Origin of the sequence: Streptomyces mayonensis, from assembly GCF_018982965.1 — a bacterium.
GTDB classification, from domain to species: domain Bacteria; phylum Actinomycetota; class Actinomycetes; order Streptomycetales; family Streptomycetaceae; genus Streptomyces; species Streptomyces mayonensis.
On the sequence record NZ_JACBYP010000014.1, the window covers coordinates 1 to 109,560 of the forward strand.

Genomic DNA, 109,560 nt, shown 5'->3' on the forward strand with positions numbered 1-109,560 from the left:
GTGCCCGCCTGCGCCGCCGTGGGAGGCAGCTGTGCGGTCGGGGCCTCGCCGGGGGGAGCCGTCGGGGACTCCGGGGCCCGGGGCGGGGCGGAGGCAGCGGGAGCATCCACCGGCACGGGAGGTGCGGACTGGGCCGGGGGTACCGCGGTGCCCTCGTTCTCGGTGCTCACAGCTTCTCTCCTCGTTCCACGGCTGTTTGTCGGTCACCCCGGTCGCGCTCAGCGGCACTCACGCGCCGCTCCACGGTCCGGCGCGATGCGGACGTGCCGGTGTTCTTGTATGCCTTCAGCTTTTCCCACGAGCCGTCAGAGCACCATAAGCGGTTGCTGTGGGTCTCCGACCGTCCTTTATATGGGTTATCCAAGACTAAACGGACGCGCTGCCGATTCCGCCGACGGCACGTCTACCCGCCCGCGGTGGCACCATGACGCGGTGACCCACGCACGACAGCACCGGATTCAGGTCGTTGCCCACCGCGGAGCCTCCGAGGAAGCCCCCGAGCACACGCTCGCCGCGTACCGGAAGGCGATCGAGGACGGAGCGGACGCCCTCGAGTGCGATGTGCGCCTGACCGCCGACGGCCACCTGGTCTGCGTGCACGACTGGCGCGTCAACCGTACGTCGAACGGTCGGGGCGCGGTCTCCGCGCTGGAGCTCGCGGACCTGGCCGCCCTCGACTTCGGCGCCCGCCGGACCCGCGAGTTCTGGCGCACGCGCGACGAGCAGCCCGACTGGGAGCACCGGCCCGAGGACCGGGAGGAGACCTCCGTCCTGACCCTGGAGCGACTGCTCCAGCTCGTGTCCGACGCGGGGCGGCGGGTCGAGCTGGCCATCGAGACCAAGCACCCGACACGCTGGGCGGGGCAGGTCGAGGAGCGGCTGCTGCTGCTTCTGAAGCGGTTCGGGCTCGACGCCCCCGCCTCGGCCGAGGAGTCCCCGGTGCGGGTGATGAGTTTCTCGGCACGGTCGCTGCACCGGGTGCACGCCGCGTCACCGACGCTGCCGACGGTCTATCTGATGCAGTTCGTCTCACCCCGGCTGCGCGACGGCCGACTGCCCGCGGGTGTCCGGATCGCGGGCCCCTCCATCCGGATCGTGCGCAACCACCCCGCCTACATGGAGCGACTGAAGCAGGCCGGGCATCAGGTGCACGTATGGACCGTGAACGAGACCACCGACGTGGATCTCTGCGCCGGCCTGGGGGTCGACGCCATCATCACCAACCGGCCTCGCTCCGTCCTGGAGCACTTGGACCGCCTCAACGACCTGGGCCGCTGATGCGCCCCTGAGCCTTGACCCGGCGGCCCGTCCGGCGCATTCTCCGGTCTCGGCCACACCGACGAAATCGAGCCATGTGATTACGGGGTGTGCTCCGGCGCGTTCGGTGCGTGTTCGGCCGTGTCGAATGCGTCACTGGGCGGGTACGGGCCGGTTTCCGGCTCAGGCCGGAGGGGCATCCACACCGTGGCGTGGGGCGAAGGAGGTCTCGGGGGTGGCGTTGGTGGTGGCACAGGAAGTGCCCGCGTCGTCAAGCATGGCCGTTCCCCATGGTCCTGCGGGCGTGGGGAAAGCAAGACACCGCATGCGTGATCAGTTGCGCAGAGGCGGCGTGGCGGAATCGGTCATCGACGACGCTGTACTGGTCCTTTCGGAACTTTTGAGCAATGCCTGCAAGCACGGCCGACCACTCGGTGACGCGCTCGCCGGGGACGGCGACGTGCGAGCCGCATGGCAGGTGGACGCGGGCGGCCGACTGGTGGTGGAGGTCACGGACGGTGGCGGCCCGACCCGCCCGGCTCCGGCGAAGCCCTCGGTCACCGCGCACGGCGGCCGCGGGCTGAACATCATCACCGCGCTCGCCGACGACTGGGGGGTACGGGACGACGCACGCGGCGAGGTCACGGTCTGGGTCGTCGTCCACGACGACGTGCACGACCCGGACGCCGGACACCGCCGTGACGACTTCGCCGCCCGGATATCGGCACCGGCGGTGTCGGAGATCCCCGGCCTGGACTTCGCGGACGCCTTCGACGAGTTGGGCTGACTGCCTGGAGAAGCGGCCCCAGTGGCCACCGGCTGCCTGCTCGCAGTCCGAGGCTGAGGTGCCGGCGTCGGCGTCGGCGCCGTGGCCGGGGGGGGGATGCCGTGGCCTTCGCCGTGCTGCGGGACTTGGGAGCCCGCGGCCGGTGCCCCCGTGGGTGCGTTGTCCACAGGGCCCCGTCGGCCGCAGCGGGAACGGCTAGGCTCGCGCCGTACGAGTAGAGCCGTAACCGGGAGACACCCACGATGGCCAAGAAGCGACCCCAGACGAAGGCCAAGCGGCCCCAGCTCGACGACGCCGAGATCCCGGTCGTCGGTGCCCGCGAGCCCTGCCCCTGCGGCAGTGGCCGCCGGTACAAGGCCTGTCACGGCCGGGCCGCCGCACAGGCCACGACCGCGCTGGTGCACCGCCCCTTCGAGGGGCTGGCCGGCGAGTGCGACTGGGTGGCGCTGCGGGAGCTCGTGCCCGCGGCCACGGCCGGGCTGACGCTGCGCGACGGTCTGCCCGAGGGCGTCCCCTCCGTCACGCTGGCCACGGTGCTCCCGATGGCGTGGCCCGCCCTGCGCCGCGACGACGGCTCGGTCCTCCTCGGCCTGCAGAACGACACGGCGTCGGGCGACATCAGCCGCGACCTCGCCGACACCCTCCAGCGGGCGCTGGCCGCGGATCCGGGCACGCCGGTGCAGGGCCGGCGTGCACCGGCCGAGGGACCGCGGCTGCAGGACCTGCTCGCTCCCGGCGCAGCTTTCGAGCCAGAGGTGCACCCGGGCTTCGAGTTCTGGGTGCCGGACCCGGAGAGCGCCACGCCGGACGTGACCGCCTCCCTGGAGCGGGCCAACGCCGCGGCCATCCCGACCGTCCGGCTGCAGAGCGTGGACGCCGCGTACTGGTGCGAGACCCCGGAGAAGAATCACCTGCGCTGGGTCATGCCCCACGAGGAGGAGCGCCTTCTGGACGCTCTCGCCCGGCTGCACGCCGCAGGCGGTTCCTCCCTCGGGGAGGGCACGCGCCTCGTCGGTTCCTTCCGCGCCCACGGGCTCACCGTGCCGGTGTGGGACCTCCCGAGCGACACGACCGCACAGGACGTCGAGAAGCCGGCCGCCGAGTTCGCGGAGCGCCTCGCCGGCGCCCTGGCCACGGACGCACCGCTCACCCACGACGAGCGCCGGGCGCGTGGCGGCCTGACCAACCGGCAGGTCACCCTCAGCTGACGCGCCGCCCGACGGGTGTTCCGGTCGGCGTCCCGGCGAAGTCCCGGACGGCACGCCCGCCATCCGCCGGCCGCCGTAACGCCCTCCGGGGGCCGGGGGCCGGGGCGGGAGCTGGTGACACCAGTCACAACTCCCGGCACGGACAGGCCAGTCGGTGACCGGAAACCAAAAGATCGAATTTGCTAACCGCCGATCTCTTGTTACCGTTCGAGTAGCCCGGTTGCTGGTGCATCCCCCGTCGCCAGCAACCGGGTCTTTCCGTGCGCTCGGCCGCACACGCACCGCAGTCGGCCGTCAACTCCCCGTTTCTGCAGGTGAGTTGCCGTCCGGGACGACGCTGCCGTCCGTGCCGTCTCCGCCGCTCGCGTCACCCTTGTCCCCGACAGCACCGACAGCACCGACAGCACCACCGGCGGCGTCGGCACCCGCGGCACCCGTCACCCCTGCGTCGCCGTTGCTCCCGGCCCTCAGCAGCAGCGGTCCGTACCCGGCCCGCCTCGCGAACTCCGCGACCGCCGTGTACCCGGCGGCCCCGCCCGGGGCGCGTTTCCGCGGCGTCTCGCAGGTACCCGGCGCGTCCTCGGCGCTCACCGCGCAGTGGGTCCGCAGACTGTGCCCGTCGTCCCCGATGAGACTCAGCACGGACTCGAGCGGGATGCCGGTGACGTTGCGGTAGTAGGTCCGCGCCCAGGTCTGCGTGCCCTGGACCAGGACGCAGGTCTGGGCCTCGACACCGCCGGGTGAGGTGAGTTCGGGACCGCAGCGCACGGCCGTGGCCGGTCCGGGCGGCAGCGGGGCACGGGTGGGCGGCAGGATCCCGGCGGGGATGCGGCCCGGCCCCTCGGGCGCCTTGTCGTCGCCGTCCTGCGCGAGGATCCGGGTCTCCGTCGCGGGGGCGTCGTGCCCGCCGTCACCCGGAGGCCCCGCGGATGCCACCGCGAACGGCAGTACGACCGCGCACACCGCCAAGCCGACGAACCCGCACAGGCAGACCCGCCGACGGCCCGGACCGGCACGATGCACCCCGCCGGACCGGTGCAGCCGGACGGGGTGGTGCAGCCCGACGCGGCGGTGCGGCCCGACGGCGCGGTGCTCCCCTGCATGAAGCGGCATGGGGCGGACGATAACGACGGCGGGCGGGCACGGACTCCCGCGCGCGCCGGACGCCCCTAGAACTCGGGCGCGCTCACACCCGTACGAGTGAGTGCGTCGACCGCCGCGTCCACGACGGCCTCGACGTCGGGCACCCAGGGCGAGGCCGAGCCGGGCAGCGGCGCCCGTTCCCAGCGGACGGCGCCGGCGCCGGTCTCGGACGGGGGCAGCGCCAGGTAACCGCCCTCGCCGTGGAAGCGCAGGGAGCCGGGGACGAAGTCCTTGGCGTAGAGCAGCTCGCCGAGCTGCTCCATGGAGTACGGCCGCACCAGCAGCGCCCAGCGAGTGGGCGAGGCGACCACCGGACCGAGACGGAGGCCCACCCGGTCGAGCGCGGCCAGGGCGTGGGCGGCCGGGAGGGCGGGCAGCGAGACGGCGCACGGGGCGCTGCCGCCGGTGGCGAGGACGATCGGCGCGGCGGGCCGGTTGGTCCACCACCAGCGCACCATCCGGGCGTCGGTGGTGGCCGCGAGGAGACCGGGGTCGAAGGGGTGCGCACCCGCCACCGCGCACTCCGGATCCGGGCAGCCGCAGCCCGACCGCGCCTCCGGGTCCGCCGCCGCGCCCGGGAGGACGGGCCACTGCCATTGCGTCGCGTAGGTCAGCGCCGCGCCGATCAGCTCGGGCCGCCCGTCGTCGTGCTGGGACAAGAACCTGCGTCGCCTTCCGAGGATCTCGCGCATGAGCGCTCGTTCCTTTCCGTTGCACGCCTGGCAACACCGTGGTCACTCACACCATGTGTCGAGCATTCGCTGTGCGTAGCTGGTGGCGCATCACATCCCTGCCACGGGGACCCGCCGGGAACGTCCCCGAGAGGAACGCCTCCGCCGAGGGCGGGGAACCGCTGTGGGCCCCCATGGGCCCATGGGCCCCTGTGGGTCGAGCACTGACTGCGTCCGTGACGGTTCCGTCCACGCTGCGTCTGTCAAAGCATGGACGTGGCGCGGGGGTGGCGAAGTCTGGCGTTTGCCGTCCCGCGTATTTCTCTCGGCCTCCGCCACGGGAGGATGGGGCTCGGTCGTCGGTGGATAGGACGCCCGGGTCCGTCGCCAGGTTCCAGGTGGCCCCCAACCACCCCTGGTCTTCTCCGGGTACGTACCCATCACGACCGCTGTGACGCTCCGTGAAGCACCCCCAGTCGACCGCAACAAGGCGTCCTCCGGGGCAGTTTCAAGCCAACTTTGCTTTTCCGCAAGGGTCCGGGAAGGAAGCCACTCACACCTCGCGGACACCAGGAAACCCAGCAGGACAATGCTGGACATCTCCTTACGAGTGCGTGTACATGTGGAGACACTGCCAGCGGCGCAGAATGACATGGGGGTTTGCGATGCTTTTGAGCAGTAAGCACCGGTCGGAAAGCCGGACGCCATGAAGGCCCCGCACCCCGCGAAAGTGGCCGGAATCGATTCAACGGTGCCGGCCCCCGCACACACTGTCGCGTCCGCCGCAGCCGGCCCGGACGCCCCCGGTGCCCTGCTCCAGGACCGGCTGGCCGGTTGGGTCTCGGACCTCACGACCCTGCACGAACTGACCGAGAGACTGGTCCGTACGGACACCCTGTCCGAAGGCATCGAGGAAGTACTGCGCGCCGGAGCCGCCCTGGTGGGCGCCCGGCGCGGACTCGTCGTCCTGGAACCGGCCGACGGCCTGGGCCCCGACACCACCGTCGGCCTCGGACTGGCCCGCGCCGATCTCGGCCACCTGGAGACCGTGCCCCGCAGCTGCCTCTCCCACGGCCGGATCCTGGACGGGCTGCCGGTCGGCGAGGACGGCATCGCCGAGCCCGACCTGCTCGCCGAGAAGGGCCTCGACCCCCGCCACCGCGAGGTCGCCGCACGCCTCGGTTACGCCGCCAGCTACGCGCTCCCCCTGACGGTCGAAGGCGCGGGGCCGGCCCCCGGTGGTACCGGAACGTCCACCGGGGGCAGCGGACCGACGGCCGGGGACACCGGAGCGTCCGCCGTGGGCCCCCGGCCGACCGCCGGGGGCGCCGGCCCGTCCGCCGGGCGCACCCGCCGGCTCGGCGCCGCCGTCTGGCTCTACGACGAACCCGCGGAACCGGGCGCCCGGCCGCGCCACCTCGCCGGCCTCTACACCCGGTACGCCGCACAGCACCTGGCCCGGCTCCTGGAGGTCGAGCGCACCCGCGCCTCCATGGCGACGATGGCCGGGGAACTGCTGCCCTCCCGTCTGCCCCGGGTGGCCGGCGTCCAGCTCGCCGCCCGGCACCGCACGGGCCCGCGGGGCGGCGGCGACTGGTACGACGCGCTGCCGCTCCCGGACGCCGCGCTCGGTCTCGCCGTCGGCTCCGTCACCGGGTCGGGTCCCAGTGCCGTCGCCGCGATGGGCCGGCTGCGCGCCTCGCTGCGCGCGTACGCCGTGATGGAGGGCGAGGATCCGGTCGCCGTCCTGTCCGACCTGGAGCTGCTGCTGCGGCTCACCGAACCCGCCCGCTCGGCCACGGCCCTGTTCGGCTACTGCGAGCCCGCGCTGCGCCGGATCACCCTGGCCGGTGCCGGGCACAGCCCGCCGCTGCTGATCGGTGAACGGCGCACGGAGTTCGCCGAGACGTCCGTCTCCGCGCCGCTCGGCATGCTGGCCTGCTGGGAGGCGCCCAGTGTGGAGCTGCAGGCCGAGCCCGGAGAGACGGTTCTGCTCTACACCGACGGGCTGCTGCACCGCACCGGCGACCCGGCCGACCGCGCCTTCGCCCGGCTGCACGCGGCCGCGGCCGGCGTCCCCCGGGCCGCCCGTCACGATCCGGACGCCGTCGCGGAGCACGTACTGCGCACGGTGCTGCCGGGCGGAAGGGCCGAGGCCGACTCCGAGGAGGACGTGGTGCTGCTGGCGGTCAGGTTCGAATAGCGGTCACTGACACCCCGCACTCCACGGATAACGGACGGTAGCCCCCTCGTGTAACAGGCCCTTCGCCCCTGGGCCCCCTTCCGTACGTCCGTACGATGGGGGTGGTCCAGTGCCGTATCGAGGAGGATGACCGTGGCGGAGGAGCTCACCCCGGAGAACTCGGAGACCCCGGAGAACCCGGAGAATCCGGATACCCCGGAGACCGAGGCCGAGGAGCCGGCCAAGCAGCGCAAGAACGGCCTGTACCCGGGCGTCTCCGACGAGCTGGCCGAGAGCATGAAGTCCGGCTGGGCCGACACGGAGCTGTACGACCTGGAGCCGATCGCCCAGGCCGCCGAGACCGCCGCCCGCCGCGCCGCACTGTCCGCCCGCTTCCCGGGCGAGCGCCTGGTGATCCCCGCGGGCAACCTGAAGACCCGGTCGAACGACACGGAGTACCCCTTCCGCGCCTCGGTGGAGTACACGTACCTCACGGGCAACCAGACCGAGGACGGCGTGCTGGTCCTGGAGCCCGAGGGCGACGGCCACGCCGCGACGATCTACCTCCTGCCTCGCTCGGACCGCGAGAACGGCGAGTTCTGGCTGAACGGCCAGGGCGAGCTGTGGGTCGGCCGCCGCCACTCCCTCACCGAGGCCGGGAAGCTCTACGGCATTCCCGCCTCCGACGTCCGCGAGCTGGCCGGCGCCCTGCGCGAGGCCACCGGCCCGGTGCGCGTCGTACGCAGCTACGACGCCGGCATCGAGGCGGCCCTCACCGACAAGGTCACCGCCGAGCGCGACGAGGAGCTGCGCGTCTTCCTGTCCGAGGCCCGCCTGGTCAAGGACGAGTTCGAGATCGGTGAGCTGCAGAAGGCCGTCGACTCCACCGTGCGCGGCTTCGAGGACGTCGTGAAGGTCCTCGACAAGGCCGAGGCGACCAGCGAGCGCTACATCGAGGGCACCTTCTTCCTCCGCGCACGCGTGGAGGGCAACGACGTCGGCTACGGCTCCATCTGCGCCGCCGGACCGCACGCCTGCACCCTGCACTGGGTCCGCAACGACGGCCCCGTCCGCTCCGGCGACCTGCTGCTCCTCGACGCGGGCGTGGAGACGCACACGTACTACACGGCGGACGTCACGCGCACGCTGCCGGTCAACGGCACGTACACCGAGCTGCAGAAGAAGATCTACGACGCGGTGTACGACGCCCAGGAGGCCGGCATCGCGGCGGTCAAGCCGGGCGCCAAGTACCGGGACTTCCACGACGCCGCCCAGCGGGTGCTGGCCGAGCGGCTCGTCGAGTGGGGCCTGGTCGAGGGCCCGGTCGAGCGAGTGCTCGAGCTGGGCCTGCAGCGCCGCTGGACGCTGCACGGCACCGGTCACATGCTCGGCCTGGACGTCCACGACTGCGCCTCCGCCCGCGTGGAGTCGTACGTGGACGGCACGCTCGAGCCCGGCATGGTGCTCACCGTCGAGCCGGGCCTGTACTTCCAGGCCGACGACCTGACCGTGCCCGAGGAGTACCGGGGCATCGGTGTGCGCATCGAGGACGACATCCTCGTCACCGCCGACGGCAACCGGAACCTGTCCGCCGGGCTGCCGCGCCGGTCGGACGAGGTCGAGGAGTGGATGGCCGCGCTCAAGGGCTGACGGCCGGAAGCGCCGACGCGCCACAGCACCGACGCACCGACGCACCGACGCACCGACGCACCGACGCACCGACGCACGACCAACGGCCGGGCACCGTAAAGGGTGTCCGGCCGTCGTCGTGCCGTCGTTGCCACCACTGGAGGGAGCCGGCGGTGCTACACCGCCATCAGCGGTGTGCCCTCCCGCCACTTGAGGATCTTGTCGAAACTCACCACGGACCCGGAGCGGCCCGGGGCGCCCCCGATGTGGACGTGGTCGGCGAGTTCCCGGATGAGACCCAGGCCGCGCCCGCTCTCCGCGTCGGCCGACGCCACGGGAATCCGTACGGCCGCGCCCGCCGCGACGGAGGAGAAGCCGGGCCCCGAGTCGGCGACCTCGATGCGGCACCGTTCGCCGTCCAGGTAGGCCGTGACGCGGTAGGCCTGCGCGGGCCCGCCCAAGGCATCGTCCCCGCCGTGCTCGACGGCGTTGGCACAGGCCTCGCTGAGGGCGACGGAGAGGTCGAAGGAGATGTCGGGGTCGACGCCCGCGGTCTCCATGGTGCCGATCAGCAGGCGGCGGGCCAGGGGCACGCTCGCAGCCTCGCGCCGCAAATGGAGTGACCACCAGATGCTCATGCTCCAGCCTCCCGGCCGCGGCTCGACGTACCGATACGTATTGCCGCTCACCACGGGACGTAAGCCCACCCCGCCCGTGACACCGCTCATCTGGCGGATGCGCCCCGCCAGCGGCGGGTGTATGCGGGACGCCTCGTACCAGAGCGTGACCCTCCACCCGAATCCGGATGTACGCGGTCCCTTCCGGTCGCAGGGGCCTCCTTGCGGACGTACGGCATCTTGTGGACCTGCCGTACCGCGCGGGGGACGTCAGTGCGATGATGAGGCCGCCATGACTGCCCCCCACCCGCCATCGGCGCGTTCCGGGAACGACCTCCGGATCCTGCGGGCCGCGGTGTTCGCCGCGGTCTGCGTCGTGCTGGCCGCGGCGGGGCACACGCTCGCCTCCTGCGCGGCCGTTCCGCTGTGGTCGCTGGGCACGGGCTTCCTCGGGGCGGTCGTGGTCGCCGTGCCCCTCGCCGGGCGGCGGCGTTCGCTGCCCGGCATCGCCCTGCTGCTCGCCGTCGGGCAGACCGCACTGCACGCCCTGTTCGGTCTCGGCCAGCACGGCACCACCGCGGCCGCGGCGTCCGGTACGGCCATCGCGTCCACCGGCACCGCGGGCACCCTGTCCGACGCCTCCCTCGTGCAGCAGGCCGCACGGCTGGTCTGCGGGACCACCGCGGCGGCGATCAGCCCGGCCCAGGCCCAGCGGATCCTCGACGACGCGCGGATCGCGCCCGACGCGGTGTCCGGCGCCGCGCACCATCCCGCCGACGCCCTCGGCGCCCCGGTCCCGCTGCTGCCGTCGCTGCCGATGCTGCTCGGCCACGTCCTTGCGGCCCTGGCCGCCGGGTGGCTGCTGCGCCGCGGCGACCTGGCCCTGGCCCGGCTCATGGAGCTGTCGGCGCACTCCGCCCACACGATGGCCGAGGCCGCCTTCGTACGGGCTCTGCGCGCGGCGCTGTCCCTGGTGCGCGCCCTGCACGCCGGGCTCGCGGGCGCCCCCGGCACGGGTCCGCGGACGCCGCGGGCCGCCCGCCCGGCGCCGCCGCGGCCGTGCACCGCGGCACTCCAGCACACGGTGATCAGGCGCGGCCCGCCGGGTGACGAGTTCGCCCTCGCCGCCTGACACGACGCGACCGCCAGCCCGTTCCCGGCGCGCCGGCCCGACCTGGTTCCACCCTGTCGGCCCGGCCTCGGCCGGAGTCGGAGGCCGGAGGTGCCGTCGTCGTGCGGCACGCGCGCGTGCGCGCTTTCCTCCCGTGACGTCTGTGACTCACTCCTGTGACCTGCTGTCACCTGCTGTGACCTGCTGTCATCTGCTGTCACGTCCACCGTCGTCGCCACCGGGCCGCTACCCGGTGCGATGCCCACCCGAAGCGGAGTGCCCATCCATGAAGGCTTCCCGTATCGCCGCCGCCGGCGCCGTCTCCGGCATCGCCGTCCTCGCCCTGTCCGCCCCCGCGTTCGCGCACGTCAGCGTCCAGCCGGAGGGCACCGCCGCCAAGGGCGGCTACGCGGTCGTGGACTTCAAGGTCCCCAACGAACGCGACAACGCCTCCACCACCAAGCTGGAGGTCAGCTTCCCCACCGACCACCCGCTGGCGTCCGTGATGCCGGAGCCGGTACCGGGCTGGAAGGCCGAGGTGACCAAGTCCAAGCTGGACAAGCCGCTTGAGTCGCACGGCCAGCAGATCACCGAGGCCGTCTCCAAGGTGACCTGGACCGCCGACGGCAAGGGCATCGAGCCCGGCTACTTCCAGAAGTTCCCGGTCTCCCTCGGCGCGCTGCCCGAGGACACCGACCAACTGGTCTTCAAGGCCGTCCAGACGTACTCCAACAAGGAGGTCGTGCGCTGGATCGAGGTGCCGCAGGAGGGCCAGGAGGAGCCCGACACCCCGGCACCCGTGCTGGAGCTGGCCGCCGCCGAGGGCGACGCCCACGGCGCGTCGGGCGCGAAGTCCGGGGACGACGCCGAGGCCGCGGCCCAGAACACCGCGGCCGACAGCTCCTCCGACTCCGGTTCGGGTGACGGCAGCGACACCACCGCCCGGGTCCTCGGCATCGTCGGCATCGTCGTCGGTGCGGCGGGCGTCGCCTACGGCGTGCTGGCCGGCCGCCGGCGCGACTCCGGTGCGTCGGCGTAGCAACGCCCGCACCGGTGCGTCGGCGCGACCCCGCCGACGCATCTCACGTCCGGTGCGCGCCGGGCGTCCCCGTCCTCGCGACGGAACCCGGCGCGCACCGGAGCACTTCACATCTGGGACATATCTCTATGCGCAAGAAGACATTCGCCGCGGCCGCCCTGCTCGCCGCCGCCACCCTCACGCTGTCCGCCTGCGGCAGCGGGGCCGACAGCGACAAGCCCGCCACCGTGGTCTCCGAGGACACCAGCCAGCAGGCCGCCACCGTCCTCGACAAGCCCTTCGAGAAGCCCGACCTGGTCCTCACCGACACCCGGGGCAAGGAGTACGACCTCCGCGAGCAGACCGCCGGGAAGCCCACCCTGGTCTACTTCGGGTACACCCACTGCCCCGACGTCTGCCCGCTGACCATGAACAACATCGCCGTGGCCAAGAAGCAGCTGTCCCAGGCCGAGCAGGACGAACTCCAGGTCGTGTTCGTGAGCACCGACCCGGAGCGGGACACCCCGGCCGCGCTCGGCAAGTGGCTCAAGGGCATCGACTCGCAGATCGTCGGCCTGACCGGCGACTTCGACACCATCCAGGCCGGCGCCCGCACCCTCGGCATCTCGATCGACCCGCCGTCCAAGGACAAGAACGGCAAGATCGTATCCACCCACGGCACCCAGGTCGTCGCCTTCTCCCCGAAGTCCGACGCGGGCTACGTCCTCTACGGCGAGGACGCCACCGTCGACGACTACACCAAGGACCTGCCCAAGCTCATCAAGGGGCAGAACCCGTGAGGCGCGGCCGCCCCGCCCTTGCCGCGCTGGCGGTGATCGGCGCCGTGGCCCTCGCGGGCTGCGGCGGCCAGGACTCCGGTGCGTCGGGCTCCGACGCCTCGGGCTCGGGTTCCTCGGGCTCGGGTTCCGGTTCCCCGGGTTCCGGGGCCGAGCTCTCGGTCGGTGGCGGCTACATACCGCAGCCGGTCTCCGACTCGATGGCGGCCGGGTTCCTCACCATCTCCAACGAGGGCGACGAGGCGGACCAGCTGACCTCCGTCACGAGCGAGGCGGGCGAAGTCACCCTGCACGAGACCGTCGACGGGACGATGAAGGAGTCCGACCGCTTCGAGGTCCCGGCCCACGGGAAGCTCGTGTTCGAGAGCGGCGGCAACCACCTCATGTTCGAGGAGCTGCGGCAGCAGCCGAAGCAGGGACAGTCGGTCGCCGTCGAGCTGCACTTCGCCCACTCCGACCCCGTCACGGTCGAACTGCCCGTGAAGGCGGCCACCTACCGGCCCGCCGACGGGCACTCCGCACACTCCGAGCACACCGGACACTGAAGGAGGGACCACATCTTGACGCAGACCACCGCCCCGCGCGTCCGGACCCTGGTGCTGCTGCTCCTGGCCGCGGCCTGCGCGCTGCTGGCAGGCGCCGGACCGGCCTCCGCCCACGCCGCGCTCACCGGCAGCGACCCCCGGCAGGGGGCGGTGGTCGACCGGGCTCCGGCCCAGGTGTCGCTCACCTTCTCCGAGTCGGTCTCCATGGACGACGACTCGGTGCGCGTCCTCGACCCGAAGGGCAAGCGGGTCGACGACGGCGGGCCGTCCGGCACCGGCGGCACCACGTACGCCGTGAAACTGCACGCCGGGCTGCCCGACGGCACGTACACGGTGACCTACCAGGTCGTCTCCGCCGACAGCCACCCCGTCGCCGGCGCCTACACCTTCTCCGTCGGCGCCCCCTCCGAGACTTCCGTCTCCGCCACCGCCCAGGCGGCGGGCGGCGGGTTCATCGGCGCGCTGTACGGCGTCGGGCGGTACGTGTCGTACGCCGGGTTCGCCGTCCTGGTGGGCGGTGCCGCCTTCGTGCTCGCCTGCTGGCCGCGCGGCGCCGGGGTCCGGGTCGTGCAGCGGTTCACCGTCTCCGGATGGCTGGCGCTGACCGCCGCCACGCTGCTCCTCCTCCTGCTGCGCGGCTCCTACACCGGTTCCGGGAAGTTCGCCGACGTCTTCGACCTGGGCCTGCTCGGTGAGGTGCTGCAGACCAAGACCGGCGCCGCGCTGGTCTCCCGGCTGCTGCTGCTCGCGGCGGCGGCGCTGTTCGTCGCCGTGCTCTTCGGTGCCTACGACAAGCGCGAGGACGAGGAGAGACGGGACATCACCTTCGGCCTCGCCGTCGGCGGGACCGTCGTGGCGGCGGGTCTCGCGGCGACCTGGGCGATGTCCGAGCACGCCTCCGTCGGCCTCCAGGCGGGCCTCGCCATGCCGGTCGACGTCATCCACCTGATCGCCGTGGCCACCTGGTTCGGCGGCCTCACCGCACTGCTCGTCGTCCTGTACCGCGGCCCCGCCGACACGCCGGTGCCCGCCGCGGCCGTACGCCGGTTCTCGGCCGTCGCCTTCGGCAGCGTGGTCGCGCTGGTGGCGACCGGCACCTACCAGTCCTGGCGCCAGCTCGGCTCCTGGACCGCCTTCACCGACACCCGGTACGGACAGCTGCTGCTCGCCAAGATCGGTCTCGTGGCGGTGCTCGTCGGCATCGCCTACTTCTCGCGGCGCTGGACGGCCCGGCTCGCGGACACGGCGCCCGTCGTCGTACGCCAGCGGGACAAGGCCGTACGCCAGCGGGAGAAGACCGGGGCGAAGGCGTCCGGTGCCGCCAAGGGATCCGGGGGCTCGAAAGGGCCCGGTGCCTCGAAGGCGCCCAGGGAGGACTCGAAAGTGTCCGGAGGCTCGAAGGCTCCCGGGGACTCGAACGCGTCCGGTGCTTCGAAGGCGTCCGGGGGCTCGAACGCGTCCGGGGGCTCGAAGGGCTCAGGGGGTTCCCAGCGCGCCGCCCAGCTCGCCCGGCAGCGGGCGGCCGTGGACGCCGCCCGGCAGAAGCGGCAGCGTGACGCCGACCCGCACCGCCTCGGACTGCGCCGCTCCGTGCTCGCCGAGGCGGGCATCGCCGTCGTCCTGCTCGCCGTGACCACCGTCCTGACCCAGACCGAGCCCGGCCGGACCCAGGAGGAGGCCCAGGCGACCGGCGCGTCGTCGACCGCCCCGTCCGCCCCCTCCACCGGAGCGGTGACACTGGACATACCGTTCGACACCGGTGGCCAGAACGGCAAGGGCCTCGTACGGGTGGAGCTGGACCCCGCCCGAGTCGGCGCCAACGCCCTGCATCTCTACGTCGAAGGCCCGGACGGAACCGCCGTCGACGTCCCCGAGGTCAAGGTGGCGCTGACCCAGGAGGCCAAGGACATCGGACCGCTGCCGGTCGCACCCGACCACATCACCACCGGTCACTGGTCGGCGAGCGGGGTGCAGATCCCGGTGGCCGGCGACTGGGAGGTGGCCGTGACCGTGCGGACCTCCGACATCGACCAGGTGACCGTCTCCAAGAACGCGCAGATCGGCTGAACCGCACCATGACAGACCAGTCCGTCCCGCAGGCCCGGAGCTCCGAGGCTCCCCGTACGCCCTCCGGCGGGCCCGGGCCGCACGACTCCGGGAGCGGCGCCGACCGCGAGGGCTTCTCCCGCCGGCGCCTGCTCGGCACCGCCGGTGCCACCGGGCTCGTGCTCGGCGCGGCGGGCGCCGCCGCGGGATATGCCGCCGCTCCCTCCTCGGCGGCCACTCCCCTCACCTCGCTCGGCAGCGAGCGGGCGATGTTTCACGTGAAACACCAGCCCGGCATCACCACACCCCTGCAGGCCCGAGGCCATCTCGTCGCCTTCGACCTCGCCGCGGGCACCGGCCGCAAGGAGGCCGCCGCCCTGCTGCGCCGGTGGTCCGAGACCGCCCGGCGCCTGATGGCGGGCGAGCCGGCCGGAAGCCGTGACACGGACGTGGCCCGGGACGCCGGTCCCTCCTCGCTCACCGTGACCTTCGGGTTCGGACACAGCTTCTTCGGCCGGACCGGAATGGAGGCGCAGCGCCCGGCCGCCCTCGACCCGCTCCCGGACTTCTCCTCCGACCACCTCGACAAGAACCGCAGCAACGGCGACCTGTGGGTGCAGATCGGCGCCGACGACGCCCTGGTGGCCTTCCACGCCCTGCGCGCCCTCCAGCAGGACGCCGGGTCGGCCGCCCGCATCCGCTGGCAGATGAACGGCTTCAACCGCTCACCGGGAGCCACCGCCCACCCCATGACCGCCCGCAACCTCATGGGCCAGGTCGACGGCACGCGCAACCCGAAGCCCTCCGAGGACGACTTCGACCGCCGGATCTTCGTCCCCGGGCAGCCGGGAAACGACCCGGCCTGGATGGCGAACGGCTCCTACGTCGTCGTACGCCGCATCCGGATGCTCCTCGACGACTGGGAGAAGCTCTCCCTCGAGGCGCAGGAGGCCGTCATCGGCCGCCGCAAGTCCGACGGCGCGCCGTTGTCCGGGGGCACCGAGACGAGCGAGATGGACCTGGAGAAGACGGACGGCTCCGGGAGTCTCGTCGTCCCCGTCAACGCCCACGCCCGCATCACCCGCCCCGATCAGAACGGCGGCGCGGCCATGGTCCGCCGCCCCTTCTCGTACCACGACGGCTTCGACGCCGACGGCGTTCCGGACGCGGGCCTGCTCTTCATCTGCTGGCAGGCCGATCCGCTGCGGGGTTTCGTGCCCGTGCAGCGCAAGCTGGACCGGGGCGACGCGCTGTCTCCGTTCATCCGGCACGAGGCGAGCGGTCTGTTCGCGGTGCCGGGCGGGGCGGCCGAGGGAGAGTACGTGGGACAGCGGCTGCTGGAGGGATGAAACCGGCGGGGGATCACCCCGGGGAGGGGCCCGCACGAGACGCGTCCGCCCCGTCCCTCCGGGCCCATTAGGGTGAGGACATGCCAGCCAGTTACGCGTATCTCGGCCCTGAAGGCACCTTCACCGAAGTCGCCCTGCGCACACTCCCGGAGACGGCGACCCGGGACCTGGTGCCTTACGTCTCGGTCCAGTCCGCACTCGACGCGGTGCGCACCGGCGAGGCCGAGGCCGCCTTCGTACCGATCGAGAACTCCGTCGAGGGCGGCATCACCACCACCCTCGACGAGCTGGTCGCAGGCCAGCCGCTCATGATCTACCGCGAGGTGCTGCTGTCCATCACCTTCGCGCTGCTGGTCCGGCCGGGCACCAAGCTGTCGGACATCAAGACGGTCACCGCGCACCCCGCCGCCCAGCCGCAGGTCCGCAACTGGCTCAAGGCGCACCTCCCGGACGTGGCCTGGGAGTCCGCCGCCTCGAACGCGGACGGCGCCCGTCTGGTGCAGGAGGGCCGGTACGACGCGGCCTTCGCGGGCGAGTTCGCCGCGGAGCGCTACGGCCTGGAGGTGCTGGAGGCCGACATCCACGACGCGGAGAACGCCGAGACGCGCTTCGTACTGGTGGGGCGCCCGGCCCGGCCCGCGGCGCCGACCGGGGCGGACAAGACGTCCGTCGTGCTCTGGCAGCGCGACGACCACCCCGGCGGCCTGCGCGACCTGCTGGGCGAGTTCGCCACCCGCGGTGTCAACCTGACGCTGCTGCAGTCCCGCCCCACCGGCGCCGGCATCGGCAACTACTGCTTCTGCATCGACGCCGAGGGGCACATCACCGACCGCCGGGTGGCCGACGCACTGATGGGTCTGAAGCGGTCCTGTCTCCAGGTGCGCTACCTGGGGTCGTACCCGCGGGCCGAGGCCGGGCCGGCGGACGTGGACGCTGCGCGGCCGGGCACCTCGGACGAGGACTTCGTGGCGGCCGCGGACTGGGTGGCGCGCTGCCAGGACGGACGGTTCTGACCGACGGTTCCGGCGGGCGCCTCCGGGCATTCCCGGGACCTGCCCGGGCGGTCCGGTCCGGGAGTGCGGAGGCGATCAGCGGTCCGGGACCGCCCGTGCGGTGGGGCCCGGAACCCTGTCCGGGCGAACCGGCCCGCTGCCCTCCGCGGCAGCGGGCTCAGCCGGTGCTCAGCGCCTCGGTCGGCGCCAGCCGGGCGGCGCGGACGGAGGGGTACATCCCCGCCAGGACACCGATGACCATCGCTCCGCCCGTACCCATGGCGACGGCGGACAGCGGGATCACCAGCGGCCAGCCCTGGTACGTCACGTAGCCGACGGTGGCGAGAACGCCGATCACCGTCCCCGACAGGCCGCCGAGCAGGGAGAGCACCAGGGACTCGGTCATGAACTGGCCGCGGATCTGCCCCCGGTTGGCTCCCAGCGCGCGCCGGAGGCCGATCTCACTGCGCCGTTCGAGCACGGAGATGTACATGGTGTTGGCGACTCCGATGCCGCCGACCAGCAGGGCCACCCCCGACAGTCCCAGGAAGAGAACCGAGAACGTGCTGTTCACGGCGCGTTTGGCGGCCAGGGCGTCCGAGGGCCGGCTCACCTGCACCAGCCCGGGGAGCTGCGGGTACACGGTGGCGGGGAGGACGTCGGCCACGTCTTCCATGGCGTCCTCGTCGGCTCGCACGTAGACGACCGTGGGGTGCCCGTCAAAACCGAGCTCCTGTTCCGCCGCCTGCCAGCCCACCAGTACCGAGCGGTCGAGGTCCTCGGCGAGCGGGACCGGGTCGAGTACGCCGATGACGGTGAACCAGGTCTGGTCGATGATGACCTGCGGGGCCTCCTGCCCCGGGACGATACGGGGAATCGCCAGCCGGGCGGCGGCCTCGTGGCCCAGCACGACGGTGGGCAGACGGTTGGTCGCGGGACTCAGGAAGCGGCCCGACCTCACCCGGCCGTTCACCGCGGAGAGCAGATCGTCCTGGCCGGCGAGGACGCTGAGCCCGAGCCCGTCGTTGGGGTCGGTCCGGTCGGACCGCCGGACGATCGCGTGCGTGTTGGCGACGGCACTCGTGCGGCTCACCGGGCCGATCCTGGCGGCCATCTTCGCCGCATCCGGCGGCAGCAGCACAGGGGGCTTCTGGTTCGGCTGCGGCTGTGCCCGGAGCAGGTTCGTTCCCATCGCCGCCAGCTCCCGGTCGAGCGCCCCGTGGCTCGACGCCGGGATCCCGGTGACGAGGACGAGGGTGAGGATGCCGATCGAGATGCCGAGCGCGGAAAGGGCGGCCCGCATGGGGCGAACGCGGATGCCGAGCAGCCCCAGGCGCAGGATGTCCGACGGGGCCAGCCGCACGGGCCGGGAGGGATCGTCGCGCCGGCCGGCGGCCCGGCGGCCCGGAACCCGGTGCTCCCGGGCGCCCGCCGGGGCGGCGTCGTCCCCGTGGCGCGGCCCGTCGCCGGTCACGCGCCGCCCCCGGGGACGAGAGACGCGTCGAGGTGCGAGTCGGTGACGACGCGCCCGTCCGACATCTCGATCCTGCGCGGCAGGGACGCCGCGATGTCCCGGTCGTGGGTGATGACGGCGATGGTGGTGCCTTCGCTGTTCAGCTGGGTCAGCAGTTGGAGCACGGACTGTCCGTTCGCGGTGTCGAGGGCGCCGGTCGGCTCGTCGGCGAGTACCAGCGCCGGCTCGTTGACCAGTGCCCGGGCGATGGCCACCCGCTGGCGTTCGCCTCCCGAGAGCTGGTGCGGCAGGTGGCGGGTGCGACGGGCGAGACCGACCCGGTCCAGGGCGGCGGCCGCCATCGGCTGCCGACGGCGGCGGGGGACGCCCGAGTAGAGCAGTCCGGTGGCGACGTTCTCCTCGGCGGTGAGGCCGTCCGTGAGGTGGAAGTGCTGGAAGACGAAGCCCAGCCAGCGTCCGCGCAGCGCGGACAGTCTCCGGTCCGACAGCCGTGCGGCGTCCCGTCCGCCGATCAGCACCGTGCCGGCGGTCGGTCTGTCCAGGGTGCCCATGATGTTCAGCAAAGTGGACTTGCCGGAGCCCGAGCGGCCGACGATCGCCAGCAGTTCGCCCTCCCGGATGGTCAGGGACACGTCGTCGAGTGCGGTGACCCCTCCCGCGTACACCTTGCTGGCGTTCAGCACGGTGAGCACGGCCGCGCCCGTTCCCGGAGGGCCGGTCATGACGCCGTCACCACCACGTCGCCCTCCTTGACGCCGGCTCCCTCGACCTCCACCAGGCCCTTGGCGAAGAGGCCGGTCTCGATGCCGACCAGCTTCCCGCCGGGGCGCTGCAGCGCGTAGCCGCCCTCGCTCAGGGCGAGGAGCGCGCCCACGGGGACCACCAGGACGTTCTCCCTGGTCGTGGACGTGAAGACGACCTGTACGGAGGCCGCGTCGAGCCCCTCGACATCTTTGGAGTCCGTCGGCTGGACCTTCACCTGGAACGTGGGGGCCGTGTCGGTGCCGGCTCCCGACGCTTCGTCTCCCCCCTGCACGGTGGTGCCGATGGACTTCACCTTGCCGGGAACGCTCTTGGTGTCGGGAAGGACGACGGAGACCTCGTCGCCCTCGTGCACGGAGCCGGCACTGCCCGCGTCGACCTCCACCGTGATCGTCTTCTTCTGCGAGGTGAGGGTGAGGACCTCCTCGGCGACCGGGTCCCCCAGCTGTGCCTTGACGGCGTCGACGCGTGAGGGGCCGGACACGACCACGGCCCGCTCCGGTTCCAGCGTGCCGGTGGCCTCCTGCCCGGTGTCGTGCTGCCAGCGCTTGAGGGCGGCCAGTACACCGGTGGTCAGTTCGGTGCCGGCGTCGTCGGCGGTGCTGTCCTCGCGCGACGCCGCGGACTGCTGCGGCCGGGGGCCGATGTCGTAGCCGAGGGCTTCGAGGTTCTCGACGAGGACGGTCACGTCCCGACCGGTCGTGCCCGCCTTGTCCAGCGTGCGGAAGAAGGGAGTGTCGCCGAAGAACGCCGTGACCGGCTCGTCGTCGACCCAGTACAGGGGTTTGCCCCGCGAAACGACCGCGCCGGAGTCGGGCAGCCGGCTGATGATGCCCTTCCCGTTCCCCTTGACCGTGACCCGGCCTCCGTAGCCCAGGGACCCGGGCAGCGTCTGGGAGTCGGAGAGGTCGGCCCGCTTCACCCGGGTGGTCTGGGCGGAGGGAGCCGCTGCGGGGCCGGGCTGCTGCTCCTTGCCGTGGTCCGACAGCGCTCTTGCCCCGTAGACGCCGCCCGCGGCCACCACGAGGACCGCCACCAGCACGGTCGCCCGGCGCACGGTGCGGGTGGCACGGCGCGGCCGCTTCCGCGGCGAGCCGCTACTTGTCACCGAACGCCTCCAGCGAGCACGACCGGTCGGCCTCGAGAACCTGGGAGTCCGGGAGGGTGCCCGTGGTGTCCTCGTCGTAGGTCCAGCCCAGGCCGTCCGCGCTGACACTCGTGTCCTTGATCAGGTGGATCTTCATGCCCTTCTTCTGGAGGCACTTGACGTACACGCGGAAGTCGTCCGCGTAGTCCGGATTGCTCTCGGGCCGGGTCTCCGGAGGCTGGAGCGGCAGCTTGACCTCGCAGGCCTCGTAGGCGGGGCGGTACTTGGCGGCATCCGCCCGGCCCTGCTGGGGCGCTGCCTGCTTGGCCCCCGCAAGGGCCGCCCGCTTGGTGTTCATGGGGACGCCGTGCGCCTGCAGGCACGCGTTGTAGGCGTCCGTGAGCCGCTGCTTCTCCTCCTCGGACGTGTCCAGCCTCAGCTGGGGGCGCTTGGGGTCGACGGCCGAGTCGCCGCCGTCCTTCGACGCCGATTCCTTGTCCTTCTCCTTGTCCTTGTCCTTCGGTGAGCCCGACTCCAGGGTGTCCACACCCTTGCCGGAGTCGGCCTCGGTGTCCCCGCCGCTGCCGCAGGCGGCGGTGAGCGAGAGCCCGGCCACGGCCAGGCCGACGGCGAGGAGGCGCAGTCGCGGGCGGCGCGTGCCCGGGGTACGCGGAGTACGGGAGTGTTCCGGCGCGTCGAGGGGACGGGTGAGCAACGTCGAACGCTCTGCATGCCTGTTCATACCGATCAGCGTCCGGCAGCACTGTCAGGCAATTGTCAGGATCCCTTGGCGGTACGGTCTGCATCCCCCGGCACGGACGGGACACCACCGTTCCCGTTCCTAGACTGCCGCCATGCGTGCACATGTGATGGTGGCCGAGGACGATGCCGACCAGGCGGAACTGGTGCGCCGCTATGTGGAGCACGAGGGCCACGAGGTGACCCTCGTCCATGACGGCCGCACCGCCCTCGACCTGCTGCGCGGCCGGTGCCCTGACCTGCTCGTCCTCGATGTGATGATGCCGCGGGTCGACGGGCTGGACGTGTGCCGCGTCGTCCGGGCGGACCCCCGGCTCGCGCACCTCCCGGTGCTCATGCTGACGGCCAGATCGTCCGAGGACGATCTCCTGCTCGGCCTTGACCTGGGCGCGGACGACTACATGACGAAACCTTTCAGTCCTCGCGAACTCATGGCACGCATCCGGTCACTGCTGCGCCGCAGCGAGCGGGTCCCGGACGCCGAGGCCGCCCGGGAGGCACGCGGTCCTGTCCTGCGGGCGGGCCCGGTGAGCGTCGACCGTGCCCGTCACGAGGCGTGGGCGTACGGCCGTGCGATCCACTGCACGCCGGGGGAGTTCCGCCTCCTCGACATGCTCGCCGAGCACGCCGGCCAGGTGCTGTCCCGGGCGCAGATACTCGAGCGTCTGCACGGCTCCGACCCCTTCATCACCCCCCGGACCGTCGATGTCCACGTCATGAACCTGCGCCGCAAGATCAAGGACGTGCGCTCCGGCCCCGGGGACGGCACGCCCCTGGTGACCGTGTACGGAGTGGGCTACAAGCTCGCGGACACCCCGCACGACCCGCAGGCGCACCCGCATGGCTAGGCCCCGGTTCCGGTTTCAGTCCCGGTTTCAGTCCCGGTTTCGGTCCCGGTCCCCCAAGGGCAGGGTGCGGATATCGGCCGTGCCGCTGCGCCGCAGTCTGCTGCTGCGCCTGCTGGCGGTGTCGGCACTCGTGTCGGTCTGCTCGATCACGGCCACCGCATGGGTGGTCGTGCAGACCACCGCCGTCGTGCTCAGCCGCGAACGGGGGCAGGCACTGGCCGACGACGCGCGGATCTACGACACCCTCCTCGGGTACGCCGCGACGCACCCGGGGTGGGACGGCGTCCGGCCCACCGTCGACCGCCTGGCGCGGTCGGCCGGTCACCGCATCGTTCTGCTCGGCGAGGACGGCCGCCTCCTGGCGGACTCGGAGTCCGACCGGAACCGCCCCTTCCAGCGTCCGCAGCAGACGACCGCGGTCATCGACCCGCTGGCCGTCGCCCCCGAGCTGGACAAGAACGCCGCGGACGGCAGCCGCACCGGGACGGAGCGGATCGACCCCCGGGCCGTGGGGCCGTTCAAGCTGTCCGGACGGGACAGCGAGAGGCTGACGCGCACCGCGAAGCGGACGGTCCTGTGCCTGCGCGAGTTCGGTGACATCCGGTCCCACGTCCAGATGTCGCCCGCCGGACGCCCGAAGGTCGTGGTGACGGACCCCGGCGGCATGTCCGCCCTGGGTGAGCAGCACTGCAGCGGCACCGGGCTCACGGATCCGACGCCGTCGGAAACGGAAGCCCTGGAGGCGCTCACGAGCCTCGTCAACGCGTGTCTGGCCGGGCGGGAGGCGGAAGGAGTGCGCCTCGCCGTCGACGGCAGCTGGGAACCGCTCACCCGGCACGCGCCCCCGGAGTCGACCGTCCTGTCGTGTCTGACCACCAGCCGCAGCCAGCAACTGGCCCCGTACGTGGCGCCCGCCGCGCTGCTCTACGTCAGCAGCCCCGGGCGTACGGCGACGACGTTCTTCGACCTCTCCTCCGAGAACCGGCTGCACATCGCCGGCTGGGCAGCGGCCGTGCTGGTGGTGACCGTGACCGTGACCACGCTGACGGGCATCCGCCTGGTGAAGCCGCTCAGGACGCTCACCGGTGCGGCCATGCGCATGGAGGCCGGAGAGCCGTCCCCCAGCGTGGTGGTCCGGGGAGGCGACGAGATCGCGAAACTGTCGGCCGCCTTCAACTCGATGTCACAACGCCGTGAACAGCTGGAATCGGCCCGCCGGGACATGACCAACGACATCGCTCACGAGCTGCGTACCCCGGTGAGCAACATCCGGGGCTGGCTGGAGGCGGTGGAGGACGGCCTCGCGCGGCCCGACGCCGATCTGGTCTCCTCCCTGCTGGGACAGGCGCTCCAACTGCAGCACATCGTCGACGACCTCCGGGACCTCTCCGCGGCCGAGGCCGGCGAACTCCGTCCGGTCCCGGAGCCGGTCCAGGTCGTGGAACTGCTGTCGGCCACCGCCGTGGCCAACCGCGCCACGGCCACGGCGGCAGGAGTGACCCTCACCGTCGTGGACGACGGCCCCGTCGTGGTCATGGCCGATCCCGTACGCATACGACAGATGATCGGCAACCTGGTGTCGAACGCGATCCGCTACACACCCGCGGGCGGGTCGGTCACCCTGAGCGCCCGAGTCGAGCCCGACACCGTCGTGATCGACGTGGCGGACACCGGAACCGGAATCGCAGCCGACGAACTGCCGCACATCTTCGACCGGTTCTGGCGGGCGGAGAAATCACGCAGCAGACAGAGCGGCGGCAGCGGCCTCGGGCTCGCCATCGTGCGCCGCCTGGCCGAGGCGCACCAGGGAACGGTCACCGTGGTCAGCACGCCGAACGTGGGGTCGACCTTCACGCTTCGCCTGCCCCGGCAGGCCGGTCGTACGGCCTGATTTTCGTTGTCCACAGGAGTTATCCACAGGTCTGCTTCTCGACCTGGGGACAAGTCGACAACGAAGCGGTATTCAGTCGACAAATCCGCCTACAATCCCCTACATCCTCCACAGAGCCCCTGGTCACCCTTCGTCCACCTGTTTCTCGCCCGCCATACTCCGGAGTGACGCCGGGTGCCCCGTTTCCACTCGAAAGTGGGGTCGTGGAGGGTTTGGGCGAGCGGTTCTCAGGAATTAGGAATGATCACTTCCGGCAGTCCACAGATCTTTCACACAGCCTGTGGATAACTTTCCGAGGTTGTGGACCACTGTGGAAAACAGCCCCCAAGTCCCGCACCCCACAAGGGAATCCCGTCAACCCGCCGTCCGCATTCTGCCTCGTTCCGGGGGGTCGGCCCGCTTTCCTTGACCTGTGAAGCGATGGTCAACAGCCACCGCACGCACGGGGCAATACCCACATAACGGAACAGGGACCTCCGTGCAGCAATAGTGGGTCGAGACCCGCCACCGCTCACCGGTAGCCTTGACCATGTGATTGACCTTCGCCTGCTCCGTGAGGACCCCGACCGTGTGCGCGCCTCGCAGCGTGCCCGTGGAGAGGACGTCGCGCTCGTCGACTCCCTCCTGTCCGCCGACGAACGGCGCAGGTCGTCCGGCGTCCGCTTCGACGAGCTGCGCGCCGAGCAGAAGGGCCTCGGCAAGCTGATCGGCAAGGCGACCGGTGACGAGAAGGCCGCGCTGCTCGGCCGGGCCGAGCAGCTGAAGACCGACGTCAAGGCCGCCGACGCCGAGCGCGACGCCGCCGACGCCGAGACCCAGGAGCTGCTCCAGCGGCTCGGCAACCTCGTCCACCCCGACGTGCCCGTCGGCGGCGAGGAGGACTTCGTCACGCTGGAGACGCACGGCACGCACCGCGACTTCGCGGCCGAGGGCTTCGCACCCCGCGACCACCTGGAGCTGGGCCAGCTGCTCGGCGCCATCGACGTGGAGCGCGGCGCCAAGGTCTCCGGCTCGCGCTTCTACTTCCTGACCGGCGTCGGCGCGCTGCTGGAACTCGCCCTGGTCAACGCGGCGATCGCCCAGGCCACGGCGGCCGGCTTCACGCCGATGCTGACCCCGGCGCTGGTGCGCCCGCAGTCGATGGCCGGCACCGGCTTCCTCGGCCAGGCCGCCCAGGACGTGTACCACCTCGACAAGGACGACCTCTACCTGGTCGGCACGTCCGAGGTGCCGCTCGCCGCCTACCACATGGACGAGATCCTGGAAGCGGAGCGGCTGCCGCTGCGCTACGCCGGTTTCTCGCCCTGCTTCCGCCGCGAGGCGGGCTCGCACGGCAAGGACACCCGGGGCATCTTCCGTGTACACCAGTTCGACAAGGTCGAGATGTTCTCCTACGTCCTGCCCGAGGACGCCCAGGCCGAGCACCGGCGCCTGCTGGAGTGGGAGAAGCAGTGGCTGACCTCGCTGGAACTGCCGTTCCGGGTGATCGACGTGGCCTCCGCCGACCTGGGCTCCTCGGCCGCGCGCAAGTTCGACTGCGAGGCGTGGATCCCGACCCAGGGCAAGTACCGCGAGCTGACCTCCACCTCGGACTGCACCGAGTTCCAGTCCAGGCGGCTGTCGATCCGGGTCCGTGAGGACAGGAAGGTGCGTCCGCTGGCCACGCTCAACGGCACGCTGTGCGCCGTTCCGCGCACCATCGTGGCGATCCTGGAGAACCACCAGCAGGCCGACGGCTCGGTCCGCGTTCCCGAGGTGCTGCGCCCGTACCTGGGCGGCCGGGAGGTCCTGGAGCCGGTGGCCAAGTGACCGACACCGGCCCCCACCCCGCCCCCGCCGGTTCCTTCCCGTACCGGCTGATCGCGACGGACCTCGACGGCACGCTGCTGCGCGGCGACGACACGGTCTCGCAGCGCACCCGGGACGCGCTCGCCGCCGCCACCGCGGCGGGTGCGGCGCACATCGTGGTCACCGGCCGCGCCGTTCCGTGGACCCGGCACATCCTCGACGACCTCGGGTACGACGGGCTGGCCGTCTGCGGTCAGGGCGCGCAGGTCTACCACGCCGGGGAGCACCGGCTGCTGACCTCGGTCACGCTGGACCGGCAGCTGGCCGGGGTGGCACTGGCCAAGATCGAGGCGGAGACCGGTCCGCTGTACCTGGCCGCCAGCCGGGACGGTCTGGACGGCGACGTGCTGGTCGGCCCGGGCTACCAGGTCGGGGGCGACCTTCCCGCGGTTCCGTTCACCGACGCCTCGGACCTGTGGTCGGCTCCGCTCAACAAGATCTACATCCAGCATCCGACCCTGTCGGACGACGACCTGGCCGACGCGGCCCGGCGCACCGCGGGCGGCTTCGTCACGGTGACCATGGCCGGCGCGGGCGTGGTCGAGCTGCTCCCCCTCGGTCTGTCCAAGGCGACCGGCCTCTCACTGGCGGCACGCCGGCTCGGTCTGAAGGCCGCGGACACGATCGCCTTCGGCGACATGCCCAACGACGTTCCGATGTTCGGCTGGGCCGCGAGGGGTGTGGCGATGGCCAACGCCCACCAGGAGCTGAAGGCGGTGGCCGGCGAGGTGACGTCCTCGAACGACGAGGACGGCATCGCGGTAGTGCTGGAGCGTCTGTCGGCTCGTCCGGCCTGACGCCGACGGGCGCACCGCGGGGGCGCTCGCCCACCACGGAGGCGCGGCTCGCGCACCGCAGCGGTGCCGCTCGCGCACCCGCCGGGGGCCGCTCCGCGTCGGGTCGCCGGTGTCGGCCCGGTCAGAAGCACGGTCCGGACGGCGCCGACGTCCCCGTCGGTCGGCCCACGCGAGGCATCCCGCGTGCTCGAAGCGGCCGCCCGTTGCACCGGCGCCGTCCAGCCTCGTGCATCCACCACAGTGCCGCCGCCGCAAGCCGGGCGCCACCGATTAAAAGCGGACGTACGCCGCGTCAGCCCCGGCGCCACCTGCGGCTCCTGCTGAAGAACCATCCGGCGGGCGGCTCGTCCGAGCGCCACGGCTGCGGCTCCGGCCGCTCGCGGCTCCACCGGGCGGCGAGCATCCGGGCGCGGGCCGACGGCTCGGAGGTTCCCGCCCCGCGCACGAACTCCTCGTCCAGCACGAGGTCGTCCCAGGGGGTGTCCGGGGACGCGTCCCGAGTGACGCCGCGTGTGGCGCCCCCTGCGGCATCCCCGGGCGTGCCCCCGACCCGGGGCGAGTCGAAGGCTTCCCCGGTACGGTCCTCCGGCTGTTCACGCCCGTCCTGTCGAGGTGTGCGGCCCGCCATCAGTTCCTCCCAGCCTCGCGTCCTCGTGCTTTCCGTACGTCTGTCTGCTCTCGGAGCGCCGTTCGCCATGCGTCCGTTCGCCGTGCGTCCGGTCTCTCCGACGACCTTCCTCCGTATACCCGGCCTCCGAACGTCGCCTCGGGCCTCTCACGACCGGGTCCGTGGAGTGCGAGGCCTGTGTGGGTGGGTTCCGAGCGCGGGGCGGCCGGTGGGCAGGGCGCGCCCGAGTCTGTGGCGCCCGTCCGCGGTGAGCCCGCGTGGCGGGGCCTGCCTGGCGTGGATCCGTGCGCCCGACGCCCGTGCGTGTGGGCCACTGTGCCGGTGTGCCGGAGCCCGGGTGAAGGCCCCGTCAGTACCGGGGCCTGCTCCCTCCTGCCCGGCGGGCACCACCGGGGTCGCTCACTCCTCCCCGGCCAGCGTCAGCGACCGCAGTTTCTGGCCGGCGTACCAGGTCGCCAGCACGGTCACCCCGGCGAGCAGCACCGTCGCGGTCGGCAGGCCGACGTCGGAGGTGACCAGGTTGCCGTCGGCGACCTTCTCGGCCACCGCGAGCGACCACTGCTGGACGCTCAGCGTGCGGGCGCCCGGCACCAGGGAGCCGAACAGGGCCTCCCAGACCAGCGCGTAGACGAGCCCGAAGACCACCGCGTGCCGGGAGACGGTGCCCAGCAGCAGGAACAGCGCGGCGTAGGCGATGGAGGCGACCAGCGCGGCGATCGTGTAGGCGATGGCAACCTGCTGGCCGTTGCCGTTGAGGACCAGACCGGCCAGCAGCGTGGGCACGGCGGAGAAGACCATCGTCACGGCTATGGCGACGATCAGCTTCGTGAAGATGATCGTCGGCCGCTTGATCGGCTTGGACAGCAGGTACACCACCGAGCCGTCGTCGATCTCGGGGCCGATGGCACCGGTGCCGGCGATGACGCCGATGATCGGCACCATGGTGGCGAGGGCGAACCCGCCCAGCACGTCCGCGGTGGTCTGGTCGTCGGCTCCGGCGAGCCCGCGCACCGCCACAGCGATGACGAGCAGCAGCAGGGGCAGCGCGCCCAGAATGAGGGCCCGGCGGCGGCCGAGCAGAGCCCGGTAGGTGAGCCGGGCGACTGTGGGGTCGTACATTCTTCGGCCTCCTACGCCGCGACGAGATACGAGAAGACGGACTCGAGGGACTCGTCGGACGGCGAGACCGTGAGCAGCCGGATGCCGTGGTCGCGGGCGACCTTCGGCAGCAGGGCCGTGAACCGGCCGAAGTCGACGGCCTGGATGCGCAGGGCGCCCTCGGCGAGGTCGACCTCGATGCCGGACGTCGACGGGTCGGCGATCAGCGCCGCGGCGAGGGCCCGGTCGTCGCTGGAGCGCACCAGGTAGCGGTGCGGCCGGTCGGTCATCAGACGGCGGATCTTGCGGAAGTCGCCGCTGGCCGCGTGGCGTCCGGCGACGATGACCTCGATGTGCCAGGCGAGCTGCTCGACCTCTTCGAGGATGTGCGAGGAGAACAGCACCGTGCGGCCCTCGTCTCCCATGCGCCGCAGCAGGTCCATCAGCTGCATGCGCTGGCGCGGGTCCATGCCGTTGAACGGCTCGTCGAGCAGCAGCAGCGAAGGCTGGTGGACGAGGGCGGAGGCCATCTTCACGCGCTGGCGCATGCCCTTGGAGTACGTGGCGATCTTCCGGTCCTGCGCGTGGGCCATCTCGACCGTGGCGAGCGCCTCGTCGGCGGCCCTGGCGCCCAGGCCGTGCAGTTCGGCGTTGGCCAGGACGAACTCGCGGCCGGTGAGGAAGTCGTACATCGCCTCGCGTTCGGGGACGATGCCGATGTGCCGGTAGATGGACTCGTTGCGCCAGACCGGTTGTCCGTCGAGGGTGACGCTGCCGGTGGAGGGGGCGAGGAAGCCGCCCATCATGTTGATCAGGGTGGACTTGCCCGCGCCGTTCGGGCCGAGCAGGCCGGTGACGCCGGGACCGATCGTCATGGTGATGTCGTTGACGGCGACCACGTTGCCGAACCAGCGGGAGACGTGGTCGATGTTCAGCGTGGTCACAGTCCCACCTTCTTGTAGCGGCGCATCAGCAGGCCGTAGGCGCCGGCGATCAGGCCGAGGGTGACGAGGACGTAGACCGCGCCCTCCCCGTTGCCCGGGCCCACCCCGCCGGGGAAGGCGGAGGTGGCGCCCAGGAAGGCCGACGACACTCCGTCGATGAGGGTGATCGGCGAGAACAGGCCGATCCAGGCGACGGATCCGGAGCCGGCCTGGACGTCCGCGATGGCCTGGAGCGTGGAGACCGCGCCGTAGCTGATGGTCAGCACGGCGATGACGGCCGCGATGCCGAAGCCGCGGCGCGGGGTGACCGACGCGATGACGAGGCCGAGGCCGGCGAAGAGCAGCGAGAGCAGTGCCACGGAGACGAGTCCCTGTGCGAACCCCTTGGTCTGGTCCGCGAAGTCGAGCTTGGCGAGCAGCGCGCCCACGTAGAGCACCAGGAGCGGGGCGGCGGTGAGGATGAAGAGGGCCGAGGCCAGCGACGCGTACTTGGCGCGGACGTAGTCGGCGGTCTCGATCGGCCGTGAGAAGTACAGCGGCACGGTCTTGAAACGCAGGTCGCGCGAGACGGACTGGGGCGCCTGGGCGGCGATGTAGAGGCTGATGACGGCCTGCATGACGATCGCATAGCGCGTGTAGTCCAGGGGCAGGTCGTTGGCCTTGGTGGCGACGGCGACCGCGACGATGATGGCCGCCGGCAGGCACATCACCACGAACAGCAGCATCGGCAGCACCTTGGACTTGGCCGAGCGGCCCAGGCCGTAGGCTCCGCGCAGGGACTGCGAGTACAGCGAGCGGCGGGCGTAGGCGCGGCCGAGGCGGGGGCCGTCGTAGTTGCGGTAGCCGATGTTGTGGATGCGGGTCTGGTCGCCCGGGACCGTGGCTGTGGGCTGTTCAGCTGCCATGGCCGACCGCCTCCTTCCGTTCTGCGTCGCTGTTCGTGAAGACCTCCGAGATGTGGTGCCGGCGCTGCTCCATGCGGACGAGGCCGAGGCCGAGGCCGGCTATCACGTCGCGGACCAGGTCGTAGGTCTCCTCGCCCGTCGCGGTGAGCAGCAGAACGTGCCCGGCGCCGGGCAGGCCGCTGCCGTCCTGGACGGCCACCCCGCGCGCGTCGAGCGCCTCGCGCACCGCGCGGGTGCCGTCCGGGTGTTCGTCGGTGTCGGTGACCTCGATCGCGAGAGTGGTCGTGGTCTGGGTGAAGTCCGTGGTGGAGCTGGAGCGCAGCAGCTTCCCGCCGTCGACGACCACGACGTGGTCGCAGGTGCGTTCCAGCTCGCCCAGCAGGTGGGAGGTGACCAGGACGGAGATGCCGAAGTCGGTGTGGATGCGGCGGATGAGGCCGAGCATCTCGTCGCGGCCGACGGGGTCGAGGCCGTTGGTCGGCTCGTCGAGAAAGACCAGCTGGGGGTCGTGGACCAGGGCCTGCGCGAGCTTCACGCGCTGCTTCATGCCGGTCGAGTAGCCCCCGATGGGCCGGTAGCGCTCCTCGTAGAGGCCGACGTGGCGCAGGGTGTCGGCCGTGCGCTCCCGGGCCGCGGTGGGCGGCAGGCCGGACATGCGTGCCATGTGGACGACGAACTCGGTGGCCGAGACGTCGGGTGGCAGGCAGTCGTGTTCCGGCATGTAGCCGACCCGCTCGCGGATGTCGGCGCCCTTGGTGGCGACATCGAGTCCGAGCACTTCGGCCCGGCCCTCGGTGGCGGGAGACAGACCCAGCAGGATCTTGATCAGAGTGGACTTGCCGGCGCCATTGGCGCCGACGAGTCCGGTCACACCGGGTCCGATGTCCACGGAGAGCCGGTCGAGCGCGGTCACCCGGGGGAACCGCTTGCTCAGGCTTTCGGTCGCGATCACAGTCACATCCACGACAGTAGTGACGAGCGCCACTGCGGTCGTCAGACCGCAGAGCCGTCTTCGGGTCAGTCTCGAGTAGTACGGGCCCGTAGGGGATGCCGTACCTGAGAGCCACGGAAGGGCCCGCGGTACCGGGCTCCCGGCACTGTTGACGTCAGGTCTAACGGCTGGAAGATTCAGCCGCATCACGTTACGGGCGAGTAGCGCGGCCTTCCCCCCACCGCGACGGGACGGTGGGAGGCCGGCACTCGCCGCAGCGCGACGGTGGACGAGGGGGTGTCACGGCCTCGGCGGCCGGACCCTGCACGAAGAAGCGGGACCCCCGAGGGGCACGCGGCGCCACACGTGGAGTGCCTCGCTGCCGGACGACGACCTGCCGCGCACGCGGCGCTGGGCGGAGGAGACATGACGGTGCTGGACGGGGCGCGCGAGCGCCGGGTGCGCACGGGCGGGGTCGACCTGTGCGTAGTCGAGCTGGGCGACCCGCGGCATCCCACCGTCGTCCTCGTGCACGGCTATCCGGACAGCAAGGAGGTCTGGTCCGAAGTCGCCGCCCGTCTCGCCAAGCGCTTCCACGTCGTCCTCTACGACGTGCGGGGCCACGGCCGTTCCACCGCGCCCAGCCCACTGCGCGGCGGTTTCACCCTGAAGAAGCTGACCGACGACTTCCTCTCCGTCGTGGACGCGGTCAGTCCCGGCAGGCCCGTGCACCTGGTCGGCCACGACTGGGGCTCGGTGCAGTCGTGGGAGTTCGTCACGGTCGGGCGCACCGAGGGCCGCATCGCCTCCTTCACCTCCGTGTCCGGCCCCTCCCTCGACCACTTCGGGCACTGGATCAACAAGCGCCTCAAGCGCCCCACTCCGCGCCGGGTCGGACAGCTCCTCGGCCAGGGCGCCAAGTCCTGGTACGTCTACCTGCTGCACACCCCCGTACTCCCCGAGCTGGCCTGGCGCGGCCCGCTCGGCAAGCGCTGGCCGCGCGTCCTGGAACGCGTCGAGCAGGTTCCCCGCGGCGACTACCCGACCGCGTCCCTGCCGACGGACGCCGCGCACGGGGCGTGGCTGTACCGGGACAACGTGCGGGCCCGGCTGCGCCACCCGCGCGAGGACGCCTACGCGCACGCCCCCGTGCAGCTCATCACGCCCCTCGGCGACGCGTTCCTGTCCGAGCGGCTCTACGACGGGCTCGAGTCGTGGGCGCCGCGGCTGACCCGGCGCACACTGCCGGCCGGGCACTGGGTGCCCCGCACCCGGCCGGACCGGCTGGCCGGGTGGATCACGGAGTTCGTCACCGCTGTGGAGGACGGCCGGCCCGGGATGGGCGGCAGCGGGAAGTACGCCGACCGCTTCGGCGGACAGCTGGTCCTGGTCACCGGGGCGGGCAACGGCATCGGCCGGGCCACGGCACTCGCGTTCGCCGAGGCGGGCGCGCGCGTGGTGGCCGTCGACCGGGACGCCGAGGCCGCCGCCCGCACCGCGGAGCTGTCCCGGCTGATCGGCGCGCCGGCGGCCTGGGCGGAGACCGTCGACGTCTCCGACGAGCCGGCCATGGAGAAGCTGGCGGCCCGGGTAGCCGCCGAGTACGGCGTGGTCGACGTGCTCGTGAACAACGCGGGCATCGGTCTGTCGGGCTCCTTCTTCGACACCACCCCGGAGGACTGGAGGAAGGTCCTCGACGTCAATCTGTGGGGCGTGATTCACGGCTGCCGCCTCTTCGGCAGGCAGATGGCGGAGCGCGGGCAGGGCGGCCACATCGTCAACACGGCGTCCGCGGCGGCCTTCCAGCCCTCCCGGGCACTGGCCGCCTACGGCACGTCCAAGGCGGCCGTGCTGATGCTCAGCGAGTCCCTGCGCGCCGAACTGGCCGGGCAGGACATCGGGGTGACGGCGGTGTGTCCGGGGTTCGTCAACACGAACATCACCTCGGCCGCGCACTTCGCAGGCGTCGACGCCCAGGAGGAGAAGCGACTGCGGGGCCGCGCCGCGCGGCTGTACGGGATGCGCAACTACCCCCCGGAGCGGGTGGCCGACGCGGTCCTGGAAGCCGTCGTGCAGAACAAGGCGGTGGCCCCGGTGACACCGGAGGCGCGCGGGGCACGCCTCATGTCCCGTTTCGCTCCCGGGGTGCTGAGGCGACTCGCGCGGGTGAAGCCGCCGCTCTAGTTTCCACAGATACGGCCAACCTGCCTGTGGATAACTCGACTTGACTGTGGATCAAACCTCCGCGGCAAAATCGATCGCGTGACGCGTGTCTCTCTCGGCAGGCTGGCCCCATGCAACCAGAACACGTGCATGTCACGGACACCTCCGCCGTCACCTCCGCCGCCCTGGACAACGAACGCACCGTGAAGGTGTCCAGGTATCTGGCGAAGCATCTGCGCCACCGGCCGGAGCTCATCGGCCTCGCTCCGGACGCGGCCGGCTGGGTGGCGATCGACGCCCTCATCGCCGCAGCGGCCGCACACGGCTTCCGCTTCACCCGCGAGGACCTCGATCACGTGGTCGCCACCAACGACAAACAGCGCTTCGCGATCGAGGGCGGCCGGATCCGCGCGAGCCAGGGCCACAGCATCGACGTGGACCTCGCGCTGCCCGCGGCCGCCCCGCCGCGGTACCTGTACCACGGGACGGTCGCCCGGTGTCTGGACGCGATCCGGGCCGAGGGGCTGCGGCCGATGAAGCGGCACGACGTGCACCTCTCGCCCGACCGTGGGACCGCGGCCCGGGTCGGCTCGCGCCGCGGCCGGCCGGTCGTACTGCCGGTGGACGCAGCCGCCATGCACCGGGACGGTCACGTCCTCCGCGTCAGCGCGAACGGAGTCTGGCTGACGGCGACCGTGCCACCGCGCTATCTCCGCTTTCCCTCCGGCACCGGCCCCGCATGATCGGTGCCGCTCACGCAGCGTCGGGACGGACGTTTCGTCACTCGGGCATCGAGTGCCTTCGCAGGTGAGGACAGCTACGGCCGTTTCACGTGAAACCACGGCCGTCGCCGCATAGGCTCCCAGACATGAGTCTGCGTCTGAGCACCGTGATCCTCCCGTACCGCCGCTGGCACGAAGGCGGCCGTACGTCCTGGACACGCGCCGAGCAGCTCGGTTTCCACACGGCCTACACCTACGACCACCTGTCCTGGCGCAGTTTCCGCGACGGCCCGTGGTTCGGTGCCGTGCCGACACTCACCGCCGCGGCAACCGTCACCGAGCGGATGCGCCTGGGCACCCTGGTGACCTCCCCCAACTTCCGGCACCCCGTGACGCTCGCCAAGGAACTCATCTCCCTCGACGACATCTCCGGCGGCCGCGTGACCCTCGGTATAGGAGCGGGCGGCACCGGCTTCGACGCCACTGCGCTGGGCCAGGAGCCCTGGACGCCGCGTGAGCGTGCCGACCGGTTCGAGGAGTTCCTGCCCCTGCTCGACCGTCTCCTGACGGAGGACGCCGTCTCCTACGAGGGCGACTTCTACTCGGCGCACGAGGCGCGCAACATCCCGGGCTGCGTGCAGCGGCCCCGGCTGCCGTTCGCGGTGGCCGCGACCGGCCCGCGCGGGCTGGGACTCGCCGCACGGTACGGACAGGCATGGGTGACCACCGGCGACCCGAAGCTGTACGAGAGCGGCACCCCTGAGCAGTCGGACCGGGCGCTGCGGACCAGGGCGGCCGACTGGCCGACGCCTGCGCGGCCATCGGCCGCGACGTGCGCGAACTGGACAAGGTCCTGCTCACCGGCTTCACACCCGACCGCAGCCGCCCGCTGGAGTCCGTGGACGCGTTCGTGGACTTCGCCGGCCGCCACCGCGATCTGGGCTTCACGGAACTGGTCGTGCACTGGCCCATCGCCGACTCGGACTTCACCGCGGACGAGAAGATTTTCGAGCGGATCGCCATGGAGGCTCCCGCCCAGCTGAACGGATGAGGGACGGCCGCGACGCGGGAGCCGGTAACGGAATGAAGACCGGAACGGAGAGCCGTAGCTCACAGATGTGCGGACCAGTGCACGGTCGTGCACGCATATGCGTGACAATGACCGAGTGACCTCAGCGACCCGACAGCCCGAGCCCTCGGCCGCCGCCACCCGCCCGCGCCTCATCGCCACCGACCTCGACGGCACCCTGCTGCGCGACGACAAGTCGGTCTCCCCGCGCACGGTCGCCGCACTGGCCGCCGCGGAGGAGGCGGGCATCGAGGTCTTCTTCGTCACGGGCCGCCCCGCTCGCTGGATGGACGTCGTCAGCGCCCACGTCCATGGGCACGGCCTCGCCATCTGCGGCAACGGCGCCGCCGTCGTCGACCTGCACGGCGGCCCGGACGCGCACCGCTTCGTGAAGGTCCGTGAACTGCCCCGGGAGAACGCACTGGACGCCGTACGGCTGCTGCGCGAGGCAGCTCCCGGCACGGTGTACGCGGTCGAGCAGACCTACGGCTTCCACCAGGAGCCCGCCTATCCGAAGATGCACCTGGAGGTCCCCGACGACCTTCTGCCCGCCGAGGAGATCCTGGCGCCGGACGGCCGGGCGGCCACCGAGCCGGTCCTCAAGATCCTTGCCTTCCACCCCGAGATGGACCCCGACGGCTTCCTGACGCTGGCCCGCCTCGCCGTCGGCGACCGCGCCAACGTCACCCGCTCCAGTCCCAGCGCCCTGCTGGAGATCAGCGGCCCGGGCGTCTCCAAGGCCAGTACCCTCGCCCTCTGCTGCGCCGAACGCGGTATCTCCCACGACGAGGTCGTCGCCTTCGGCGACATGCCGAACGACGTGGAGATGCTCACCTGGGCGGGCCGGTCGTACGCGATGGGCAACGCGCACCCCGACGTGGTCGCCGCCGCTTCCGGCCAGACGGTCGCCAACAACGACGACGGGGTCGCGGTCGTGATCGAGCAGGTGCTGGCGGAGCTTCCCTGAGCCCGGTCGCGCAGAAGCGTCAGAGCGGCACCCCGCGCTGCGACAGCCACGGCACCGGATCCAGCGCCGAACCCATGTCGGGTGTGACCCGTACCTCGAAGTGCAGGTGGGGCCCGGTGGAGTTGCCGGTGCTGCCCGACTGGGCGATCCGCTGCCCGGGCTCCACCCGGTCCCCCTGGTCGACGGCGACCGCGGAGAGATGGGCGTACTGCGTGTAGTAGCCGCCCGGGTGTTCGACGACGACCTGGATGCCGAAGGCGCCGCCGCAGGTCACCGCCACCACCCGGCCCGTGCCGACCGACCGCACGGGTGTCCCCACCGGCACCGCGAAATCCTGACCGGTGTGCCGGTGCGCCCACCGCGAGCCGCCGCTGCCGAAGGAGGCCGACAGCTCGTAGGTCTCCACCGGTGCCACCCAGGACCGGCCGGTGCGCCCGTCCTCCGGCTGGTCGAGGCGGACCGCGCCGGGGCACGAGCCGGCTGTGACGGAGGCGTCCGCCGCTCCCTGCAGCCGTGCACGCGCCGCGGCCAGCTTGCCCTCGATCTTCGTCTTCAGCTTCGCCAGCTCGGCGTTGCGCTTCTCCAGCCCCTTCCAGACCGCCTGCGCCCTGGCCTCGTCGGCGGCGAGCCGGTCCTGCGCCCGCAGACTCCTGCCCAGGGCCCGGTTCACGGCCAGGTTGGCCCGGGAGACGACCCGCTGACCGCGCATCAGCTCTTCGGGACTGTCGGCGAGAAGCATCCGCGCGGTGAGCGGAAGCCCGTCGGTACCGCGGTACTGGGCACGGGCGATCCGGCCCAGGTCCTCGTGCATGGCGTCGATCTTCCGCCGCTCCCGGTCCAGTTGCTTCTCGTACTCCAGCGCCTTCGCCCGCTGCGCCTCGGCCTCGCGCCGCCCCTGTTCGTACTGCCGGGTCGTGTCGGCCGCTTCCTCGTACAGCCGCGCCACCTGCGCTCCGGGAGCGGCGCCGGCCCCTCCGTCCCCGTCGGCGGGACGGGCCCCGAGGACGGCGAGTGCGCACAGCAGCGCCGGAACGAGCAGCGGGTGTGGGCGGGATGAGCGCATGTCAGCGATCGTGGACCCGGAGAGTGCACCCGGTCTCGTTCACGTCGTACGAGTGGGGGACCCCGTTGCTGCACACGGCTCAGCCCGGCTGCTGCACACGGGGCAACGGACGCTGCCGCCGCTCAGTACGGCGCCTCCCACCACACCGTCGTGCCACCGCCGTCCGCCGCGATGCCGGGACCGAGCCCGCTGGCGCCGCCGACGCTCTCGGCACGGCGCCGCAGATTGTGCAGTCCGCTGCGCCGGCCGCCTGCGGGGATGCCCACACCGTCGTCCGAGACGGTCAGCCGGACACCCGGCCGGCCGTCCGGCAGGAGGGCCGTCGCGTCCACGACCACCTCGATCCTGCCGGCACGGGCGTGCCGGAAGGCGTTGGACAGGGTCTCGCGCAGCGCGGCGATGAGGTTCCTGCCGGTCGGGTCCCCGACGGCGGTGTCGACCGGACCGGTGAAACGGTGCGAGGGCGTGAAGCCCAGCGGCACGGCGGCCATGCTGATCTCCCGCAGCACGCGGGTGCGCAGACCGGTCGGCGCCTCGGCCGGCTGCTGCAGTGCGAAGATCGCCGAGCGGATCTCCTGGATGGTGACATCGAGTTCGTCCACGGCTTCACCGACCCCGTCGCGCACCTCGGGCGCGGCCGCCCGGCGCTGGGCACTCTCCAGCATCATCCCCGTGGCGAACAGCCGCTGGATGACGAGGTCGTGCAGGTCCCGGGCGATCCGGTCCCGGTCCTCGTACACGGCCAGCCGCTCCCGGTCGCGCTGTGCGTCGGCCATGGTCAGTGCCAGCGCGGCCTGCGAGGCGAACCGGTCCCCGAGCTCGCGCTCCGTGCGCGTGAACGGCCGTTCTCCCCGCGCACGGGGCATGACGAGGCCGCCGAGGACCCGTCCGTCCCGGCACAGCGGCAGCAGCATGATCGGTCCGTAGGCGCGCACCGGACCGGCCTCGAGACGCGGGTCGGTGGCGGCGTCGTCCACGAAGACCGGTCGTCCGGAGAGGAGTTCGGCCACGATGCCGTTCTCCGGCGGAATGACCACACCGAGGGAGTTCGTACGGTGCGGCGCGGCGACGGCCGCGATCTCCAGACCACCGCCGTCGGCCGGCAGCAGCACGATCCCGGCGGCCGCTCCCGAGAGCCGGCGTGCCTGCTCGGCGACCTCCTGGAGGGCGTCGTCGGTGTCGCCGCCGGCCAGCAGCGCGGTGGTGACGGCCACCGAGCCGTCGATCCATCGCTCCCGCTGCTGGGCGGCCTCGTGCAGGCGGGCGTTGCCGATGGCGGTGCCCGCCTCCGTGGCCAGGACCCGGACCAGGGCGAGGTCGTGGTCGTTGAGGGGCTCTCCCTTGTACTTGTCCGCCAGGTAGAGGTGGCCGAAGACCGCGCCCCGCACCTTGACGGGCACTCCGAAGAAGCTCCGCGCCGGGGAGTGGTGCTCGCAGGGGCCGTCCGGAGGCGGTTCCCGGGTCAGGTCGGTGGGCCGGACCGGTTCCGGGCCGTGGACGAGGGCCCCGAGCAGGTCCTTGCGTCCGTCGGGGAGGTGTCCGACGCGTCGGGCGGTCGCCTCGTCGAGGCCGTGGTGGACGAAGTCGGCGAGACCGTCGCCGTCCTCGTCGAGGACGCCGAGCGCCGCGTACCGGGCTCCGGTGAGTTCGGCCGCCGTCTCACAGATCCGGTGCAGCGTGGAGTGCAGCCCCAGCCCGCTGCCGACGGACCGCATCGCCTCCAGCAGCTTCGGCACCCGCGCCAGGAGCTCGGCCGGGGTCCCCTCGCGGGGCGACGGCGGGCCGGGCGGTGGGGCTGGGAGCATGTTCAGAGCCTAGTGATGAGCTTTTGTCATGGAAAGTCGGATTCGCAACCATCTCGGGAGGCAAGACGGCAGGACGAGGCAACACGGCAGGACGGGCCCCGACCGGTCAGCCGACGCCCGCCGGCGTGTCCGCCGCCGCCTCCCGCTCGGCCATCTCCCTCAGCGGCCCCGGCACGGCCGCCAGCTCCGCGTACGGCCCTCGCTGTACGACCCGGCCCCCGTCCAGCACGACCACCTCGTCCACCGCCCGCAGACCCGCCAGCCGGTGCGTGATCAGCAGCGTCGTGCGGCCCTCGGTGGCGGCCAGCAGATCGGCCGTGAGCGCGTCGGCGGTCGGCAGGTCGAGATGCTCGGCGGGCTCGTCGAGCACGAGTACGGGGAAGTCGGCGAGCAGCGCCCGGGCCAGGGCCAGCCGCTGACGCTGGCCTCCGGACAGCCGGGCCCCGTGCTCGCCGACCAGTGTGTCCAGGCCGTCGGGCAGGCTGTCGGCCCATCCGAGGAGCCGGGCCCGCGCCAGCGCGTCGCGCAACTCGCCCTCCGTGGCGTCCTTCCTGGCCAGCAGCAGGTTCTCCCGCACCGAGCTGTCGAAGAGGTGGGCGTCCTGGGCGCACAGCCCCACGAGCCGCCGTACGTCGTCACCGGCCAGGGCGCGGGTGTCCACACCGGACAGCGTGCAGGAACCCGCGTACGGGTCGAGAAAACGCAGCAGCACCTGGGCCAGCGTCGTCTTGCCGGAACCGGAGGGCCCGACCACGGCGACGCGGCGCCCTTCCGCCAGTGTCAGGTCCACCCCCGCCAGGGCGTCCCGGGCCTGCCCCGGATGCCGTGCGGCAATGCCCCGGAGAACCACCGGGAACGGCGAGGCGGGCGGCTGCCTCGGCGTTTCCGGCTCCCGTACGGGCTCGCTCGCGTCGAGCACCTCGTACACGCGCTCGGCGCTCCTTCGTACCCGCTGCCGGTACTGCACGGCGAGCGGCAGCCCGAGTACGGCCTCGAAGGCGGCCAGCGGGGTGAGGACGACGACGGCCAGGGCCACGCCGACGAGCCGGCCGTCCGCGACCGCCTGGACACCGACCAGGGCGGCGCCCGCAACGGTCAGGCCGGAGATCAGCGCGGTCAGTCCGTCGCCGAGTGCGGTGGCCGTGGCGGCCCGGGAGGCGATCCGGGTGAGGACGCCGTCGGCCCGGCGCGCCCCGGCGCTCCGCTCGGGCAGGGCACCGGCCACGGTCAGCTCGGCGGTCCCGGTGAGCAGATCGGCCACCCGGGTGGCGAGCACACCCCGGGCGGGCGCCAGCCTGCGTTCCGCCCGGCGTGCCACGGCACCGGTGATCAGCGGAACCCCCGCGCCGGCCGCCAGCAGCCCGGCGGCGAGTACCGCACCGGCCTCGGGCAGCAGCCAGGCGGTGAAGCCGACCGACGCGACGGAGACGGACACCGCGGCACCCGCGGGCAGCAGCCAGCGCAGCCAGTAGTCCTGCAGGGCGTCCACATCCGCGACCAGACGGGACAGCAGGTCTCCCCGGCGGCTGCGGCGCAGACCCGCGGGGGCCAGCCGCTCCAGCCGCCGGTACACGGCGACCCGGGTGTCGGCCAGCATCCGCAGCACCGCGTCGTGCGACACCAGCCGCTCGGCATAGCGGAACACGGCCCGCCCGATGCCGAAGGCACGCGTCGCGGTCACGGCGACCATCAGGTACAGCACCGGCGGCTGCTCGGAGGCCCGCGAGATGAGGTACCCGGAGGTGGCCATCAGGCCCACGGCACTGCCCAGGGCCAGGCTGCTGAGCAGCAGTCCGAGACCGAGCCGCCCGCGCCGTGCGGCGGACATGCCACGCACCCGGGCGAGGACACCGCCCCCGGCCCGCGCCCCCACCGCGGAGTGCGCCTTCTCCGTCGAGGGGACCGCGTCGGCGAGGGGGGCCGGAGCCGGGACCGCGGGGGCCTGTGCGACGACGGGCGACCCGGTGCTGCCGGAGGGCGCCGTGGGGGCGGGCTCCGCCAGGCGCACCACCCGGTCGGCCGCCTCCAGCAGCGCCGGGCGGTGCACCACCAGCAGCACCGTGCGGCCCTTCGCCAGCCTGCGCACGGCGGCCACCACCTCGGCCTCGGTGGCACCGTCGAGAGCCGCCGTCGGCTCGTCGAGCAGCAGCACCGGTCGGTCCGCGAGGAAGGCCCGGGCCAGCGCGAGCCGTTGCCGCTGCCCCGCGGAGAGTCCGGCGCCGTCCTCGCCGAGCACGGTCTCCGCGCCCTCGGGCAGCGCGTCCACGAACTCCAGTGCGCCCGCGTCCCGCAGTGCACGGCGCACGGCGCAACCGTCGGCGTCGGGCCGGGCCAGCCGCACGTTCTCGGCGATGGTGCCGGCGTACAGATGCGGGTGCTGGGGCACCCAGGCCACGCGGGAGTGCCACTGCGCCGGGTCGAGCGAGGAGAGATCGGCACCGCCGACCCGGATGCGTCCCCCGGACGGGGCCACGAACCCCAGGAGCGCGCTGAGCAGCGTCGACTTGCCCGCTCCGCTCGGACCGACGAGCGCGACCGTCTCTCCGGGCTCGACGGTGAGGCTCACGCCGGTGACGGCGTCCGCCGTGCGTCCGGGGTAGCGGACCGTGACGTCCTCGAAAGACAGGGAGCCCTCTGCCGGCACCGGGCGGGTTCCCGGTGCCGGGACGGGCCGCTCCAGTACCGAGAAGATCTCCTCGGCGGCGGCGAGTCCCTCGGCCGCCGCGTGGTACTGGGCGCCCACCTGGCGCAGGGGCAGATAGGCCTCGGGAGCGAGGATCAGCACGACCAGGCCGTCGTACAGGGCCATGTCCCCGTGGACGAGCCTCATGCCGATGGTGACGGCGACGAGCGCCACGGACAGCGTGGCGAGCAGTTCGAGGGCGAAGGAGGACAGGAAGGCGATGCGCAGGGTCCGCATGGTCGCTTGCCGGTATTCGCCGGTGATGCGCTTGATCGACTCGGCCTGCGCCTTGGCCCGGCCGAACACCTTCAGGGTCGGCAGCCCCGCGACGACGTCCAGGAAGTGCCCGGACAGCCGGGAGAGCAGCCGCCACTGCCGGTCCATCCGTGACTGGGTGGCCCAGCCGATCAGCATCATGAAGACCGGGATGAGTGGCAGGGTCCCGACGATGATGGCCGCCGAAATCCAGTCCTCGGTGACGATGCGGGCCAGTACCGCGACGGGGACGACGACTGCCAGACCCAGTTGCGGCAGGTAGCGCGAGAAGTAGTCGTCGAGGGCGTCGACGCCCCGGGTGGCCAGGGCGACCAGCGCCCCCGTCGGCCGACCGCCCAGCCGGCCGGGACCGAGCACCGTGGCCCGCTCCAGCAGCCGGCCCCGCAGCTCCGACTTCACCGCCGCACTCGCCCGGTGCGCGGCCAGTTCGGTGAGCCAGCCGACCAGTGCGCGACCGCAGGCCACGGCCACCAGGAGCAGCAGGGGAGTACGCAGCCCGGCCGCCGTCATGCCCTCCTGGAAGGCACCCACCACCACTTCGGCGACGAGCATCGCCTGTGCGACGAGCAGTCCGGCCCCGACGGCGCCCAGAGCGACGACGGCCGCAAGGAAGGTCCGGGTGGCCCGGGCGTGGCGCAGCAGACGCGGATCGATGGGTTTCACGTGAAACAGGCCTCCCTGCCCGGTGGGGTGCGTTTCACGTGAAACGCACCCCACCGGCCTCAGTGCGCGGATTCGGCGAGGTGCTGTGTGCCGATGCGCTTGCGGAACACCCAGTACGTCCAGCCCTGGTAGAGCAGGACGACCGGCGTGGCGATCACGGCCAGCCAGGTCATGATCTTCAGCGTGTAGGGGCTGGACGAGGCGTTGGTGACGGTGAGGCTCCAGTCCGCGTCCAGCGTGGACGGCATGACGTTCGGGAAGAGCGTCAGGAAGAGCATCGCCACGGCGGCCACGATGGTGACCCCGGACAGGGCGAAGGACCAGCCTTCGCGCCCGGCCTGGTTGGCCACCAGTGCGGCGACCAGGGCGGAGACGGCCACCACCAGGGCTACCAGGCTCGTGCCGTCTCCGTTGTCGGCCTGTGTCCGGAGCAGGAAGACAAGGGCCAGCACCGCCGTGACCAGACCGATCCGCAGCGCCAGGGTCCGCGCCCGTTCACGGATCTCACCGACGGTCTTGAGCGCGGTGAACACCGTCCCGTGAAATGTGAACAGCGTCAGCGTGACCAGGCCGCCGAGGAGGGCGTAGGGGTTGAGCAGGTCGAGGACGGACCCGACGTACTCCATGTCCCGGTCGATCTTCACCCCGTGGACGATGTTGCCGAACGCCACTCCCCACAGGAACGCGGGGATCAGCGAGGTCCAGAAGATAGCGGTCTCCCAGTTGCGCTGCCACCGCTCCTCGGGCCGCTTCACCCGGTACTCGAAGGCGACTCCCCGGACGATCAGGCAGACGAGGATGGCCAGCAGCGGCAGGTAGAACCCCGAGAAGAGCGTGGCGTACCACTCGGGGAAGGCGGCGAAGGTCGCGCCGCCCGCCGTGAGCAGCCACACCTCGTTGCCGTCCCACACGGGGCCGATGGTGTTGATCAGCACCCGCTTCTCGGCCCGGTCGCGGGCAAGCAGCTTGGTGAGCACACCGACCCCGAAGTCGAAGCCCTCCAGGAAGAAGTAGCCGGTCCACAGGACGGCGATCAGAACGAACCAGACGTCGTGCAGTTCCATGACTGTGCAGCTCCCTCGGCCTAGTACGAGAAGGCCATCGGCTTGTCGGCGTCACGGAGGTCGCCGCCGATCTTCGTGGGCGGGTTGAGGTCGTCCTCCGTCAGCTCGGGCGGGCCCGCCTTCACGTACTTGGCGAGCAGCCTGACCTCGATGACGGCCAGCACGGCGTACAGCAGGGTGAAGACGGACATCGAGGTGATGACCTCGGCCGTGGAGACGCCGGGGGAGACGGCGTCCCTCGTCTGCATCACGCCGTAGACCACCCAGGGCTGCCGGCCCATCTCGGTGAAGATCCAGCCCCAGGCGTTGGCGATCAGCGGGAACGCCATGGTCCACAGCGCCAGCAGCCAGTACATCCGGGAGAGCCTCGCCCCGATTGGCTTCTTCAGCAGCACCAGACGCGGCACCTCGTCCTCCGCGGTACGCAGGGCGGGTGGCAGCAGGAACCTCTTGCGCGTCAGCCACAGCCCCAGCAGGCCGAGGCCGAAGGACACCATGCCGAAGCCGATCATCCATCGGAAGCCCCAGTAGGCGACGGGGACGATGGGCTTGTAGTCACCGGGTCCGAACTGCTCCTGGAGCGCCTTGTTGGTGTCGTTGATGCCCGGCACATAGGACTCGAAGTCACTGTGTGCCAGGAAGGACAACAGCCCGGGGATCTCCAGGGCGACCTCGTTGTGCCCCTTGTCGACGTCGCCGTAGGCGAAGACGGAGAAGGGCGCAGGCTCCTCGCCGTCCCAGAGGGCCTCGGCCGCCGCCATCTTCATCGGCTGCTGCTCGTACATGACCTTGCCGAGGGTGTCGCCGCTGACCGCGGTGAGCAGGCCGCCGACCGCCAGGGTGACCAGGCCCAGCCGGAGCGAGGTCCGCATCACCGGGATGTGCTTCTTGCGCATCAGGTGGAAGGCGGCGATGCCGACCATGAAGGCGCCGCCCGTGAGGAAGGCCGCCGAAAAGCTGTGGAAGACCTGGTTGAGGGTGGTGTTCTGGGTGAGGACCTGCCAGAAGTCGGTGAGTTCGGCGCGGCCCTTCTCCTCGTTGATCCGGTAGCCGACGGGGTGCTGCATCCAGGAGTTGGCCGCGAGGATGAAGTACGCAGACAGGAGGGTGCCGATCGAGACCATCCAGATGCAGGCCAGGTGGATCTTCTTGGGCAGCTTGTCCCAGCCGAAGATCCACAGACCGATGAAGGTGGACTCGAAGAAGAAGGCGATCAGCGCCTCGAAAGCAAGCGGGGCGCCGAAGATGTCGCCGACGAAGCGGGAGTAGTCGGACCAGTTCATGCCGAACTGGAACTCCTGCACGATGCCGGTGACGACACCCATCGCGATGTTGATCAGGAAGAGCTTGCCCCAGAACTTGGTCGCCCTGAGGTACTTCTCCTTCTCCGTGCGGACCCAGGCGGTCTGCAGTCCGGCCGTGAGGGCGGCCAGCGAGATCGTCAGCGGAACGAACAGGAAGTGGTAGACGGTCGTGATGCCGAACTGCCACCGCGCCAGGGTCTCCGGCGCCAGCGCCATGTCCACGTCGTCACTCTCCTCACATCGCCACACCGCCGTGGTCAGCGGCGGTTTGCGCGCGTTTGTCACGCCCAACGCGGGCGCAATCGGGACACGCTTGTGAACGCGTTCACATTCACAAGCAATTATGACCTACTGCTTTTCGACACCGGAAGGGGGGTCCCCTGTGATGTCAACCCCTTCGCACCGGCCCCGCCTCACCGGCATGCGAAAAGCGTGGGAGGGCACGGGCCGTCGCCCGTGCCCTCCCACGCTGCGGCCCCGGCCGCGAGGCCGCCTGCGGCTCTGCCACCGCATTCCGCGACGCCGCATTCGTGGCACCGCACCCTGTGACGCCGCATCCTGTGACGCCGCGCCCTGTGGCGCCGCATTCGTACCACTGCATCCCGTGAGGCCGTATTCGTGGCACCGCGTCCCGTGGCGCTGCCACCGCTGCCTGCGGCTCTGTTACAGCTCCTTGCGGAACTCCTCCGACGCCTTCAGGAAGATGTCGTTCGCCTCGCTCTCCCCGACCGTGACCCGCACCCCCTCGCCCGGGAACGGCCGGACGACCGCACCGGCACGCTCGCAGGCGTCCGCGAAGGCGACCGTGCTCTCCCCCAGCCGCAGCCAGACGAAGTTGGCCTGGGTCTCCGGGACGGTCCAGCCCTGGGCCCGGAGCGCGTCGACCACGCGCGTGCGCTCGCACACCAGCGAGCCGACCCGGCCGATCAGCTCGTCCTCGGCGCGCAGCGACGCGATCGCCGCCTCCTGCGCGATCTGGCTGACCCCGAAGGGCACCGCCGTCTTGCGCAGCGCGGCCGCCACGGGCTCATGGGCGATCGCGAACCCGACCCGCAGGCCGGCCAGGCCGTAGGCCTTCGAGAAGGTGCGCAGGACGCAGACGTTGGGACGCCCGCGGTACAGCTCACAGCCGTCCGGCACCTCCGGGTCGCGGATGAACTCGCGGTAGGCCTCGTCCAGGACCACCAGCACGTCGCTCGGCACCCGGTCAAGGAAACGTTCCAGCTCCGCCCGCCGGACCACCGTGCCGGTCGGGTTGTTGGGATTGCAGACGAAGATCAGTCGGGTCCGGTCGGTGATCGCGTCCGCCATCGCGTCCAGATCGTGCACGTCACCCGGCGTCAGCGGCACCTTGACGGAGGTCGCACCGCTGATCTGGGTGATGATCGGGTACGCCTCGAAGGACCGCCAGGCGTAGATCACCTCGTCGCCGGGTCCGGAGGTCGCCTGGATCAGCTGCTGTGCCACACCGACCGACCCGGTGCCGGTGGCCAGGTGGGAGAGGGGCACGCCGAAGCGGTCCGACAGCTCGCTCATCAGGGACGTGCAGGCCATGTCCGGGTAACGGTTGAAGGAGGCCGCGGCGGCCGTCACCGTCTCCATGACGCCGGGCAACGGCGGGTAGGGATTCTCGTTGGAGGACAGCTTGTAGGCCACCGGACCGTCGGCCGCGGCAGGCTTGCCCGGCTTGTAGGTGGGAATCCCCTCCAGCTCGGCGCGCAGCTTCGGGCTCGTCTCGCTCACCGCAGTCCTCCTCGTGACCACCACCGGCATCGAATACTCCTCACCCTATGAGGATTCACCGCGGCTGCGTAGAGCCGAGGCCGGACCCCGCAGAGGCCGGGACCGACCCCGCAGAGCCCGAGGCCGTGCCTCGGGCAGTCTGGGACCGACCGGAGCTCGACAGCCCTGAGGCCGTCCCCTCCCGGATGACGCCAGATGCTCCTGCGTCACACTGGCATCAGGGGCATCAGCACACGAAGGCGCATGTTTCGGGGGGCGCGCCGCACATATATCTATGCGCCGGTGGCTTGCGCCGTGGCGCGCGTCCCTCGTGCAGGTGAGTTGAGACCTCTTCGCAACATCCGCCACGCGGCAGGCCTTCACCGGTCGACACGTCAGGTACTGGGATGGATGACCCCAACCACCTTGCTTTGCAATAGCGTTAGCTCTAAATGATCATGCAGAAACGTGACTGTCAACGCGTGCATATGCGTCCGCCCTACCCCACCCCATGAGCCCTACTATCGGCTCGCCATGACAGCAGCAGGGAAGCACCAGGTGAGCCGCGCGGAAACCTCACGTCGAGGCAGCCGGCCGGGCCGGGCGGGTATCAGAGACGTGGCCGCCGCCGCCGGAGTATCCATCACTACCGTCTCCGACGCCCTCAACGGCAAGGGCCGACTCCCGGATGCCACCCGGCGCCATGTGCGCGAGGTCGCCGACCGCCTGGGCTACCGGCCCTCGGCCGCCGCCCGCACGCTCCGCACCGGCAAGTCCGGACTCATCGGCCTGACCGTGACGACGTACGGGGATGAACCTTTCACCTTCACCGAGTTCGCGTACTTCGCGGAGATGGCGCGGGCCGCCACGTCCGCCGCGCTCGCCCGCGGCTACGCGCTCGTCATCCTTCCGGCGACCTCCCGCCACGACGTGTGGTCCAACGTCGCGCTGGACGGCACGGTCGTCATCGACCCCTCGGACCACGACCCGGTCGTCAGCGAGCTGGTCCGCCAGGGCTTACCGGTCGTCTCCGACGGCCGCCCGGCCGGCTCGCTGCCCGTCACCGCCTGGGTCGACAACGACCACGAGGCCGCCGTACTGGGCATCCTCGACCACCTCGCCGACGCGGGTGCCCGCAGGATCGGCCTGCTCACCGGCACCACGACCGACACGTACACCCACCTGTCGACCACCGCCTACCTGCGCTGGTGCGAGCGCGTCGGACAGGATCCCGTCTACGAGGCCTACCCGGCCCACGACCCGTGCGCGGGCGCGGTAGCCGCCGACCGGCTGCTCGCCCGCCCCGACCGGCCCGACGCCGTGTACGGACTGTTCGACCCGAACGGCACGGACCTGCTCGCCGCCGCCCGCCGCTACGGACTGCGCGTCCCCGAGGATTTGCTGCTGGTCTGCTGCAGCGAGTCCACCGTGTACGCCAGCACCGAGCCACCCATCACCACCCTCTCGCTGAAACCCCGCCGCATCGGCACAGCGGTCGTCCACGTCCTGATCGACGCGATCGAGGGGCTGCACTCGGACCAGCCGGTCGAGCAGGTGATACCGACCGAACTGATCGTGCGCACGTCGTCGCAACGCCGTTCGCCCCGTACCACGGTCAGCCCGCCGCGGTCGCCGGAGAGCGATTAGGGGCGCTGCCCCGGGCAGGTCGGCGCGACGCCGGCCGGGCCGGGCGCCGCACGGAGCGGAAATGGGGCGAGCCACCGGTTCCCGCGCTCCAGGGCCCGTGGGGCGGGAGCGCGCCGGACATCGCGCACGCCGGGTCGTCCGCCGAACAGGTCCCGGGCCCGCCCGCGGGCACCGGCCTGCCGTGGCAACGCCGACCGCGGAAGGCGGTGAAGGCCACACCCGGCACGGCCGGAACACGGCCGGAACGGGGTCGCGGAGTACGGCCGGGACCCGCCCGCGGACCGGCGAGACCAGGCCCAATCGGGGCGAAAGCCGCGGTGAACGGGAGTCATGTTCCGATTCACCACCCCGGGGTCGTCACACGGCGCGATCCGCATTCCTATGATGGGCCCACACACCGCGGGCCGCTGCGACCAGGCAGTCCGAAGCGGTGCAGATGCGGCGCGATGGTGGAGGGGTCGATGACTCAGGGGGCCGGTCAGGGACCCGAGGTGGAACGGACGGCGACAGTGCGCGACTTCCGGGTGCCCGCGTACGTCCACGAGGCCGCTCCGTACGCCGACTCCGGCACGCAGACGAGCGAGACCGCACCCCCCGCCGAGGAGGGCGTCGAGGAGGCCATCCCCGACGGCTACACGCCCACCCAGCGGGATCTGCCCGTCATCCGCCGGGGTGACACGGTTCAGGTCCACGTCGACCCGGAGCCGGTCCAGGCACAGCAGCCGGCCACCGGCCAGGGGCCGCTGTTCGTCGTCGGCGACGTGCACGGCTACCTCGACGAACTGCTCGCCGCGCTGGAGGAGAAGGGACTCGTCGACGCCGCGGGGCAGTGGTGCGCGGGCACCTCACGCCTGTGGTTCCTCGGCGACTTCACGGACCGCGGCCCGGACGGCATCGGTGTCATCGACCTGGTGATGCGGCTGTCCGCCGAGGCGGCCGCGGCCGGCGGCTACTGCAAGGCGCTGATGGGCAACCACGAGCTGCTGCTGCTCGGGGCCAAGCGGTTCGGCGACACGCCCGTCAACTCCGGCGCGGGCACCGCCACCTTCCAGGCGGCCTGGCTGCTGAACGGCGGCCAGAAGACCGACATGGACCGCCTGCAGGACCATCACCTGCAGTGGATGGCCCGCCTCGACGCGATGGAGGAGGTCGACGACCACCTCCTGGTCCATTCGGACGCCACCACCTACCTCGACTACGGCCGGTCCATCGAAGAGGTCAACGACACCGTCCGCGAGACACTCACGCGCAACGACGCGGACGAGGTGTGGGACCTGTTCCGGAAGTTCACCAAGAGGTTCTCCTTCCGCGACGAGGGCGGCGCCGACGCCGTGCGCTCACTGCTGGACACGTACGGGGGCACCCGGATCGTTCACGGGCACAGCCCCATTCCCTACCTGCTGGGGGAGGTCGGCTCGGAGGACGGCGAGGACGACACCCGGACCGCCGTCGAAGGGCCCCATGTCTACGCGGACGGCCTGGCCATCGCGATGGACGGCGGCGTGACCATGGCCGGAAAGCTACTGGTCGAACAACTCCCACTGGACGTCTGACCGTTCGCGGATGAGTATTCCGGCGGCGGCGTCCGTACGGAAGGGCACCCAATTTCTGGAAACCCCCTGTCACCGCCCACCGTCACCGCTCTACCATCGGCTTATCCGTAGCAGGCTCCCCTCCGTTTCTGCCCGACGGCTCGTTGGCATGCGAGCCCCAAGCCCTACGGAGCATCGGGGGATGCACATGAACAGCGTTCCGCAGCACCTGTCCAACGAGGACCGCCTGGAGTACGAGCGGATCCTCGACGAGGCGCTGCGCTCCGCACCACACCGCCCGGATCTGGCCGCGGTCGGACAGCGGCTCAACTCCGCCCAACTGCGCACCATGGCACTCAACGCCACGGCCCTGATCACGGCGGCGGCCACGACCGAGTACCAGCACTACGTGAAGGTCCGCGAGGAACTGCGCCATCCGGCGCCGTCCGCGTCCCCGCCGGCCACGCGCGAGTCCGGCTCCGAGGAGCAGGGCACGAGCACGGCGGGACTCGCCGCCACCATGGGCGAGGTGGCCGAGACGACCGGTGCGGGCGCCACCGCCGTCGTCGCCGTCCTGGCACCCGTCCTGGCCGGCACGGCCGCGGCGATCTTCCTGCTTGTCGGGTACCTCCTGAAGATGCTCGACCCGGGACAGACCTTCGCCCAGACCATGCTCACCACCGGATGGGTGTTCGGCGCCGTGACCGCGGTGGCGATCCTCGTCGCCGCGGCGGGCCTGCTGCTCACCGCGCTGCGCAACCGGCCCTCCGCAGAGTCCGGCTTCTACGGCGCACTCGACGAAGAAGTGGCCAGGGCCAGGCAGGCCTGGCAGGAGGCCCTGCTGGAACGCGGCATACTCCCCTTCCTGCGGGAGGCGCTCAGCGACCCGGACACGGCGGCGATGCACCCCACCGGACCCGCGGGCCGGGCCGGCCGCATGCCGCACCTCGGCTACGGCCGTCCGGGGTTCAGCAGTCCCGACGGCGGGACCGAAACGGGCCATCGTCCGCGCTACTCCAGTCCGGACTACAGCAGTCCGGACTTCGGCGGCCCGGAACACCGGTCCGAGTAGCCACCGGCCTGGGCGGGCAGCGCATCAGAGGATGCCCGCCCGGCCGGCGTCTCGGGGCCGGAGCCAGGGGAGCGTCGTCCACGGTGCCCCCGGAGTCTCCGGCCGGCCGCGCGAGCACCGGGGCGCACGGAACGATGCGTTCGACTGCCGTCTCCGCCGACCGCAGGTCCGCCTCGACGGTGTCGGTCGCCTCCTGCGCACCGGAACGCTTCGCTCGTCGACGACGAGGTGGGCGCCCTTGCTCAGTGGGGCGGCAGTCGAACGCCCCGTCTGCTGATCCGCACATCCGGGCCGGGAGAGAGCGGCGCCCCGATGCCCCGCTCTCTCCGGACCGCGGTGCCTGGGCGGGCCTCAGTCCACGACGGGCAGGTACACCCGGTTCCCGGCGGCGGCGAACTCGGCCGACTTCTGGGCCATGCCCTCCTCGATCTCGGACCTGCTCCCCCCGTGCTCACGGCGGATGTCCTGCGAGATCTTCATCGAGCAGAATTTCGGCCCGCACATCGAGCAGAAGTGGGCCGTCTTGGCAGGCTCGGCCGGCAGGGTCTCGTCGTGGAACTCGCGTGCCGTGTCCGGGTCGAGGGCCAGGTTGAACTGGTCCTCCCAGCGGAACTCGAAGCGGGCGTCCGACAGCGCGTCGTCCCACTCCTGTGCACCCGGGTGCCCCTTGGCGAGGTCGGCGGCATGGGCGGCGATCTTGTAGGTGATGACGCCCGTCTTGACATCGTCACGGTTGGGCAGTCCCAGATGCTCCTTGGGCGTGACGTAGCAGAGCATGGCCGTGCCCCACCAGGCGATCATCGCGGCACCGATACCGGAGGTGATGTGGTCGTACGCCGGCGCGACGTCCGTCGTCAGCGGACCGAGCGTGTAGAACGGGGCTTCGTCGCAGATCTCCTGCTGAAGGTCGATGTTCTCCTTGATCTTGTGCATCGGGACATGTCCCGGGCCTTCGATCATGGTCTGTACGTTGCAGCGCTTCGCGATCCGGTTGAGTTCCCCGAGAGTGCGCAACTCGGCGAACTGGGCCTCGTCGTTGGCGTCCGCGATCGAGCCCGGCCGCAGGCCGTCGCCGAGGGAGTACGTGACGTCGTACGCGGCGAGGATCTCGCAGAGTTCCTCGAAGTTCTCGTACAGGAACGACTCCTGGTGGTGCGCCAGGCACCAGGCGGCCATGATGGATCCGCCGCGGGAGACGATGCCGGTCTTGCGGTTCGCGGTCAGCGGTACGTAGGCCAGGCGGACGCCCGCGTGAACCGTCATGTAGTCCACGCCCTGCTCGGCCTGTTCGACGACGGTGTCCTTGTAGATCTCCCAGGTCAGCTCCTCGGCCCGGCCGTCGACCTTCTCCAGTGCCTGGTAGAGCGGCACGGTACCGATGGGGACGGGGGAGTTACGCAGGACCCACTCGCGGGTGGTGTGGATGTTGCGGCCGGTGGAGAGGTCCATGACCGTGTCGGCGCCCCACCGGGTCGCCCAGGTCATCTTCTCGACCTCCTCCTCGATGGAGGAGGTCACCGCCGAGTTGCCGATGTTGGCGTTCACCTTCACGAGGAACCGCTTGCCGATGATCATCGGCTCGGTCTCGGGGTGGTTGACGTTGGCGGGCAGTACCGCACGGCCGGCCGCGATCTCCTCGCGGACCACTTCGGGCGAGACGTTCTCCCGCAGCGCCACGTACTCCATCTCCGGCGTGATCTCGCCCCGGCGGGCGTACGCGAGCTGCGTGACCGCCCGGCCGTCCCGGCCCCGGCGTGGCTGGCGGGGCCGTCCGGGGAAGACCGCGTCGAGATTGCGCAGCCCGCCGCGCGGCGAGGTGTGCTTGATGCCGTCGTCCTCGGGACGGACGGGGCGACCCGCATACTCCTCGGTGTCGCCGCGGGCGGTGATCCAGTTCTCCCGCAGCGGCGCCAGCCCCCTGCGGACGTCGGTGTCGACGAGTGGATCGGTGTACGGGCCCGAGGTGTCGTACAAGGCGACCGACTGCCCGTTGGTGAGGTGCACCTGACGGACCGGCACCCGCAGGTCGGGGCGCGAGCCCTCGACGTACGCCTTGTGCCAGCCGATGGACTTCCCGGCCTCCCCGGGTTCCTCGTGGGCGGAGTTCTGCTCGGAGTTCCCCGCGGAGCTCTGGGCGGAGTTGTGCGTGGAGGCAGGCGTGCGTGCGTCCTTGATGGTCATGAGACCTACTCCCTACGCCGGCATTACCCGGTAACAGGTTCGGCGGTCGACGCAGCGGATTCCGTCTGACGACGCTTCGTGGGATACATCACTCGGCTTCGGTGATGTTCCACGTGAAACATCGCTGGGACGGAGGTCAGCGCCCTCTCAGCCCGGTGCTCCGAGCTCCCGCGTGTACAAAGGTGCCTCCACGCTAGCGCTCATTCGGGCGCGGTGAACAGAGGGCCCCCGTCGTTCTTGCGATGATCGGTCGGTGACCACACCGCAGCATCCCCCCTTCCCGCCGCACGACCCCCGACGCGGACCGGCCACCGGAGCGGGCGACAGCCGGTCGGCCGACCGTGCCCCCGACGGCGCCCACGGCGCCCGGGACGGCAGACACGACGCAGGGCCCGGACATGGTGCGGACGGCGGTCACGGCGGCCACGGCGGCCACGACAGCTCTGGCGGCTTCGGCGGCTCCGACGGTCACGGCGGCGGGCACGGGCACTCGCACGCTCACGGGCCGGCGGCGCCGGTGTCCCGGCATCTGCGCAAGGTGATCGCCGCCGTTCTGATCCCGTTCGCCGCGGCGGTCCTGGTCGGGCTCGCGGTGCTGTGGCCCGGGGGTGCGCCGCCGCACGAACGCACCGGCGTCGGCTTCGACCGCCAGACCCAGCAGGCCACCGTCACCAAGGTGGTCGAACTCAGCTGTCAGTCCGTCAATGCCTCGGCCGTCCCGCCGACCGGTGACACCTCCACCGCCGAGGGCTCCTCCGCGGTGCAGCAGGCGAACGGCGACTGCAAACGCGCGACGATCCGGGTCGACACCGGCGGGGACAAGGGCCGGACGTTCGACGAGATCGTGCAGCCGGACCAGTCACGGCAGTTGCACGAGGGCCAGAAGGTCGTGGTCGCCTACGAGCCCTCCGCACCGCGGGACCTGCAGTACTCGGTGACCGACATCAACCGCCGCCTCCCCCTCTCCCTGCTCGCGGGCATCTTCGCGCTCGCCGTGGTCGTCGTCGGGCGCCTGCGGGGGCTGATGGCGCTGATCTCGCTGGCCATCAGCTTCCTGCTGCTGAACTTCTTCATCCTCCCGGCGATCCTGCAGGGTTCGAACCCTCTGGCCGTGGCGGTGATCGGGTCCAGCGCCATCATGCTGATCGCGCTGTATCTGTGTCACGGCCTGTCGGCCCGCACCTCCGTGGCCGTACTCGGGACGCTGATCTCGTTGTTGCTGATCGGCGTTCTCGGGTCGCTGTTCATCGGGTGGTCCGCGCTCACCGGCAACACCGACGACAACACCGGCCTCATTCACGGCCTGTATCCGTCGATCGACATGAGCGGTCTGCTGCTGGCCGGAGTCATCATCGGTTCGCTCGGTGTCCTCGACGACGTGACGGTCACCCAGACGTCGGCGGTGTGGGAACTGCACGAGGCCAACCCGACGATGGGCTGGCGCGGGCTGTACCGCGCGGGCATCCGCATCGGGCGCGACCACATCGCCTCGGTCGTCAACACACTCGTCCTCGCCTACGCGGGCGCCGCGCTGCCTCTGCTGCTGCTGTTCTCGATCGCACAGAGCGGGGTGGGCACGGTCGCGAACAGCGAGCTGGTCGCGGAGGAGATCGTACGGACGCTGGTCGGTTCGATCGGCCTGGTGGCGTCAGTGCCGGTCACCACGGCCCTCGCCGCCCTGGTGGTCTCGGCGGACCGGACCACCGACCGGCCGGTGGCAGAGGCGGCCGGGGCCCCGGCCAACGGTGCGGGGGCGGCAGTGCCCGCACGGGGTGGACGGGGTCGCCGCCGTAAGCGCTGATGCGCCCGGGGGACGTGAAACGTGGCAGCGGGGCTGCTGTAACGGTTCAGCCCGCGCTCTGTTCCTCCGCGAGGATTCGGTCCAGGGCCTCGTCGAGGTGGGTGTCGAAGCCCGCGAGTGCACCCTCCTGGCCCAGCGGCACCAGCTTGTCGGTGCGGTCGAGGAACGCCACCAGCGGGGCGGCCGAGGAACGGAAGAGGGCCTGGTCGGAACCGACCTGAAGGCGGATCATCACCTCGGCCAGCGGCTCGGGGTCGACCGGTGCGATCCGCACATCTCCGTCACCGCAGGGCCGGACCACTCCGTCGACCAGCAGCTCCCGGCCGAAGGCCCAGGTCACCGGCGCGTCGCCGGGCAGATGGAAGGTCAGGCGCACGGCATAGGGATCACTGGTCTCGTAGCGCAGCTCCACCGGAATACGGAAAGAGAGCTCCTCGGACACGAGAAAGCTCATCATGACCTCTGCCTGCACGGACTCGCCCATCGCCATACCCCGTCATTCGCCGTCGACTGGCCGGGAATCAAACCTCTAACACTGGTGGCATCTTGCTCAACGTACACACCAGATCACAAGGAGTGAGTTTTCAGATACTGATAGAAAGTGCAACTGATCCCAGGTGCCGCCCGACCTCATGCTGCAACTGGCGTGCCGCGAGCAGCAGCCGGTCGGCCTGCTGGAGCGGCAGGGAGATGGCCACGGTCGCGGCCGTGGTGCCGACGGTGATCGGGACGGCCGCGCAGACCGTTCCCAGGGCGTACTCCTGACGTTCGAACACCGGCGTCATCCGGCGCGTGCGATCCAGTCGTCTCAGCAGACCGTGTCCGTCACGCACCGTGTACGGCGTGACCGGCCGCACCGGGTAGCGGTCGAGGTGCTCGCGGCGGGTCTCCTCGTCCAGCTGCGAGAGCAGGCACTGGCCGACGGCGTGCGCGTGTCCCGTCTCGCGGAAGTCCGCCCACTCCTCGACAGCGGGGGCGCCCGGAGTGTCGGACACGCACATGACCTCGATCTCGCCGTCGCGGTACATGGCGTAGTACACGGGCGCGCCGATGGCGTCCCGCCAGCGCGCCAGCGCGTCGGCCACCGTGCTGCGACGTTTCTGCTCGGCGCCGTTGCTGCTCAGCCGCTCGGTTGCCTCGCCGAGGAAGAAGAGGCCCTTCTCCCGGCGCAGGTAGCCCTCGTGCACCAGTGTGCGCAGCAGGTGGTAGGCCGTGGGCAGCGCCAGCCGGGTCTCGCGGGCCAACTGCTTGGCCGGGGCTCCGTACTCGTGCCTCGCGACGCACTCCAGAAGCCGCATCGCCCGCTGCACGGAACCGATGAGCGTCGCCGCCGCGGGCGGCTCGGCGGCGGGAGGTGCCGGAGGCGTCCGCGGCGCCGCACAGGGCTGCACGGGGAGGGTGTGCGGCGGAGCGCATGCGGTGTCAGCCATGGCCAAGGGTCACTCCCGGAACGCGAGGAGGCAGCCCGTGCGGGGGACACGGGTGGGGGTGTACGCCGTCCGCGAGGTCGCCCCCGCGTGGAGGTTCGGACTCTAACCGCCGCTCACCGGTCACCGGCGTCCCGTCCGCGAAACTTCCCCCGCGCGAGGGAACCGGTGATTCCTGTTACCGCCACCGGTGCCCCACCGCCCTCACCAGTCGCTGCGCGAGGAGGAACTCGACATGAACTTGCGTACGACATAGATCAGTCCGCCCACGAGCGCGACGAAGACCAGCACCTTGAACAGCAGTCCGATCACGAACCCGACCACGCTGGCGATCAGTCCGCCGAACACGACCAGGGCGATGATCGGCACCGCGATCCACTTCACCCACCACGGCAGTCCCGTGAAGATCTCTCGCATCGCCCTCGTCCTTACCCTTCCGTCCCTCGGGTGCCGGGCCTTCGACGGCCCGGCCCCGTCCGGGAATCCTTTGAATGTCCTGCACTCGATGCTAGAGGCGCGAGGGCTCCGGCAGGGCTCCCGCATCCCTTGTCTCCCCCTGACCGATCCCCTAGGGAACCCCGGGGTCCCGACTCAGCTCTCGGGCGGAGAGAACACCACCAGGACCCGCAGGTCCTCGCTGATGTGATGGAACTTGTGGGCGACCCCGGCCGGCACATAGACCACACTGCCGCGGGCGACCTGGGTGGTCTCCATCCCCACGGTGATCGCCGCCCGTCCGCTCACCACGAAGTACACCTCGTCCTGTGCGTGCGGCTTCTGCGGATCGGCCGTCCCCGCGTCCAGGGCGTACAGACCGACCGACATGTTCCGCTCCCGCAGGAACTGCAGGTAGGCACCGTCGTTGGCGGCGCGTTCCGCCTCCAGTTCGTCCAGCCGGAATGCCTTCATCGCCTCGTCCGCCCCTGCCTCACCGTTCTTTGCCGACCGCGTCTGCCACGATCAGACACATGAAGAATTTCCTAGTCAAGACGATCGCCAACGCGGGCGCCCTGGCGGTGGCCGTGTGGCTGCTCGACAAGATCACCCTGAGTGGTGGCAGCACCGGCGAGAAGGCAGCCACCCTGATCGTGGTGGCCCTGGTGTTCGGCCTGGTGAACATGCTGGTGAAGCCCGTCGTGCAGGTGCTGACCTTCCCGCTGTTCATCCTGACACTCGGGCTGTTCACGTTGGTGGTCAACGCCCTCATGCTGCTGCTCACCTCGTGGCTGGCAGGCAAGCTCGACCTGAGTTTCCACGTGGACGGCTTCTGGACGGCCGTTCTGGGCGGACTGATCGTCTCGATCGTCTCCTGGGCCCTGAACGCGTTCCTGCCCGACGAGGACTGACCCGATGACCTACCGCGTCTGCTTCGTGTGCACGGGCAACATCTGCCGCTCGCCGATGGCCGAGGCCGTCTTCCAGGCGCGCGTGGAGGACGCCGGGCTCGGCGAACTGGTCGAGGCCGACAGCGCCGGCACCGGCGGCTGGCACGAGGGTGAGGGCGCCGACCCGCGCACGGTGGCCGTCCTCGCGGACAACGGCTACGGCCTCGACCACACGGCCCGGCAGTTCCAGCAGTCCTGGTTCGCCGGTCTGGACCTCGTGATCGCCCTCGACGCCGGTCATCTGCGGGCCCTGCGCCGTCTCGCGCCCACGGAGCGGGACGCGGCGAAAGTGCGGCTGCTGCGCTCGTACGACCCCGCCGCCGACACCGGTGACCTGGACGTACCGGATCCCTACTACGGGGGCACCGACGGCTTCGAGGACTGTCTTGAGATGGTGGAGGCGGCGAGCGGCGGACTGCTCACCGCGGTACGTGAGCACGTGGAAGGACGGGCGGCATGAGCGACTCCACCAGCAGCGACGGAGCGGGTGCACGGACGCGGAGGGCCTCCTCCGGCGGCGGTGACGGCACGCGCGCGGTGCGCGCCGGACTGCCCGAGCCCGTCAAGCACGAGCCGACCCTGCCCGGCCCCGTCTTCGCCGCCCACTTCCATCTGCCGGGCGAGCCGACCGGCCCGTACACCTACGGCCGTGACGAGAATCCGACCTGGACACACCTCGAGCAAGCCATCGGTGAACTGGAGGCGCCCGGAGAGTCCGGTGCCGAGACGCTCGTGTTCGCCTCGGGCATGGCCGCCATCTCCTCGGTGCTCTTCTCGCAGCTGGGCGCCGGGGACGTGGCAGTGCTGCCCGACGACGGCTACCAGGCACTGCCGCTGGTCCGCGCGCAGCTGGAGGCGTACGGCATCGAGGTGCGCACCGCGCCGACCGGCGGTGACGCCCAGCTCGACCTCCTGGACGGGGCGGGACTGCTGTGGATCGAGACACCGTCGAACCCGGGACTCGACGTGTGCGACGTGCGGCGGCTCGTCGAGGCGGCACACGCGAGCGGTGCCCTGGTCGCCGTCGACAACACCCTCGCCACACCGCTCGGGCAGCGCCCGCTGGAGCTCGGCGCCGACTTCTCGGTGGCCAGCGGCACCAAGCAGCTGACCGGCCACGGTGACGTCCTCCTGGGCTACGTGACCGGTCGCGATGCCGGTGCGATGGCGGCCGTGCGGCGCTGGCGGAAGATCGTCGGTGCCATCCCCGGCCCCATGGAGGCCTGGCTGGCGCACCGCTCGATCGCCACCCTCCAGCTGCGGGTCGACCGGCAGGACGCCACTGCCCTCCGGGTCGCCGAGGCGCTGCGGGCCCGGCCCGACGTGACCGGGCTGCGCTACCCGGGACTGCCCGGCGACCCCTCGCACGAGATCGCCGCGCGGCAGATGCTGCGCTACGGGTGCGTCGTCTCCTTCACGTTGCCCACGCGCGCGCGTGCCGATCGTTTCCTTGACGCGCTGCGGCTGGTGGAGGGTGCGACGAGCTTCGGCGGGGTCCGTTCGACCGCCGAGCGGCGCGGACGCTGGGGCGGCGACGCGGTGCCTGAAGGCTTCGTACGGCTCTCGGTCGGCGCGGAGGATCCCGAGGACCTGGTGGCCGATCTGCTGCGCGCGCTGGACGAGTCGGCGGACGAGCCGGCCTGAGCGCGGAACGGCGGACGGTCCGAACCTCCCCCCTCGTGGCTCGGACCGTCCTCCGGTTCTGCGCGCGAAGAACCGCGCGAACAAGGCTAGTTGACTGTATGTCAGTGTCCAATCACAGTAGCGACAGCGACCTATCGACATATTTATAGTTGGCACGGGCGGGGCGAAGAACCGGAGAGGGAGAGGGGAAGTGCTTCCGTGGATCTGGCCTTGCTGCGCACTTTCGTCACCGTGCACCGGGCCGGCTCCTTCACGCGCGCGGCAGCCCTGCTCGGCCTCTCCCAGCCCGCAGTCACCTCGCAGATCCGCACCCTGGAGCGCCAGATCGGCCGTCCGCTGTTTCTGCGCCAGGCCCGCGGCGTGACCCCGACGACCATCGGCGACGAGCTCGCGCACAAGGCCGCACCGCACCTCGACGCCCTGGTCGAGATCACCGAGACCGGACTCGAGGACGACTCCTCCCTGCGGACCCTGCACCTCGCCGGGCCGCCGGAGTTCACCGCCGAACGTGCCCTGCCCGCGCTCACTGCGCTCAACGGCGAGGACGGCCAGGCCTTCGCCCTGCGTGCCTCGTTCGGCAACGCCGAAGAGACGCTGGAGGGCCTGGCCGCCGGGCATCACGATCTGGCCATCGCCACCGCCCGCCCCCGCGGCGCACTGCTCACCGGGACGCCGCTCTGCGACGAGGAGCACGTCCTGGTCGCCGCGCCCCACTGGGCGGAGCGGGTGGGCACCGAAAAGCTCAGCAGTACCGACGCGCCCGCCCTGGAGAGCGTCCCCGTGGTCGAGGTGCACGAGTCGCTGCCCTTCGTCGCCCGCTACTGGGCGTCCGTCTTCGACGCCTGCCCGGCCGGCCCGGGCACGGTCGTCGCTCCTGACCTGCGCGCTGTCCTCGCCTGTGCGATCGCGGGCGCCGGCCTGGCCGTCCTGCCGCGCTATCTGTGCGCACCGGCACTGGAGCGCGGTGACGTCGTCGCCCTGCACGAGCCCGCGATACCCCCGCTGCGGACGTACTTCCTGGTGGTGCGTACCGGCACCCTGGCGATGCCGCACATCGCCAGGGCCCACGAATGGTTGCTGCACGCGGCAGCCGGCTGGAACTGACCGGACGGCCTCGCCGACCGTGCCGCCCCACGATGTTTCACGTGGAACCAGCCGGGCCACATTTTCCCCATGACCGTCCGACCCGTGGTCAAGCGCACCGCACGCGCCGTTCTCCTGGACGGCGGCCACCTGATTCTGATCAAGCGCACCAAGCCCGGTGTCGATCCCTACTGGGTCACTCCCGGGGGCGGGGTCGAGCCGGACGACACCACCGTGGTGGACGCTCTGCACCGCGAGGTGTACGAGGAACTGGGCGCCAAGATCAGCGACGTGGTCCCCTGCTTCGTGGACACGGTGGAGCACATCGGCGAGGACGGCGGCGCGACCGGGGTGAAGGTGCAGCACTTCTTCGTCTGCCACCTGCAATCCATGGACCCGGCCCTCCGGCACGGTCCCGAGGTCGACGATCCCGCGGGTGAGTACGAGATCGTCCGAGTGCCCTTCACCCGGGTGGGGATCGCCTCCGTCCACCTCGTACCGCTGTCGCTGCGGCACTACCTGGACGGCAACATCGAGGGCGTGCTGGCCCTGCACGCTCCCGACCTCGGCTGACGCGGAGGGCGGCCGGGCCCGCGGTCGGCCGGCTGAGCCGACCGGGCGTCCGCCAGGTGTCGGCCCGCTGTGCGCTCGGCCACGAGATGGCCAAAAGCTCATGTGTTCCACCGGAAAGAGGTGGACGCGGACCGCCGTGGTCGGCCAGCCTGACCTGCGTGCCGACACCTTCCGCCGCCTCCGCACCGATCCGCCGTCTGACACTCCGCGACCTTCGTGCCTGCGCAGACCTCTCCGAGGACCGGGGGTGGCCGCGCGAGGAGCACAAGTGGGGATTCCTCCTCACAGCCGGGCAGGGGTACGGCATCGACGACCCGGGCGGCGGACTCGTCGCCGCGTGCACCGTCACCGAGTACGGGCCGCACGGACGCCCGTCCCTCGCCGGGATCGGGATGGTTCTGGTCGCCGAGCGGCACGCCCGTCAGGGCGTCGGTCGGCGTCTGATGCGCCACGTCCTCTCACTCCTGGGCACCACACCCCTGACCCTCCATGCGACGCCGCACGGCCGTCCGCTCTACGAGGAGCTCGGCTTCAAGGTCACCGGCCGCGCGGAGATGGTGCGCGGACGTTTCACCCCGGGCGGGCACGGACCCGGCGTTGCCACTCGGGCAGCCACGGCCGAGGACCTCACCACGATCGTCCGGCTCGACGAGGAGGTCTTCGGTGCCGACCGCACGCACGTCATCACGCGGCTGCCCGCCTTCGCCGACCAGCTGCGTGTCGCCGAGGAGGACGGGCGGATCACCGGGTACGCGGCGGCCTGGCCGAACATGGACACCCACGTCGTGGGACCGCTGATCGCCCGTGACACCGACACGGCGAAGGCACTGATCGGCTCCCTCGCGGCCCGCACCGACCGACCGCTGCGCACGGACGTGGACGCACGGCACGAAGGGCTGCTGGCCTGGCTGAAGGAGCGCGGCCTCGCCCTGGTCGCCCCGAACGCCGTCATGACGTACGGCATCACCGAGCTGCCCGGGGACTGGAACCGGAGGTTCGCACCTCTGACGGTGGCGGCGGGCTGACGCTGTGCGGGTTCACGCCGTCAGGCGAGGGCCCGCACGGCCGACGAGGCGAAGCCGTGGTCCTGCTCGGGTGCGCCTCCGCCGACTCCGACCGAGCCGATCAGCCGGCCCTCACGGTGGACGGGCATCCCACCCGCGATGAACAGCAGTGGCCGGTCGAGTGCCGTGGGCAGGGTGTGGAAGAGGCCTCCGGGCTGGACGGCGTCGACGAGATCGGCGGTGGGGGCGTTCAACTGGAGTGCCGTGTAGGCCTTGCGGGTGCTGGTCTCACCGGAGATCAGCACGGCGCGGTCGTCGCGCCGGAAGGCGAGCAGGTGGCCTCCCGCGTCGAGGACCGTGACGCTGACGGTGACCCCTTCGTCCTCGGCGGCGCGGTGGGCGGCGGTGACGAGGACTTCGGCGTCCTCGGTCGTCAGCGGGGCGACAGCGGTGGTGGTCATGGAGTTCCTCCTTGTTTGGTGCCCGGTGGTGGGGGTGCCCGACGCGGGGGTGCGGGTGCGGGCGGGTTCGTCCAGGCGGCGCGTGGCGCCAGGGGTGCGTGCCCGGGTCGGTCAGGTCAGTGCCGTACGGCGGCGGCCCGCTGCGCTGCGGGTGTTGACGCGGCGGCCGTCCCGCGGGAGGCGCTCCCGCGCCGCTCGAGAGCGGCCGAGAGGACGGCGAGGACGAGGGCCGCGGCGGCGAGAACCGCACCGACCCAGTTCGGAGCCGTGTAACCGAGGCCGGCGCCGATGACGACGCCCCCGAGCCAGGCGGAGAGCGCGTTGCCGAGGTTGAAGGCGCCGATGTTCACGGCCGAGGCCAGCGTCGGGGCGCCGTGCGCATGGTCGAGGACGCGCTTCTGCAGGGGCGGGACGGTGGCGAAGCCGAGGGCTCCGATCAGGACGACGGTCACGGCTGAGGCGAACTTGTTGTGCGCGGTGAGGGTGAAGAGGGCGAGCACGACGGACAGGGCGCCCAGGGAGACGTACAGCAGGGGCATCAGGGCGCGGTCGGCGAACCTGCCGCCGACGAGGTTGCCACCGACCATGCCGAGACCGAAGAGGACCAGCAGCCAGGTGACCGAGCCGTCCGCGAATCCGGCGACACGGGTCATCATCGGTGCGATGTACGTGATGGCCGCGAAGACGCCGCCGAAGCCGAGAACGGTCATGGCCATCGCGAGCAGTACCTGGACGTTCCTGAACGCGCCCAGTTCGTGCCGCAACCGCACGCCCTCCGCCCGGGGCACGTCGGGAACCAGCATGGCGATCCCGAGCAGGCCGAGGAGGCCCAGCGCGGCGACGGCGGTGAAGGTGACCCGCCAGCCGACGGCCTGCCCGACGAGCGTGCCCAGCGGTACGCCCACGACGTTGGCGACGGTCAGTCCGGTGAACATCGTCGCGATCGCGCCGGCCCTCTTGTGCGGTGCGACCAGGTCGGCGGCGACGACCGAGCCGATACCGAAGAAGGCACCGTGGGCGAGCGAGGCGACCACGCGGCCGATCAGCATGACGGAGAAGGCCGGGGCAAGGGCGGACAGCAGGTTGCCGACGATGAACAGGCCCATCAGCAGCATCAGCATCCGCTTGCGCGGAATCCTGGTGCCGAGCACGGTCATCAGCGGGGCGCCGAACATCACACCGAGCGCGTATCCGGTCACCAGGTAGCCGGCGGTGGGGATGGAGACCCCGTAGTCGCCCGCGACCTCGGGCAGCAAGCCCATGATCACAAACTCGGTCGTTCCGATGCCGAAGGCCCCGATCGCGAGGGCCAGAAGTGCGAGAGGCATGGCGGGGGATACACCTTCCCAGAAGATTGCAAGAGCACTTTGCGCGCGCTCACATTAATTGCACACGCGGGTTACTTGCAAACGCGGGCAGTCGCGGTACTGGTCTACCCTGGTATCAGCGCTCAGGGACGGAGGAACACATGACAGCGACGGATCCCGCGCTCACCGCCCTCTCCCAGGGCTGGTGCGCCCTCTCGCTGCTGCACGGCAGGATCGAGGCGCATGTCGAACGCGCCCTGCAGTCCGGGCACGACCTGAGCGTGCGGGAGTACTCCCTGCTCGACGTGCTCAGCCGCCAGCACGACGGCGACGGCGGGCATCTGCAGATGAAACAGGTCGCGGACGCCGTCGTACTCAGCCAGAGCGCGACCACCCGCCTGGTCACCCGGCTGGAGGACCGCGGACTGCTCGAGCGCTACCTGTGTCCCACCGACCGGCGCGGTATCTACACCAACGTCACGGCAGTCGGCCTGACACTGCTGGACGAAGCGCGGCCCACGAATGACGCAGCCCTGCGCGAAGCCCTCGACGAGGCCGCCACCCATCCCGACCTGGCACCGCTCGTCAGGGCTGTGAAGACCCTCAAGACCCCCGTGCCTGCCTAGGACCCACCCGCCGGGACCTCGGTCTTAGAGTGCGGCCATGGGAGATCTCGAAATACGCCCCGCCACCGCAGCCGACATTCCGGCGGTCGTCACGATGCTCGCGGACGACCCTCTGGGCGCCCGGCGCGAGTCGCCGGACGACTTGAGCCCTTATCTGGCCGCGTTCGAACGGCTCAGCACCGATCCGAACCAGCATATGGTCGTCGCCGTCCGCGACAACCGGGTCGTCGGGACACTGCAGTTGACGATCGTCCCGGGGCTGTCCCGGCGCGGCGCCACCCGGTCGATCATTGAAGGGGTGCGCATCCACGCCGATGAACGCGGCAGCGGCCTGGGCACGCAGTTCGTCGAGTGGGCGATCGCCGAGTCCCGGCGGCAGGGATGCCACCTGGTGCAGCTCACCTCCGACAACACCCGCACCGATGCCCACCGCTTCTACGAGCGGCTCGGCTTCTCCGCGACGCACACGGGTTTCAAGCTCGAGCTCTCACACATGCCTTCGTGACGCCGCTCCTCGATGGCGAGTGGCCCTGTTTCACGTGAAACAGGGCCACTCGCCATCGAGGAGCGGACGACGACTACCCGATCCCCCGCCATCCTTCCGGGTCCACTCCACCCGGCACGGCGGCCCCTTCGTCGTACGGACTGCGCGTGAAGACGAACGACCCGAGGTCCAGATGACTCAGGCTTCCGTCCGGGCGGCGCACCACCTGCAGCCGTTCCCCGGCGTAGTAGCCCTCCAGTCCCGTCCAGCTCCCGTCACCGTTTGCCCGGAAGCGTGAGCAGCGGCCCTGGCCCGACAGCGGCCCCAGCGAGAGACCGTCGTCGGCTGTGAGCCGCAGCGCAAAGGCATGCGTCCCCCAGTACCACTGCCCCGCCAGCTCCAGGACGGAAGCGTGGGCCGCCGGCAGCGGCCGCCACGGTTCGGGGATCCGGGGTTCTGCCTCCGCGACAATGCGCACCAGATCGGCACCGACCCCGGCGAGCAGCGGGCCGGAGGTGCAGTTGGCCAGTGCCACCGCGGCGACGTCATCCTCCACGGAGAGGGTGAGGTTGGCCAGGAACCCTGGGAGAGAGCCCGAGTGCCCGACCAGCAGCCGCCCGTCCCGGTGTTGGAGCTGGAGACCCAGGCCGTAGGCGGCTCCGTCCACGACATCCGCGGCCTCGGCGGGCGCAGCCGGCGCCCTCATCTCCCGCACGGTCTCCGCGCCGAGGACCCTGTCGTCCCCTTCCGCCAGAAAGACGGCGAACCGGGCCAGATCATCTGTGGTGGACCAGAGCTGACCGGCTGGGGCCATCAGCCCGAGATCCTCGGCGGGCTCGGCCAGCATCACATCGGCCCACGGGTGCACCGCCCAGCCACCGGCGTGCGGGGCACTGGGCCTCGTGCTCGTACGGTTCAGCTCCAGCGGTTCCAGCACCTCCCGCCGCAGCACTTCCTCCCACGGGGCACCACGAAGCTTCTCGACCAGCGCGCCGAGCACGGTGTAGCCCGGGTTGGAGTAATGGTGCCGGCGGCCCGCGGGATGCAGCAGCGGCTGCTTGCCCAGAACATCGGCCAGCTCGGGCCGCAACGTCCCCGGTGTCCGCTCCCACCACGGCGCGGGCGACTCGGCGGCAAGTCCGCCCGAGTGTGCCAGCAGCTGGGCGATCGTGGCCTCCCCCGCTCCGGTGCCGGGCAGGTGCTTCTCCAGCGGGTCCCCGAGATCCAGCACACCTTCGTCGCGCAGCCGCAGAACGAGCACGGCGGTGAAGGTCTTCGTGATCGAACCGATCCGGTACTGGACATCTTCGTCCGGACCGTGCCCGTCGACCGACGTCCGCGCACCGTGCCACACAGTCCGTCCGCCCCGGACGACCGCCGCGACGAGCGACGGTGCGCGCCCCTCCGACTGGGCCACGGCGATCCGGTGCAGCAGCGACCGCCGGGTGGCAGGGAGCAGATCTTCCTGAGATGTCGTCATGCCCCCAGTCCATCGGCCGGAACACCTCACGTCGAGCCGATTTCTCCGTGCCGGGAGGGGCTCAGGTCTGTGCCATGTCCACGAAGCGTGAGTAGTGGCCCTGGAAGGCGACCGTGATCGTGGCCGTCGGGCCGTTGCGGTGCTTGGCCACGATCAGGTCCGCCTCGCCCGCGCGCGGCGACTCCTTCTCGTAGGCGTCCTCACGGTGCAGCAGGATGACCATGTCGGCGTCCTGCTCGATCGAACCGGACTCACGCAGGTCGGAGACCATCGGCTTCTTGTCCGTGCGCTGTTCGGGGCCACGGTTCAGCTGGGAGAGCGCGATGACCGGGATCTCCAGCTCCTTCGCCAGGAGCTTGAGGTTGCGGGACATGTCCGAGACCTCCTGCTGACGACTCTCGGCACGTTTGGAGCCGCCGGACTGCATCAGCTGGAGATAGTCGATGACAACCAGCTTGATGTCGTTGCGCTGCTTGAGCCGACGGCACTTGGCGCGGATCTCCATCATCGAGAGGTTCGGGGAGTCGTCGATGTACAGCGGTGCGGCCGACACGTCGGGCATCCGGCGGGCCAGGCGGGTCCAGTCGTCGTCGGTCATCGTGCCGGACCTCATGTGGTGCAGCGCGACACGCGCTTCGGCGGACAGCAGGCGCATCGCGATCTCGTTGCGTCCCATCTCCAGCGAGAAGATGACACTCGGCAGGTTGTTCTTGATCGAGGCCGCGCGCGCGAAGTCCAGCGCGAGCGTCGACTTGCCCATGGCGGGACGGGCTGCGATGACGACCATCTGGCCCGGATGGAGGCCGTTGGTCAGCGAGTCGAAATCCGTGAAGCCCGTGGGCACGCCGGTCATCTCGCCGCTGCGCGACCCGATCGCCTCGATCTCGTCGAGCGCACCCTCCATGATGTCGCCGAGCGGCAGGTAGTCCTCGCTGGTCCGCTGCTCGGTGACGGCGTAGATCTCGGCCTGGGCGCGGTTGACGATCTCGTCGACGTCGTCGTCGGCCGCGTATCCCATCTGGGTGATCCGGGTACCGGCCTCCACCAGACGACGCAGGACAGCCCGCTCGTGCACGATCTCCGCGTAGTACGCGGCGTTGGCGGCGGTCGGCACCGTCTGGACGAGGACGTGCAGGTACGAGGCGCCGCCGACCTTGTTGATCTCACCGCGCTTGGTGAGTTCGGCAGCGATCGTGATGGGGTCGGCGGGCTCTCCCCTGGCGTAGACGTCGAGGACGGCCTGGTAGACCGTCTCGTGCGCCGGTTTGTAGAAATCGTGGCCCTTGAGGATTTCGACGACGTCGGCGATGGCGTCCTTCGACAGGAGCATGCCGCCGAGGACTGACTGCTCGGCGTCCAGGTCCTGCGGCGGCACCCGCTCGAATGAGGGACCGCCACCGTCCCAGGCGCTGCTTTCCGAGCCGCGTTCGTGCTGCTCATCGCGGCCCCGGCCCCCCTCGTCGCGACGGCGGGAAGCAGGCAGACGATCGCTTGGACCGCTGTCGGCCCACGGGTCGTCCAAGGGCTCGGAAATGCTCACCGAGCCACCTCCTCCCGTCCGCCGAGCGGACCTCGCCGTGCCCCTCATTTCTACGGCACGGCACTGACAAATAGGACGCCCAACTCCGGTTCTGGCGCGTCGGTTTTGTGACGATTCATCAGCCGACACGCGGAGCATGTGCCGGACCACGTTAGGCCGGTCGGCACCGTCAGCCAATCTGGTTATCCACAGGCCATGTGGACGACGGGCCATAAGCTGTGGAGAACTCCGTCAAACCTGTGCACGACCCGGTGGACAGCCCTGTGAACAAGCCCGGACCACACCGAGAAAAGCTACGCTGACCTGCCCGTTCGTCATCCACGGCCTGTGCAGGAGAAAAACTTTCCCACGCAGATCAAGATCGCTTCGAACCGTGCCCGGAAGTGCACACGGCGAGACGGAACGTAAGGGGTGGAAGTCCTTTGCATCTCTTACCTGTGGACGATTAGATTGGTGCTCATGACACAGGCTCCCGAGCGTTCCCGAACAGTCCGCCGCCGGCACGACCGAGAGATCGTCGCGCTGGCCGTTCCGGCCTTCGGCGCGCTCGTCGCCGAGCCTCTGTTCGTCATGGCCGACAGCGCCATCGTCGGCCATCTCGGCACCGCACAGCTCGCGGGTCTCGGCATCGCCTCGGCTCTTCTCACCACGGCTGTCAGCGTCTTCGTCTTCCTCGCATACGCCACCACTGCGGCCGTGTCGCGGCGCGTAGGAGCAGGCGACCTGCAGGCCGCCATCCGTCAGGGCATGGATGGCATCTGGCTGGCGCTGCTGCTCGGCGCCGCCGTCATAGCCGTGGTGCTGCCCACGGCACCCTCCCTCGTCGAACTCTTCGGCGCCTCCGAGACGGCGGCCCCCCACGCCATCACCTATCTGCGCATCTCGTCCCTCGGTATCCCCGCCATGCTCATCGTGCTGGCGGCCACCGGTGTCCTCCGAGGCCTCCAGAACACCCGGACGCCGCTCTATGTGGCCGTCGCGGGCTTCGTCGCCAATGCCGTCCTCAACGTCGTGCTCGTCTACGGCGCCGGTCTCGGCATCGCCGGGTCTGCCTGGGGCACCGTCATCGCCCAGTGCGGCATGGCCGCGGTGTACCTGTGGGTGGTGATCCGCGGCGCACGACGACACGGTGCCTCCCTCCGCCCCGACGCCGCCGGCATCAGGGCTTCCGCGCAGGCGGGAGCGCCACTGCTCGTGCGCACTCTGTCCCTGCGGGCCATTCTCATGATCACCACCGCCATGGCGGCGCGGCTCGGCGATGCCGACATCGCGGCCCATCAGATCATCCTGTCCCTGTGGAGCCTGCTTGCCTTCGCCCTGGACGCCATCGCGATCGCCGGTCAGGCCATCATCGGACGGTACCTGGGGGCAGGGGACGACCAGGGTGCACGCGACGCCTGCCGCAGGATGGTGGAGTGGGGCGTCGCGGTCGGGGTGGTACTCGGGCTGCTCGTGGTGCTGTCGCGTCCGGTCTTCCTGCCGTTGTTCACCGGCGACTCCGCGGTCATGGACGCCGCACTGCCCGCTCTGGTGATCGTGGCTGTGGCGCAGCCCGTCTGCGGTGTGGTCTACGTCCTGGACGGCGTACTCATGGGCGCCGGGGACGGCCCGTACCTCGCCTGGGCCATGCTGCTGACACTCGCGGTCTTCACACCCGCGGCACTTCTCGTCCCGACCGTCGGTGGCGGGCTCACCGCTCTGTGGGCCGCCATGACGCTGATGATGGCGATGCGGCTCGTGACCCTGTGGTGGCGTACGAGGTCGGGGCGGTGGATCGTCACCGGCGCCACTCGTTGACGACTTCGGCTGACGGTTTCACGTGAAACGACACGCTTCCCCGGGGGACACCGGTTTCACGTGAAACGCGGCAGAGGGGCCGCATCCCCCAAGCTGGGGGATGCGGCCCCTCTCATCGCTTCGGCGAGCGCAGGGCTCAGGCAGCGACGACCTCGACGTTGACCTTGGCGTCAACCTCGGGGTGCAGACGCACGGACGTCTCGTGAGCGCCCAGGGTCTTGATCGGCGAGCCCAGCTCGATACGACGCTTGTCGACCTCGGGGCCACCAGCAGCCTTGATCGCCGAGGCGACATCGGCCGGAGTGACGGAGCCGAAGAGACGACCGGCGTCGCCCGAGCGGACGGCCAGACGAACCTTCACACCCTCGAGCTGGGCCTTCACCTGGTTGGCCTGCTCGATGGTCTGGATCTCGTGGATCTTGCGAGCACGACGGATCTGCTCGACGTCCTTCTCGCCACCCTTGGTCCAGCGGATCGCGAACTTCCGCGGGATCAGGTAGTTGCGAGCGTAGCCGTCCTTGACGTCGACGACGTCGCCCGCGGCACCGAGGCCGGAGACCTCGTGGGTGAGGATGATCTTCATGTTTCGGTCACCCTTCCCTTATCGCGCGGTGGAGGTGTAGGGCAGCAGCGCCATCTCACGGCTGTTCTTCACTGCCGTGGCGACGTCACGCTGGTGCTGGGTGCAGTTGCCGGTCACGCGGCGGGCACGGATCTTGCCGCGGTCGGAAATGAACTTCCGCAGCATGTTCGTGTCCTTGTAGTCCACGTACGTGACCTTGTCCTTGCAGAACGCGCAGACCTTCTTCTTCGGCTTGCGCACAGGCGGCTTAGCCATGATGTTTCTCCTGTGTGATCAAGAAGTGTGGGTAGAGCCCGCCCGCTTAGAAAGGGGGCTCGTCCGAGTAGCCGCCACCGCCGCCGCCGGAGCCACCGCCCCAGCCGCCACCGCCCTGCTGACCGCCGGCGGGAGCACCGCCGGTCGCCCAGGGGTCGTCGGCCGGAGCGCCGCCGCCCTGCTGACCGCCGCCGGGGCCGCCGCCCCAGCCGCCGCCACCCTGGCCGCCGCCACCGCCGCCGCCGTAACCACCCTGGCCGCCGCGGCCCGAGGTCTTGGTGACCTTGGCCGTGGCGCTGCGGAGGCTCGCGCCGACCTCGTCGACGTCCAGCTCGTAGACCGTGCGCTTGACGCCCTCACGGTCCTCGTAGGACCGCTGCTTCAGCCGGCCCTGCACGATGACGCGCATGCCTCGCTGGAGCGACTCGGCGACGTTCTCCGCCGCCTGGCGCCAGACCGAGCAGGTCAGGAAGAGGCTCTCGCCGTCCTTCCACTCGTTCGTCTGGCGGTCGAAGGTGCGGGGAGTCGACGCGACACGGAACTTCGCGACGGCCGCACCGGACGGGGTGAAGCGCAGCTCGGGGTCGTCGACAAGATTGCCGACGACCGTGATGACGGTCTCGCCTGCCATGGGGAACCTCTCGGCGGGTTTGCTGCTCTGGCTGCTTGGTTGCTGCTGCTCGAATCCCGGAATCAGCTGAGCGGCAGAGCTCAGTGGGTCTCGGGACGGAGGACCTTGGTCCGGAGGACCGACTCGTTCAGGTTCATCTGGCGGTCGAGCTCCTTGACGACCGCAGGCTCGGCCTGCAGGTCGATGACCGAGTAGATGCCCTCGGGCTTCTTCTTGATCTCGTACGAGAGCCGACGACGGCCCCAGGTGTCGACCTTCTCGACCTTTCCGCCGCCGTCACGGACGACGGAGAGGAAGTTCTCGATCAGCGGGGAGACAGAGCGCTCCTCGAGATCGGGGTCGAGGATGACCATCACCTCGTAGTGACGCATGTGGAACCCACCTCCTTTGGACTCAGCGGCCACGGTCGTTCCGTGGCAGGAGGGTTGCGATGCGTTCGCACCGGCATCAATGAGTAAACCAGGGCCCACTGACAATCGGGCCTCCTGCGAGGAGGTGGCCCGGGTGTGGCCGGCAACCGACACCGGTGCGGAAGGTACAGCGTACCCGGCTGTCGCCTCGCGGTTGAAATCCGGCCCCCGGGGGGCACAATCGGTAGTCAGGGATGTGAGGGCGAAGACACACTGCCTTCGGCAGGAGGTTCTCCATGGCACAGATCATGCGACCCGCCAAGCCCCGGACCGGCTTGCTGGCCACCGACGGCAAGCCGCACCCGCTCCAGGACGCGCTGCTGGCCGTGACCCTGGTGCTGGGAGTCCTCGCCCTGGCCACGGCGAGTTTCCGGGGGCTGCACATCCTGACCTCCTGGGCCGGGCTGCTGGGCGTCCTGACCGGCGGATACGGCCAGTACATCTCCGCGACGACGCGTGAACGCTTCGGCCTCGTGCTGGGGCTCGGTGCCTCCGCGCTCGGTCTGTTCTTCGGCATCTACCACGGCGGGCTCTTCGGCTGAGTCCCGCCGCCTCCCGCCCGGGAGGCAAGCCCTTCCGGCCCGTACGCCGGACGGGGCGCTCACGGGGCGCAGTAGGCTTCGCGCGAGAGCCGGAGCCCCTGTACCCATGGGGACACACCAGCCCGAGGAGCGCCCCGAATGAGCCTGACCCTGAGGACCATCAGCCGCGAGCAGCATCTGGCCCACATCCAGAGTCTGCCGGCGGCGAGCCACATGCAGGTCCCGGCATGGGCTGACGTCAAGGCGGAATGGCGCTCCGAGAACCTGGGCTGGTTCGACGACCGGACCGGAGAGCTGGTGGGCGTCGGCCTCGTCCTCTACCGGCAGCTGCCCAAGATCAAGCGCTACCTCGCGTACCTCCCCGAGGGCCCGGTCATCAACTGGTACTCGCCGAACCTGCAGGACTGGATGGAGCCGATGCTGGCCCACCTCAAGCAGCAGGGCGCCTTCTCGGTGAAGATGGGTCCGCCGGTCATCATCCGGCGCTGGGACGCCGCATCCATCAAGAAGGGCATCCAGGACCCGGACGTCAAGCGCCTGCGGGACATAGAGGCGGACCACATCGAGCCGCGCGCCTTCGAGGTGGCCGACAAGCTCCGCCGCATGGGCTGGCAGCAGGGTGAGGACGGCGGCGCCGGCTTCGGCGACGTGCAGCCGCGGTACGTCTTCCAGGTGCCGCTGGCCAACCGCTCCCTGGAAGAGGTCCACAAGAACTTCAACCAGCTGTGGCGCCGCAACATCAAGAAGGCCGAGAAGGCCGGCGTCGAGGTCGTCCAGGGCGGCTACCACGACCTCGAGGAGTGGCAGCGCCTGTACGAGATCACGGCCGTGCGCGACCGCTTCAGGCCGCGACCGCTGTCGTACTTCCAGCGCATGTGGGCGGCGCTCAACAACGAGGACCCCAACCGCATGCGGCTCTACTTCGCCCGGCACAACGGGGTGAACCTGTCCGCGGCGACCATGCTGGTCGTCGGCGGACACGTCTGGTACTCCTACGGGGCCTCCGACAACATCGGCCGCGAGGTCCGGCCCTCGAACGCCATGCAGTGGGCCATGCTCCGCGATTCCTATGCCCTGGGTGCCACCGTCTACGACCTGCGCGGCATCTCCGACTCCCTGGACGAGAGCGACCACCTCTTCGGCCTGATCCAGTTCAAGGTGGGTACGGGCGGGCAGGCGGCCGAGTACCTCGGCGAGTGGGACTTCCCGCTGAACAAGCTGCTCCACAAGGCGCTCGACATCTACATGTCGCGCCGCTGACCCACTGCCCGTCCTTCCCGGACCGGCAACACCGACCGATCAGTACCTCCGACCGATCAGTACCCCTGACAGCCACCAGAAAGGTTCCAGGTCCGGCCATGGCGCTCACGCTCTACGTCGACACCGCGCGCTGGCGGGCGCACCACAAGCACGTGCAGGAGCAGTTCCCCGGGCTGGTCCCGGTCTGCAAGGGCAACGGCTACGGCTTCGGGCACGAGCGGCTGGCGGAGGAGGCCACGCGGCTGGGCTCGGACGTGCTGGCCGTGGGCACCACCTACGAGGCCGCCCGGATCAAGGACTTCTTCGGCGGTGACCTGCTGGTGCTGACCCCGTACCGGCGCGGTGAGGAGCCCGTTCCGCTGCCCGACCGGGTCGTGCGGTCGGTGTCGTCCATCGACGGCGTGTACGGCCTGGTCGGTGCGCGCGTGGTCATCGAGGTGATGTCCTCGATGAAGCGTCACGGCATCGCCGAGCAGGACCTGCCCCAGCTGCACGCCGCCATAGAGAACGTGCGACTGGAGGGCTTCGCCATCCATCTGCCGCTGGACCGCACCGACGGCTCGGACGCCGTCGAGGAGGTCATCGGGTGGATGGACCGGCTGCGCGCGGCCCGGCTGCCGCTGCACACCATGTTCGTCAGCCATCTCAAGGCCGACGAGCTGGCCCGGCTCCAGCAGCAGTTCCCTCAGACCCGCTTCCGCGCCCGCATCGGGACCCGGCTGTGGCTGGGCGACCACGAGGCCACCGAGTACCGCGGAGCGGTCCTGGACGTCACCCGTGTGGCCAAGGGCGAGCGCTTCGGGTACCGGCAGCAGAGGGCGGCCTCCGACGGCTTCCTGGTGGTCGTGGCGGGCGGCACGTCGCACGGTGTGGGTCTGGAGGCTCCCAAGGCCCTGCACGGCGTCATGCCACGCGCCAAGGGCGTCGCACGGGCCGGCCTGGCCACGGTCAACCGAAACCTCTCACCGTTCGTGTGGAGCGGCAAGCAGCGCTGGTTCGCCGAGCCCCCGCACATGCAGGTGTCGATCCTGTTCGTGCCCTCGGACGCGGCGGAGCCCACGGTGGGGGACGAGTTGGTGGCCCATCTGCGGCACACCACCACGCAGTTCGACCGCATTCTCGATCGCTAGCGAACGGGTCACGCCACAGGCGTACCGAGGAGAAGGCCCTGCGGGACTGAGAAGGCCGTGCACGACGTCTGCGTGCACGGCCTCCCTGTTGTGATCACACCGATCGAGCAGATCACGCGTCCACTCAGAGTGAGCCGTCTGCCTGTCTGTGTGCGCCCCACTTCACCCGGGCCCCTGGTTCGGAATACGCCGCGGGCTGCTCGGGCCGGGCCGCGGGGCCGAGGACGAACACGTCCTGTGCCCCGTCGAGCACGCCGCCCGACGGGTCGTCGTCACCGGTCCGCCGTACCGGGTCCCGGTCCGGCATCAGGATGTCGCGCACGACCATGACGCACAGGAACAGCGTCCCCAGCAGATGCAGGGCGATGGCCCAGTGGTAGCCGTCCGCCGGGAGCCCCTTGTGGGCGTCCCCGCTGGTCGTATAGGCGAGGTACATCCAGATCCCGAGGAAGTAGGCCGCCTCGCATGCCTGCCAGATCAGGAAGTCCCGCCACTTCGGCCTGGCCAGCGCGGCCAGCGGCACCAGCCACAGCACGTACTGCGGTGAGTAGACCTTGTTGGTGAGGATGAACGCGGCCACGACCAGGAAGGCCAGCTGAGCGAAGCGGGGCCGTCTGGGGGCTGTCAGCGTGAGTGCGGCGACGGCACCGCAGCACAGCAGCATCAGAACGGTGGCAAGGGTGTTGACGGTCTCGGTGCTGGGCGGGTTGTCGGAGTTCTGGACCAGGATCAGCCAGAAGGAACCGAAGTCCACGCCTCGTTCCTGGCTGAACGTGTAGAACTTCGACCACCCGTCGAAGGCGAACAGCATCACGGGCAGGTTCACCACGAGCCAGGCGACGGCGGCGCCTCCCAGGGCCGTGCCGAACGCCCGCCACTTGCCGGCCCGCCAGCACAGGACGAGCAACGGACCGAGGATCAGGAACGGGTAGAGCTTGGCGGCCGTGGCCAACCCGAGCAGAACACCGAAGGCGAGCGGACGCCGCCGCGACCACATCAGCATCGCCGCGGCCGTCAGCGCGACCGCCAGGAGATCCCAGTTGACGGTGGCCGTCAGAGCGAAGGCCGGCGCGAGGGCGACCAGCAGGCCGTCCCAGGGGCGCCGGGTGTGCGTCCTGGTCACACAGACGGCGATGACCGCAGCGCAGACCATCAGCATCCCCGCGTTGACCATCCAGTACCACTGCTCCTGGTCCTGGATGGTGCCGCTGCCCGGGGTGAGCCAGGATGCGACCTCCATGAAGACGCCGGTCAGCACGGGGTACTCGAGGTACTCCATGTCACCGGGGAGCTTGTCGAAGTACGGCACGAGCCCGTCGACGAACCCACGCCCCTGGTACAGGTGCGGAATGTCCGAGTAGCACGCGTGGGTGTACTGGGAGCTGGCACCGAAGAACCATGCGCCGTTGTAGCAGGGCGCCTTCTGGACCATGCCGAGGGCGAACATGCCGATCGCCACCAGAGCGATCACCCGTACGGGGGTCCACCAGGATCTGCCGAGCAGTGCGTGTCTGCCGACGGGGCCGCCGATCAGCTCGCTGCCTGCGGCGGCCACCGGATCCTCCCGAGTCGGCCGCACCGCGTCCGGCTCGTGCACGCTCGCTGGCGTCGATTCTGCACTGGGCATGGGGCACATCCTGCCGTACGCACCTGGGAACACGCGGAGGCCGCCGCACCCTGGTGGATGCGGCGGCCTCTGTTTCACGTGAAACTTGCGGGTGTTTCACGTGAAACACGCAGACCGGACGTTCCGGCGGCTATCCGTTCCGGCCGGCGAACAAGCCGCCGCCGCCTTCCTGGCCGCCTCCGCCGTCGTCATCTTCTCCACCCGTCTCACTGGGCGAAGAAGACGGCGACTCGGTGTTTCCCCCCGGGCCTCCGTTCTCATTGCCCGTGGAGTCGTGCCCGCCGTCCTCCCCGTCGTCGCAGTTCCACTCGAAGACGCCGCAGGTGTTGCTCGGCGAGGCCGGCGGCGAGGGGGCCGTCTCACTCTCGCTGGGCGACGACGACGGTGGCGGACTCGTCTCCTCCTCCGTCTCGGACGGCGAGGGGGGCGGGCTCGACGGTGGAACGTCGTTGATGACCTCGCCGATGGGCTCGGGCTTCGGGAACTTCACCGGCTTCGTGCCCTTCAGCGCCTCTGCCATGTAGTTGTGCCAGATCGTGGAGGGGAAGGAGGCACCGTGGACCTTCGTCTCGCCACCCGTCCCGAACATCTCCAGGAACTTGCGGTCCTTCAGGGTCTCGTCGTCCGGGTAGCGGAACATGCTGATCGCGGTCGACAGCTGCGGGGTGTAGCCGACGAACCAGGCGGACTTGTTGCCGTCGGTGGTACCGGTCTTGCCGGCCACCTCGCGACCGGGCAACTGGGCATTGGTACCCGTCCCCTTCTCGACGACGGTCTTCAGGACATCCGTGACGTTGTCGGCGACCTTCGCGGTGAACGCCTGCTTGGTCTCCACCTTGTGGGTGTAGACCGTGCCGTCCTGGTTCACGACCTTGGTCACGGAGAAGGGCTCACGCTGCTTGCCGCTCTGCGCGAAGGTGGCGTACGAGCCCGCCATGCGGATGGCACTCGGATCCGAGACACCGATGGAGAAGGACGGGTAGCCGGAGCCCGCCAGGCTGTCCTCCAGGAGCCCCGCGTCGGTGGCGGCCTCCGCCACCTTGTCCAGGCCGACGTCCATGCCGAGCTGGACGAACGCGGAGTTGATCGACTCACGCATGGCCTCACGAAGGTCGATCATGTAGTCCGGCGGGGCACCGGCGGAGGCGTTGTCCTGGCCGTCGTTCTCCTGACGCCACTGCTCGCCCTTCTCGTTCTCCCAGATCGTCCCGTCGTACTCCTTGATCTTGAGGTTGTTCTTGCCGCTGTAGCGGCTCTTCGGGGAGACGACGGTGCGCTCGTCCTGGGCCTGCTGCTCGCCCAGGTCGGGGTCGCGCACGCCCCACTTCATCGCCGCCGCGAGCACGTACGGCTTGAACGTCGAACCGACCTGGGCACCGGTCACGTCGGCGTTGTTGGTGAAGTGCTTGGTCGCGTCCTGGCCGCCGTAGATGGCCTCGATGGCTCCCGTCTCGGGATTGACGGACGCCCCGCCGAACTGGACGTGGGTGTCGGTCTCGGGCCGCTTCTCGGGATCGATCTCCTTCTTGTAGACGTTCTCGACGGCGTTCTTGAGACTCTCGACCTTCTTCTTCTTGAAGGTCGTGTGGATCGAGTAGCCACCCCGCTCCAGCTGCTTCTGGGTGACCTTGCCGCTCTTGATCACCGAAGCCTTGGCGAGGTCGACGAGGTAGCCGACCTGACCGCCCAGCTGCGAGTTCGACCGTGGATTCTCCACCTTGGGGAGGTCGGTGTGCTTGGCCCGTTCCTCCTGGCTGAGATGCCCGTACTCGACCATCTTGTCGAGGGTGTCCTGCATCTGCGCCTTGGCCCGCTTGCTGTTGGCCTGCGGTGTGGCAGCCGGGTCGATCGACTGCGCGCCCGCCGGGTCGAAGTAGGTGGCGCCCTTGAGCATCGCCGACAGGAAGGCGCACTGCCCGGCGTCGAGTTCGACGGCATCCACGTTGAAGTAGGCACGCGCGGCGGCCTGGATGCCGTACGCGCCGCGCCCGTAGTACGCGGAGTTCAGATACCCCTCGAGGATGTCGTCCTTGGACACCTTGGAGCCGACCTTGATCGATACGAAGATCTCCTTCACCTTGCGGGAGATCGTCTGCGACTGGTCGTTCAGCATCGCGTTCTTCACGTACTGCTGGGTGATGGTGGAGCCACCCTGCGTGTCGCCGCCCTTGGCCATGTTGAACACGGCGCGGGCGATGCCCTTGGGGTCGATGCCGCTGTCGGTGTAGAAGGTCTTGTTCTCCTGGGAGATGATGGCGTACTGCATCTCCTTGGGGATCTGGGCGAGGTTGACGCTCTGGCGATTGCGCTCACCCCCCGTGGCCACCATCTGGGAGCCGTCCTCCCAGTAGTAGACGTTGTTCTGAGCCGTGGCCGTCTTGTCGCGGTCCGGCACGTCCACCATGGCGTAGGCGAGACCGGCAGCGGCCACCATGGCGCCGAAGAAGGCGATGCACAGGCCGGAGACGAGCCGCCAGGAGGGCACCCAGCGGCGCCAGCCGTCCTTGTCGTAGCGCGGGTAGTCGATCATCCGCTTCTTGCCGGGCGGTGCCGCACGGCCGGCCCGCCGGCCGCCACGACCGGGGTCGGCCGCTCTGCGGCGGCTGCCTCCGCCGCGCTGTGCTGCGCGCCGGGCTTCGGCACGACTGCCGTGCGGACGCTCCTCGCCCTCCGAACCGTACGAGCCGGACGGCGACTCTGTGGCGCCTCGCGGTGCCGCACGGCGGCCGGAGGACGAGCCGGACTGGCCGCGTCGGGCCGCGGCACGTCCGCCTCCCTGCGGCTGCGGCGGTTTGCGACGGTGCTCGCTCATCGAACGACTACTCCTCGGGCAGGCGCACCTTCGGGCGCCTGGTAAAGGCGGCTGTTTTCCGGTCCCCCCGAAGTACGGATGCGGCCCCTCCCGCATTCACCCGTACTGCACCAGGGACAGGGACGCCCTCACGCGTCACTCGGTTCCCGGTGGTCTGCATGGCGCACAGACTACGCACCGCCAAAACCCTCTAGGCCCGAAGTTCACCCCAAATCAGGCAACTTGCTCGCGATGAAACGCTGATGTGACCCCGTTCACCAGTTCCCCTCTTGTCGCATCCAGGGGCGCGTTCTATCGTTCTGATGTATCGACTCGATACATCAGCGCGGCATAAGGGCGAGAGGAGGCGACAATGAGCCGGCGATCCGGCATCCTCGAGTTCGCCGTACTCGGCCTGCTCCGTGAGTCCCCCATGCACGGCTATGAGCTGCGCAAACGCCTCAACACGTCACTGGGTGTGTTCCGGGCGTTCAGCTACGGAACGCTCTATCCCTGCCTCAAGACGCTGGTCGCCCATGGCTGGTTGATCGAGGAACCGGGCAACGTCGACGAGGCCGCGGCGTCCCTCACCGGCCGCCGCGCCAAGATCGTCTACCGGTTGACGGCCGACGGCAAGGAACATTTCGAGCAGCTTCTTTCACAGACGGGCCCGGACGCCTACGAGGACGAGACCTTCGCCGCTCGCTTCGCGTTCTTCGGGCAGACGTCGCGTGACGTACGCATGCGCGTGCTCGAGGGCCGGCGCAGCCGGCTGGAGGAGCGTCTGGAGAAGATGCGTGCCTCGCTGGCGCGCACCCGGGAGCGTCTCGACGACTACACGCTTGAGCTCCAGCGCCACGGAATGGAGTCCGTGGAGCGCGAAGTGCGCTGGCTGAACGAGCTCATCGAGAGCGAGCGGGCGGGGCGGGACCTCAGAGGTTCCGCCGCCGAGGGGACCGCTCAACAGGACACGACATCTGGAGCGACGGGCGGCCTGCCCCGGCCCGGGGACGACCCCCGGCCGGATACGCCCGACGACACCGCCACGTGAGCGCCCCGTCAGGGCCTCACTCGTACACACAGGGAGCAACCGGAATGAGTTCGGTTCGCGTAGCCATCGTCGGTGTGGGCAACTGCGCCGCATCGCTGGTGCAGGGCGTCGAGTACTACAAGGACGCCGACCCGGCGTCCAAGGTCCCCGGCCTGATGCACGTGCAGTTCGGCGACTACCACATCCGCGACATCGAGTTCGTCGCCGCCTTCGACGTGGACGCCAAGAAGGTCGGTCTCGACCTGGCCGACGCCATCGGCGCATCCGAGAACAACACCATCAAGATCTGCGACGTGCCGAGCACCGGCGTCCAGGTCCAGCGGGGCCACACACACGACGGTCTGGGCAAGTACTACCGCCAGACCATCGAGGAGTCCGCCGAGGCGCCGGTCGACGTCGTCCAGGTCCTCAAGGACCAGCAGGTCGACGTCCTCGTCTGCTACCTGCCCGTCGGTTCCGAGGACGCGGCGAAGTACTACGCCCAGTGCGCCATCGACGCGAAGGTCGCCTTCGTCAACGCCCTCCCGGTCTTCATCGCCGGCACCAAGGAGTGGGCCGACAGGTTCACCGAGGCGGGCGTCCCGATCGTCGGCGACGACATCAAGTCCCAGGTCGGTGCCACCATCACGCACCGCGTCATGGCCAAGCTGTTCGAGGACCGCGGTGTCGTCCTGGACCGCACGATGCAGCTCAACGTCGGCGGCAACATGGACTTCAAGAACATGCTCGAGCGTGAGCGGCTGGAGTCCAAGAAGATCTCCAAGACGCAGGCCGTCACCTCCCAGATCCCCGACCGCGACCTGGGTGCGGACAACGTCCACATCGGCCCGTCCGACTACGTCGCCTGGCTGGACGACCGCAAGTGGGCGTACGTCCGTCTCGAGGGCCGCGCCTTCGGCGACGTCCCGCTGAACCTGGAGTACAAGCTCGAGGTCTGGGACTCCCCGAACTCGGCCGGTGTCATCATCGACGCCCTGCGCGCCGCGAAGATCGCCAAGGACCGCGGCATCGGCGGCCCGATCCTGTCGGCGTCGAGCTACTTCATGAAGTCCCCGCCGGTCCAGTACTTCGACGACGAGGCCCGCGCCAACGTCGAGAAGTTCATCGCCGGCGAGGTCGAGCGCTGACACACGCCGGCTCGGCCGAGCCGAAGGTCCCCGGGTCGTGTGACCCGGGGACCTTCCCCGTATGTGAGGCTGTGCCCCATGGCCGTCGTCCGTGACCTGCGCGTCCTGCTGCGCCTCAAGGGTTTTCGGCACCTGCTCGCCGTCCGTCTGCTCTCGCAGGGCGCCGACGGGGTCTACCAGGTCGCGCTGGCCACCTACGTCGTCTTCTCCCCGGAGAAACAGACGTCGGCCGCCGCCGTCGCCTCCGCGATGGCGGTCCTGCTGCTCCCCTATTCCCTCGTGGGGCCCTTCGCCGGGGCCCTGCTGGACCGCTGGCGCCGCCGTCAGGTCCTTCTCCACGGCAACCTGCTGCGCGCCGTACTGGCCTCCGTCACGGCTCTGCTGATGATCGCGTCCGTCCCGGACTGGCTCTTCTACGTCTCCGCCCTCTGCGTCACCGCCGTCAACCGCTTCGTCCTCGCGGGCCTGTCCGCGGCACTGCCGCGAGTCGTCGACACCGAGCGGCTGGTGATCGCCAACTCGCTCTCGCCGACCGCCGGCACCCTGGCCGCCACGGCGGGCGGCGGCCTCGCCTTCGTCGTCCGCCTGGTGGTCGCGGACTCCGACGCCGCCGTGGTGCTGCTCGGAGCCGTCCTCTATCTGTGCGGGGCCCTGGCGTCGCTGCGCATCGCGGTGGGACTGCTGGGCCCCGACCCCGCACGGGTGCCGCCGCGACTGGTCCCGGCACTCGCCGGCATCGCCCGCGACCTGACGGCCGGCGTACGTCATCTCGCCGCCCCCGCGCGCCGGGAGGCGGCCTGGGCACTCGCGGGCATGACCCTGATGCGGTTCTGCTACGGCGCGCTGCTGGTCATGCTGCTGATGCTCTGCCGGTACGCCCTGACCTCGACCACGGATGAGGGGCTCGCGCTGCTGGGGCTGGTGCTGGGTGTCTCCGGGGCCGGCTTCTTCGCGGCCGCGGTGGTCACTCCCTGGGCGGCGGGACGGCTGGGCCCCGGCCGCTGGATGGCCGTGTGTGCGGGAGCGGCCACGGTACTGGTGCCGGCACTCGGGCTGCCGTTCGCCACGGTTCCCCTGCTCGCCGGTGCGTTCGTCCTGGGGCTGACGACGCAGGGGGCGAAGATCGCGACCGACACGGTGGTGCAGTCGTCGGTCGAGGACGCCTTCCGCGGCCGGATCTTCTCCGTCTACGACGTGCTGTTCAACGTCGCCTTCGTGGGCGCCGCAGGGGTGGCCGCACTGATGCTGCCACCGGACGGCCGGTCCGCAGCCCTGGTCGTCGCGGTCACCGCGGTCTACGGAGCAGTTGCAACAGCTATGGTCCGGTTTGAGAGCCAGTAAGTGTCACATCAATGACACAGAGCTTCTCCTGAGTACGGGGTTGTCACTGGGACCCGGTAGCTTACGTGGGTCTTATCTCGCGGCACGGCCGCGACACGCACCTATTTCCTCAGGGGGACCCCAGTGACCACTCAGCCGCCACCCCAGGGCAATCCGTTCGCGCAGGGCCAGCCGCAGGCCCCGCAGCAGCCCCAGGGACAGAACCCGTACGCCCAGCAGCAGGGCTTCCCCCAGCAGGCCGGCCAGCCGGGGTTCCCCCCGCCGGGCGGAGTTCCCCACGCCCCGGTGCAGCCGCAGCAGCCCAAGCGCGGCTTCAAACAGTACCTGCGCATCGCGGTGGCCGTCGTGGCCCTGGTCTCCATCGGCGTCGGCTGGTACGTGAACCGTGATGCCGAGGACGCGAAGAAGCTGGCTGTCGGCGACTGCCTGTACAACAAGGGGAGTGACAGCGACCCCGAGGTCATCCAGGTCGACTGCAGCGACTCCAAGGCCACCCACACGGTGCTGAAGAAGGCCGACGGCTCCATGGTCCCTCAGCTGACCTGCCAGAGCGTCGAAGGCACGACGGCGACGTTGACCTGGGAGGAGACCGGCGACTCCTTCACGCTGTGCCTGGGAGACAACAAGTAGTCACCTGAGTGACTCGATGTGGGGCGGTGTTTCACGTGAAACACCGCCCCACATGCGTGGCCGGAGGGCGATGTTTCACGTGAAACAACCCCCGAGTACTCACTTCTGCGCGGCCCACCAGTCCTTCAACGCTGCCACCGCCGCGTCGTGCCCCATGGGACCGTTCTCCAGACGAAGCTCCAACAGGTGCTTGTAGGCCTGACCCACGGCCGGTCCGGGACGGACGTCGAGGATCTCCATGATCTGGTTGCCGTCCAGGTCGGGGCGGATCGCGTCCAGCTCCTCCTGCTCCTGCAGCTGAGCGATGCGCTCTTCCAGCCCGTCATACGCGCGGGAGAGCGCCGAGGCCTTGCGCTTGTTGCGCGTCGTGCAGTCGGACCGGGTCAGCTTGTGGAGGCGGTCCAGCAGGGGACCGGCGTCCCGGACATAGCGGCGGACCGCCGAGTCCGTCCACTCTCCCGTGCCGTACCCGTGGAAGCGCAGGTGCAGTTCGACCAGGCGGGAGACGTCCTTCACGAGGTCGTTGGGGTACTTGAGCGCCGTCATGCGCTTCTTCGTCATCTTGGCCCCGACCACCTCGTGGTGGTGGAAGGAGACCCGGCCGTCCTTCTCGAAGCGACGGGTGCGGGGCTTGCCGATGTCGTGCAGCAGGGCAGCCAGGCGCAGGGCCAGATCGGGCCCTTCGCTCTCCAGGGCCATCGCCTGCTCCAGGACGATGAGCGTGTGGTCGTAGACGTCCTTGTGCCGGTGGTGCTCGTCCCGCTCCAGACGCAGCGCAGGCAGCTCGGGGAGGACGTGTTCGGCCAGCCCGGTCTCCACCAGCAGGCTCAGGCCCTTGCGGGGGTGAGGGGAGAGGATGAGCTTGTTCAGTTCGTCCCGGACGCGCTCTGCGGAGACGATGCCGATCCGCCCGGCCATGTCCTTCATGGCCTTGACCACCTCGGGCGCCACCTCGAAGTCGAGCTGCGCGGCGAACCTGGCTGCCCGCATCATCCTGAGCGGGTCGTCCGAGAAGGAGTCCTCGGGAGTGCCGGGAGTCCGCAGCACACGCGCCGCCAGATCGTCCAGTCCGCCGTGCGGGTCGATGAACACCTGCTCGGGAAGCGCGACCGCCATGGCGTTCACCGTGAAGTCGCGCCTGACGAGATCTTCCTCGATGGAGTCGCCGTAGGCCACCTCGGGCTTGCGCGAGGTGCGGTCGTACGCCTCCGACCGGTAGGTGGTCACCTCGATCTGCCAGCTCCGGTCGACGTCCCCGACGCGAGAGTCTTTCTGCGCCCCCACCGTGCCGAAGGCGATGCCGACCTCCCAGACCGCGTCCGCCCACGGTCGCAGGATCTTCAGTACGTCCTGGGGACGGGCATCGGTCGTGAAGTCCAGGTCGTTCCCGAGCCGGCCCAGCAACGCATCCCTGACCGATCCGCCGACCAGGGCGAGGGAGAACCCGGCCTCCTGGAAGCGGCGGGCGAGATCGTCGGCGACCGGGGCGATCCGCAGCGGTTCACTCACCGCGGGGGACTGCTCCCGACTCAGGACACTGGGGCTGACTTCATTGGCGTTCGGCACAACAGAAAAGGGTACGTGGCCCGGACGGAGACAGGCGCCTGGGCGGATCGCCCACCGAATGCGACCCTTTTTGCACCGCTCCCCTTATAGGGGCACATACACGGCGACCTCGTTCGGCGACGGATCTTGTGGCCCACTCCGCGGCACTTCCTCTCGGCGCACATCGTTACCATGCGTGGACGCACATTCCGACGACCACTGATCACGACGAGGGACGGGCGAGCGCGTGGCCGAGGCGGCAGACTTCCAGGGGACCAGTCCCTCTCCTGCCCGCCGGTGGCTCCGGCGCACCACGGCACTGCTCGCCGGGGCGCCCCTGCTGGCCGGTCTCGTGCAGCTGCCGGCCGCCGGCCCGGCGCACGCCGAGGGCAGGGCCGGCGCCCGGGCCGAGGCCGACGCCGGCCCGGTGGCCGTCGCCGTGGACTCGCTCACCCCCTCGGCACCCACGGACGGCGACACGGTGACGGTGTCCGGCACCGTGACCAATACCGGCAAGCGGGCCGTCACCGACGCCCACGTGGGCCTGCGCGTCGGTCCCGAGGTCGACACCCGGTCGTCCGTCGACGCGATCGCCAAGGACGGCGACGATCTCCGGGGCCCGATCTCCCCGGAGATCGCCGACAAGTACACCGAGAAGTTCTCCAAGCTCGCTCCGGGTGTCGCCGAGCACTTCAACATCTCCGTGCCGGTCGAAGACCTGGACCTCGGCGCCGACGGCGTCTACGAGTTCGCCGTCTCGCTCTCCGGACAGACCTCGGCGCAACCGTGGGAGCAGGTCCTCGGGATCCAGCGGACCTTCCTGCCCTGGCAGCCCGACGGGGCCGGCACCCGGACCAAGACCACGGCCCTGTGGCCGCTCGTGTCGACCACGCACATGGCCGCCGAGACCGGGCCGAACGAGGAGCAGACCCCGGTCTTCCTCAACGACGACCTGGCCAAGGAGATCTCCCCCGGCGGCCGTCTGAACCAGATGGTGACGCTGGGCAAGGACCTCGACGTCACCTGGGTCGTGGACCCGGATCTGCTGGCCTCGGTGGACGCGATGACCGGCAGCTACAGCGTGCAGGACGAGGGCACGACCACCGCCGGCACCCACCAGGCGGTCGCCAAGCAGTGGCTCGCCGACCTGCAGGACGCGGTGGCCGACAAGGAGGTGGTCGCCCTCCCCTTCGCCGACCCCGACCTGGCGTCCCTGGCCCACAACGGCACGGACGTCACCGGCTCGCTGAGCCAGCTCAAGGAAGCGACGGACGTCGTCAACAACACGGTCGAGCCGATCCTCCACGTGAAACCGAGCACCGACTTCGCCTGGCCCGTGGACGGCGCCGTCGACCAGTCGATCGTCAAGGTCGCGACCTCAGCCGGCGCCGACAAGGTGATCGCTCGCAGCGACAGCATGCAGGAGACCGGCGGCCTGCCGTACACGCCATCGGCGGCCCGACCCATCGGCGGCGGGACCACGGCCGTCGTCGCGGACGCCCGGCTGTCCACGGCGTTCGACGGCGACCTGACGAAGGCATCGTCGTCCACCCTGGCCGTGCAGCGCTTCCTCGCCGAGAGCCTCTCCCTGGGCCTCCAGACCGAGAAGCAGCGCAGCATCGTCATCGCCCCGCAGCGCATGCCCTCGGGCAGCCAGGCCCGCGCGATGGCCGAGGCGCTTCGGGCCCTGCAGAGCGGCACCTGGTCCGAGCCCCAGAAACTGGCGGCTGCCGCCTCGGCCAAGCCGGACCCGGACGCGACCACCAGGGTGCCGAGGGCCTCGTCCTACCCCTCCGCTCTGCGCAAGAACGAACTGCCCCACTCGGCGTTCGTGGCAAGCGCCCGGACCCAGGACGCGCTCGAGAACTTCAAGGTCGTCCTGTCGGACCCGACCCGAGTGGTGACCCCCTTCGGACGCGCCCTGAACCGCGAGATGTCCGCGTCCTGGCGGGGCCGGGCCTCCGAGGCGGCGTCCTTCCGCACCGGTGTGAGGTCGCATCTGGACGGGCTCACCGGCGGAGTCAGACTGATCGACAAGTCCGAGACGAAGCTCTCCGGGCGCAGCGCAACGATTCCCGTGACGGTGCAGAACAACCTGGTGCAGGACGTCGGCCCCCTGGTGCTGCGACTCACCTCGACCAGTCCCACCCGCCTCGAGATCGGCGGCGCCGACTACGAGGAGCAGCCGATCTCGGTCTCGGGCGGCCACAGCCAGTCGGTGAAGTTCACCACCTCGGCCAACGCCAACGGCCGGGCGACGGTGATCGCCCAGCTGTACACGCAGGACGGCCGCAGGTACGGCGAGCCGGTCAGCTTCGACGTCAAGGTCACCGAGATCACCGCCACCGTGATGCTCGTCATCGGCGGCGGTGTCCTGCTGCTCGTCCTGGCCGGCTTCCGGATGTACACGCAGCGCAAGCGCGCCGCGGCCAGGGACGCCGAGAAGGCCGCCTCCGGCGATTCGGAGGGGTCGGAGGGGTCGGAGGATCCCGGGGACGACTCGGAGAGCACGGAGAACCCGAACGGGGCCGACGGACGTCTGAAGAAGGAGTCCGGGGCACCGGCGCGGGCAGGCGACCCGGAGCAGCCGAGTGACCCGACACCGGACACCGCAGCGGAAAGCGCCGACCCGTCCGGCACGGGTGAGAGAGTGGACCGTTGAGGATGTCGTGGCCGGTGGGCCCGGGACGATGAGGTGGGGTAACCATGAACGCGCCGTACGACGGTGACCGCGGTCAGGCCGTGGACGGCTCGGGGCACCCCCAGGGTCCGCCGCAGGACCCCGGCCGGACACCGCCGCAACCGCCTGCGGACATGTACCTCCAGGACGCCTACGACCAGGATCCCTACCGGGCGCAGGACCTCTCCGCGCAGGACCCGGTCTCCGAGGCGCTGTACGACCGCGCCTCGCACCCCCCGCCGCCACCCGGCGCCCACCCGCAGCAACCGCTGTACTCACAGCCCGCCCAGTCCCCCCATGCCCCGGACCCACGCGTGTGGGCCCAGCCCCCGGCCCCGGAACCCGAGGGCCCGACGCAGTACCTGCCGTACGGCGACGACCCGCGGACCACCCGGTTCGTCGGCGTGGACGACCTGGTCTCCCAGGCCGGCGACCAGCGCCACGAACCGGATGCCTTCGCCCACCTCTTCCGCGACCAGCAGCACGGCGGCGGCCATCCCTCCTACGACGGCCGGTCCTCCTACGACGACCACACCTCGGTGCCCGCCCCGGCGCCCGGTCCGTACGGCGGGGCGCCGGGCCCGGTCCAGTACGGGGGCCCCCAGGGACCCGCGCCGTACGGGAACCCCCCGGCCCCCGGCCCGTACGGCAACCCGGCTGCCTCCTCCCCGCCGCACGAGCAGCACGCTGCGCCCGCGCCCGGCCAGTACGCGGTTGCCCCGACACCGGAAGCGGCCGAGGCTCCGCTCGAGGAGCCGGAGCCGGCCGCCGCACCCAAGAAGGGCGGACGTGCAGGCGGCCTGCTGAAGTCGAGCGCCGTGATGGCCGCCGGCACGATGGTCTCCCGGCTCACCGGGTTCATCCGGTCGGCACTGATCGTCTCGGCACTGGGCGTGGGCCTGCTCGGCGACACCTTCCAGGTCGCCTACCAACTGCCCACGATGATCTACATCCTCACCGTCGGCGGCGGCCTCAACTCGGTCTTCGTACCGCAGCTCGTACGGGCCATGAAGGATGACGACGACGGTGGCGAGGCCTACGCGAACCGCCTGCTGACCCTGGTCATGGTGGCGCTCGGCGCGCTCACCGTGCTCACGGTCTTCGGCGCGCCCCTGCTGATCCGGCTGCTGTCCAACCCCGTCGCCAGTGACCCGGCGGCGAACGAAGTCGGCATCACCTTCGTCCGCTACTTCCTGCCGTCCATCTTCTTCATGGGCCTGCACGTGGTGATGGGACAGGTCCTCAACGCCCGCGGCAGGTTCGGCGCGATGATGTGGACCCCGGTCCTGAACAACATCGTCATCATCGTGACCCTGGGCATGTTCATCTGGGTCTACGGCACCGCGGAAAGCTCCGGCATGAAGGTCACGAGCATCCCGCCGGAGGGCGAGCGGCTGCTCGGCATCGGTGTGCTGCTGGGCCTCATCGTGCAGTCCCTGGCCATGATCCCGTACCTGCGGGAAACGGGCTTCCGGCTGCGGCCTCGCTTCGACTGGAGGGGGCACGGACTCGGCAAGGCCGTCACCCTCGCCAAGTGGACGGTCCTGTTCGTGCTCGCCAACCAGGCCGGCGCCATGATCGTCATCCAGCTCTCCACCGCGGCGGGCAAGGCGTCTCCCGTCGACGGCACCGGCTTCGCCGCCTACGCCAACGCACAGCTCATCTGGGGCCTGCCCCAGGCCATCATCACCGTTTCGCTGATGGCCGCCCTGCTGCCCCGGATCTCCCGCTCGGCGGCCGAGGAGGACGGCGGTGCGGTCCGGGACGACATCTCCCAGGGCCTGCGCACGACGGCCGTCGCCATCATTCCCGTCTCCTTCGGCTTCCTCGCCCTCGGCATCCCGATGTGCACCCTCATGTTCGGCTCCTCGGGCACCAGCGAAGCCACCAACATGGGCTACATGCTGATGGCCTTCGGCCTCGGTCTCATTCCGTACTCCGTGCAGTACGTCGTCCTGCGCGCCTTCTACGCCTACGAGGACACGCGGACCCCCTTCTACAACACGGTCATCGTGGCAATCGTCAATGCCTCCGCCTCCGGGCTGTGTTACCTCCTGCTGCCCGCCCGCTGGGCCGTTGTCGGCATGGCCGCCTCCTACGGCCTGGCCTACGTGATCGGCGTGGGTGTCGCCTGGCGCAGGCTGCGCAAGCGGCTCGGCGGAGACCTGGACGGCGCCCGGGTGCTGCGGACGTACGCACGGCTGTGCATCGCCTCCGTGCCGGCCGCCCTGATCAGCGGTGCCGCCTGCTACGCCATCGGCCACGCGCTCGGTCAGGGCGCCGTGGGGTCGCTCGCCGCGCTGCTGGCCGGCGGGCTGCTGCTGTTCGGTGTCTTCTTCGTGGCCGCCCGCCGCATGCGCATCGAGGAAGTCAACTCTCTGGTCGGCATGGTGCGCGGACGCCTGGGACGCTGAGAGCCGGGGTAGGCGCACAACCATCGTCCGCCGCCGTGTGTCGTGCATAGCGGCGGACTGTGGGCACAATTGGGTTCGGCGTCGGACGCGCTGATCGGAAGTCGGACGACGCGCACGGAATGGGGAGGCAGGAACGACGGTGGCGGAACGGAGCACAGCTGCCGTCGACGTGGCAGACAACAGCGGTGAAGAACCGCTGACCGCACAGGCGGACCAGTCCACGGCCGACGGGGTGGCCAACAACCGGGAGCGGGACACGGACAGCGACGAGGTACAAGGGGCCCCCACGGGCGAGGACTCCGGCACGTCCTCGCCTCCCGACCCGCACAGCGGACACAAGCTCGCCAGACGCTACCGCCTCGAGGAATGCGTCACCCGTCTGGACGGCTTCAGCAGTTGGCGCGCCGTCGACGAGAAGCTCCGCCGGGCCGTCGGCGTCCACATCCTTCCGGCCGACCATGCCCGGGCCCGGTCGGTGCTGGCCTCCGCACGCTCCTCCGCCCTGCTCGGCGATCCCCGCTTCGTCCAGGTGCTGGACGCCGTGGAGGACGAGGACCTCGTCTACGTCGTTCACGAATGGCTCCCCGACGCCACCGAGCTGACCGCTCTGCTCGCCTCCGGACCCCTGGAGGTGTACGACGCCTACCAGATGGTCAGTCAGGTCGCGGCAGCCATGGCGGCCGCCCATCGCGAGGGCCTGTCCCACCTGAGGCTGAGCCCCAACGCGGTACTGCGCACGTCCACGGGCCAGTGGCGGATCCGCGGACTCGCCGTCAACGCCGCGCTGCGCGGGATCAGTTCCGACACCCCGCAGCGCACCGACACCGAGGCCATCGGCGCCCTGCTGTACGCCACGCTCACCCAGCGCTGGCCCTACGAGGACGATGCCCACGGTCTGGTCGGCCTGCCGAAGGACATCGGTCTCATCCCTCCGGACCAGGTGCGTGCGGGTGTCCACCGGGGCCTGTCGGAGCTCGCCATGCGGGCGCTCGCCAACGACGGGGCGACCGCTTCCCGGCACGAGGCACCGTGCACCACGCCGGAGGAGCTGGTGAAGGCGATCGGCGAGATGCCCCGCATCCGCCCGCCGGAACCGGCGTACACCGCCCCGCCCGCGTACCAGGGCACGGCCTATCAGCAGGGCGCCTACGGCCGCTCGGCACCACGCCCCGGCACTGCCCAGCCGGCACCGACGCCGCCGCCTCCGTTGCAGAGCCGTACCGGCAAGGCACTCAAGTGGGGCGTCTCCGCACTGCTGATCGCCGCGCTCGGCCTCGGCAGCTGGCAGCTGGCGGACGCGCTCATGGAGCGGGGCGGCAAGGCCGACGACCCGGACCGGACACAGACGGTGGACGGCGACAACGACAAGGGCCCGAAGGCACCCACGTCCGGCAAACCGGTCTCGATCACCGGGGCGCGGGACTTCGACCCCTTCGGCGACCAGTCCGAGAAGCCGTCCGAGGTGGGCAACGTCTACGACAACGACCCGTCCACCTACTGGCAGACGGACTACTATCTCAGCTCCGACTTCGGCCGCCTCAAGGACGGGGTCGGCGTCATCCTGGACCTCGGCAAGGTCCAGCAGGTCGGAAAGGTGACCGTCACCTTCCTCGGGAACACGTCCGTCGAACTGCGCAGCGCGAGCGCGGACGCCGCAGGGGAGCCGACCTCCTTCGACGGCTTCCAGAAGGTTGCCGAAGGCTCTGGCACGACGGTGGAACTCAAGCCGGGCAAGGCGCTCAAGAGCCGGTACCTCCTGGTGTGGCTCACCGATCTGCCGATGCAGGCGAACGGCGAATGGCGCGGCCGCCTGGCCGACGTCAAGGTGACCAGCTGACGGCATCCGACTCGAAGAGGGAGTGTGATGGCGAGCGGCACGAGTCATGACGGCGTGGCCGATCAGGAGCTGCTCGCCCGCCATGTCGAGGGAGACCCCGACGCCTTCGGCGAGCTGGTGCGCCGGCACCGGGACCGCCTGTGGGCCGTGGCCCTTCGGACGCTCGGGGACCGTGAGGAAGCTGCTGACGCCGTCCAGGACGCGCTCGTCTCCGCCTACCGGGCCGCCCACACCTTCCGTGGGCAGGCAGCCGTCACCACCTGGCTGCACCGGATCACCGTGAACGCCTGTCTGGACCGTGCCCGCAAGGCCGCCTCACGGAAGACCGCGCCCGTCGACGACACCGAGCGCCTGGAGCAGCTCCTGGAGCCGCACGAGTCGGCCTCCGCTCCCGCCGAACGCAACGACCTGCACCGCCAGCTGCTGGAGGCCCTGGGCACGCTGCCGGAGGACCAGCGGGCCGCCCTGGTCCTGGTGGACATGCAGGGTTACCCCGTCGCTGAGGCCGCCCGGGTCCTCGATGTGCCGACCGGCACGATCAAGAGCCGATGCGCCCGCGGCAGAGCCAGACTGCTTCCGCTCCTCACCCATCTCCGTCCGGAGGGCAGCGGCGGAACGACGAGACGGGGCACGGAGCGGAACCGGACGCCGGGGGCATCCGTCCCACCCGCAGCGGGACCGCGCCGTGCGGATCCGACGGGAACAGGGCCGAGCGATTCAACCGCAGTGAAGGGCGGAGGTGGACGAGCGTGACGTCGTCGACGACTGACATGACCGGACACCCCGATGTCGCGGAGCTCTCCGACCTCACCGAGGGCCTCCTTCCGACCGCGCGGACCTCGGACATACAGCGGCACCTGGACACCTGCGAGCTCTGCGCGGACGTCTACGCCTCACTGGAGGAGATCCGGGGGCTGCTCGGCACCACGCCGACACCCCCACGCATGCCGGACGACGTGGCCGACCGTATTGACGCCGCTCTGGCCGCCGAGGCGCGGCTGACCGCGGGCACTCCGGAGACACCTCCGACGGCCCACGACGATGCGCGTGTTTCACGTGAAACATCGGCATCGGCGGACCGACCCGCCGGGCACGCCCGTTCCTCCTCCACCGGCCCCGGACGCAAGGGCCGCAGGCGAGGCGGGCGGCGCAGGGTCGCAGTCCTGGGTGCCGTGGCCGCCGCTGCCGCCATCGGACTGGGCTCTGTCATCGTGTCCGCCCTCACTGAGGGCTCCACTCCCGAGGGCACCGTCCACGAGCAGCAGACCGCACTCGCCGACACCTTCTCCGAGGGCCGGCTCGAAGACAAGGTCACCGGCCTCGTCGCGGGTCAGCAGAGTGGGTCGCGGACACCACGCAGCTTCGGCGTGGAGTCGGAGAACGGCACGGAGACGGGTGCCGAGAACCACATCTTCAAGCAGCCGACGGTGCCGGAGTGCATTCAGAGGGGGATCGGCCGCGACGACGCGGTGATCGCCACCGAGGAAGGCGTCTACAAAGGCAAGGAAGCACTCCTCGTAGTGCTGCCCGACACCTCGAACGACACCAGGGTCACTGCTTACGTCGTCGATTCCGCCTGCGTGAGGCAGCCCGCCGTCGGCAAGGCCGAAATCCTCCTGACCCGTTCCTACGCGCGCTCGTAGCGGCTGACCGTCCTCTTCTTCCGGCATTCCCTGCGGCGTCCCCGCTCCGTCCCTGTGCGCCCGGGCACAGCGGGAATGCGCGCCCCGTAGGATCCGTTAGGTCGGGTGAGAGTTCCGAGTGCAGCTCCACCCGGCCCTGAAGACACAGTCCAGAGACGAGGAATGAAGCCGTGAGCGACGTCCGAAACGTGATCATCATCGGCTCCGGGCCCGCCGGCTACACGGCGGCGCTCTACACCGCGCGCGCCTCCCTGAAGCCGCTGGTGTTCGAGGGTGCCGTGACTGCGGGCGGAGCACTGATGAACACCACCGAGGTGGAGAACTTCCCTGGATTCCAGGACGGAGTCATGGGCCCCGAGCTCATGGACAACATGCGGGCCCAGGCGGAGCGCTTCGGTGCGGAACTGATCCCGGACGATGTCGTGGCCGTCGACCTGTCCGGTGAGATCAAGACCGTCACCGACACCGCGGGCACCGTCCACCAGGCCAAGGCCGTCATCGTCACCACCGGATCGCAGCACCGCAAGCTCGGTCTGCCGAACGAGGACGCCCTCTCCGGCCGTGGTGTCTCCTGGTGCGCGACCTGCGACGGCTTCTTCTTCAAGGACCAGGACATCGCCGTGATCGGTGGCGGTGACACCGCGATGGAGGAGGCCACGTTCCTCTCCCGCTTCGCCAAGTCCGTGACGATCGTCCACCGCCGGGACACTCTGCGCGCCTCCAAGGCGATGCAGGAGCGCGCTTTCGCCGACCCCAAGATCAGGTTCGTCTGGGACAGCGAGGTCGCCGAGGTCCAGGGCGACCAGAAGCTGTCGGGCCTGAAGCTGCGGAACGTCAAGAACGGCGAACTCTCGGACCTGCCGGTGACCGGCCTGTTCATCGCGATCGGCCACGACCCGCGCACCGAGCTCTTCAAGGGTCAGCTCGACCTTGACCCGGAGGGCTACCTGAAGGTCGACGCCCCGTCGACCCGCACCAATCTGACCGGTGTCTTCGGCGCCGGTGACGTGGTCGACCACACGTACCGCCAGGCGATCACCGCCGCCGGTACCGGATGCTCCGCGGCTCTCGACGCCGAGCGCTTCCTTGCCGCGCTGAGCGACGAGGACCAGGCGGAGCCCGAGAAGACCGCTGTCTGACCCCCACTCCCACGCACCAACCAGTTAAGGAGCCCGCCGTGGCCGGCACCCTCAAGCATGTAACCGACGCCTCCTTCGACGAGGACGTCCTCAAGAGCGACAAGCCTGTCCTGGTGGACTTCTGGGCCGCCTGGTGCGGTCCGTGCCGCCAGATCGCGCCGTCCCTCGAGGCGATCGCCGCCGAGTACGGTGACAAGATCGAGATCGTCAAGCTGAACATCGACGAGAACCCGGGAACGGCTGCCAAGTACGGCGTCATGTCCATCCCGACCCTGAACGTGTACCAGGGTGGCGAGGTCGCGAAGACCATCGTCGGTGCCAAGGCGAAGGGCGCGATCATCCGCGACCTTGAGGACTTCATCGCCGACTGACGTTTCACGTGAAACACGCATGGGCCGATCCAGCGGATCGGCCCATTGCTTTTCGGCAGCCTGCGACGGCGGCACACGCTCCCGATCCTTCCGTCAGAGAGGTCGGAGCACTGGCTCCTTCTGGACGGCTCCAAGCAGTCGGTCCAGTGCCATCTCCACGTCCTCCTTCCAGGACAGCGTCGACCGTAGGTCGAGCCGCAGTCGCGGATGACGAGCATGGGGACGGACCGTCTTGAAGCCCACGGCCAGCAGATGATCTGCGGGCAGGACGCAGGCGGGCTCCTTCCAGCGGGCGTCGCCGAAGGCCTCGATCGCTTTGAAGCCACGGCGCAGCAGATCCTTGGCGACCGTCTGCACCATGACCCGCCCCAGTCCCTGTCCCTGGTAACCGGGCATCACGAAGGCGGTCATCAGCTGCACCGCATCGGGTGAGACGGGGCTGGTGGGAAACGCCGTCGAACGCGGTACGTACGCGGGCGGTGCGTAGAGAACGAATCCCGCCGGAACGTCATCGACGTAGACCACCCGCCCGCACGACCCCCAGTCCAGCAGGACGGCCGAGATCCAGGACTCCTTTTCCAGGGCCGACGTGCCTGCTTCTACCGCGGCTTCACCGCTGACGGGATCCAGTTCCCAGAAGACACACGAGCGACAGCGCTGGGGAAGGTCCTGAAGGTTGTCCAGCGTGAGCGGTACGAGCCGGCGCCCCATGAAGGCTGTTCCTCGCTTCCTTCGCCCGCCGCGTCGCGGGCGGCTGTCAGAGCGCTCCGTTCCCTGAGCAGGCTGCCGATGAACCCACCGACCGCGCCCAGCCCCAGGCCCGCGCTCACCAGTTCGGTACGGCTCATCGTTCGCATGGCCCCTGCCTTCCTTTCAGAGGTACTGCCAGGTGACAAAGCCATCCTCTGCGCATCGTATCCACGATGCGGTGGCCCCGACACCGACGCAAAGCAAAGGGCGGGCCGTGTTCCGGTATGCACCGGACACGGCCCGCCCTGCCGTCAGTGGAACGCCGTCGGACGCCTGCCTAGCCCCACATCACGAGTCCGGCTCCTCGTCCTCCAGCAGGCCCTTCTGGAGCACCGGACCCTCCCCGGGAGCAAGGCTGCCGAGGATCCGCTCCAGGTCTTCCATGGAGGCGAACTCCACGGTGATCTTGCCCTTCTTCTGCCCGAGGTCGACCTTGACGCGTGTCTCGAAGCGATCCGAAAGGCGTGTGGCCAGGTCCGAGAGCGCCGGTGAAACCAGCGAACCGGCCCTCGGTCCCTTGGCACGCTGGGGCTTCTGGGGCCGCGAACCCATCAGGGTCACGATCTCCTCCACCGACCGCACCGAGAGCCCCTCGGCCACGATGCGGTGGGCCAGCCGATCCTGCTCCTCCGGGTCGTCGACAGAGAGCAGGGCTCGTGCGTGCCCGGCCGACAGGACACCTGCGGCCACACGAGTCTGGACCTTCGGGGAGAGCTTGAGCAGTCGCAGCGTATTCGAGACCTGGGGACGGGAACGCCCGATACGGTCCGCCAGCTGGTCATGCGTGCAGTTGAAGTCCTTCAGCAACTGGTCGTAGGCGAAGGCCTCTTCCAACGGGTTCAGCTGCGCCCGGTGAAGGTTCTCCAGGAGGGCGTCCAGAAGAAGCTTCTCGTCCTCTGTCGCCCGGACGATCGCCGGAATGGCATCCAGTTCCAGCTCGCGGCAGGCGCGAAAGCGACGCTCGCCCATGATGAGCTCGTAGTGACCCGGTCCGGTCGGCCGCACCACGACCGGCTGGAGGAGCCCCACCTCTCTGATGGAGGTGACCAGCTCGGCCAGCGCATCGTCGTCGAAGTCCTTACGCGGCTGCTTCGGGTTCGGTGTGATGGCGTCGAGCGGCACCTCAGCGAAGTGCGCGCCCATGGGAGCCCTGAGCCCCTCCGCGCCGCTGGGAGCCGTCGGCTCCTCTGTTTCACGTGAAACAGCGGGCAGCGTGGCTACCTTCGCTGCGGCCACTCCCCGTTCGTTCGGCACCCGGGGCACCGCCCCCGTGGACGCGGCAGCCGCGCTTCCCAGCGCCGCCGACGCCACGGACTTCTCCGTCGGAGCGTTGGGGATCAGTGCGCCCAGACCACGGCCCAGCCCCCTCCGTCGCTCACTCACTGGATCCCCTCCACCATGTTCGGATCATTCTGGGCGCCGAGGTGGGCCTGCGTCGCGTCATAGGCGACGCCCACCCCCTTCAGTGCCATCTCACGTGCCGCCTCCAGATAGGAGAGGGCGCCACTTGATCCTGGATCGTATGTCAGAACCGTCTGCCCATAGCTCGGAGCCTCGGAGATACGGACCGAGCGGGGAATGCTGGTCCGCAGCACCTCGTCGCCGAAGTGGCTGCGGACCTCGTCCGCGACCTGGGACGCGAGGCGCGTCCGGCCGTCGTACATGGTGAGCAGGATGGTCGACACGTGCAGCGCGGGGTTGAGGTGCCCACGGACCAGGTCGACGTTGCGCAGCAGCTGCCCCAGACCTTCCAGCGCGTAGTACTCGCACTGGATCGGGATCAGTACTTCCTGGCCCGCGACGAGCGCGTTGACGGTCAGCAGTCCAAGCGAGGGCGGGCAGTCGATGAGGATGTAGTCCAGCGGCTGCTCATAGGCCGAGATCGCCCGCTGGAGCCGGCTCTCACGTGCAACCAACGAGACCAGCTCGATCTCCGCACCGGCGAGGTCGATCGTGGCGGGGGCACAGAAGAGCCCCTCGACATCGGGGACCGGCTGGACCACTTCGGAGAGCGGCTGGCTCTCGACCAGTACGTCGTAGATGGATGGGACGTCGGCGTGATGGTCGATGCCCAGAGCAGTGGAGGCGTTCCCCTGAGGGTCAAGGTCGACGACCAGAACCCGGGCTCCATGCAGAGCGAGCGACGCGGCAAGGTTCACAGTCGTCGTCGTCTTGCCCACGCCTCCCTTCTGGTTGGCCACCACCATGACCCGGGTCTGCTCCGGGCGTGGCAGCCCTTCGCCGGCGCGGCCCAGAGCTTCCACCGCCAGCTGGGCAGCTCGACCGATCGGAGTGTCGTCCATCGGAGGCGGTGTTTCACGTGAAACATCCGCTCCCATCGACTCGGTACGGGGACCGGGGACCGGATCGGTCATCGGTCCCGCGATATTGGCGTCGGACCGCAAGGATTCACTCTCCTCGACTTCAGGCTCGCAATGAACAGAGCCTCCCATGTCTTCGGGGTCATGAACCAGTGAGGCCTGGTGTTCTGTGGAGAAATCCACCTCTGTGGACAACTCCGTGCTCTTTCCGAGCGACCCGAGAGGCTTTCGGTCGCGGGGGTCTGCCGCGGCGCGGCCGCGACTGATGATGCCGTGCAGCAGTGAGCGACGTTTCACGTGAAACACGATGCACAGCAGTAGATGCCGAACTGCCGCGACACTCCGGCACGCACAGGCAGGGCAGCTTGTGTGGAGTACGACCGACGATCGAGCTTATCCGCGACGCCGACGCGTCCGGCCCGTCCGGGCCGCCTTGGCCCGCTTGGCGGCAAAACGCACGCCGCCGGGGCTCTCCCCGACCTCGACCCGCACCACGGTGGACAGAGGATCCACGACCCCCTGCCCGACCTGAACGATGGATGTCTCCTCAGCGCCCAGCTTGCTCAGCGCCGCGGTCGCGGCCTTGAGCTCCTCCTCGGCCGTGTCGCCCTTGAGCGCCAGCATCTCGCCGTAGGGGCGCAGCAGGGGAATGCCCCATGTGGCCAAGCGGTCCAGCGGAGCGACGGCACGGGCCGTCACCACGTGCACCGGTGACATCTTGCCCATGACCTCCTCGGCCCGGCCGCGGACCACCGTGACATGGTCCAGGCCCAGCAACTCCACGACCTCGGTCAGGAAGTTCGTGCGTCGCAGCAGCGGTTCCAGCAACGTGATCTTGAGATCGTCCCGCACCAGCGCCAGCGGAATGCCGGGCAGACCGGCCCCCGAGCCGACGTCGCACACCGTCACTCCCTCGGGCACGACCTCCGAAAGCACCGCGCAGTTCAGCAGGTGCCGCTCCCACAGGCGAGGCACTTCACGCGGACCGATCAGACCGCGCTTCACCCCCGCCTCGGCAAGCAGTTCCGCATAGCGGACCGCATCCGCGTAGCGATCACCGAACACGTCGCGTGCCTGCTCGGGCACGGGGGGAAGCTCCGCTGCCTCCGACACGGGGACCGTCCTTCCGTACGGCACCGGGCGCGCGAGGCGTCGGTGCCAGAACCACCAGAACTATCAGGCTGACAAAATTCGGCCCCGTCTGCGCAACAGACGGGGCCGGAGAACGAGAGGACCGATCAGGCGGGAAGCACGACGACGAAGCGCTCCGGCTCCTCGCCCTCGGACTCACTGCGCAGTCCCGCCGCCTTGACCGCGTCGTGCACGACCTTGCGCTCGAACGGCGTCATCGGCTTCAGCCGCACGGACTCGCCACTGCTCTTGACCTCGGCAGCGGCCTTGGCCCCCAGCTCGGACAGCTCGGTGCGCTTCTTGGCCCGGTAGCCCGCGACGTCGAGCATCAGCCGGCTGCGGTCGCCGGTGTCCCGGTGCACCGCCAGGCGCGTGAGCTCCTGCAGAGCCTCCAGCACCTCGCCGTCCCGGCCGACCAGCTTCTGCAGGTCCCGGCTGTTGCTGTCGCTGATGATCGAGACGGAGGCGCGGTCGGCCTCGACGTCCATGTCGATGTCGCCGTCGAGGTCGGCGATGTCGAGCAGACCCTCCAGGTAGTCCGCGGCGATCTCGCCCTCCTGCTCGAGGCGGGTGAGGGTGTCTGCGCCCTCGGCAGCGGCGGAGGTGGTGCCTTCCGTCACGGGATGGACTCCTTCTTACTTCTTCGACGGGGACTTGGGCCGCTGTGGACCCTTGCGCTGTCCGGACTGGGCCTTGCTGCGGCCGCCACCGGACTTCTGAGCCGGCTTCTTGGCAGCGGCGGCGGGCTTGTTGCCCTGCTTGGTGTCCTGCTTGCTGCCGGGCTTGGCATCCTGCGGCTCGTCCGACTTGTCGAGCGACGTCTTCGGCTCGGCCTCACCGGCGGTCCTGGCCTGGCGCTGGGACTTGCTCTGCCGCTTGGGCTGCTGCCGCTTGGGTGTGGCCGCGGCCGGCGTACCGTCCGCGCTCTGGGCGGCGACGGCGGTGTCGTTCTTCTCCACGTTGCCGTCGGGCTGAGCGGCCAGGCCCGCCTTGTTCAGGCCGTTGATGAACTTGCGCTCGAACTCGTTGCGGTCGCGGCCCTTGGCGACAATGGCCTTCACGACGGCCTTCTGGCCCCGGCCACGCGTCTTGCCGTGCTCCATGACGCTCTTGTGCAGCCGCTCCAGGTAGGAGGCCTGCGCCTTGGAGCCCGGAGTCGGGTTGTTGCGGATGACGTACATCTGCTGGCCCATGGTCCACACGTTGGTGGTCAGCCAGTAGACGAGGACACCGACGGGGAAGTTGACACCGAAGACGGCGAACATGACGGGGAAGATGTACATCAGCATCTTCTGCTGCTGCATGAACGGCGTCTTCACCGTGGTGTCCACGTTCTTCGTCATCAGCTGGCGCTGGGTGAAGAACTGCGAGGCCGACATCAGCACGATCATGATGGCGGTGACGACGCGGACGTCGGTCAGAGAGGCGCTGAGGGCGGTGACGTCGCTCTCGCTGCTGAAGAACTTGGAGGCCAGCGGGGCCCCGAAGATGTGTGCCTTCTGCGCGCTCTCCAGCAGGTCCTGGTTGACCGCGCCGATGGTGTCCCCGGACGCGATGCCGTTGAGCACGTGGTAGAGGGCGAAGAAGAACGGGGACTGCGCCAGGATGGGAAGGCACGAGGAGAGCGGGTTCGTACCCGTCTCCTTGTACAGCTTCATCATCTCTTCGGACTGACGCTGCTTGTCGTTCTTGTAGCGCTCCTGGATCTTCTTCATCTCCGGCTGGAGCGTCTGCATCCCGCGCGTCGCCTTGATCTGCTTCACGAAGAGCGGGATCAGGCAGATACGGATGAGGATCACCAGGGACACGATGGACAGGCCCCAGGCCCATCCGGTGTCAGGTCCGAAGATCGCCCCGTACACCGTGTGGAACTGGACGATGACCCAGGAGACGGGCCAGGTGATGAAGCTGAAGAGGCTGGCAATCGTGTCCACTAATCATGCTCCTTGGGCATGGGGCGAGGTCTCTGCGGCCGGGCCCGGGGGACCGGACTGGCTCGTGGGAGCCGGCCGTCCTTCGGTGGCCGGTTCGGCGGCGGAGGTCCCGCCCTTGCGTGCCCGCCAAGCGGCACGCAGTTGTTCGTGCCACCGCGGGCGCTTGCGCGGCGGAACATGGTCCACGCCGCCCAGCGACCACGGATTGCACCGCAGGATGCGCCAGGCGGTCAGCGCTGTGCCCTTGACGGCTCCGTGCCGGTCGATGGCCGTGTAGCCGTAGTGGGAACACGACGGGTAGTACTTGCACACCGGCCCCAGCAGCGGACTGATCGTCCACTGGTAGAGCTTGATCAGTGCCAGCAGTGGGTACTTCATCGCGCGCCCCCTCCCAGTAGCCGCGCCAGGGCGGCGTCCAGGTCTCGGGCCAGCTGTGCATGGTCGGCGTCGCCCGCACCGGGCAGCGCTCGTACGACTACCAGGCTACCGGGGGGAAACAGGTCGATCCGGTCGCGCATCAGATGGCGAAGCCTGCGCTTCACCGTGTTGCGCACGACCGCGCCACCCACGGCTTTGCTCACGACGAAACCCGCACGTGTCCGGGGAGCGCTCTCCCCAGGCGCGTGCGGGTCCGTGGCACCGCTTCGAAGATGGACGACAAGGGCCGGGCGACCGGCCCGGCGCCCCCGTCGTACCGCGGTCGCGAAGTCCTCGCGCCGCCTCAGCCGGTTCTCGGTGGGCAGCACGATGTCATGACCTGACCGGGATCAGGCGGACAGACGGGCGCGACCCTTGCTGCGGCGGGTCGCCAGAATCGCGCGGCCGGCACGGGTACGCATACGCAGCCGGAAACCGTGGGTCTTCGCACGACGGCGGTTGTTCGGCTGGAAGGTGCGCTTGCTCACTCGGGGGCTCCAGAAAGATTCGGGGTTGGCGGGGTGCCGTCCTGGCTGTCACCGTGCGCCCACGAGTAGCTCGCGTTACGCCCGAGTGCACCGCTTTTCGATCACCTTGGACGTGACCTGTGCCCATCGGAGGCAGGCGGCAGCAGCCATCGACAACTCGACCTCGTCACGGTACGTGGGACTGCGCCATTCGGTCAAACCAGCGGTGACCGGGAGACACTTGTCCACAGGCTGGGGACAACAACTTGAACCCTACCGGCCGCCCTGACTACCGTGGCTGAACTCCGATTCGTTCCCTTATCCCTGCCCCACCCGAGTTTCATCCCGACCCGTCCCCGAATCACACCTTCGAGGGACTCGTGAGAGAGCGTGCCCTGTGGCTGACGTACCTGCCGATCTTGCCGCAGTGTGGCCACGCGTACTGGAACAACTTCTCGGGGACACCCGCGGGCAGGGCGTCGAGTCGAAGGACGAGCACTGGATCCGGCGCTGCCAGCCGCTCGCGCTGGTCGCCGACACCGCCCTGCTCGCCGTGCCCAACGAATTCGCCAAAGGCGTGCTGGAGGGGCGTCTCGCCCCCGTCGTCGGCGAGACGCTGAGCCGCGAGTGCGGCCGGCCGATCCGCATCGCGATCACCGTCGACGAGACCGCCGGCGAGCCCGTCGGCCCCGCTCCGGCCCCGGCCCCGGCACCTCAGTCGTCGCCCGGCCGCCCGCCGTCCCGCTACGAGGAGCCGGAACTCCCCGCTCCGGGACAGGGCCGCGAGGACTACCGCGACGAGTACGAGGGATACGGCCGCTCCCGCGCCGACCAGCTCCCGACCGCCCGCGCCGACCAGCTCCCGACCGCCCGCGCCGACCAGCTCCCGACCGCCCGCCCTGCGTATCCGCAGGAGTACCAGCGCCCCGAGCCCGGCTCCTGGCCCCGCCCCGCCCCGCAGGACGACTACGGCTGGCAGCAGCAGCGCCTCGGCTTCCCGGAGCGGGACCCCTACGCGTCGCCCTCCCAGGAGCCCTACGGCCAGGAGCCGTCCCGGTACTCCCACGACTCCTACGAGCAGGACTACCGCCGCCCATCCCCGGAGCGCCCCTCGTACGACACCCCGCGCGTCGACTACGACCAGCCGCGGCCCGACTACGACGCGCCCCGCGGCGACTACGAGCAGTCCCGGGGTGACTACGACCAGCCACGCGGCGACTACGACAAACCCCGCCCGGACTACGACCAGCCGCGGGGCGACTACGACCAGCGCGGCCCCCGGCGGGACCTCCCCGAGCCCCCGCCGGGCTCCGGGCACGTCCACCGTGGCGGCCCCGTGGGCCCCGGGCCCGCCACGGGCGCGCCCGGACCGCTGGCCGCACAGCCCGCGCCGGCGACCGGTCCGGGTGAGCCGACCGCGCGCCTGAACCCGAAGTACCTCTTCGACACGTTCGTCATCGGCGCCTCCAACCGCTTCGCCCACGCGGCGGCCGTCGCCGTCGCAGAGGCGCCCGCGAAGGCCTACAACCCGCTCTTCATCTACGGGGAGTCGGGGCTCGGCAAGACCCACCTCCTGCACGCCATCGGGCACTACGCGCGCAGCCTCTACCCGGGCACACGGGTGCGGTACGTGAGCTCCGAGGAGTTCACCAACGAGTTCATCAACTCCATCCGCGACGGCAAGGGCGACAGCTTCCGCAAGCGCTACCGCGAGATGGACATCCTGCTCGTCGACGACATCCAGTTCCTGGCGGACAAGGAGTCGACGCAGGAGGAGTTCTTCCACACCTTCAACACACTGCACAACGCCAACAAGCAGATCGTGCTGTCCTCCGACCGGCCGCCCCGGCAGCTGGTGACGCTGGAGGACCGGCTGCGCAACCGTTTCGAGTGGGGCCTGACCACCGACGTCCAGCCGCCCGAACTCGAGACGCGCATCGCGATCCTGCGCAAGAAGGCGGTGCAGGAACAGCTCAACGCCCCGCCGGAGGTACTGGAGTTCATCGCCTCGCGGATCTCGCGCAACATCCGCGAGCTGGAGGGCGCCCTGATCCGGGTGACGGCCTTCGCCTCGCTCAACCGGCAGCCGGTCGACCTGGGCCTGACGGAGATCGTCCTCAAGGACCTGATCCCCGGCGGCGAGGACTCGGCCCCGGAGATCACCTCCACGGCCATCATGGGTGCGACCGCCGACTACTTCGGCCTCACCGTCGAGGACCTGTGCGGCACCTCGCGCGGGCGGGCGCTGGTGACCGCGCGGCAGATCGCCATGTACCTGTGCCGGGAGCTGACGGACCTGTCGCTGCCGAAGATCGGCGCGCTGTTCGGCGGCCGGGACCACACCACCGTGATGCACGCCGACCGCAAGATCCGCAACCTGATGGCCGAGCGGCGCTCCATCTACAACCAGGTGACCGAGCTGACCAACCGCATCAAGAACGGCTGACGCCCGCCCGCACCGCCCGCACAGGCGCCTTCTGGACACCAGTGGGCGCCTTCTTCATGCCCGGCGGCACCTGTCCCGCGCCCTCGTCATTCCCTGACGCCGCCCCTGCCGCCCCTTGTCGTTCCCCTGCCGCGCCCCAGTGGCCTCCGGCCGCCCTCGTACGGCTGTCCTGTCCGCTGTTCGAATACCTGCCGGGTTACGGGCTTCCTCCACAGATTCGGCCACTTTTTTCCGTCCACACCTTGGGGACTGGGAAGTTGTCCCGATCCTGTCCACAGGTCAGGCTGGTGAGGGATCATCAGGGCAGGTCACCTCCCTGTGGATTCGTGGACGAAGGATCTCCACAGGCTGTGGACAAAGAAGTGATCCACAGGCTGTGCATCAAGTTGTCCACGGGCAACCCACAGGCTGGAGCCAGTTGTCCCCAGCGATCCCCAGCTTCTCCACATGCCTGTCCACTGTTCGGCAACGTGACGCGCCCTGTCACCGCGTCGAGTGAAAGGCGTCACATCAAGGTGCCGGGTTGGGCTGTGGGAAAGGTGGGTAAAGCTGGGGACGGCGCTGGGGAGAACTCGCCCCTGCCTGTGCACGGAGTGTGCAGAACTTTCTGTTCTCCACAGATACGCCCGGTTGTCCACCGGCTCCGCCCACAGGCCCCGTGGACAAAATCTTGGGTCTGACCTGCGCAAACGAGGTTATCCACGGTATCCACAGGCCCTACTACTACTGACGACCATAGAGAGAGCGGAATCCGTTTCGAAGCGGGTCCTGTGCACAACTCGCTCTCTCGGGCCCAACTGCCCCTCGTCACGACTTGACCCCGAACGGCACCTACTGTCAGTGGGGTGCGTCAGACTGGTCCCGGTGTTCTGCCCCTCACAGCGGCGGGCGACACCGGTCAGACGACGAAGGCGAAGCAGGGCGAGCAGCGCCGGCAACAGCAGGAGGCGGCAACAGTGAAGATCCGGGTGGAACGCGACGTACTCGCGGAGGCAGTGGCCTGGGCCGCGCGCAGCCTCCCGGCCCGTCCGCCGGCGCCGGTCCTCGCGGGCCTGCTGCTGAAGGCCGAGGAGGGACAGCTGAGCCTGTCCAGCTTCGACTACGAGGTCTCCGCGCGGGTGTCGGTGGAGGCGGAGATCGAGGAGGAGGGCACCGTCCTCGTCTCCGGCCGCCTGCTCGCCGACATCTCCCGTGCCCTCCCCAACCGGCCGGTGGAGATTTCCACAGACGGTGTACGGGCGACTGTGGTGTGCGGCTCCTCGCGGTTCACCCTCCACACCCTGCCGGTCGAGGAGTACCCGGCGCTGCCGCAGATGCCGGAGGCCACGGGCACCGTCCCCGGCGAGGTCTTCGCCTCGGCGGTCCAGCAGGTCGCGATCGCCGCGGGCCGTGACGACACGCTGCCCGTGCTCACCGGTGTGCGCATCGAGATCGAGGGCGACTCGGTGACGCTGGCCTCCACCGACCGCTACCGCTTCGCGGTCCGCGAGTTCCTGTGGAAGCCGGAGAATCCTGAGGTCTCCGCGGTCGCCCTGGTGCCCGCCAAGACGCTCCAGGACACCGCCAAGGCGCTGACCAGCGGCGACCAGGTGATTCTGGCGTTGGCCGGGTCGGGTGCGGGCGAGGGCCTGATCGGTTTCGAGGGCGCCGGCCGCCGGACGACGACGCGTCTTCTGGAGGGTGACCTCCCGAAGTACAAGACGCTGTTCCCGACGGAGTTCAACAGCGTCGCCGTGATCGAGACCGCCCCCTTCGTGGAGGCCGTCAAGCGCGTGGCCCTGGTCGCCGAGCGCAACACCCCGGTGCGGCTCAGCTTCGAGCAGGGTGTCCTCATCCTGGAGGCCGGGTCCAGCGACGACGCACAGGCTGTGGAAAGGGTCGACGCCCAGCTGGAGGGCGACGACATCTCGATCGCCTTCAACCCGACCTTCCTGCTGGACGGCCTGAGCGCCATCGACTCCCCGGTCGCCCAGCTGTCCTTCACGACGTCCACGAAGCCGGCGCTGCTGAGCGGCAAGCCCGCGCTGGACGCGGAGGCGGACGAGGCCTACAAGTACCTGATCATGCCGGTGCGGCTGAGCGGCTGAGCCCTTCCGCCGCTGCCTGCCGACAGCCTGTCGGGGGGCGGGGGCCGTCCCCGCAGGACCGCAGTACGCGGGGTGCGGCTGAGCCGCGCCCCGGCCGGCCGTGGCGTCGGCGGCTGTCCACAGGGTGGGGACGAACCCGCAGGTGGGGGCCTACGTCTGAGCGCCTGTGCCCACAGCTGTGCACGGGCGTCCGGGTTTAGGCTCGGAGCGGTACGAAAGTGCCGCGGCACGCATCCGGCGGGTACGGAGGTGCCGCCTCGCCACCTCGCACACCTAAGGAACGCAACTGATGGAGCTCGGTCTCGTCGGCCTCGGCAAGATGGGCGGCAACATGCGCGAGCGGATCCGCCGCGCGGGCCACACCGTCGTCGGATACGACCGCAATCCGGACCTCGCCGACGTCCAGAGCCTGGAAGAGCTTGTGGGCAAGCTCAGCGCCCCGCGCGTGGTCTGGGTGATGGTCCCGGCGGGCGAGGCCACCCAGGCCACCGTCGACCGGCTCGGCGAGCTGCTGGAGCCCGGCGACGTCGTCGTGGACGGCGGCAACTCCCGCTGGACGGACGACGAGAAGCACGCCGAGGAGCTGGCCGCCAAGGGCATAGGTTTCGTCGACTGCGGTGTCTCCGGCGGAGTCTGGGGCCTGGAGAACGGCTACGCCCTGATGTACGGCGGCGACACCGAGCACGTCGCCCGGGTGCAGCCGGTCTTCGACGCCCTCAAGCCGGAGGGCGACTTCGGCGCCGTGCACGCCGGCAAGGTGGGCGCGGGCCACTTCGCCAAGATGGTCCACAACGGCATCGAGTACGCGATGATGCAGGCCTACGCCGAGGGCTGGGAGCTGCTGGAGAAGGTCGACTCCGTGGACAACGTCCGCGAGGTCTTCCGGTCCTGGCAGGAGGGCACGGTGATCCGCTCCTGGCTCCTCGACCTCGCCGTCAACGCGCTCGACGACGACCAGCACCTCGACGGGCTCCGGGGTTATGCACAGGACTCCGGTGAGGGACGCTGGACGGTGGAGGCGGCGATCGACAACGCGGTGCCGCTGCCCGCGATCACGGCCTCCCTCTTCGCACGGTTCGCGTCCCGGCAGGAGGACTCGCCGCAGATGAAGATGATCGCCGCGCTGCGCAATCAGTTCGGCGGCCACGCGGTCGAGAAGAACGAGAAGAAGTAGACAGGGAAGAAGCAGGCAGCACCGAGGGGCACCCGCCCGCGGACCGGACACCAGGGAGGTCGGCGCACGACCATGCACGTCACGCATCTGTCGCTGGCCGACTTCCGTTCGTACGCCCGGGTCGAGGTGCCCCTGGACCCGGGCGTCACCGCGTTCATCGGCCCGAACGGGCAGGGCAAGACGAACCTCGTCGAGGCCGTCGGCTACCTCGCCACCCTCGGCAGCCACCGGGTCTCCTCCGACGCCCCCCTGGTGCGCATGGGCGCCGAGCGTGCCGTGATCCGCGCCCAGGTCAGACAGGGGGAGCGGCAGCAGCTGATCGAGCTGGAGCTGAACCCGGGCAAGGCCAACCGTGCCCGCATCAACAGGTCCTCGCAGGTCAGGCCCCGCGACGTGCTCGGCATCGTGCGCACCGTCCTGTTCGCACCGGAGGACCTCGCGCTGGTGAAGGGCGACCCGGGTGAGCGGCGCCGGTTCCTGGACGAGCTGATCACGGCTCGCTCCCCGCGGATGGCCGGCGTGCGCTCCGACTACGACCGGGTCCTCAAGCAGCGCAACACCCTGCTGAAGTCGGCTGCGCTGGCCCGCCGGCACGGCGGCCGGACGATGGATCTGTCCACACTCGACGTCTGGGACCAGCACCTCGCGCGCGCGGGCGCCGAACTGCTCGCGCAGCGCCTCGACCTGATCGCGGCCGTGCAGCCGCTGGCGGACAAGGCGTACGAGCAGCTGGCCCCGGGCGGCGGTCCCGTCGCCCTGGAGTACAAGCCGTCGGCGCCGGGCGAGGCGCACACTCGCGAGGACCTGTACGAGCAGCTCATGGCCGCGCTCGCCGAGGCGCGCAAGCAGGAGATCGAGCGGGGCGTCACCCTGGTCGGTCCGCACCGGGACGACCTGCTGCTCAAACTCGGGTCGCTGCCCGCCAAGGGCTACGCCTCCCACGGCGAGTCGTGGTCGTACGCGCTGGCGCTGCGGCTGGCGTCGTTCGACCTGCTGCGGGCCGAGGGCAACGAACCGGTGCTGGTGCTGGACGACGTCTTCGCCGAGCTGGACGCGCGGCGCCGGGAGCGGCTGGCCGAGCTGGTGGCGCCCGGCGAGCAGGTGCTGGTGACGGCCGCGGTCGACGACGACGTCCCGCACGTGCTGGCGGGGGCGCGCTTCACGGTGGCGGAGGGCACGGTGGAGCGCGTATGAGCGCCGACGCGCCGGGCCAGGGCCCCGAAGATTCCTCGGGCGGGCACACGGCAGGCGGCCCCGGGGCAGGCGGCCCACAGCGTCCGGAACCGTCCGGTGTCGACCTTGCGCGCGTGGCGCTCAGAGCGGCGCGGGAGGCCGCACGCGCGCGCGGGGACGCCGCCCAGCAGAAGAAGCAGGCGCGTCGCGGTGGGCTGCGGTCCGGCGCGCGGGCCGACGGGCGTGACCCCATGGCGCTGGGTGCGGCGATCAACCGGCTGATCACCGAGCGGGGCTGGGAGACGCCTGCCGCGGTGGGCGGGGTGATGGGCCGCTGGCCGGAGATCGTCGGGGCGGACGTGGCCAAGCACTGCGTGCCGGAGCGGTACGACGAGGACGAGCGGGTGCTGGTGGTGCGCTGCGACTCGACGGCCTGGGCGACGAACCTGCGCCTGCTCGCCCCGACCCTCGTGGCCCGGCTCAACGAGGACCTGGGCCACGGTTCGGTGCGGATGATCAAGGTGCTGGGCCCCGGCGGACCCGGCCGCCGGTACGGCCCGCTGCGGGCGCCCGGAAGCCGGGGGCCGGGCGACACCTACGGATGAGCGGCACCGGCCGGATGAGCGGCACCGGCCGGCGAATGACCTCGGCCAGTGAAATGCCCCGGCCGGCGAGTGGTCCCGGAGGGGACGGCACCGGAGAGAGGGCGCACCACGGACGAGTCGGAGCGTCGGCCCGACCCTGACCTCCGAACCCCGAACCCCGAACCCCGAAAACCCCTCCC

General features: G+C 70.4%; 94 protein-coding genes and 1 pseudogene. 52 read left to right on the plus strand and 43 right to left on the minus strand.

The features are described 5' to 3' along the window. Nucleotides 1-432 precede the first annotated feature (432 nt). The 3 genes from HZS56_RS07770 (at nt 433) to HZS56_RS07780 (ending at nt 3,252) form a co-directional block, all read left to right on the plus strand. Nucleotides 433-1,278, plus strand: a complete 846-nt coding sequence (locus HZS56_RS07770; RefSeq protein WP_216719951.1) for a glycerophosphodiester phosphodiesterase family protein — start codon at nt 433-435, stop codon at nt 1,276-1,278. A 127-nt stretch (nt 1,279-1,405) separates the two neighbouring features. Then, nucleotides 1,406-2,044, plus strand: coding sequence for an ATP-binding protein (locus HZS56_RS07775; RefSeq protein WP_216719952.1), 639 nt, complete (start codon nt 1,406-1,408; stop codon nt 2,042-2,044). A 242-nt stretch (nt 2,045-2,286) separates the two neighbouring features. Then, nucleotides 2,287-3,252 (plus strand): DUF5926 family protein, encoded by a 966-nt coding sequence (locus tag HZS56_RS07780; RefSeq protein ID WP_216719953.1) that lies wholly within the window; start codon nt 2,287-2,289, stop codon nt 3,250-3,252. A 294-nt stretch (nt 3,253-3,546) separates the two neighbouring features. On the opposite strand, the gene HZS56_RS07785 is transcribed toward HZS56_RS07780, so the two are convergent. Together HZS56_RS07785 and HZS56_RS07790 are read right to left on the minus strand one after the other, a co-directional pair. Beyond that, nucleotides 3,547-4,365: a hypothetical protein gene (locus HZS56_RS07785; protein WP_308408019.1), complete on the minus strand. Its 819-nt coding sequence runs from the start codon at nt 4,363-4,365 to the stop codon at nt 3,547-3,549. Between the two features lie 56 nt (nt 4,366-4,421). Next, nucleotides 4,422-5,087, minus strand: a complete 666-nt coding sequence (locus HZS56_RS07790; RefSeq protein WP_216719954.1) for a bifunctional DNA primase/polymerase — start codon at nt 5,085-5,087, stop codon at nt 4,422-4,424. A gap of 685 nt (nt 5,088-5,772) precedes the next feature. Here HZS56_RS07790 and HZS56_RS07795 point away from each other — a divergent pair. Together HZS56_RS07795 and HZS56_RS07800 are read left to right on the plus strand one after the other, a co-directional pair. Beyond that, nucleotides 5,773-7,269 carry a PP2C family protein-serine/threonine phosphatase gene (locus HZS56_RS07795; RefSeq protein WP_216719955.1) on the plus strand — a complete coding sequence of 499 codons (1,497 nt, stop codon included), beginning with the start codon at nt 5,773-5,775 and terminating at the stop codon, nt 7,267-7,269. Between the two features lie 132 nt (nt 7,270-7,401). Further along, entirely contained in the window at nt 7,402-8,898 is a 1,497-nt protein-coding gene (locus tag HZS56_RS07800) for an aminopeptidase P family protein (protein WP_216719956.1), read from the plus strand. Nucleotides 8,899-9,053: 155 nt separating this feature from the next. On the opposite strand, the gene HZS56_RS07805 is transcribed toward HZS56_RS07800, so the two are convergent. Then, a complete protein-coding gene (locus HZS56_RS07805) occupies nt 9,054-9,515 on the minus strand; it encodes an ATP-binding protein (RefSeq protein ID WP_216719957.1) in 462 nt (153 codons plus the stop codon). 271 nt (nt 9,516-9,786) lie between these two features. Here HZS56_RS07805 and HZS56_RS07810 point away from each other — a divergent pair, with 271 nt between their 5' ends. The 7 genes from HZS56_RS07810 (at nt 9,787) to pheA (ending at nt 17,373) form a co-directional block, all read left to right on the plus strand. Then, complete coding sequence (locus tag HZS56_RS07810) at nt 9,787-10,626, plus strand: hypothetical protein (RefSeq protein ID WP_216719958.1); 840 nt, start codon at nt 9,787-9,789, stop codon at nt 10,624-10,626. Nucleotides 10,627-10,891: 265 nt separating this feature from the next. Next, a complete protein-coding gene (locus HZS56_RS07815; protein ID WP_216719959.1) occupies nt 10,892-11,644 on the plus strand; it encodes a YcnI family copper-binding membrane protein in 753 nt (250 codons plus the stop codon). A gap of 128 nt (nt 11,645-11,772) precedes the next feature. After that, entirely contained in the window at nt 11,773-12,423 is a 651-nt protein-coding gene (locus HZS56_RS07820) for an SCO family protein (RefSeq protein ID WP_216719960.1), read from the plus strand. Then, nucleotides 12,420-12,965, plus strand: a complete 546-nt coding sequence (locus tag HZS56_RS07825) for a copper chaperone PCu(A)C (RefSeq protein ID WP_216719961.1) — start codon at nt 12,420-12,422, stop codon at nt 12,963-12,965. Before HZS56_RS07820 ends, HZS56_RS07825 begins: the two co-directional genes overlap by 4 nt. Before the next feature lie 15 nt (nt 12,966-12,980). Beyond that, nucleotides 12,981-15,032 carry a copper resistance CopC/CopD family protein gene (locus tag HZS56_RS07830; RefSeq protein ID WP_216719962.1) on the plus strand — a complete coding sequence of 684 codons (2,052 nt, stop codon included), beginning with the start codon at nt 12,981-12,983 and terminating at the stop codon, nt 15,030-15,032. Between the two features lie 8 nt (nt 15,033-15,040). Next, nucleotides 15,041-16,360, plus strand: coding sequence for an iron uptake transporter deferrochelatase/peroxidase subunit (gene efeB, locus HZS56_RS07835; protein WP_216719963.1), 1,320 nt, complete (start codon nt 15,041-15,043; stop codon nt 16,358-16,360). Nucleotides 16,361-16,440: 80 nt separating this feature from the next. Further along, the gene (gene pheA, locus HZS56_RS07840; RefSeq protein WP_216719964.1) at nt 16,441-17,373 is read left to right on the plus strand and encodes a prephenate dehydratase; all 933 of its coding nucleotides are present in this window, start codon (nt 16,441-16,443) and stop codon (nt 17,371-17,373) included. A gap of 157 nt (nt 17,374-17,530) precedes the next feature. On the opposite strand, the gene HZS56_RS07845 is transcribed toward pheA, so the two are convergent. The 4 genes from HZS56_RS07845 to HZS56_RS07860 are packed head-to-tail and all read right to left on the minus strand — an operon-like array spanning nt 17,531 to nt 21,417. Further along, complete coding sequence (locus HZS56_RS07845; RefSeq protein ID WP_308408020.1) at nt 17,531-18,826, minus strand: ABC transporter permease; 1,296 nt, start codon at nt 18,824-18,826, stop codon at nt 17,531-17,533. Then, nucleotides 18,823-19,548, minus strand: a complete 726-nt coding sequence (locus HZS56_RS07850) for an ABC transporter ATP-binding protein (RefSeq protein WP_216719965.1) — start codon at nt 19,546-19,548, stop codon at nt 18,823-18,825. Before HZS56_RS07850 ends, HZS56_RS07845 begins: the two co-directional genes overlap by 4 nt. Beyond that, a complete protein-coding gene (locus HZS56_RS07855) occupies nt 19,545-20,696 on the minus strand; it encodes an efflux RND transporter periplasmic adaptor subunit (protein ID WP_308408021.1) in 1,152 nt (383 codons plus the stop codon). Before HZS56_RS07855 ends, HZS56_RS07850 begins: the two co-directional genes overlap by 4 nt. Further along, entirely contained in the window at nt 20,686-21,417 is a 732-nt protein-coding gene (locus HZS56_RS07860; protein WP_216719966.1) for a hypothetical protein, read from the minus strand. The genes HZS56_RS07855 and HZS56_RS07860 overlap by 11 nt, the downstream gene beginning before the upstream one ends. 112 nt (nt 21,418-21,529) lie before the next feature. Between HZS56_RS07860 and HZS56_RS07865 the strand changes: the two genes are divergently transcribed. From HZS56_RS07865 to HZS56_RS07880, 4 genes are all read left to right on the plus strand, one after another. After that, complete coding sequence (locus HZS56_RS07865; protein WP_216719967.1) at nt 21,530-22,282, plus strand: response regulator transcription factor; 753 nt, start codon at nt 21,530-21,532, stop codon at nt 22,280-22,282. A 79-nt stretch (nt 22,283-22,361) separates the two neighbouring features. After that, entirely contained in the window at nt 22,362-24,173 is a 1,812-nt protein-coding gene (locus tag HZS56_RS07870) for a sensor histidine kinase (RefSeq protein WP_308408022.1), read from the plus strand. Between the two features lie 531 nt (nt 24,174-24,704). Then, complete coding sequence (serS, locus tag HZS56_RS07875; protein WP_216719969.1) at nt 24,705-25,982, plus strand: serine--tRNA ligase; 1,278 nt, start codon at nt 24,705-24,707, stop codon at nt 25,980-25,982. Further along, the gene (locus tag HZS56_RS07880; protein WP_216719970.1) at nt 25,979-26,818 is read left to right on the plus strand and encodes an HAD family hydrolase; all 840 of its coding nucleotides are present in this window, start codon (nt 25,979-25,981) and stop codon (nt 26,816-26,818) included. Before serS ends, HZS56_RS07880 begins: the two co-directional genes overlap by 4 nt. Nucleotides 26,819-27,110: 292 nt before the next feature. On the opposite strand, the gene HZS56_RS39200 is transcribed toward HZS56_RS07880, so the two are convergent. The 5 genes from HZS56_RS39200 to HZS56_RS07905 form a co-directional block, all read right to left on the minus strand. Then, entirely contained in the window at nt 27,111-27,281 is a 171-nt protein-coding gene (locus HZS56_RS39200) for an SGM_3592 family protein (RefSeq protein ID WP_444875596.1), read from the minus strand. Between the two features lie 564 nt (nt 27,282-27,845). Next, on the minus strand, nt 27,846-28,565 hold the full coding sequence (locus HZS56_RS07890; RefSeq protein WP_216719971.1) for an ABC transporter permease: 720 nt from the start codon (nt 28,563-28,565) through the stop codon (nt 27,846-27,848). 11 nt (nt 28,566-28,576) lie between these two features. After that, nucleotides 28,577-29,488, minus strand: coding sequence for an ABC transporter ATP-binding protein (locus HZS56_RS07895; protein ID WP_216719972.1), 912 nt, complete (start codon nt 29,486-29,488; stop codon nt 28,577-28,579). After that, complete coding sequence (locus HZS56_RS07900) at nt 29,485-30,393, minus strand: ABC transporter permease (protein WP_216719973.1); 909 nt, start codon at nt 30,391-30,393, stop codon at nt 29,485-29,487. Before HZS56_RS07900 ends, HZS56_RS07895 begins: the two co-directional genes overlap by 4 nt. After that, complete coding sequence (locus HZS56_RS07905; protein WP_216720032.1) at nt 30,383-31,345, minus strand: ABC transporter ATP-binding protein; 963 nt, start codon at nt 31,343-31,345, stop codon at nt 30,383-30,385. The genes HZS56_RS07900 and HZS56_RS07905 overlap by 11 nt, the downstream gene beginning before the upstream one ends. A gap of 405 nt (nt 31,346-31,750) precedes the next feature. Here HZS56_RS07905 and HZS56_RS07910 point away from each other — a divergent pair, with 405 nt between their 5' ends. The 4 genes and pseudogenes from HZS56_RS07910 (at nt 31,751) to HZS56_RS07925 (ending at nt 36,245) form a co-directional block, all read left to right on the plus strand. Then, complete coding sequence (locus HZS56_RS07910) at nt 31,751-33,508, plus strand: SDR family oxidoreductase (RefSeq protein WP_216719974.1); 1,758 nt, start codon at nt 31,751-31,753, stop codon at nt 33,506-33,508. A gap of 164 nt (nt 33,509-33,672) precedes the next feature. Then, on the plus strand, nt 33,673-34,230 hold the full coding sequence (locus HZS56_RS07915; protein ID WP_216720033.1) for an RNA 2'-phosphotransferase: 558 nt from the start codon (nt 33,673-33,675) through the stop codon (nt 34,228-34,230). A 125-nt stretch (nt 34,231-34,355) separates the two neighbouring features. Continuing rightward, a pseudogene (locus HZS56_RS07920) lies at nt 34,356-35,260 on the plus strand (LLM class flavin-dependent oxidoreductase). A 97-nt stretch (nt 35,261-35,357) separates the two neighbouring features. Further along, on the plus strand, nt 35,358-36,245 hold the full coding sequence (locus tag HZS56_RS07925; RefSeq protein ID WP_216719975.1) for an HAD family hydrolase: 888 nt from the start codon (nt 35,358-35,360) through the stop codon (nt 36,243-36,245). Between the two features lie 19 nt (nt 36,246-36,264). On the opposite strand, the gene HZS56_RS07930 is transcribed toward HZS56_RS07925, so the two are convergent. From HZS56_RS07930 to hisC, 6 genes are all read right to left on the minus strand, one after another. Further along, on the minus strand, nt 36,265-37,308 hold the full coding sequence (locus HZS56_RS07930; RefSeq protein WP_216719976.1) for a M23 family metallopeptidase: 1,044 nt from the start codon (nt 37,306-37,308) through the stop codon (nt 36,265-36,267). A 122-nt stretch (nt 37,309-37,430) separates the two neighbouring features. Next, complete coding sequence (locus tag HZS56_RS07935) at nt 37,431-39,113, minus strand: sensor histidine kinase (protein WP_216719977.1); 1,683 nt, start codon at nt 39,111-39,113, stop codon at nt 37,431-37,433. A gap of 106 nt (nt 39,114-39,219) precedes the next feature. Beyond that, nucleotides 39,220-42,735, minus strand: coding sequence for a thiol reductant ABC exporter subunit CydD (cydD, locus tag HZS56_RS07940; RefSeq protein ID WP_216719978.1), 3,516 nt, complete (start codon nt 42,733-42,735; stop codon nt 39,220-39,222). A 59-nt stretch (nt 42,736-42,794) separates the two neighbouring features. Further along, entirely contained in the window at nt 42,795-43,799 is a 1,005-nt protein-coding gene (gene cydB / locus HZS56_RS07945) for a cytochrome d ubiquinol oxidase subunit II (RefSeq protein ID WP_216719979.1), read from the minus strand. Between the two features lie 20 nt (nt 43,800-43,819). Next, nucleotides 43,820-45,325, minus strand: a complete 1,506-nt coding sequence (locus HZS56_RS07950) for a cytochrome ubiquinol oxidase subunit I (RefSeq protein WP_216719980.1) — start codon at nt 45,323-45,325, stop codon at nt 43,820-43,822. Nucleotides 45,326-45,766: 441 nt separating this feature from the next. Further along, nucleotides 45,767-46,846: a histidinol-phosphate transaminase gene (hisC, locus tag HZS56_RS07955; protein WP_216719981.1), complete on the minus strand. Its 1,080-nt coding sequence runs from the start codon at nt 46,844-46,846 to the stop codon at nt 45,767-45,769. 513 nt (nt 46,847-47,359) lie between these two features. On the opposite strand from hisC, the gene HZS56_RS07960 reads away from it, so the two are divergent. From HZS56_RS07960 to HZS56_RS07970, 3 genes are all read left to right on the plus strand, one after another. After that, nucleotides 47,360-48,472, plus strand: a complete 1,113-nt coding sequence (locus HZS56_RS07960; protein WP_216719982.1) for a LacI family DNA-binding transcriptional regulator — start codon at nt 47,360-47,362, stop codon at nt 48,470-48,472. A gap of 446 nt (nt 48,473-48,918) precedes the next feature. Next, nucleotides 48,919-50,025, plus strand: a complete 1,107-nt coding sequence (locus tag HZS56_RS07965) for a metallophosphoesterase family protein (RefSeq protein WP_253913902.1) — start codon at nt 48,919-48,921, stop codon at nt 50,023-50,025. A 181-nt stretch (nt 50,026-50,206) separates the two neighbouring features. Next, a complete protein-coding gene (locus HZS56_RS07970; protein ID WP_216719984.1) occupies nt 50,207-51,076 on the plus strand; it encodes a hypothetical protein in 870 nt (289 codons plus the stop codon). A gap of 351 nt (nt 51,077-51,427) precedes the next feature. Here HZS56_RS07970 and thiC read toward each other — a convergent pair whose 3' ends face one another. Next, the gene (gene thiC, locus HZS56_RS07975; RefSeq protein ID WP_253913903.1) at nt 51,428-53,257 is read right to left on the minus strand and encodes a phosphomethylpyrimidine synthase ThiC; all 1,830 of its coding nucleotides are present in this window, start codon (nt 53,255-53,257) and stop codon (nt 51,428-51,430) included. Nucleotides 53,258-53,510: 253 nt separating this feature from the next. On the opposite strand from thiC, the gene HZS56_RS07980 reads away from it, so the two are divergent. Beyond that, a complete protein-coding gene (locus HZS56_RS07980; RefSeq protein WP_216719985.1) occupies nt 53,511-55,058 on the plus strand; it encodes a YibE/F family protein in 1,548 nt (515 codons plus the stop codon). A 46-nt stretch (nt 55,059-55,104) separates the two neighbouring features. Here HZS56_RS07980 and HZS56_RS07985 read toward each other — a convergent pair whose 3' ends face one another. The 4 genes from HZS56_RS07985 to HZS56_RS08000 all read right to left on the minus strand — a co-directional run bounded on the left by HZS56_RS07985 (nt 55,105) and on the right by HZS56_RS08000 (nt 57,394). Further along, entirely contained in the window at nt 55,105-55,542 is a 438-nt protein-coding gene (locus HZS56_RS07985; protein ID WP_216720035.1) for an SsgA family sporulation/cell division regulator, read from the minus strand. A 100-nt stretch (nt 55,543-55,642) separates the two neighbouring features. Then, complete coding sequence (locus tag HZS56_RS07990; protein ID WP_308408023.1) at nt 55,643-56,368, minus strand: IclR family transcriptional regulator; 726 nt, start codon at nt 56,366-56,368, stop codon at nt 55,643-55,645. A 321-nt stretch (nt 56,369-56,689) separates the two neighbouring features. Continuing rightward, a complete protein-coding gene (locus tag HZS56_RS07995) occupies nt 56,690-56,902 on the minus strand; it encodes a DUF5326 family protein (RefSeq protein WP_031036668.1) in 213 nt (70 codons plus the stop codon). Between the two features lie 174 nt (nt 56,903-57,076). Next, nucleotides 57,077-57,394, minus strand: a complete 318-nt coding sequence (locus HZS56_RS08000) for a cupin domain-containing protein (RefSeq protein WP_053133839.1) — start codon at nt 57,392-57,394, stop codon at nt 57,077-57,079. A gap of 59 nt (nt 57,395-57,453) precedes the next feature. Between HZS56_RS08000 and HZS56_RS08005 the strand changes: the two genes are divergently transcribed. The 6 genes from HZS56_RS08005 to HZS56_RS08030 all read left to right on the plus strand — a co-directional run bounded on the left by HZS56_RS08005 (nt 57,454) and on the right by HZS56_RS08030 (nt 62,195). Continuing rightward, nucleotides 57,454-57,831 (plus strand): phage holin family protein, encoded by a 378-nt coding sequence (locus tag HZS56_RS08005; protein ID WP_216719987.1) that lies wholly within the window; start codon nt 57,454-57,456, stop codon nt 57,829-57,831. 4 nt (nt 57,832-57,835) lie between these two features. Continuing rightward, nucleotides 57,836-58,330 (plus strand): low molecular weight protein-tyrosine-phosphatase, encoded by a 495-nt coding sequence (locus HZS56_RS08010; protein WP_216719988.1) that lies wholly within the window; start codon nt 57,836-57,838, stop codon nt 58,328-58,330. Beyond that, nucleotides 58,327-59,514: a cystathionine gamma-lyase gene (locus HZS56_RS08015; protein WP_216719989.1), complete on the plus strand. Its 1,188-nt coding sequence runs from the start codon at nt 58,327-58,329 to the stop codon at nt 59,512-59,514. Before HZS56_RS08010 ends, HZS56_RS08015 begins: the two co-directional genes overlap by 4 nt. Before the next feature lie 198 nt (nt 59,515-59,712). Next, on the plus strand, nt 59,713-60,618 hold the full coding sequence (locus HZS56_RS08020) for a LysR family transcriptional regulator (RefSeq protein ID WP_216719990.1): 906 nt from the start codon (nt 59,713-59,715) through the stop codon (nt 60,616-60,618). Nucleotides 60,619-60,687: 69 nt separating this feature from the next. Beyond that, the gene (locus HZS56_RS08025; protein ID WP_216719991.1) at nt 60,688-61,170 is read left to right on the plus strand and encodes an NUDIX domain-containing protein; all 483 of its coding nucleotides are present in this window, start codon (nt 60,688-60,690) and stop codon (nt 61,168-61,170) included. Nucleotides 61,171-61,328: 158 nt separating this feature from the next. Beyond that, complete coding sequence (locus tag HZS56_RS08030) at nt 61,329-62,195, plus strand: GNAT family N-acetyltransferase (RefSeq protein ID WP_216719992.1); 867 nt, start codon at nt 61,329-61,331, stop codon at nt 62,193-62,195. Between the two features lie 20 nt (nt 62,196-62,215). Here HZS56_RS08030 and HZS56_RS08035 read toward each other — a convergent pair whose 3' ends face one another. After that, nucleotides 62,216-62,635, minus strand: a complete 420-nt coding sequence (locus tag HZS56_RS08035; protein WP_216719993.1) for a GlcG/HbpS family heme-binding protein — start codon at nt 62,633-62,635, stop codon at nt 62,216-62,218. A 116-nt stretch (nt 62,636-62,751) separates the two neighbouring features. Continuing rightward, nucleotides 62,752-63,963, minus strand: coding sequence for an MFS transporter (locus tag HZS56_RS08040; RefSeq protein ID WP_216719994.1), 1,212 nt, complete (start codon nt 63,961-63,963; stop codon nt 62,752-62,754). 140 nt (nt 63,964-64,103) lie between these two features. Between HZS56_RS08040 and HZS56_RS08045 the strand changes: the two genes are divergently transcribed. Together HZS56_RS08045 and HZS56_RS08050 are read left to right on the plus strand one after the other, a co-directional pair. Further along, nucleotides 64,104-64,568, plus strand: coding sequence for a MarR family winged helix-turn-helix transcriptional regulator (locus HZS56_RS08045; RefSeq protein WP_216719995.1), 465 nt, complete (start codon nt 64,104-64,106; stop codon nt 64,566-64,568). A 37-nt stretch (nt 64,569-64,605) separates the two neighbouring features. After that, nucleotides 64,606-65,073 (plus strand): GNAT family N-acetyltransferase, encoded by a 468-nt coding sequence (locus HZS56_RS08050; RefSeq protein WP_216719996.1) that lies wholly within the window; start codon nt 64,606-64,608, stop codon nt 65,071-65,073. A 73-nt stretch (nt 65,074-65,146) separates the two neighbouring features. Here the strand turns inward: HZS56_RS08050 and HZS56_RS08055 are convergent, their stop codons facing one another. Together HZS56_RS08055 and dnaB are read right to left on the minus strand one after the other, a co-directional pair. Beyond that, entirely contained in the window at nt 65,147-66,532 is a 1,386-nt protein-coding gene (locus tag HZS56_RS08055; protein ID WP_216719997.1) for a serine hydrolase domain-containing protein, read from the minus strand. Between the two features lie 61 nt (nt 66,533-66,593). Further along, nucleotides 66,594-68,072: a replicative DNA helicase gene (gene dnaB / locus HZS56_RS08060; RefSeq protein WP_216719998.1), complete on the minus strand. Its 1,479-nt coding sequence runs from the start codon at nt 68,070-68,072 to the stop codon at nt 66,594-66,596. A gap of 459 nt (nt 68,073-68,531) precedes the next feature. On the opposite strand from dnaB, the gene HZS56_RS08065 reads away from it, so the two are divergent. Beyond that, nucleotides 68,532-69,869, plus strand: a complete 1,338-nt coding sequence (locus HZS56_RS08065) for an MATE family efflux transporter (protein ID WP_216719999.1) — start codon at nt 68,532-68,534, stop codon at nt 69,867-69,869. A gap of 136 nt (nt 69,870-70,005) precedes the next feature. On the opposite strand, the gene rplI is transcribed toward HZS56_RS08065, so the two are convergent. The 4 genes from rplI to rpsF form a co-directional block, all read right to left on the minus strand. After that, nucleotides 70,006-70,452, minus strand: coding sequence for a 50S ribosomal protein L9 (gene rplI, locus HZS56_RS08070; protein WP_216720000.1), 447 nt, complete (start codon nt 70,450-70,452; stop codon nt 70,006-70,008). Nucleotides 70,453-70,470: 18 nt separating this feature from the next. Continuing rightward, nucleotides 70,471-70,707 (minus strand): 30S ribosomal protein S18, encoded by a 237-nt coding sequence (gene rpsR / locus HZS56_RS08075; protein ID WP_003949403.1) that lies wholly within the window; start codon nt 70,705-70,707, stop codon nt 70,471-70,473. Nucleotides 70,708-70,753: 46 nt separating this feature from the next. After that, nucleotides 70,754-71,338, minus strand: a complete 585-nt coding sequence (locus tag HZS56_RS08080; RefSeq protein ID WP_216720001.1) for a single-stranded DNA-binding protein — start codon at nt 71,336-71,338, stop codon at nt 70,754-70,756. An 80-nt stretch (nt 71,339-71,418) separates the two neighbouring features. Continuing rightward, the gene (gene rpsF, locus HZS56_RS08085) at nt 71,419-71,709 is read right to left on the minus strand and encodes a 30S ribosomal protein S6 (protein ID WP_019324683.1); all 291 of its coding nucleotides are present in this window, start codon (nt 71,707-71,709) and stop codon (nt 71,419-71,421) included. A 275-nt stretch (nt 71,710-71,984) separates the two neighbouring features. Here rpsF and HZS56_RS08090 point away from each other — a divergent pair, with 275 nt between their 5' ends. The 3 genes from HZS56_RS08090 (at nt 71,985) to HZS56_RS08100 (ending at nt 74,680) form a co-directional block, all read left to right on the plus strand. Next, nucleotides 71,985-72,290, plus strand: a complete 306-nt coding sequence (locus HZS56_RS08090) for a hypothetical protein (RefSeq protein WP_216720002.1) — start codon at nt 71,985-71,987, stop codon at nt 72,288-72,290. Between the two features lie 138 nt (nt 72,291-72,428). Further along, nucleotides 72,429-73,550: a peptidoglycan bridge formation glycyltransferase FemX gene (gene femX / locus HZS56_RS08095; RefSeq protein WP_216720003.1), complete on the plus strand. Its 1,122-nt coding sequence runs from the start codon at nt 72,429-72,431 to the stop codon at nt 73,548-73,550. A gap of 98 nt (nt 73,551-73,648) precedes the next feature. Next, complete coding sequence (locus tag HZS56_RS08100; RefSeq protein ID WP_216720004.1) at nt 73,649-74,680, plus strand: alanine racemase; 1,032 nt, start codon at nt 73,649-73,651, stop codon at nt 74,678-74,680. Nucleotides 74,681-74,804: 124 nt separating this feature from the next. On the opposite strand, the gene HZS56_RS08105 is transcribed toward HZS56_RS08100, so the two are convergent. Together HZS56_RS08105 and HZS56_RS08110 are read right to left on the minus strand one after the other, a co-directional pair. Further along, entirely contained in the window at nt 74,805-76,316 is a 1,512-nt protein-coding gene (locus HZS56_RS08105; protein ID WP_216720005.1) for a glycosyltransferase family 87 protein, read from the minus strand. Nucleotides 76,317-76,437: 121 nt separating this feature from the next. Continuing rightward, nucleotides 76,438-78,837 (minus strand): transglycosylase domain-containing protein, encoded by a 2,400-nt coding sequence (locus HZS56_RS08110; RefSeq protein WP_216720006.1) that lies wholly within the window; start codon nt 78,835-78,837, stop codon nt 76,438-76,440. A 634-nt stretch (nt 78,838-79,471) separates the two neighbouring features. On the opposite strand from HZS56_RS08110, the gene HZS56_RS08115 reads away from it, so the two are divergent. The 4 genes from HZS56_RS08115 to HZS56_RS08130 all read left to right on the plus strand — a co-directional run bounded on the left by HZS56_RS08115 (nt 79,472) and on the right by HZS56_RS08130 (nt 83,247). Beyond that, entirely contained in the window at nt 79,472-80,149 is a 678-nt protein-coding gene (locus tag HZS56_RS08115; RefSeq protein WP_216720007.1) for a PadR family transcriptional regulator, read from the plus strand. Nucleotides 80,150-80,193: 44 nt separating this feature from the next. Beyond that, nucleotides 80,194-81,276, plus strand: coding sequence for an inositol-3-phosphate synthase (locus HZS56_RS08120; protein ID WP_216720008.1), 1,083 nt, complete (start codon nt 80,194-80,196; stop codon nt 81,274-81,276). 78 nt (nt 81,277-81,354) lie between these two features. Further along, on the plus strand, nt 81,355-82,617 hold the full coding sequence (locus HZS56_RS08125) for an MFS transporter (protein WP_216720009.1): 1,263 nt from the start codon (nt 81,355-81,357) through the stop codon (nt 82,615-82,617). Nucleotides 82,618-82,740: 123 nt separating this feature from the next. Continuing rightward, the gene (locus HZS56_RS08130; protein ID WP_216720010.1) at nt 82,741-83,247 is read left to right on the plus strand and encodes an LppU/SCO3897 family protein; all 507 of its coding nucleotides are present in this window, start codon (nt 82,741-82,743) and stop codon (nt 83,245-83,247) included. Nucleotides 83,248-83,346: 99 nt separating this feature from the next. Here the strand turns inward: HZS56_RS08130 and HZS56_RS08135 are convergent, their stop codons facing one another. Continuing rightward, on the minus strand, nt 83,347-84,813 hold the full coding sequence (locus HZS56_RS08135) for a CCA tRNA nucleotidyltransferase (protein ID WP_216720011.1): 1,467 nt from the start codon (nt 84,811-84,813) through the stop codon (nt 83,347-83,349). Between the two features lie 226 nt (nt 84,814-85,039). Here HZS56_RS08135 and HZS56_RS08140 point away from each other — a divergent pair, with 226 nt between their 5' ends. The 7 genes from HZS56_RS08140 to trxA all read left to right on the plus strand — a co-directional run bounded on the left by HZS56_RS08140 (nt 85,040) and on the right by trxA (nt 94,876). Next, the gene (locus HZS56_RS08140) at nt 85,040-87,454 is read left to right on the plus strand and encodes a DUF6049 family protein (protein ID WP_216720012.1); all 2,415 of its coding nucleotides are present in this window, start codon (nt 85,040-85,042) and stop codon (nt 87,452-87,454) included. A gap of 44 nt (nt 87,455-87,498) precedes the next feature. Further along, nucleotides 87,499-89,886, plus strand: coding sequence for a murein biosynthesis integral membrane protein MurJ (murJ, locus tag HZS56_RS08145; RefSeq protein WP_216720013.1), 2,388 nt, complete (start codon nt 87,499-87,501; stop codon nt 89,884-89,886). Nucleotides 89,887-90,025: 139 nt separating this feature from the next. Further along, nucleotides 90,026-91,723 carry a protein kinase family protein gene (locus HZS56_RS08150; protein WP_216720014.1) on the plus strand — a complete coding sequence of 566 codons (1,698 nt, stop codon included), beginning with the start codon at nt 90,026-90,028 and terminating at the stop codon, nt 91,721-91,723. A 27-nt stretch (nt 91,724-91,750) separates the two neighbouring features. Then, a complete protein-coding gene (sigM, locus tag HZS56_RS08155; RefSeq protein ID WP_216720015.1) occupies nt 91,751-92,476 on the plus strand; it encodes an RNA polymerase sigma factor SigM in 726 nt (241 codons plus the stop codon). Continuing rightward, nucleotides 92,473-93,366: an RsmA family anti-sigma factor gene (locus HZS56_RS08160; RefSeq protein WP_507227378.1), complete on the plus strand. Its 894-nt coding sequence runs from the start codon at nt 92,473-92,475 to the stop codon at nt 93,364-93,366. Before sigM ends, HZS56_RS08160 begins: the two co-directional genes overlap by 4 nt. Before the next feature lie 170 nt (nt 93,367-93,536). Continuing rightward, nucleotides 93,537-94,505: a thioredoxin-disulfide reductase gene (trxB, locus tag HZS56_RS08165; RefSeq protein ID WP_216720016.1), complete on the plus strand. Its 969-nt coding sequence runs from the start codon at nt 93,537-93,539 to the stop codon at nt 94,503-94,505. A 38-nt stretch (nt 94,506-94,543) separates the two neighbouring features. Then, the gene (gene trxA, locus HZS56_RS08170; RefSeq protein WP_216720017.1) at nt 94,544-94,876 is read left to right on the plus strand and encodes a thioredoxin; all 333 of its coding nucleotides are present in this window, start codon (nt 94,544-94,546) and stop codon (nt 94,874-94,876) included. 93 nt (nt 94,877-94,969) lie between these two features. Here the strand turns inward: trxA and HZS56_RS08175 are convergent, their stop codons facing one another. From HZS56_RS08175 to rpmH, 9 genes are all read right to left on the minus strand, one after another. Next, a complete protein-coding gene (locus tag HZS56_RS08175; RefSeq protein WP_216720018.1) occupies nt 94,970-95,587 on the minus strand; it encodes a GNAT family N-acetyltransferase in 618 nt (205 codons plus the stop codon). Nucleotides 95,588-95,914: 327 nt separating this feature from the next. Further along, nucleotides 95,915-97,009 (minus strand): ParB/RepB/Spo0J family partition protein, encoded by a 1,095-nt coding sequence (locus HZS56_RS08180; RefSeq protein WP_216720019.1) that lies wholly within the window; start codon nt 97,007-97,009, stop codon nt 95,915-95,917. Further along, nucleotides 97,006-98,079, minus strand: a complete 1,074-nt coding sequence (locus HZS56_RS08185) for a ParA family protein (RefSeq protein WP_216720037.1) — start codon at nt 98,077-98,079, stop codon at nt 97,006-97,008. The genes HZS56_RS08180 and HZS56_RS08185 overlap by 4 nt, the downstream gene beginning before the upstream one ends. Before the next feature lie 261 nt (nt 98,080-98,340). After that, nucleotides 98,341-99,060 (minus strand): 16S rRNA (guanine(527)-N(7))-methyltransferase RsmG, encoded by a 720-nt coding sequence (rsmG, locus tag HZS56_RS08190; protein WP_216720020.1) that lies wholly within the window; start codon nt 99,058-99,060, stop codon nt 98,341-98,343. A 125-nt stretch (nt 99,061-99,185) separates the two neighbouring features. Continuing rightward, nucleotides 99,186-99,698 (minus strand): Jag family protein, encoded by a 513-nt coding sequence (locus tag HZS56_RS08195; RefSeq protein WP_216720021.1) that lies wholly within the window; start codon nt 99,696-99,698, stop codon nt 99,186-99,188. Nucleotides 99,699-99,713: 15 nt separating this feature from the next. Further along, complete coding sequence (gene yidC, locus HZS56_RS08200; protein WP_216720022.1) at nt 99,714-101,012, minus strand: membrane protein insertase YidC; 1,299 nt, start codon at nt 101,010-101,012, stop codon at nt 99,714-99,716. 3 nt (nt 101,013-101,015) lie between these two features. Beyond that, on the minus strand, nt 101,016-101,390 hold the full coding sequence (gene yidD / locus HZS56_RS08205) for a membrane protein insertion efficiency factor YidD (RefSeq protein WP_216720023.1): 375 nt from the start codon (nt 101,388-101,390) through the stop codon (nt 101,016-101,018). Continuing rightward, nucleotides 101,387-101,758, minus strand: coding sequence for a ribonuclease P protein component (gene rnpA / locus HZS56_RS08210; protein WP_216720024.1), 372 nt, complete (start codon nt 101,756-101,758; stop codon nt 101,387-101,389). The genes yidD and rnpA overlap by 4 nt, the downstream gene beginning before the upstream one ends. A 21-nt stretch (nt 101,759-101,779) precedes the next feature. Next, complete coding sequence (gene rpmH, locus HZS56_RS08215; RefSeq protein WP_003975051.1) at nt 101,780-101,917, minus strand: 50S ribosomal protein L34; 138 nt, start codon at nt 101,915-101,917, stop codon at nt 101,780-101,782. 376 nt (nt 101,918-102,293) lie between these two features. Between rpmH and dnaA the strand changes: the two genes are divergently transcribed. The 5 genes from dnaA (at nt 102,294) to HZS56_RS08240 (ending at nt 109,381) form a co-directional block, all read left to right on the plus strand. Further along, nucleotides 102,294-104,342 carry a chromosomal replication initiator protein DnaA gene (gene dnaA / locus HZS56_RS08220; protein WP_216720025.1) on the plus strand — a complete coding sequence of 683 codons (2,049 nt, stop codon included), beginning with the start codon at nt 102,294-102,296 and terminating at the stop codon, nt 104,340-104,342. 956 nt (nt 104,343-105,298) lie between these two features. Continuing rightward, nucleotides 105,299-106,429: a DNA polymerase III subunit beta gene (gene dnaN, locus HZS56_RS08225; protein ID WP_216720038.1), complete on the plus strand. Its 1,131-nt coding sequence runs from the start codon at nt 105,299-105,301 to the stop codon at nt 106,427-106,429. Between the two features lie 289 nt (nt 106,430-106,718). Then, a complete protein-coding gene (gnd, locus tag HZS56_RS08230) occupies nt 106,719-107,603 on the plus strand; it encodes a phosphogluconate dehydrogenase (NAD(+)-dependent, decarboxylating) (RefSeq protein ID WP_216720026.1) in 885 nt (294 codons plus the stop codon). A gap of 72 nt (nt 107,604-107,675) precedes the next feature. Beyond that, a complete protein-coding gene (gene recF / locus HZS56_RS08235) occupies nt 107,676-108,797 on the plus strand; it encodes a DNA replication/repair protein RecF (RefSeq protein WP_216720027.1) in 1,122 nt (373 codons plus the stop codon). Then, entirely contained in the window at nt 108,794-109,381 is a 588-nt protein-coding gene (locus HZS56_RS08240) for a DciA family protein (RefSeq protein WP_216720028.1), read from the plus strand. The genes recF and HZS56_RS08240 overlap by 4 nt, the downstream gene beginning before the upstream one ends. Nucleotides 109,382-109,560: the final 179 nt, after the last annotated feature.

Coding starts and splice junctions, on each gene's coding strand:
- rplI (WP_216720000.1), bottom strand. CDS start 70,452: ATGAAGATCATCCTCACCCACGAGGTCTCCGGCCTCGGTGCCGCGGGC.
- HZS56_RS08125 (WP_216720009.1), top strand. CDS start 81,355: ATGGCCGTCGTCCGTGACCTGCGCGTCCTGCTGCGCCTCAAGGGTTTT.
- HZS56_RS08110 (WP_216720006.1), bottom strand. CDS start 78,837: ATGATCGACTACCCGCGCTACGACAAGGACGGCTGGCGCCGCTGGGTG.
- HZS56_RS07935 (WP_216719977.1), bottom strand. CDS start 39,113: ATGCTCCCAGCCCCACCGCCCGGCCCGCCGTCGCCCCGCGAGGGGACC.
- HZS56_RS08065 (WP_216719999.1), top strand. CDS start 68,532: ATGACACAGGCTCCCGAGCGTTCCCGAACAGTCCGCCGCCGGCACGAC.
- HZS56_RS08040 (WP_216719994.1), bottom strand. CDS start 63,963: ATGCCTCTCGCACTTCTGGCCCTCGCGATCGGGGCCTTCGGCATCGGA.
- cydB (WP_216719979.1), bottom strand. CDS start 43,799: ATGGAACTGCACGACGTCTGGTTCGTTCTGATCGCCGTCCTGTGGACC.
- HZS56_RS08055 (WP_216719997.1), bottom strand. CDS start 66,532: ATGACGACATCTCAGGAAGATCTGCTCCCTGCCACCCGGCGGTCGCTG.
- HZS56_RS07995 (WP_031036668.1), bottom strand. CDS start 56,902: ATGCGAGAGATCTTCACGGGACTGCCGTGGTGGGTGAAGTGGATCGCG.
- HZS56_RS07790 (WP_216719954.1), bottom strand. CDS start 5,087: ATGCGCGAGATCCTCGGAAGGCGACGCAGGTTCTTGTCCCAGCACGAC.
- rpsR (WP_003949403.1), bottom strand. CDS start 70,707: ATGGCTAAGCCGCCTGTGCGCAAGCCGAAGAAGAAGGTCTGCGCGTTC.
- HZS56_RS07810 (WP_216719958.1), top strand. CDS start 9,787: ATGACTGCCCCCCACCCGCCATCGGCGCGTTCCGGGAACGACCTCCGG.
- HZS56_RS08045 (WP_216719995.1), top strand. CDS start 64,104: ATGACAGCGACGGATCCCGCGCTCACCGCCCTCTCCCAGGGCTGGTGC.
- recF (WP_216720027.1), top strand. CDS start 107,676: ATGCACGTCACGCATCTGTCGCTGGCCGACTTCCGTTCGTACGCCCGG.
- HZS56_RS07785 (WP_308408019.1), bottom strand. CDS start 4,365: ATGCCGCTTCATGCAGGGGAGCACCGCGCCGTCGGGCCGCACCGCCGC.
- efeB (WP_216719963.1), top strand. CDS start 15,041: ATGACAGACCAGTCCGTCCCGCAGGCCCGGAGCTCCGAGGCTCCCCGT.
- HZS56_RS07805 (WP_216719957.1), bottom strand. CDS start 9,515: ATGAGCATCTGGTGGTCACTCCATTTGCGGCGCGAGGCTGCGAGCGTG.
- HZS56_RS08050 (WP_216719996.1), top strand. CDS start 64,606: ATGGGAGATCTCGAAATACGCCCCGCCACCGCAGCCGACATTCCGGCG.
- HZS56_RS07925 (WP_216719975.1), top strand. CDS start 35,358: ATGCGTGACAATGACCGAGTGACCTCAGCGACCCGACAGCCCGAGCCC.
- HZS56_RS07795 (WP_216719955.1), top strand. CDS start 5,773: ATGAAGGCCCCGCACCCCGCGAAAGTGGCCGGAATCGATTCAACGGTG.
- thiC (WP_253913903.1), bottom strand. CDS start 53,257: ATGACCATCAAGGACGCACGCACGCCTGCCTCCACGCACAACTCCGCC.
- femX (WP_216720003.1), top strand. CDS start 72,429: ATGAGCCTGACCCTGAGGACCATCAGCCGCGAGCAGCATCTGGCCCAC.
- HZS56_RS08000 (WP_053133839.1), bottom strand. CDS start 57,394: ATGAAGGCATTCCGGCTGGACGAACTGGAGGCGGAACGCGCCGCCAAC.
- HZS56_RS07960 (WP_216719982.1), top strand. CDS start 47,360: ATGACAGCAGCAGGGAAGCACCAGGTGAGCCGCGCGGAAACCTCACGT.
- HZS56_RS08025 (WP_216719991.1), top strand. CDS start 60,688: ATGACCGTCCGACCCGTGGTCAAGCGCACCGCACGCGCCGTTCTCCTG.
- HZS56_RS07970 (WP_216719984.1), top strand. CDS start 50,207: ATGCACATGAACAGCGTTCCGCAGCACCTGTCCAACGAGGACCGCCTG.
- HZS56_RS07985 (WP_216720035.1), bottom strand. CDS start 55,542: ATGGGCGAGTCCGTGCAGGCAGAGGTCATGATGAGCTTTCTCGTGTCC.
- HZS56_RS07865 (WP_216719967.1), top strand. CDS start 21,530: ATGCGTGCACATGTGATGGTGGCCGAGGACGATGCCGACCAGGCGGAA.
- HZS56_RS07780 (WP_216719953.1), top strand. CDS start 2,287: ATGGCCAAGAAGCGACCCCAGACGAAGGCCAAGCGGCCCCAGCTCGAC.
- HZS56_RS07900 (WP_216719973.1), bottom strand. CDS start 30,393: ATGGCAGCTGAACAGCCCACAGCCACGGTCCCGGGCGACCAGACCCGC.
- HZS56_RS08175 (WP_216720018.1), bottom strand. CDS start 95,587: ATGGGGCGCCGGCTCGTACCGCTCACGCTGGACAACCTTCAGGACCTT.
- HZS56_RS07815 (WP_216719959.1), top strand. CDS start 10,892: ATGAAGGCTTCCCGTATCGCCGCCGCCGGCGCCGTCTCCGGCATCGCC.
- HZS56_RS07965 (WP_253913902.1), top strand. CDS start 48,919: ATGGTGGAGGGGTCGATGACTCAGGGGGCCGGTCAGGGACCCGAGGTG.
- HZS56_RS07775 (WP_216719952.1), top strand. CDS start 1,406: ATGCGTCACTGGGCGGGTACGGGCCGGTTTCCGGCTCAGGCCGGAGGG.
- yidD (WP_216720023.1), bottom strand. CDS start 101,390: ATGAAGTACCCACTGCTGGCACTGATCAAGCTCTACCAGTGGACGATC.
- HZS56_RS08080 (WP_216720001.1), bottom strand. CDS start 71,338: ATGGCAGGCGAGACCGTCATCACGGTCGTCGGCAATCTTGTCGACGAC.
- HZS56_RS07820 (WP_216719960.1), top strand. CDS start 11,773: ATGCGCAAGAAGACATTCGCCGCGGCCGCCCTGCTCGCCGCCGCCACC.
- HZS56_RS08120 (WP_216720008.1), top strand. CDS start 80,194: ATGAGTTCGGTTCGCGTAGCCATCGTCGGTGTGGGCAACTGCGCCGCA.
- HZS56_RS08240 (WP_216720028.1), top strand. CDS start 108,794: ATGAGCGCCGACGCGCCGGGCCAGGGCCCCGAAGATTCCTCGGGCGGG.
- HZS56_RS08015 (WP_216719989.1), top strand. CDS start 58,327: ATGAGCGACTCCACCAGCAGCGACGGAGCGGGTGCACGGACGCGGAGG.
- HZS56_RS08005 (WP_216719987.1), top strand. CDS start 57,454: ATGAAGAATTTCCTAGTCAAGACGATCGCCAACGCGGGCGCCCTGGCG.
- gnd (WP_216720026.1), top strand. CDS start 106,719: ATGGAGCTCGGTCTCGTCGGCCTCGGCAAGATGGGCGGCAACATGCGC.
- HZS56_RS08115 (WP_216720007.1), top strand. CDS start 79,472: ATGAGCCGGCGATCCGGCATCCTCGAGTTCGCCGTACTCGGCCTGCTC.
- HZS56_RS08010 (WP_216719988.1), top strand. CDS start 57,836: ATGACCTACCGCGTCTGCTTCGTGTGCACGGGCAACATCTGCCGCTCG.
- HZS56_RS08035 (WP_216719993.1), bottom strand. CDS start 62,635: ATGACCACCACCGCTGTCGCCCCGCTGACGACCGAGGACGCCGAAGTC.
- HZS56_RS07860 (WP_216719966.1), bottom strand. CDS start 21,417: ATGAACAGGCATGCAGAGCGTTCGACGTTGCTCACCCGTCCCCTCGAC.
- sigM (WP_216720015.1), top strand. CDS start 91,751: ATGGCGAGCGGCACGAGTCATGACGGCGTGGCCGATCAGGAGCTGCTC.
- HZS56_RS07910 (WP_216719974.1), top strand. CDS start 31,751: ATGACGGTGCTGGACGGGGCGCGCGAGCGCCGGGTGCGCACGGGCGGG.
- HZS56_RS07890 (WP_216719971.1), bottom strand. CDS start 28,565: ATGTACGACCCCACAGTCGCCCGGCTCACCTACCGGGCTCTGCTCGGC.
- HZS56_RS08185 (WP_216720037.1), bottom strand. CDS start 98,079: ATGGGAGGCTCTGTTCATTGCGAGCCTGAAGTCGAGGAGAGTGAATCC.
- HZS56_RS08105 (WP_216720005.1), bottom strand. CDS start 76,316: ATGTGCCCCATGCCCAGTGCAGAATCGACGCCAGCGAGCGTGCACGAG.
- murJ (WP_216720013.1), top strand. CDS start 87,499: ATGAACGCGCCGTACGACGGTGACCGCGGTCAGGCCGTGGACGGCTCG.
- HZS56_RS07850 (WP_216719965.1), bottom strand. CDS start 19,548: ATGACCGGCCCTCCGGGAACGGGCGCGGCCGTGCTCACCGTGCTGAAC.
- HZS56_RS07930 (WP_216719976.1), bottom strand. CDS start 37,308: ATGCGCTCATCCCGCCCACACCCGCTGCTCGTTCCGGCGCTGCTGTGC.
- HZS56_RS08100 (WP_216720004.1), top strand. CDS start 73,649: ATGGCGCTCACGCTCTACGTCGACACCGCGCGCTGGCGGGCGCACCAC.
- rpsF (WP_019324683.1), bottom strand. CDS start 71,709: ATGCGTCACTACGAGGTGATGGTCATCCTCGACCCCGATCTCGAGGAG.
- HZS56_RS08090 (WP_216720002.1), top strand. CDS start 71,985: ATGGCACAGATCATGCGACCCGCCAAGCCCCGGACCGGCTTGCTGGCC.
- pheA (WP_216719964.1), top strand. CDS start 16,441: ATGCCAGCCAGTTACGCGTATCTCGGCCCTGAAGGCACCTTCACCGAA.